108 protein-coding genes, 2 tRNA genes and 4 pseudogenes (2 of these 114 cut by a window edge) are annotated in these 115,343 nt (G+C 57.1%); 37 read left to right on the top strand and 77 right to left on the bottom strand.

The window, feature by feature from the left end; translation table 11 throughout:
- The 9 genes and pseudogenes from phaC to CU102_RS13140 all read left to right on the top strand — a co-directional run.
- Window positions 1–458, top strand: partial view of a class I poly(R)-hydroxyalkanoic acid synthase gene (phaC, locus tag CU102_RS13185; RefSeq protein ID WP_106711547.1) — the 3' portion only. It extends 1,363 nt beyond the left edge of the window; 458 of the gene's 1,821 nt are visible here — the last part of the coding sequence; its start codon lies beyond the left edge, outside the window; the stop codon is at window positions 456–458.
- Between the two features lie 250 nt (window positions 459–708).
- Window positions 709–2,037, top strand: coding sequence for a YcbK family protein (locus CU102_RS13180; RefSeq protein WP_245425323.1), 1,329 nt, complete (start codon window positions 709–711; stop codon window positions 2,035–2,037).
- 145 nt (window positions 2,038–2,182) lie between these two features.
- A tRNA-Glu gene (locus CU102_RS13175) sits at window positions 2,183–2,257 on the top strand.
- A gap of 627 nt (window positions 2,258–2,884) precedes the next feature.
- On the top strand, window positions 2,885–3,586 hold the full coding sequence (gene sfsA, locus CU102_RS13165; protein ID WP_106711545.1) for a DNA/RNA nuclease SfsA: 702 nt from the start codon (window positions 2,885–2,887) through the stop codon (window positions 3,584–3,586).
- A gap of 18 nt (window positions 3,587–3,604) precedes the next feature.
- Window positions 3,605–4,435 carry a type I methionyl aminopeptidase gene (gene map, locus CU102_RS13160; protein WP_106711544.1) on the top strand — a complete coding sequence of 277 codons (831 nt, stop codon included), beginning with the start codon at window positions 3,605–3,607 and terminating at the stop codon, window positions 4,433–4,435.
- 13 nt (window positions 4,436–4,448) lie between these two features.
- Window positions 4,449–5,251 (top strand): annotated as a pseudogene (gene radC, locus CU102_RS13155) (RadC family protein).
- A gap of 74 nt (window positions 5,252–5,325) precedes the next feature.
- Entirely contained in the window at window positions 5,326–6,159 is an 834-nt protein-coding gene (locus CU102_RS13150; protein ID WP_106711543.1) for an AraC family transcriptional regulator, read from the top strand.
- Between the two features lie 121 nt (window positions 6,160–6,280).
- The gene (locus tag CU102_RS13145; protein ID WP_106711542.1) at window positions 6,281–7,000 is read left to right on the top strand and encodes a 3-keto-5-aminohexanoate cleavage protein; all 720 of its coding nucleotides are present in this window, start codon (window positions 6,281–6,283) and stop codon (window positions 6,998–7,000) included.
- A 29-nt stretch (window positions 7,001–7,029) separates the two neighbouring features.
- Window positions 7,030–7,512 carry a GNAT family N-acetyltransferase gene (locus tag CU102_RS13140; protein ID WP_106711541.1) on the top strand — a complete coding sequence of 161 codons (483 nt, stop codon included), beginning with the start codon at window positions 7,030–7,032 and terminating at the stop codon, window positions 7,510–7,512.
- Between the two features lie 91 nt (window positions 7,513–7,603).
- Here the strand turns inward: CU102_RS13140 and tig are convergent, their stop codons facing one another.
- Window positions 7,604–9,025, bottom strand: coding sequence for a trigger factor (gene tig, locus CU102_RS13135; protein WP_106711540.1), 1,422 nt, complete (start codon window positions 9,023–9,025; stop codon window positions 7,604–7,606).
- Window positions 9,026–9,618: 593 nt separating this feature from the next.
- Between tig and CU102_RS13130 the strand changes: the two genes are divergently transcribed.
- Together CU102_RS13130 and CU102_RS13125 are read left to right on the top strand one after the other, a co-directional pair.
- Window positions 9,619–10,788 (top strand): efflux RND transporter periplasmic adaptor subunit, encoded by a 1,170-nt coding sequence (locus CU102_RS13130; protein WP_106711539.1) that lies wholly within the window; start codon window positions 9,619–9,621, stop codon window positions 10,786–10,788.
- Window positions 10,785–13,955 carry an efflux RND transporter permease subunit gene (locus CU102_RS13125; RefSeq protein WP_106711538.1) on the top strand — a complete coding sequence of 1,057 codons (3,171 nt, stop codon included), beginning with the start codon at window positions 10,785–10,787 and terminating at the stop codon, window positions 13,953–13,955. Before CU102_RS13130 ends, CU102_RS13125 begins: the two co-directional genes overlap by 4 nt.
- Window positions 13,956–14,180: 225 nt before the next feature.
- On the opposite strand, the gene CU102_RS13120 is transcribed toward CU102_RS13125, so the two are convergent.
- Window positions 14,181–14,846 carry a TerC family protein gene (locus CU102_RS13120; protein ID WP_106711537.1) on the bottom strand — a complete coding sequence of 222 codons (666 nt, stop codon included), beginning with the start codon at window positions 14,844–14,846 and terminating at the stop codon, window positions 14,181–14,183.
- Window positions 14,847–15,193: 347 nt separating this feature from the next.
- Here CU102_RS13120 and CU102_RS13115 point away from each other — a divergent pair, with 347 nt between their 5' ends.
- Window positions 15,194–16,174 (top strand): NADPH:quinone reductase, encoded by a 981-nt coding sequence (locus CU102_RS13115; RefSeq protein WP_106711536.1) that lies wholly within the window; start codon window positions 15,194–15,196, stop codon window positions 16,172–16,174.
- 15 nt (window positions 16,175–16,189) lie between these two features.
- On the opposite strand, the gene CU102_RS13110 is transcribed toward CU102_RS13115, so the two are convergent.
- Entirely contained in the window at window positions 16,190–17,263 is a 1,074-nt protein-coding gene (locus tag CU102_RS13110) for an adenylate/guanylate cyclase domain-containing protein (protein ID WP_106711535.1), read from the bottom strand.
- Between the two features lie 206 nt (window positions 17,264–17,469).
- Here CU102_RS13110 and CU102_RS13105 point away from each other — a divergent pair, with 206 nt between their 5' ends.
- A complete protein-coding gene (locus CU102_RS13105) occupies window positions 17,470–17,901 on the top strand; it encodes an SRPBCC family protein (RefSeq protein WP_106711534.1) in 432 nt (143 codons plus the stop codon).
- 80 nt (window positions 17,902–17,981) lie between these two features.
- On the top strand, window positions 17,982–18,365 hold the full coding sequence (locus tag CU102_RS13100) for a YciI family protein (protein ID WP_106711533.1): 384 nt from the start codon (window positions 17,982–17,984) through the stop codon (window positions 18,363–18,365).
- Between the two features lie 138 nt (window positions 18,366–18,503).
- On the opposite strand, the gene CU102_RS13095 is transcribed toward CU102_RS13100, so the two are convergent.
- On the bottom strand, window positions 18,504–18,689 hold the full coding sequence (locus CU102_RS13095; RefSeq protein ID WP_106711532.1) for a DUF3606 domain-containing protein: 186 nt from the start codon (window positions 18,687–18,689) through the stop codon (window positions 18,504–18,506).
- Window positions 18,690–18,885: 196 nt separating this feature from the next.
- Between CU102_RS13095 and CU102_RS13090 the strand changes: the two genes are divergently transcribed.
- The 10 genes from CU102_RS13090 to CU102_RS13045 all read left to right on the top strand — a co-directional run bounded on the left by CU102_RS13090 (window position 18,886) and on the right by CU102_RS13045 (window position 32,310).
- Window positions 18,886–19,473, top strand: coding sequence for an ANTAR domain-containing response regulator (locus tag CU102_RS13090; protein ID WP_106711587.1), 588 nt, complete (start codon window positions 18,886–18,888; stop codon window positions 19,471–19,473).
- Window positions 19,474–19,484: 11 nt separating this feature from the next.
- The gene (locus CU102_RS13085; RefSeq protein WP_106711531.1) at window positions 19,485–20,774 is read left to right on the top strand and encodes a CmpA/NrtA family ABC transporter substrate-binding protein; all 1,290 of its coding nucleotides are present in this window, start codon (window positions 19,485–19,487) and stop codon (window positions 20,772–20,774) included.
- A gap of 357 nt (window positions 20,775–21,131) precedes the next feature.
- The gene (locus CU102_RS13080; protein WP_106711530.1) at window positions 21,132–22,430 is read left to right on the top strand and encodes a CmpA/NrtA family ABC transporter substrate-binding protein; all 1,299 of its coding nucleotides are present in this window, start codon (window positions 21,132–21,134) and stop codon (window positions 22,428–22,430) included.
- A gap of 10 nt (window positions 22,431–22,440) precedes the next feature.
- A complete protein-coding gene (ntrB, locus tag CU102_RS13075) occupies window positions 22,441–23,334 on the top strand; it encodes a nitrate ABC transporter permease (RefSeq protein ID WP_106711529.1) in 894 nt (297 codons plus the stop codon).
- A gap of 11 nt (window positions 23,335–23,345) precedes the next feature.
- Window positions 23,346–24,143, top strand: coding sequence for an ABC transporter ATP-binding protein (locus CU102_RS13070; protein WP_106711586.1), 798 nt, complete (start codon window positions 23,346–23,348; stop codon window positions 24,141–24,143).
- 1 nt (window position 24,144) lies between these two features.
- The gene (nirB, locus tag CU102_RS13065; protein ID WP_106711528.1) at window positions 24,145–26,610 is read left to right on the top strand and encodes a nitrite reductase large subunit NirB; all 2,466 of its coding nucleotides are present in this window, start codon (window positions 24,145–24,147) and stop codon (window positions 26,608–26,610) included.
- Window positions 26,611–26,616: 6 nt separating this feature from the next.
- A complete protein-coding gene (nirD, locus tag CU102_RS13060) occupies window positions 26,617–26,949 on the top strand; it encodes a nitrite reductase small subunit NirD (RefSeq protein WP_106711527.1) in 333 nt (110 codons plus the stop codon).
- 1 nt (window position 26,950) lies between these two features.
- Window positions 26,951–29,719 carry a nitrate reductase gene (locus CU102_RS13055; protein WP_106711526.1) on the top strand — a complete coding sequence of 923 codons (2,769 nt, stop codon included), beginning with the start codon at window positions 26,951–26,953 and terminating at the stop codon, window positions 29,717–29,719.
- Window positions 29,691–30,632, top strand: a complete 942-nt coding sequence (locus CU102_RS13050) for a siroheme synthase (protein WP_245425322.1) — start codon at window positions 29,691–29,693, stop codon at window positions 30,630–30,632. Before CU102_RS13055 ends, CU102_RS13050 begins: the two co-directional genes overlap by 29 nt.
- A 433-nt stretch (window positions 30,633–31,065) precedes the next feature.
- Entirely contained in the window at window positions 31,066–32,310 is a 1,245-nt protein-coding gene (locus CU102_RS13045; protein WP_106711525.1) for a calcium-binding protein, read from the top strand.
- Window positions 32,311–32,348: 38 nt separating this feature from the next.
- Here the strand turns inward: CU102_RS13045 and CU102_RS13040 are convergent.
- The 3 genes from CU102_RS13040 to CU102_RS13030 all read right to left on the bottom strand — a co-directional run bounded on the left by CU102_RS13040 (window position 32,349) and on the right by CU102_RS13030 (window position 34,235).
- A tRNA-Leu gene (locus CU102_RS13040) sits at window positions 32,349–32,431 on the bottom strand.
- Between the two features lie 119 nt (window positions 32,432–32,550).
- The gene (locus CU102_RS13035; RefSeq protein ID WP_106711524.1) at window positions 32,551–33,126 is read right to left on the bottom strand and encodes a GDYXXLXY domain-containing protein; all 576 of its coding nucleotides are present in this window, start codon (window positions 33,124–33,126) and stop codon (window positions 32,551–32,553) included.
- Window positions 33,123–34,235: a DUF2157 domain-containing protein gene (locus CU102_RS13030; RefSeq protein ID WP_166648503.1), complete on the bottom strand. Its 1,113-nt coding sequence runs from the start codon at window positions 34,233–34,235 to the stop codon at window positions 33,123–33,125. Before CU102_RS13030 ends, CU102_RS13035 begins: the two co-directional genes overlap by 4 nt.
- Window positions 34,236–34,488: 253 nt before the next feature.
- Between CU102_RS13030 and CU102_RS13025 the strand changes: the two genes are divergently transcribed.
- Entirely contained in the window at window positions 34,489–34,635 is a 147-nt protein-coding gene (locus CU102_RS13025) for a DUF1127 domain-containing protein (protein WP_100001090.1), read from the top strand.
- Between the two features lie 144 nt (window positions 34,636–34,779).
- Here the strand turns inward: CU102_RS13025 and CU102_RS13020 are convergent, their stop codons facing one another.
- Window positions 34,780–35,187, bottom strand: coding sequence for a hypothetical protein (locus tag CU102_RS13020; RefSeq protein WP_245425321.1), 408 nt, complete (start codon window positions 35,185–35,187; stop codon window positions 34,780–34,782).
- Between the two features lie 315 nt (window positions 35,188–35,502).
- Between CU102_RS13020 and CU102_RS13015 the strand changes: the two genes are divergently transcribed.
- The gene (locus CU102_RS13015; RefSeq protein WP_106711522.1) at window positions 35,503–36,450 is read left to right on the top strand and encodes an aldo/keto reductase; all 948 of its coding nucleotides are present in this window, start codon (window positions 35,503–35,505) and stop codon (window positions 36,448–36,450) included.
- 84 nt (window positions 36,451–36,534) lie between these two features.
- A complete protein-coding gene (gene trmFO / locus CU102_RS13010) occupies window positions 36,535–37,944 on the top strand; it encodes a methylenetetrahydrofolate--tRNA-(uracil(54)-C(5))-methyltransferase (FADH(2)-oxidizing) TrmFO (protein ID WP_106711521.1) in 1,410 nt (469 codons plus the stop codon).
- A 4-nt stretch (window positions 37,945–37,948) separates the two neighbouring features.
- Here the strand turns inward: trmFO and CU102_RS13005 are convergent, their stop codons facing one another.
- The 4 genes from CU102_RS13005 to yajC all read right to left on the bottom strand — a co-directional run bounded on the left by CU102_RS13005 (window position 37,949) and on the right by yajC (window position 41,882).
- Complete coding sequence (locus CU102_RS13005; protein WP_106711520.1) at window positions 37,949–38,785, bottom strand: phytoene/squalene synthase family protein; 837 nt, start codon at window positions 38,783–38,785, stop codon at window positions 37,949–37,951.
- A gap of 27 nt (window positions 38,786–38,812) precedes the next feature.
- Complete coding sequence (locus CU102_RS13000) at window positions 38,813–39,202, bottom strand: Mth938-like domain-containing protein (RefSeq protein ID WP_106711519.1); 390 nt, start codon at window positions 39,200–39,202, stop codon at window positions 38,813–38,815.
- Between the two features lie 4 nt (window positions 39,203–39,206).
- Entirely contained in the window at window positions 39,207–41,477 is a 2,271-nt protein-coding gene (gene secD, locus CU102_RS12995) for a protein translocase subunit SecD (RefSeq protein ID WP_106711518.1), read from the bottom strand.
- A gap of 63 nt (window positions 41,478–41,540) precedes the next feature.
- Window positions 41,541–41,882 (bottom strand): preprotein translocase subunit YajC, encoded by a 342-nt coding sequence (yajC, locus tag CU102_RS12990; protein WP_106711517.1) that lies wholly within the window; start codon window positions 41,880–41,882, stop codon window positions 41,541–41,543.
- A gap of 164 nt (window positions 41,883–42,046) precedes the next feature.
- Between yajC and CU102_RS12985 the strand changes: the two genes are divergently transcribed.
- The gene (locus CU102_RS12985) at window positions 42,047–42,910 is read left to right on the top strand and encodes an ATP-binding protein (RefSeq protein WP_106711583.1); all 864 of its coding nucleotides are present in this window, start codon (window positions 42,047–42,049) and stop codon (window positions 42,908–42,910) included.
- A 15-nt stretch (window positions 42,911–42,925) separates the two neighbouring features.
- Here the strand turns inward: CU102_RS12985 and CU102_RS12980 are convergent, their stop codons facing one another.
- The 15 genes and pseudogenes from CU102_RS12980 to CU102_RS12910 all read right to left on the bottom strand — a co-directional run bounded on the left by CU102_RS12980 (window position 42,926) and on the right by CU102_RS12910 (window position 58,324).
- Complete coding sequence (locus CU102_RS12980; RefSeq protein WP_106711516.1) at window positions 42,926–43,255, bottom strand: type II toxin-antitoxin system HicB family antitoxin; 330 nt, start codon at window positions 43,253–43,255, stop codon at window positions 42,926–42,928.
- Complete coding sequence (locus CU102_RS30375; protein ID WP_245425320.1) at window positions 43,252–43,410, bottom strand: type II toxin-antitoxin system HicA family toxin; 159 nt, start codon at window positions 43,408–43,410, stop codon at window positions 43,252–43,254. The genes CU102_RS12980 and CU102_RS30375 overlap by 4 nt, the downstream gene beginning before the upstream one ends.
- A 210-nt stretch (window positions 43,411–43,620) precedes the next feature.
- Window positions 43,621–44,946: a M23 family metallopeptidase gene (locus CU102_RS12970; protein WP_106711515.1), complete on the bottom strand. Its 1,326-nt coding sequence runs from the start codon at window positions 44,944–44,946 to the stop codon at window positions 43,621–43,623.
- Between the two features lie 124 nt (window positions 44,947–45,070).
- The gene (locus CU102_RS12965; RefSeq protein ID WP_106711514.1) at window positions 45,071–45,724 is read right to left on the bottom strand and encodes a protein-L-isoaspartate(D-aspartate) O-methyltransferase; all 654 of its coding nucleotides are present in this window, start codon (window positions 45,722–45,724) and stop codon (window positions 45,071–45,073) included.
- Window positions 45,721–46,479 (bottom strand): 5'/3'-nucleotidase SurE, encoded by a 759-nt coding sequence (gene surE / locus CU102_RS12960; protein ID WP_106711513.1) that lies wholly within the window; start codon window positions 46,477–46,479, stop codon window positions 45,721–45,723. Before surE ends, CU102_RS12965 begins: the two co-directional genes overlap by 4 nt.
- Window positions 46,480–46,496: 17 nt before the next feature.
- Window positions 46,497–47,780, bottom strand: coding sequence for a serine--tRNA ligase (gene serS, locus CU102_RS12955; protein ID WP_106711512.1), 1,284 nt, complete (start codon window positions 47,778–47,780; stop codon window positions 46,497–46,499).
- A gap of 77 nt (window positions 47,781–47,857) precedes the next feature.
- Window positions 47,858–48,685: a twin-arginine translocase subunit TatC gene (tatC, locus tag CU102_RS12950; RefSeq protein WP_106711511.1), complete on the bottom strand. Its 828-nt coding sequence runs from the start codon at window positions 48,683–48,685 to the stop codon at window positions 47,858–47,860.
- Window positions 48,682–49,263 (bottom strand): Sec-independent protein translocase protein TatB, encoded by a 582-nt coding sequence (gene tatB, locus CU102_RS12945; RefSeq protein WP_106711510.1) that lies wholly within the window; start codon window positions 49,261–49,263, stop codon window positions 48,682–48,684. Before tatB ends, tatC begins: the two co-directional genes overlap by 4 nt.
- 64 nt (window positions 49,264–49,327) lie before the next feature.
- A complete protein-coding gene (locus tag CU102_RS12940) occupies window positions 49,328–49,552 on the bottom strand; it encodes a twin-arginine translocase TatA/TatE family subunit (RefSeq protein ID WP_106711509.1) in 225 nt (74 codons plus the stop codon).
- 192 nt (window positions 49,553–49,744) lie between these two features.
- Window positions 49,745–50,476, bottom strand: coding sequence for an SMC-Scp complex subunit ScpB (gene scpB / locus CU102_RS12935; RefSeq protein WP_166648502.1), 732 nt, complete (start codon window positions 50,474–50,476; stop codon window positions 49,745–49,747).
- Window positions 50,469–51,332, bottom strand: a complete 864-nt coding sequence (locus CU102_RS12930; protein ID WP_425351542.1) for a segregation and condensation protein A — start codon at window positions 51,330–51,332, stop codon at window positions 50,469–50,471. Before CU102_RS12930 ends, scpB begins: the two co-directional genes overlap by 8 nt.
- Window positions 51,333–51,345: 13 nt before the next feature.
- Window positions 51,346–52,365 (bottom strand): beta-N-acetylhexosaminidase, encoded by a 1,020-nt coding sequence (gene nagZ, locus CU102_RS12925; RefSeq protein ID WP_106711508.1) that lies wholly within the window; start codon window positions 52,363–52,365, stop codon window positions 51,346–51,348.
- A 75-nt stretch (window positions 52,366–52,440) separates the two neighbouring features.
- A pseudogene (locus tag CU102_RS31140) lies at window positions 52,441–53,169 on the bottom strand (SPOR domain-containing protein); the annotation flags it as partial.
- 1,981 nt (window positions 53,170–55,150) lie between these two features.
- Entirely contained in the window at window positions 55,151–56,908 is a 1,758-nt protein-coding gene (gene argS / locus CU102_RS12915) for an arginine--tRNA ligase (RefSeq protein WP_106711506.1), read from the bottom strand.
- 207 nt (window positions 56,909–57,115) lie between these two features.
- On the bottom strand, window positions 57,116–58,324 hold the full coding sequence (locus CU102_RS12910; RefSeq protein WP_106711505.1) for a deoxyguanosinetriphosphate triphosphohydrolase: 1,209 nt from the start codon (window positions 58,322–58,324) through the stop codon (window positions 57,116–57,118).
- Between the two features lie 158 nt (window positions 58,325–58,482).
- Here CU102_RS12910 and erpA point away from each other — a divergent pair, with 158 nt between their 5' ends.
- Entirely contained in the window at window positions 58,483–58,818 is a 336-nt protein-coding gene (erpA, locus tag CU102_RS12905; protein ID WP_106711504.1) for an iron-sulfur cluster insertion protein ErpA, read from the top strand.
- A gap of 45 nt (window positions 58,819–58,863) precedes the next feature.
- Complete coding sequence (xth, locus tag CU102_RS12900) at window positions 58,864–59,643, top strand: exodeoxyribonuclease III (RefSeq protein WP_106711503.1); 780 nt, start codon at window positions 58,864–58,866, stop codon at window positions 59,641–59,643.
- 317 nt (window positions 59,644–59,960) lie between these two features.
- Here xth and CU102_RS12895 read toward each other — a convergent pair whose 3' ends face one another.
- The 6 genes from CU102_RS12895 to CU102_RS12870 form a co-directional block, all read right to left on the bottom strand.
- Window positions 59,961–60,755 (bottom strand): tetratricopeptide repeat protein, encoded by a 795-nt coding sequence (locus CU102_RS12895; protein WP_106711502.1) that lies wholly within the window; start codon window positions 60,753–60,755, stop codon window positions 59,961–59,963.
- Between the two features lie 582 nt (window positions 60,756–61,337).
- Window positions 61,338–62,633, bottom strand: coding sequence for an OmpP1/FadL family transporter (locus tag CU102_RS12890; protein WP_106711501.1), 1,296 nt, complete (start codon window positions 62,631–62,633; stop codon window positions 61,338–61,340).
- 396 nt (window positions 62,634–63,029) lie between these two features.
- A complete protein-coding gene (locus CU102_RS12885; RefSeq protein ID WP_106711500.1) occupies window positions 63,030–65,816 on the bottom strand; it encodes a valine--tRNA ligase in 2,787 nt (928 codons plus the stop codon).
- Window positions 65,817–66,364: 548 nt separating this feature from the next.
- Complete coding sequence (locus tag CU102_RS12880; RefSeq protein WP_106711499.1) at window positions 66,365–67,180, bottom strand: DUF2497 domain-containing protein; 816 nt, start codon at window positions 67,178–67,180, stop codon at window positions 66,365–66,367.
- A 216-nt stretch (window positions 67,181–67,396) separates the two neighbouring features.
- The gene (locus CU102_RS12875; RefSeq protein ID WP_106711498.1) at window positions 67,397–68,791 is read right to left on the bottom strand and encodes a TolC family outer membrane protein; all 1,395 of its coding nucleotides are present in this window, start codon (window positions 68,789–68,791) and stop codon (window positions 67,397–67,399) included.
- A gap of 142 nt (window positions 68,792–68,933) precedes the next feature.
- The gene (locus CU102_RS12870; RefSeq protein ID WP_106711497.1) at window positions 68,934–69,602 is read right to left on the bottom strand and encodes a protein-L-isoaspartate O-methyltransferase family protein; all 669 of its coding nucleotides are present in this window, start codon (window positions 69,600–69,602) and stop codon (window positions 68,934–68,936) included.
- A gap of 379 nt (window positions 69,603–69,981) precedes the next feature.
- On the opposite strand from CU102_RS12870, the gene CU102_RS12865 reads away from it, so the two are divergent.
- The 3 genes from CU102_RS12865 (at window position 69,982) to CU102_RS12855 (ending at window position 71,528) form a co-directional block, all read left to right on the top strand.
- Complete coding sequence (locus CU102_RS12865; RefSeq protein ID WP_166648501.1) at window positions 69,982–70,557, top strand: GGDEF domain-containing protein; 576 nt, start codon at window positions 69,982–69,984, stop codon at window positions 70,555–70,557.
- 101 nt (window positions 70,558–70,658) lie between these two features.
- Window positions 70,659–71,027: a hypothetical protein gene (locus CU102_RS12860; RefSeq protein WP_106711495.1), complete on the top strand. Its 369-nt coding sequence runs from the start codon at window positions 70,659–70,661 to the stop codon at window positions 71,025–71,027.
- 207 nt (window positions 71,028–71,234) lie between these two features.
- Window positions 71,235–71,528 (top strand): hypothetical protein, encoded by a 294-nt coding sequence (locus tag CU102_RS12855; RefSeq protein ID WP_133624616.1) that lies wholly within the window; start codon window positions 71,235–71,237, stop codon window positions 71,526–71,528.
- A 179-nt stretch (window positions 71,529–71,707) separates the two neighbouring features.
- On the opposite strand, the gene CU102_RS12850 is transcribed toward CU102_RS12855, so the two are convergent.
- Entirely contained in the window at window positions 71,708–72,346 is a 639-nt protein-coding gene (locus CU102_RS12850; RefSeq protein WP_106711493.1) for a hypothetical protein, read from the bottom strand.
- Between the two features lie 619 nt (window positions 72,347–72,965).
- Between CU102_RS12850 and CU102_RS12835 the strand changes: the two genes are divergently transcribed.
- The gene (locus CU102_RS12835; RefSeq protein WP_106711490.1) at window positions 72,966–73,640 is read left to right on the top strand and encodes an SOS response-associated peptidase; all 675 of its coding nucleotides are present in this window, start codon (window positions 72,966–72,968) and stop codon (window positions 73,638–73,640) included.
- Between the two features lie 196 nt (window positions 73,641–73,836).
- On the opposite strand, the gene CU102_RS12830 is transcribed toward CU102_RS12835, so the two are convergent.
- The 14 genes from CU102_RS12830 to CU102_RS12765 form a co-directional block, all read right to left on the bottom strand.
- Window positions 73,837–75,246, bottom strand: coding sequence for a DUF1254 domain-containing protein (locus CU102_RS12830; RefSeq protein ID WP_245425319.1), 1,410 nt, complete (start codon window positions 75,244–75,246; stop codon window positions 73,837–73,839).
- A 659-nt stretch (window positions 75,247–75,905) separates the two neighbouring features.
- Window positions 75,906–76,352, bottom strand: a complete 447-nt coding sequence (locus CU102_RS12825; protein ID WP_106711489.1) for a hypothetical protein — start codon at window positions 76,350–76,352, stop codon at window positions 75,906–75,908.
- Between the two features lie 637 nt (window positions 76,353–76,989).
- A complete protein-coding gene (locus CU102_RS12820; RefSeq protein ID WP_106711488.1) occupies window positions 76,990–77,205 on the bottom strand; it encodes a hypothetical protein in 216 nt (71 codons plus the stop codon).
- 273 nt (window positions 77,206–77,478) lie between these two features.
- The gene (locus tag CU102_RS12815) at window positions 77,479–77,844 is read right to left on the bottom strand and encodes a DUF1515 family protein (protein WP_106711487.1); all 366 of its coding nucleotides are present in this window, start codon (window positions 77,842–77,844) and stop codon (window positions 77,479–77,481) included.
- Between the two features lie 222 nt (window positions 77,845–78,066).
- Window positions 78,067–78,504, bottom strand: coding sequence for a hypothetical protein (locus tag CU102_RS12805; RefSeq protein ID WP_106711485.1), 438 nt, complete (start codon window positions 78,502–78,504; stop codon window positions 78,067–78,069).
- Window positions 78,501–79,010: a lysozyme gene (locus CU102_RS12800; RefSeq protein ID WP_106711484.1), complete on the bottom strand. Its 510-nt coding sequence runs from the start codon at window positions 79,008–79,010 to the stop codon at window positions 78,501–78,503. The genes CU102_RS12805 and CU102_RS12800 overlap by 4 nt, the downstream gene beginning before the upstream one ends.
- Window positions 79,003–79,221 (bottom strand): DUF7940 domain-containing protein, encoded by a 219-nt coding sequence (locus tag CU102_RS12795; RefSeq protein WP_106711483.1) that lies wholly within the window; start codon window positions 79,219–79,221, stop codon window positions 79,003–79,005. Before CU102_RS12795 ends, CU102_RS12800 begins: the two co-directional genes overlap by 8 nt.
- Window positions 79,222–79,922: 701 nt before the next feature.
- Window positions 79,923–80,051: a DUF7940 domain-containing protein gene (locus tag CU102_RS30830; RefSeq protein ID WP_280951897.1), complete on the bottom strand. Its 129-nt coding sequence runs from the start codon at window positions 80,049–80,051 to the stop codon at window positions 79,923–79,925.
- 50 nt (window positions 80,052–80,101) lie between these two features.
- Window positions 80,102–80,596, bottom strand: coding sequence for a thermonuclease family protein (locus tag CU102_RS12790; protein ID WP_425351541.1), 495 nt, complete (start codon window positions 80,594–80,596; stop codon window positions 80,102–80,104).
- 92 nt (window positions 80,597–80,688) lie between these two features.
- Window positions 80,689–81,117 (bottom strand): phage tail fiber protein, encoded by a 429-nt coding sequence (locus tag CU102_RS12785; RefSeq protein ID WP_106711482.1) that lies wholly within the window; start codon window positions 81,115–81,117, stop codon window positions 80,689–80,691.
- Between the two features lie 13 nt (window positions 81,118–81,130).
- The gene (locus CU102_RS12780) at window positions 81,131–85,504 is read right to left on the bottom strand and encodes a LamG-like jellyroll fold domain-containing protein (protein ID WP_106711481.1); all 4,374 of its coding nucleotides are present in this window, start codon (window positions 85,502–85,504) and stop codon (window positions 81,131–81,133) included.
- Window positions 85,504–86,418 (bottom strand): DUF2163 domain-containing protein, encoded by a 915-nt coding sequence (locus tag CU102_RS12775; RefSeq protein ID WP_166648500.1) that lies wholly within the window; start codon window positions 86,416–86,418, stop codon window positions 85,504–85,506. Before CU102_RS12775 ends, CU102_RS12780 begins: the two co-directional genes overlap by 1 nt.
- Window positions 86,415–87,047: a DUF2460 domain-containing protein gene (locus CU102_RS12770; RefSeq protein WP_106711479.1), complete on the bottom strand. Its 633-nt coding sequence runs from the start codon at window positions 87,045–87,047 to the stop codon at window positions 86,415–86,417. The genes CU102_RS12775 and CU102_RS12770 overlap by 4 nt, the downstream gene beginning before the upstream one ends.
- Window positions 87,047–90,064: a phage tail length tape measure family protein gene (locus CU102_RS12765; protein WP_106711478.1), complete on the bottom strand. Its 3,018-nt coding sequence runs from the start codon at window positions 90,062–90,064 to the stop codon at window positions 87,047–87,049. Before CU102_RS12765 ends, CU102_RS12770 begins: the two co-directional genes overlap by 1 nt.
- Window positions 90,065–90,087: 23 nt before the next feature.
- Here CU102_RS12765 and CU102_RS12760 point away from each other — a divergent pair, with 23 nt between their 5' ends.
- Window positions 90,088–90,366, top strand: coding sequence for a hypothetical protein (locus CU102_RS12760; protein WP_106711477.1), 279 nt, complete (start codon window positions 90,088–90,090; stop codon window positions 90,364–90,366).
- Window positions 90,367–90,534: 168 nt separating this feature from the next.
- Here the strand turns inward: CU102_RS12760 and CU102_RS31135 are convergent, their stop codons facing one another.
- From CU102_RS31135 to CU102_RS29410, 22 genes and pseudogenes are all read right to left on the bottom strand, one after another.
- Window positions 90,535–90,729, bottom strand: a complete 195-nt coding sequence (locus tag CU102_RS31135) for a phage tail assembly chaperone (protein WP_425351546.1) — start codon at window positions 90,727–90,729, stop codon at window positions 90,535–90,537.
- A 2-nt stretch (window positions 90,730–90,731) separates the two neighbouring features.
- On the bottom strand, window positions 90,732–91,148 hold the full coding sequence (locus CU102_RS12750; RefSeq protein WP_106711476.1) for a hypothetical protein: 417 nt from the start codon (window positions 91,146–91,148) through the stop codon (window positions 90,732–90,734).
- Window positions 91,149–91,162: 14 nt separating this feature from the next.
- On the bottom strand, window positions 91,163–91,654 hold the full coding sequence (locus CU102_RS12745) for a hypothetical protein (protein WP_106711475.1): 492 nt from the start codon (window positions 91,652–91,654) through the stop codon (window positions 91,163–91,165).
- 54 nt (window positions 91,655–91,708) lie between these two features.
- Window positions 91,709–92,131, bottom strand: coding sequence for a DUF4128 domain-containing protein (locus CU102_RS12740; RefSeq protein WP_166648499.1), 423 nt, complete (start codon window positions 92,129–92,131; stop codon window positions 91,709–91,711).
- Window positions 92,128–92,613, bottom strand: coding sequence for a hypothetical protein (locus tag CU102_RS12735; protein WP_106711473.1), 486 nt, complete (start codon window positions 92,611–92,613; stop codon window positions 92,128–92,130). The genes CU102_RS12740 and CU102_RS12735 overlap by 4 nt, the downstream gene beginning before the upstream one ends.
- The gene (locus tag CU102_RS12730) at window positions 92,613–93,653 is read right to left on the bottom strand and encodes a phage minor head protein (protein ID WP_106711472.1); all 1,041 of its coding nucleotides are present in this window, start codon (window positions 93,651–93,653) and stop codon (window positions 92,613–92,615) included. Before CU102_RS12730 ends, CU102_RS12735 begins: the two co-directional genes overlap by 1 nt.
- A gap of 3 nt (window positions 93,654–93,656) precedes the next feature.
- Window positions 93,657–94,031, bottom strand: coding sequence for a hypothetical protein (locus tag CU102_RS12725; protein ID WP_106711471.1), 375 nt, complete (start codon window positions 94,029–94,031; stop codon window positions 93,657–93,659).
- A gap of 340 nt (window positions 94,032–94,371) precedes the next feature.
- Window positions 94,372–94,866, bottom strand: coding sequence for a DnaT-like ssDNA-binding protein (locus tag CU102_RS12715; RefSeq protein ID WP_106711577.1), 495 nt, complete (start codon window positions 94,864–94,866; stop codon window positions 94,372–94,374).
- Between the two features lie 53 nt (window positions 94,867–94,919).
- Window positions 94,920–95,297, bottom strand: a complete 378-nt coding sequence (locus tag CU102_RS12710; protein ID WP_106711470.1) for a hypothetical protein — start codon at window positions 95,295–95,297, stop codon at window positions 94,920–94,922.
- A gap of 10 nt (window positions 95,298–95,307) precedes the next feature.
- On the bottom strand, window positions 95,308–96,246 hold the full coding sequence (locus CU102_RS12705; protein WP_106711469.1) for a DUF2184 domain-containing protein: 939 nt from the start codon (window positions 96,244–96,246) through the stop codon (window positions 95,308–95,310).
- 11 nt (window positions 96,247–96,257) lie between these two features.
- Complete coding sequence (locus tag CU102_RS12700; RefSeq protein WP_106711468.1) at window positions 96,258–96,722, bottom strand: structural cement protein Gp24; 465 nt, start codon at window positions 96,720–96,722, stop codon at window positions 96,258–96,260.
- A complete protein-coding gene (locus CU102_RS12695; protein ID WP_106711467.1) occupies window positions 96,722–97,861 on the bottom strand; it encodes a DUF2213 domain-containing protein in 1,140 nt (379 codons plus the stop codon). Before CU102_RS12695 ends, CU102_RS12700 begins: the two co-directional genes overlap by 1 nt.
- 412 nt (window positions 97,862–98,273) lie before the next feature.
- On the bottom strand, window positions 98,274–99,638 hold the full coding sequence (locus tag CU102_RS12690) for a DUF1073 domain-containing protein (RefSeq protein WP_106711466.1): 1,365 nt from the start codon (window positions 99,636–99,638) through the stop codon (window positions 98,274–98,276).
- Between the two features lie 7 nt (window positions 99,639–99,645).
- Window positions 99,646–101,028 (bottom strand): PBSX family phage terminase large subunit, encoded by a 1,383-nt coding sequence (locus tag CU102_RS12685; protein WP_245425317.1) that lies wholly within the window; start codon window positions 101,026–101,028, stop codon window positions 99,646–99,648.
- Window positions 100,988–101,449: a DUF2280 domain-containing protein gene (locus tag CU102_RS12680; RefSeq protein WP_106711465.1), complete on the bottom strand. Its 462-nt coding sequence runs from the start codon at window positions 101,447–101,449 to the stop codon at window positions 100,988–100,990. Before CU102_RS12680 ends, CU102_RS12685 begins: the two co-directional genes overlap by 41 nt.
- 398 nt (window positions 101,450–101,847) lie before the next feature.
- A complete protein-coding gene (locus CU102_RS12670; protein ID WP_106711463.1) occupies window positions 101,848–102,132 on the bottom strand; it encodes a hypothetical protein in 285 nt (94 codons plus the stop codon).
- Window positions 102,133–103,968: 1,836 nt separating this feature from the next.
- The gene (locus CU102_RS12665) at window positions 103,969–105,108 is read right to left on the bottom strand and encodes a metallophosphoesterase (RefSeq protein ID WP_106711462.1); all 1,140 of its coding nucleotides are present in this window, start codon (window positions 105,106–105,108) and stop codon (window positions 103,969–103,971) included.
- A 100-nt stretch (window positions 105,109–105,208) separates the two neighbouring features.
- Window positions 105,209–106,078: an SDR family NAD(P)-dependent oxidoreductase gene (locus CU102_RS12660; protein ID WP_106711461.1), complete on the bottom strand. Its 870-nt coding sequence runs from the start codon at window positions 106,076–106,078 to the stop codon at window positions 105,209–105,211.
- Window positions 106,079–106,152: 74 nt separating this feature from the next.
- On the bottom strand, window positions 106,153–106,578 hold the full coding sequence (locus CU102_RS12655; RefSeq protein ID WP_106711460.1) for an Rrf2 family transcriptional regulator: 426 nt from the start codon (window positions 106,576–106,578) through the stop codon (window positions 106,153–106,155).
- A gap of 64 nt (window positions 106,579–106,642) precedes the next feature.
- Window positions 106,643–106,741 (bottom strand): annotated as a pseudogene (locus CU102_RS30990) (transposase); the annotation flags it as partial.
- A gap of 196 nt (window positions 106,742–106,937) precedes the next feature.
- Window positions 106,938–107,069 (bottom strand): annotated as a pseudogene (locus CU102_RS12650) (transposase domain-containing protein); the annotation flags it as partial.
- A gap of 12 nt (window positions 107,070–107,081) precedes the next feature.
- The gene (locus CU102_RS29410; protein WP_133624614.1) at window positions 107,082–107,342 is read right to left on the bottom strand and encodes a hypothetical protein; all 261 of its coding nucleotides are present in this window, start codon (window positions 107,340–107,342) and stop codon (window positions 107,082–107,084) included.
- A gap of 749 nt (window positions 107,343–108,091) precedes the next feature.
- On the opposite strand from CU102_RS29410, the gene CU102_RS12640 reads away from it, so the two are divergent.
- Entirely contained in the window at window positions 108,092–108,625 is a 534-nt protein-coding gene (locus CU102_RS12640) for a hypothetical protein (protein ID WP_133624612.1), read from the top strand.
- A 566-nt stretch (window positions 108,626–109,191) separates the two neighbouring features.
- On the opposite strand, the gene CU102_RS12630 is transcribed toward CU102_RS12640, so the two are convergent.
- The 7 genes from CU102_RS12630 to CU102_RS12595 all read right to left on the bottom strand — a co-directional run bounded on the left by CU102_RS12630 (window position 109,192) and on the right by CU102_RS12595 (window position 114,914).
- On the bottom strand, window positions 109,192–109,608 hold the full coding sequence (locus CU102_RS12630) for a nuclear transport factor 2 family protein (RefSeq protein WP_106711456.1): 417 nt from the start codon (window positions 109,606–109,608) through the stop codon (window positions 109,192–109,194).
- Between the two features lie 429 nt (window positions 109,609–110,037).
- The gene (locus CU102_RS12625; protein WP_166648494.1) at window positions 110,038–110,412 is read right to left on the bottom strand and encodes a hypothetical protein; all 375 of its coding nucleotides are present in this window, start codon (window positions 110,410–110,412) and stop codon (window positions 110,038–110,040) included.
- A complete protein-coding gene (locus CU102_RS31130; protein WP_425351545.1) occupies window positions 110,319–110,612 on the bottom strand; it encodes an FRG domain-containing protein in 294 nt (97 codons plus the stop codon). The genes CU102_RS12625 and CU102_RS31130 overlap by 94 nt, the downstream gene beginning before the upstream one ends.
- Before the next feature lie 563 nt (window positions 110,613–111,175).
- Window positions 111,176–111,931, bottom strand: coding sequence for a DUF6339 family protein (locus CU102_RS12610; protein ID WP_106711452.1), 756 nt, complete (start codon window positions 111,929–111,931; stop codon window positions 111,176–111,178).
- Entirely contained in the window at window positions 111,932–112,768 is an 837-nt protein-coding gene (locus CU102_RS12605; protein ID WP_106711451.1) for a hypothetical protein, read from the bottom strand.
- Window positions 112,765–114,687, bottom strand: coding sequence for a hypothetical protein (locus tag CU102_RS29855; RefSeq protein ID WP_166648497.1), 1,923 nt, complete (start codon window positions 114,685–114,687; stop codon window positions 112,765–112,767). The genes CU102_RS12605 and CU102_RS29855 overlap by 4 nt, the downstream gene beginning before the upstream one ends.
- Window positions 114,687–114,914, bottom strand: a complete 228-nt coding sequence (locus tag CU102_RS12595) for a hypothetical protein (protein WP_106711450.1) — start codon at window positions 114,912–114,914, stop codon at window positions 114,687–114,689. The genes CU102_RS29855 and CU102_RS12595 overlap by 1 nt, the downstream gene beginning before the upstream one ends.
- A 105-nt stretch (window positions 114,915–115,019) precedes the next feature.
- On the opposite strand from CU102_RS12595, the gene CU102_RS12590 reads away from it, so the two are divergent.
- Window positions 115,020–115,343 carry the 5' end (the start) of an HNH endonuclease gene (locus tag CU102_RS12590; protein WP_166648496.1) on the top strand. The gene runs 678 nt beyond the window's last position, so 324 of the gene's 1,002 nt are visible here — the first part of the coding sequence; the start codon lies at window positions 115,020–115,022; its stop codon lies off the right edge, out of view.

Below are 115,343 nucleotides of genomic sequence, written 5' to 3'. Positions count from 1 at the left end.
ATCACTCCTACTACCTTCGCAATTGCTATCTCGACAACAATCTGGTGCGCGGCACGATGAAGCTTGCCGGCGAGAATCTGTCGCTCGCTGACATCAAGATTCCCATCTACAATCTCGCGGCCAAGGAAGACCACATCGCTCCAGCGCTTTCTGTCTTCACAGGCTGTCAGTATTTTGGTGGCGATGTCACCTATGTACTCGCTGGGTCTGGTCATATTGCCGGCGTGGTCAATCCTCCCGCAAAGAACAAGTACCAGTACTGGACCGGCGATGCGCCAGTCGGCGCATTTGACGCCTGGCTGGCCAATACGACCGAGCATCCGGGATCCTGGTGGCATCATTGGCAAAAGTGGATCGAATCGCAGGACAGGACGCGTGTTCCTGCGCGAAAACCTGGCGAAAACAATATCGAGATTCTGGCTGAGGCGCCGGGAACTTACGTGCGAATCCGTGTATGAAAATACCCGTCAAAGGTCACTGAAAGTCATAAAGAAGATTTAATGACAATGGCAAGAAAGTGGCCAATCACGTTTTTGCCTCATTCTAGGTATACCTGACGACTTGTGCAGCCGACAAAAGTTCATTAACTCTGGCGACTCTCTGCCGGTGTTATTTGCACTTCAATAGAACTTCGCGAGCTTTCTGCTCTTACAAAAGCGGACCGGACTGAACATCTTGGGGACCGGGAAAGACGAGACGGGGGAATCGTTGAATATACTGCCAGCGTCAGTTTCGGCCCTTCGGGCGAGCACGGTAGCGTGCGTCATTGCGATGGCGGCAATGGCTGCAACATCCTGCACATCGACCGGATCAAGCCCCAACGCTACTTCCCCCTTGACGGCCGCCACCGAAAATGAGCCAACGGGCGACGCGAAGCATACAGCGGATTCATCCCTGCCATCTGGTGGCAATCAAACGATTTCGACTGAAGCGCTGGCACTGGCCGGCAGCACAGAAACCAATGCTCTCCAGGCAATCAAGGGGGCCGCTGCCAAACCAGCTGACACGAAGGCAGCAACCGCGCCAACGACCGGCGCTGCATCAGGAACCCAGCAGACCGCTGCATCCCCGACTGAAGACAAGCCTCAGGTCAGGACATCGCTGTTCGGCTCAAGCAGCCCGGCCAAGTCAGAAGAACCGCAACAGGTAGCTAGCGCCGCGGCCGCTGCCGCTCCTCCGGCAAAGACATCATTGTTTGGAAGCTCCGCAAAGCCGGAACCAGCCCCGCAACCTGCGCAGGCGCAAGAAACGCAGCAACCTGCCGAAACAGCCAGCAAGGATGCAGCCAAGGCCACAGACGCGAAGGCCGAGGCGGTCGCCGCCACCGAACAGGGTGAAACGGCTGTGAAGAAGCCAGCTGCGCCTGCCGGCAAGAACGGACTGCTTCTGCGGCTCTTCGCCAATAACCAAGGCAAACCGGCGGCCAACCGTCAGGTTGCAGTCATCGAACCGAGATCCCAGCCCAAGCTACGGGCAGCCGAGGCGCCGGTTCAGACTGCATCGGCTCTGCCATCAGCCGAATCGTTTGCCAGCAAGACCGAACACCTATCATCACTGCCCGGCGTTCGGCCCAACGCCGGCATCCAGATCATGCAACGCGACAGCCTTTATGATGATGACGATGTCGAGGCCGCGGCTGCCCCAGTTATTCTTGCCTCTGCAGCTGGCCTCGCCCGCCTGGCGCCAAACGGCCTCAAAGTGCAGCGCGAAAACGTGCAAGTTGCTTGCCTCAAACCGCAGCTCGTTGGCATCCTCAAGGCTCTTGAGCGGCGCTATGGTAAATCGGTGATCGTCACATCAGGCTATCGAAGCCCGCCCTATAACCGCTTGGTCAACGGTGCAAAGGCCTCCTTGCACATGTCCTGTGCCGCCGCAGATATTCAAATTCCTGGTGTTTCCAAGTGGGAATTGGCCAATTTTGCGCGCTCCATGACAGGCCGCGGCGGCGTTGGCACCTATTGCCACACCGAATCAGTGCACGTCGATATCGGTCCTCGTCGCGACTGGAACTGGCGCTGCTCGCGCGGAAGAGCTTGATCCCCTTCAGCGAAATTGCCGGCTCCGGTCAGTTGCGGCCCGATCCATCTGGCTGTGAATCGAACAAATTTCACTTTTTCGAAAAAAGAATGCTTTATGGGCTTGCGGCGCAAAAACTGTTTCACTATAAGCCGCTTACCTGCGGGCGCCCATCGTCTAGCGGTTAGGACGGCGCCCTTTCACGGCGCAAACAGGGGTTCGATTCCCCTTGGGCGTACCAGGCTATCTTCTTGGAAAATCAAAACCTTATAATGCGAAGTTCGTATGTCTTCGCACGCCGCAGTAAAGAAAACGGCCAGCTCTGAACGAGCCGGCCGCATGGATGTCTCGTTGATTTCGACTAGTTAGCTGGTGCCGGTTTTGCCGGATCCGGGGAAGGCGTGGCCGGTGCGGGTGCAGGTGTTGTCGGTTCAGATGTTGTCGCTGGCGGTGTGGCCGTACCTTCTGAAGGCTTGTTGTCACAAGCTGCCAAAGCGAATGCAGCGACTGCAACAAACGGTACGAAAAACTTGAGTTTCATCATGTATCCTCCTGATGAGTTTCGTCCCTGTGCATAGAATGTGACAGACTTCTGGATTAGAACAGTCCAGTTTTTTCAAGCTTTGTCACCGCCTGTTAGACAAAGTTATGAGACCGAAATCCTGAGCTGACCTATCATGAATCACTGCTGCGACTCAGGTCTGCGGTAGCAGGGTTCGGTTCAACCTCCACCCGGGCCCGATTCTCCCACCCCAGAGCAAATTGGCCTGCCTTACTAAAGGCAGGTTCTTTTTATCTGACGATGGTCTGGAGATGACCGAAAGCCCCATCGATTGTTCTGGAGCGCAGCATCCGCTAAAACCGTCCCATGATCTTCGCTGCCCCCCTCGTCACCGGTCAATTGGTCCAGCGCTACAAGCGCTTCCTCGCAGATGTCATCCTCGATGACGGCAGTCCGATCACCAGTTCTGTTCCCAATACGGGTTCAATGCTTGGACTAACCGACCCCGGCATTAGAGTCTGGTTGTCACTTTCCGATGGCGCAAAGCGCAAATATCCTCACACATTGCAGATGGTTGAAGTCCAGGGCACCATGGTTGGTATCAATACCGGCCTGCCTAATCGCATAGCGGAGGAGGCAATTCTTTCGGGCTTGCTCCCCTCGTTGAGCGGCTATGCCGAATTGAGACGTGAGCAGAAGTATGGTCTCAATTCGCGCATCGACATCCTGTTGCGCGACCCGAGTCGTCCCAGCGCCTATGTCGAGGTGAAGAACGTGCATTTTTCGCGCCGCCCGGGTCTTGCCGAATTTCCCGATTCTCCCACGGCGCGCGGTGCAAAACATCTGGACGAGCTTGGCAACATGGTCGAAAGTGGACATCGTGGTGTCATGCTCTACGTCATCCAGCGCGGAGATTGCGACCGTTTGAAAATCTGCGGCGATCTTGATCCGGTTTACGCGGCTGCATTTGAACGGGCCGAAAGACGTGGGGTTGAAGCTTTCGCTGTAAAATGCCACATCACGCCTAATGGCATCGCTGCGATCAGTACGATGCCGATAATTGATTGATGCCGAGCGGACTTCCAAATGGTCTCTTATCTCGACGCGCAAAGCGCGCCACTTAAAAACACTGGCCAGATCAGGCTTCACGGCCCCGAGGGCTTTGCGGCCATGCGCAAGGCATGCCAACTGACCGCTCGCTGCCTGGACGAGCTTGCATCGATCGTCGCTCCGGGCGTCACAACCAACACGATCGACCGCTTTGTCTTTGAGTTCGGTGCCGATCATGGCGCCCTGCCCGCTACCCTGAATTATCGCGGCTACACCAAATCCAGCTGCACCTCGATCAATCACGTGGTTTGTCATGGTATTCCCGATGACAAGCCGCTGCGTGAAGGTGATATCGTCAATGTCGATGTAACCTATATCCTCGATGGCTGGCATGGCGATTCAAGCCGCATGTATCCTGTGGGCGAAATCAAGCGCGCCGCAGAGCGACTGATGGAAGTGACCCATGAAAGCCTGATGCGCGGCATCGCTGCGGTGCGCCCCGGCGCGCGAACGGGCACCATCGGTGCAGCTATCCAGTCCTATGCAGAATCAGAGCGCTGCTCCGTCGTCCGCGATTTCTGCGGCCATGGCGTTGGTCAACTCTTTCACGACGCCCCGAATATCCTGCATTACGGTACGCCCAACGAAGGCGTCGAACTGCGCGAAGGCATGATTTTCACCATCGAGCCGATGATCAATCTCGGCCGTCCGCACGTGAAAGTGCTCGCCGATGGCTGGACTGCCGTTACCCGCGATCGCTCGCTGACGGCACAATACGAGCACACCGTTGGGGTCACCAGTGAAGGTTGTGAAGTCTTCACTCTCTCGCCGGCCGGCCTGTTCGCGCCGGGCTTGAAACTCGAATAGGGAAGCGAGCTCGATGAGCGAAGAAAAGCCAGACAAGACTTTCTTCTTCAACGAGCCTTCCACGAAACTCTCCTCCAAACAACCAGCCCTTGAGCCTGGAGGCGCTCCGCGCAACGCGGAGCAGAAAATCGAATCCGACGACGAGCCACCGCACTACCTTGGCCATCGCGAGCACATGAAGGAGCGTTTCCAAAATGTCGGCCACCAGGGTTTCGCCGACTATGAATGCTGGAGATGCTGCTCTTTCGTTCGATCAGGCAGGGGGACACGAAGCCGCTCGCCAAGGCGCTTCTCGCCCGCTTCGGCTCGATTGCAGAAGTGCTTGGAGCGCCAGAACATCTCTTGATGGAGGTCAAGGGCTGTGGTCCGGTCACCGCATTCGATATCAAGTTCGTCTTTGCACTCACCCAGAGAATGATCCGTAGTGATATTCGTGAGAAAACAGTGCTGAGTTCCTGGAGCAAGGTCATGGACTATTGCGTTGCGGCCATGGCGCATGAACCTCGTGAGCAATTCAGATTCCTGTTTCTCGACAAGAAGAATGCCCTGATTGCCGATGAAGTGCAGCAAGTAGGGACAGTCGATCACACACCAGTCTATCCGCGTGAAGTCATAGCGCGAGCGCTCCAGCTTTCGGCCAGCGCCGTCATCCTCACGCATAACCACCCATCCGGTGATCCTACGCCCTCCAAAGCCGATATCGAAATGACCAAGACCATCGCCAACATCGGCGCACAGATGGGCATTGTCGTGCATGACCACATCATTATCGGGAAGAACGGCCATGCCAGCCTAAAAGGGCTCAAACTTTTTTGAACGAGAGCAATAACGATCAAATGCGCGTGCCCAGATCGATCTATTCCAGTAGCGTGCTTCGAATGGAGGTTTGAATGAATCCAGTTGAGAAGGCGATCTGGTTTATCGAAGGGCATTTTGCCGAGGACATCACGTTGGACGATATCGCGGTTTCAGCGGGGCTGTCGCGCTTTTACATGTCGCGTGCATTCGCCGTGTTCACCGGTTGTCCGGTCAGCGGTTATTTGCGGGGCCGCCGCCTGACAGAAGCGGCGAAGGTCCTGAGCAGTGGCGCTCCCGATATACTCTGCGTTGCCCTAACGGCCGGATACAACTCCCATGAAGCATTCACCCGGGCCTTCCGCGAGCAGTTCGGCCTCACGCCCGAACAAGTCCGCGCACAGGGCCATGTCGAAAACATCTCATTGGTGGAGGCACTCAAAATGGACGAATCATTTGTTGTAGATCTTGAAACACCCCGAACCGTAGACGGCAAGCCGATGCTGATCGCGGGAATCGGTGCACGTTATAATTGCGCGACCAGCAAGGCGATCCCATCGCAATGGCAACGCTTTGGCCCGTACATCGGCAATATCTCCGGTCAAATCGGCGATGTCTGCTATGGTGTGTGCTGCAACAGCGATGATGAAAACAACTTCGACTACATTGCCGGCGTAGAGGTTACCGACTTTTCCGAACTTCCCGAAGAGTTCAGCCGGGTACGCATCCCGGCTCAGAAGTATTTGGTCTTTGCGCATCGGGATCATATCTCGACCATCCGCAGCACAGTGATGACTGTCTGGGGCAAGTACCTGCCGGAATCGGGGCATGAGGTCGCCGATGCGCCGAATTTCGAGCGCTACGGTCCGGAATTCGACCCACGGACCGGGAATGGCGGCCTGGAAGTCTGGATTCCCATCAAGTCTTGATCATCAACAGCAGGAGCGGCCACGCTTTGCCGCTCCGCCAAGTCAATTTCACCATGACATATCGCTGTCAGCGGCAAATCCGCTATGATCCCCTCGTCACAAGTTGATCGGAGTGCGAACCATGCTGCAAGCCTGCTTGAACGGCGGACGGACACGCGATTTCCACCCAATGGTGCCTTATACGGCTGCGGAGCTCGCCAGCGACGCCCGCAAGTCGATAGCAGCGGGCGCCAGCGAGTTGCACATCCACCCGCGCAGTGCCGACGGTTTAGAGAGCCTTGGGCCGGACGATGTTGCCAAGGCACTACTTGCGATCCGCAGCAATGTGCCAGGCACCCCCGTGGGACTTTCGACGCATTGGCGCATTCCACCGGGCGGCAGGGCGCGCCAGAAGCCGATCGAACAGTGGCAGGTGCTTCCCGACTATGTTTCCGTCAATCTGATCGAGGACGATGCTGCCGAAGTTATTTCGCTAGCCCTTGCGAGGGGAATTGGGGTTGAGGCGGGCATATGGTCAATCAGCGATGCAGAGCGTTTAGTGACGCTGCCCGACGCCAAGAAATGCCTTCGCGTCTTGATCGAGATCAACGAACAGGACATCGACGAAGGTTTCGCTGCTGCAATCGGCATCATATCCGTGCTGGAGCGCGGCAAGATCAAACTGCCCATATTGCTGCATGGCGACGAAAAGAGTGTCTGGCCGATGTTCAGGGAGGCCATGGCACGGGGCTATGACAGCCGCATCGGGCTGGAGGACGGCAATCTGCTGCCTTCCGGGAAGAAGGCGGCTGGTAACGCCGATATCGTACGCGCAGCAGTTTTGCTGGCACGAGCATACTAGGTCACAAGCAAACAACGAAGGACGACGAAATGATCTCATCCAGACCGATGCGTGACAGCGAGTATCCGGGCTACCTCGAGTATTTTCTTCCTGACTATGCCGCTGAAATATCGACCAATTATGGTCTTTCAAGCCTCGAAGCCCTGGTGCAGGCCAAGCGTGAAATCGCACATGACCTGCCATACGGTGTTGATACACCCGGCGAGGTCGTGCTCTGCGTTGTAAATCGTACGTCGGACACTGAGAGCGTTGTAGGGTATCTTTGGTACCGCCCGGATCTGGCGGCCCGCTCAGCATTCATCAAGGATTTCCATATCTTTGCCCAACACCAAGGAAAGGGCCTTGGCAAACAGGCACTGAATGCCTTGGAAGCCGAATTGTCACGTGCAGGTTTTGAGCAGATAAAGCTGCGTGTCGCCGAAGACAATAAGCGCGCCAAACATGTCTATGAGACGACTGGCTTTCGCGTCACTGGTGTCAATATGAGCAAGACGATAAAATCAGGATTGTAATCTCGACATTGAATGATCTTGCAGGAGGATCGCCCGATGTCAGAATAAAAAAGGCCGCTCGAAGCGGCCTTTTCCTTGATCAAACTGAAGCTTATGCTTCGTCGTCGGTCTTCTTCTTGGCGGCCTTCTTCGGCGCTGCCTTCTTGGCGGGCTTCTTCGCTTCAGACTTGGCGTCTGCCTCGTCGTCAGCCATCAGCTCTTCCTTGGTTACTTTCTTGTCGGTGACATTGATGTTCGCGAGCAGGTGATCAACAACCTTCTCCTCGAAGATCGGAGCGCGCAGATTGTTGACGGCTTCCGGCGTCTTGCGGAAGAATTCATAGATCTGCTGTTCCTGGCCCGGATAGCGGCGAACCTGATCGTAAACAGCGCGCTGCAGTTCTTCCTCGGTCACTTCGATACCGGCCTTGTTACCGATTTCCGAGAGAACGAGACCAAGGCGAACGCGGCGTTCAGCCAGCTTGCGATATTCCTCGCGGGCCTCTTCTTCCGTCGTATCTTCGTCTTCGAAGGTCTTGCCAGCTTCCTGCAGGTCGTTGCCGATCTGTGCCCAGATATTGTTGAACTCGGCATTGATCAGACGTTCCGGCGACTCGAACTTGTACTCGCCGTCAAGCGCGTCGAGAATCTGACGCTTTACCTTCTGGCGGGTGAATGTACCGTACTGGCTTTCGATTTGCTCGCGGATAACCTGGCGCAAACGGTCGGCGCTTTCGATGCCGAGCTTCTTGGCGGTCTCGTCGTTGATTTCGACTTCGCCGGGCTTGGCAACTTCCTTGACGGTGATGTCGAAGGCTGCGTCCTTGCCTGCAAGGTGAGCCGCGCCGTATTCGGCCGGAAATGTCACATTGATCTGCTTTTCATCACCGGCCTTCACGCCGATCAGCTGGTCTTCGAAGCCTGGAATGAACTGTCCCGAGCCTAGAACGAGTGTTGCGTCGCTATCGGCGCCGCCGTCGAAAGGAACACCGTCGACCTTGCCAAGGTAATCCATGGTAACGCGATCGCCGCTTTCGGCCTTGCCCTTCTTCGCTTCAAAGTTCTGGGCCGAGCTTGCAACGCGCTTGACCTGCTCTTCGACTTCCTCGTCGGTCACGTCGACGACTTCGCGGGTAATGCTGATCTTCAAGGTGTCCTTGATCTCTATGGCCGGCAGAACTTCGTAGTTCAGCGAGAATTCAAAATCGGCCTGACCGCTCAGAACCTTTTCCGCTTCCTTCTCGTCCTCGGTCATGACAACTTCCGGCTGTGTGGCCGACTTTTCGTTGCGATCAGCAAGGATGGAACGCGAAGAATCGCTCAGGATTTCGTTGACGACTTCAGCCATGAATGACTTGCCGTACATCTTGCGCAGGTGGCTCATGGGCACCTTGCCGGGGCGGAAGCCGTTGATGCGCGCCTTGGCGCTTGCGCCCTGGAGGCGTTCGGAAAGCTTTGCTTCCAGATCCTTGGCCGGAACGACGACCTTGATCTCGCGCTTTAGCCCTTCATTGAGCGTTTCAGTAACCTGCATGTCCAAACCTTCACTTTTTTAACATTTATCCCGCCGTTTCCGGCTTGGCTGCCAAATTGCGGGAGAAAAACTTCATGCCATCGTGGCTTCCGGTACGGATGAAGTGAGCATACCCTCTACCATCCATATTGATTTTATTGCTTTATTTCTAACTCAACTCTCAATTTGCGGCACAGATTGTATCACAAAATATGGCATAAAGTTGCGGAAGAAATTGCACCCTTACCGACTGGTCGCTCCCTTTACTTGCCTTGAGCGCAAAAATCAATGGGAGAGCCATCGAGGCCGGTGAAATAGCGATTCCTGGGCCGTTCTGCTCTCGCGATTGCGAGATGACAACGAATTGGAACTGTGCAAGGGTGGATAAGAAGGGTTTTGAGAGACAATATTTTTGACTGCATCTTTGTGTGGATGCGCAATGTGCGGGTCTTGTCAAAGCTCTCCACTGGCAACATATCGAGCTTTAGTTACTGACTGCGTTACCTGACTTGATCGTCCGCGGAATTGGCTCTCCAACTGTTCCAACCAGTTGACCGCCCCGACACTTTTTCTCGCGTGGCATATCAAGCGTCTGACTGTCATGGAGGCCTGCCTTGTCACGAACACTCCTTTCAACCGCTCGGCTCGGCGTGATCGCTGCGCTCCTTTCGGCAACCGCAGCACTGGCACAGGAGGCCGCAGCTCCTCCTCCGCCGCCGCCTGTATCGGTGGCAAAACCGGTCGTGCGCGACGTCGTCGATGCCGATGAGTTCATCGGGCGCTTTGAAGCTGTCAATCAAGTGGCAGTCCGTTCCCGTATCGATGGTTATCTCGATCAGGTGCATTTCAAGGACGGCGCCCTGGTGAAAAAGGGCGACGCGCTGTTCACAATCGACCAGCGGCCCTACGTGACTGCACTTGCGCAGGCAGAATCTGCCTTGGACGTTGCCAAGACGACATTGAATTACGCCGAGGCCCAATTCAAGCGGACGGAATCGCTCACAGGAAGCGGCACATTGTCCGTTTCGACACTCGACGACCAGCGCCGCGCCTTCCTGGCTGGTCAGGCAAATGTCACCGGGGCTCAGGCCTCCGTTGACGGTGCCAAACTCAATCTGATGTACACGCAAATCACCGCCCCGCAGGACGGCCGTATTGACCGTCGGCTCATCTCAGTCGGCAATCTGGTCAATGCAAACGACACGATCCTGACCACCATCGTCCAGCTCGACCCGATCGACTTTTACTTCGATGTGGACGAGCGCAATCTGCTTAACTATGCGCGCACGGCCCGTGAAAACGGCCAAATCCTGCAGGAAGGCGGTGGAGGGCTTGAAGTTACGGTTAAGCTGACCGATTCTAACGAACCACCGGTCAAGGGCAAACTCGACTTCGCGGAGAACCGTCTTGACGCGGCGACCGGCACAATGCGCGTGCGGGCCCGTTTCGACAATCCCAATCTCGTCCTGCAACCGGGTCTATTCGGCCGCGTCGAAGTGGCCGCCTCTAACAAGTACAAGGGCATCCTGATACCTGACGATGCGATCGGCTCTGATCAAAACGAACGGGTCGTGTTTGTCGTCAGCGAGGACGGAACCGTAACGCCGAAGCCGGTGAGACTGGGGCCGACACTCTACGGCTATCGCGTCATCCGCGAGGGCATGACTGGCGATGAAACCATTGTTGTCAACGGACTGATGCGGATTCGTCCCGGTGCGAAGGTCAAGCCGGAACTCGTCGTGCTTCCCCAGGAAGGCCCGTCTGTCGCGGGAGCCAGCCAATGAGGTTCGCGCATTTCTTCGTTGACCGGCCCATCTTCGCATCTGTTCTTTCCATCGTCCTGCTCATTGTGGGCGGCATCGCTTATACGCAGCTTCCGGTTGCTCAATATCCAGAAATCGCTCCACCGACAATTGTGGTGCGCACCTCCTATCCCGGTGCGGACGCCGAAACCATTGCCAATGTGGTGGCAACTCCCATTGAGCAGGAAATCAACGGCGTCGAGGACATGCTGTATATGTCCTCCTATTCGACCGCCGACGGGTCGATGGCGCTCACGATTACATTCAAGCTCGGCACGGACCTCGACAAGGCCCAGGTCCTTGTGCAGAACCGCGTCTCGATCGCCGAGCCTCGCCTGCCCGAAGAGGTGCGCCGGCTCGGTATAACGACGACGAAGAGCTCACCGGACCTGATGATGGTGGTGCACCTCCTGTCGCCGGACAATCGCTACGATCAGCTCTACGTCTCCAACTACGCCCGGTCGCGTATCCGCGACGTCCTGTTGCGGCTCGACGGCGTGGGCGATCTCACTATCTTTGGCGAGCGCGAATTCTCCCTGCGCATCTGGCTGGACCCCCAAAAGCTTGCGGCTTACGGCATGACGGCGAGCGATGTCGTCCAGTCCTTGCAGGAGCAGAACGTGCAGGTTTCCGGCGGTTCGATTGGCGGACCACCCGCCTCTGGAACAAATGCCTTCCAGTACACCGTAACAACTCAGGGCCGCTTCAGCGATGCGAGACAATTCCGCTATGTCATTGTCAAGGCTACGGAAAGCGGACGGCTTGTCCAATTGCAGGATGTCGCGCGTGTCGAACTTGGTGCGAAAGACTACGTAACCAACAGTTATCTCGACGGCAGTCCTGCGGTCGCTCTCGGTATTTTCAACCGTCCGGGCACAAATGCCTTGGCCACCGCCGACGTCATCAAGGCGACGATGGAGGACCTGGCCAAGGATTTCCCGGCCGGACTGACCTACGACATCGTCTACAACCCGACAGAATTCATCTCGGAATCGATCAACGAGGTCTACAAGACCATTTTCGAAGCCGTCATCCTGGTCGCGTTGGTCGTGCTAGTCTTCCTGCAATCGTGGCGGACGGCCATCATCCCGATCGTCGCGATTCCCGTATCTCTCATCGGCACGTTGGCATTCCTGCTGGCTTTCGGGTTCTCGCTGAACATGTTGACGCTGTTCGGTCTGGTGCTCGCCATTGGTATCGTCGTCGACGACGCGATTGTCGTGGTCGAGAATGTCGAGCGAAATCTGGCGCGCGGCATGACGCCCAAGGAAGCGTCGCATGTAACCATGGACGAGGTCGGAACGGCGGTCATCGCCATTTCGCTGGTGCTCATTGCAGTCTTTGTGCCGACAGCATTCATTCCAGGCATTACAGGCCAGTTCTATCTGCAGTTCGCCGTGACAATTGCCGTCGCAACAGCGATCTCCGCGCTCAATTCATTGACGCTTTCACCGGCGCTGGCGGCGATCGTCCTGCGTCCACACGAGGACCATGCGGAACCCCGAAATCCCCTGACCCGTTTTGGACGAACACTTGCAAACGGCTTCAACACCGGATTCGACAAGATGGCTCATGGATATTCCCGGGTTATCCGTGGCCTTGTTGGCTCAACAACCGCCTTGATAGCCAGCCTTCTCGTGTTTGTGGCTCTCCTCGGAGCAACCTGGTATATGGCGACGTCCGTGCCGCGTGGCTTCATCCCCACGATGGACCAAGGCTATGCCATCGTCGTGGTTCAGTTGCCCGACGGTGCATCTCTCGAGCGCACTGACGCCGTGATCAAGCACGCATCCGAAATCGTCAGGAAGGTCCCTGGTGTCAGCAACGCCGTCGCCTTCGCCGGCTTCAGCGGCGCCACCTTCACCAACGCCTCGAATTCCGGTGTTGTCTTTGCGCCGTTTGAACCATTCGAGGAGAGGCTCAAACATGGCCAGAGCGCGGATGCGATCATTGGCCAGCTGTTTGGCAGCCTGCAGAGCATACAGGAAGCCTTCATCATCGCCGTGCCACCGCCTTCCATCCGCGGCGTCGGCAATTCGGGCGGCTTCAAGATGCAGTTGCTTGACCGCGACAGTTCCGACATGCGCCGGGTTCTCGCCCTCGCCTATCAGATGATGGGCGAAGCAAACCAGACACCGGGCCTGACGGGCGTCTTCACGACATTCTCGGCGTCCAGCCCGCAGTACTTCCTTGAAATCGACCGCGACAAGGCGCGGGCGCTGAACGTACCGATACCCAACATTTTTGAGACATTGTCGATCAACCTTGGCACATCTTATGTCAACGATTTCAATGCCTTCGGGCGCGTTTATCAAGTGCGGGCGCAAGCCGATCAGCAATACCGCATGGAACGTGCCGACATTCTCGATCTGAAGGTACGCTCGTCAACGGGCGCACTCGTGCCGCTCGGTACGCTGGTCGATATCAGGGATACGACTGGCCCCTCGCTGGTGCAACGTTACAATATGTACGTTTCGGTACCGCTGCAGGGCAATCCGGCTCCAGGCGTTTCCACGGGCGATGCGCTCGACAAGATGGAAGCATTGGCAGCGAAAACACTGCCGGCTGGTACGACCTTCAACTGGACAGAGCTGGCCTTCCAGGAACGCAGCACTGGCAACACGGCCATCTTCATTTTTGGATTGTCGGTGATCTTCGTCTTCCTTGCCCTGTCGGCGCAGTATGAAAGCTGGATCCTGCCGCTGGCGATCATCCTGATCGTTCCTCTGGCCGTACTGGCGGCACTCATAGGCGTCAGCCTTAGGGGCATGGACAACAATATCCTGACGCAGATCGGACTAGTCGTCCTCATCGGTCTTGCCGCGAAGAACGCGATTCTGATCGTCGAATTCGCGCGCCAGCACGAGGAGGAAGGCGCAACGCCGGTAGAGGCCGCCATCGAAGCCAGCCGCCTGCGCCTGCGTCCGATCCTGATGACGGCCTTTGCCTTCATCTTCGGTGTCGTGCCGCTGATGATCGCCACGGGTCCCGGTGCAGAAATGCGCCAGTCACTCGGCACGGCGGTGTTCTCCGGGATGCTCGGCGTCACCTTCTTCGGCCTGTTCCTGACGCCGGTGTTCTATGTCGCGTTGAGGGCATTTCGCAGGAAGAGGAAACCGGCGGTAGAGGCACCGTCAGCAGCACATTGAAGTTGAGTCGTGATCGCGTTTCGTTTGTTTGTGGCTATGCTGGTGGCTAACAGATGCAGCAGACAACAATCAAACTGGGTGTGCTCGCGCGTATCCTACACTCGCCGCCGTCCGGTGCAGTGGGGTGATGGCCCGCAAGTGGCCATTACCCCGGCATCGCGGATACCGTCGAGACTTCTCTCGGCGGCCCGCGTTGCATCAGGCCAGGTCACACCACCCCGCAGATCATTGAAGGGGATGGGTGCTCGCATACGCAACGAGTTCGGCAGAACCGCGGTAAATCATTTCCAGCGCAACATATAGAATGATCGCAAGGCCAACATAAGCGATCCAGCGGTGGCGCTGGAGCAAGCGGGCGATAAAGCTTGCAGCCAGGCCCATAAGCGCGATCGACAGGACCAGTCCAAACACCAAAACCGCCAGATGATCGCGTGCGGCACCCGCCACTGCCAGAACATTGTCGAGGGACATCGATACATCGGCGACGATGATCTGCCACGTCGCCTGTGCCAGGGTTTTGCGCGGCGCGGCTCCGGCAGTTGTTCCGTCACCATTGGGCACCGCGTCTTCCAGCACCTCGCTGGCCTCCACCTCGTCGGCGTGGCTGGTGCGCAATTCGCGCCACATTTTCCAACAGACCCACAGGAGGAGAATACCGCCGGCAAGCAGGAGGCCGATGATCTGCAGAATGACGCTCGTCGCGGCGGCAAAGATAATGCGAAGCACCGTCGCAGCGATAATGCCTATGAGAATGGCTTTGTTTCGTTGCTCGCGCGGCAGACCGGCAGCCGCCAGACCGATGACGATCGCGTTGTCGCCCGCAAGGACCAGATCCATCATGATGACCTGGAGAAGGGCTGAGAGTGCTTCGGCAGTAAAGAGTTCGCTCATGTCGTACCCGATTTTCCATGGCAGGATGCCAGGGTCCGCGAAACAGCCGAATTCACAAGTGCTTCCGCGATCGGCCCTTTCGAGCCGAAGGCAGATTGGATCGTGAGGAAATTACGGTTGATTGAATTCCACGAGCGCCAGGCCATCCAGTTGAACATTTCAGTCCGACATCACAGCTCACAAGAGCTGCCAGAGGGGCCCGGCCTGATGCGCCATTTGTAAGCGAAAGACGCCCCAAACTCAAGGAACAACTTGACCAGATGGTGCGGTATGGAGAGCATCGAAAGGGTGGTGTACCTGGCATTAATCTGTCAGTTTGTGCCTAAATTCAGGACCAGGGAGGAAAGATGAAAGCCGCTTGGTACGAGAGGAATGGTACTGCACGGGATGTGCTGATCATCGGCGAGTTGCCCAAACCGCGGCCCGGACCCGGTGAAGTGTTGGTGCGGGTACATGTCTCGGGTATCAATCCTTCGGACGTGAAAGGACGGCGCGGGCGGCCGCTGCCCGGCCCAAGGGTGGTGCCACACAGCGACGGCGCCGGCATCGTCGAGGAGGTCGGCCAAGGAGTGCCGGAAAACCGCATCGGCGAGCGCGTCTGGCTCTGGAACGGACAGTGGAAACGCGCCTTCGGCACAGCTGCCGAATATATCGCGTTACCCGCCCAACAGGCTGTCAGGCTTCCAGAATCGGTGGATTTTGCCGTCGGAGCCTGCCTTGGCATTCCCGGCCTGACGGCGATGCACGCGATCGATTTGCTTGATCTCACAAAGGGCAAGACGGTGCTTGTAACCGGCGCCGCCTCCGCTGTCGGCAATTACGCCACGCAAATCGCTACAGCGCGCGGCGCTCGGGTGATCGGTACAGCGTCAGCTGAAAAGGCCGGCCATGCGCGAAGCGCCGGTGCGGCCGAAATCGTCGACTACAAGAACGAAGATTTGGCTGCCCGTGTCCTGGAAATGACCAATGGGAATGGCGCCGACGCCGTGGTCGATATGGATTTTTCGACCACGGCGCGCCTGCTTTCCGCCGGCATCCTGGCTCCACACGGCAAATACGTCTGCTACGGCTCGAACGTGCCCGGTGAGAATGCCGTCCCATTTGGTGATCTGCTGTTCAGAAGCCTCACCTTGCAATTCTTTCTCGTCTACGAATTGCGTGCGGACCAACGCGCGGCAGCACTCGCCGATCTGGCTACGATGCTCGAATCCGGTGGGCTTACCCATTCGATCGGTGCGCGTTTCCCGCTCGGTGAGATCGCTGCAGCCCACGAGACCGTTGAGGCCGGACACCTCGTCGGCAATGTCGTTCTTGACTTGATCGACTGACCGTTAACAGGCGGTTCACGACTGCAGCGCAAACACCTCGCACGGCAAAGCGATGCCGCGCAGCTTGTGCTCGCCGAGCGAGATCAGTGGCTGCGTCGTTTCGGCCGCGAAGGCGCCGGAGAGCAATACGGAGCGGCCAAGCGGCCGGCACAGACCCTCCAACCGGCTCACCAGGTTCACCGCGCGGCCGATAGCAGTAAAATCCAGCCGATCGGCAGTGCCGATGTTGCCCCACAGCATCTCGCCGACATGCAACGCCGTGCCAAACGCCAGAGGCGGCACGCCCTGCGCAGCGCGGGTGTGATGGAGGTGGTCCATCCCGGCGTGTGCGGCAGCGACTGCCCGCAGCGCCGAGTCGCACGCGGCGGCGGCACCACGGTCTCCAATAGGGAAGATCGCCAGCACGCCGTCGCCAATGAATTTTAGTACTTCGCCACCGAAGGCATGAACGGCACCGGCGATGCGGTCGAACCAGGCGTCAAGCGCGACGATTACCTCCTTCGGCGCGGTCGACTCCGACAACTCAGTGAAGCCGCGGAGGTCGGCAAAAAGCAGGGCGGCCCGTATGGTCTCACCGGTTTCGCGCCGCAACCGGCCGGCGAGCACCTGCGCCGCGCTGCGCCGGCCGAGATAGGTCGTCAGCAACGCAGACAGGGTCGAACGCGCGCCCAACAAGGCAAGCGGGGCTGCAGCAAAGCGTGCAACTTCACGCAATAGCTCCAATTCGGACGCGCTGAACGGCCGGCTCGCGGCCCAGCCAAGCACGGCACCATCAGATGCGCGGCCGACAAATTGTTCCTGCACGACACCGGTGCCGAGGCCTGCGAGCCAGTTGAGAGCAACATGGGCTTGCGCGGGATCGGCGGACCCTGCCAAGCCCAGAGCTTCTATCACTCTTCCCGTATCGGCGCGCCATAGCCATGTGCGCCGCTCGATAACGGGGTGCGGCGCCGCTTGGGTAAGCGCGCCGCCGACCAACGGCACGCCATCGGCAACGAGCCCTGCAGCAAGCGCCGTCAGGAAGGCGTCGCCGTCCGCCACGTCGATCGCGTTATCGACCAGGAAAGAAAGAGCGGACGGCAGTCGCATGTCCGCTATTATGCAGCTATGTGATCTATGCGCAAAGTCAAAATGTCCTGTTTCTACGAAGTAGCGTCCGTGTTGATCGGATCGCTTTTTCACGTCCCGCAGCCAAAGCGTTCGCGATAGTCACCAGCTTGCGTGAAATCTCGATTGGCTTACATTGCCTCCATGCTGAAAATGACATTGCGTCCTTAGTTGGGAGGAGATCGCCGATGACCGAGACGCTTCGCAGTGAGATCGAGATCGCAGCCCCGCAGGCAACGGTCTTCGCCTTCCTCACGGATCCTGACAAGATTCTGCGCTGGATGGGTACGAACGCGCAGATTGAACCATATCCTGGCGGTATCTATCTTCTCAGCATGAACGATACGCACACTGCCCGCGGCCAATTCACGGAAGTCATACCGGTGCACCGTCTGGCTTACAGCTTCGGCTGGGAAGGACACGAGAATGTACCCCCAGGGTCGACCTTGATCGAGATCGATCTTATCGAGAAAGATGGGGGCACGCTGGTACGCCTCACCCATGGTGGACTGCCGGACGAAAAGGAACGCGCCAACCACGAAACGGGCTGGAATCACTATTTGCGCAGGCTGGCGGTAGCCGCGGCCGGTGGCGACCCGGGACCTGACAATGGGCCCTGAGACAATCGCGATAGCGTGCATTACGCGGAATATCGCAGGAAGTCCGATTAGCGAACGTCATTGATCCACCAGGAGGACCCATGTTTTACGCCATTTTGGCCTATCACGAGGAGGAAGTGGTCGAATCATGGACCAAAGAAGAAGATTCGGCACTGATGGTCGAACTGCTCCAAGTCAATGATCGCCTCGTCCGGGAAAATTGCTTGGGTCCGGCCGCACGGCTTGGTCCAACGCGTCGCGCCGTGACCCTACGCGGGAAGGATGCGGGCATGGTCATCGACGGCCCCTTTGCCGAGACCAAGGAGCAGCTGCTCGGCTTCTACGTTGTGGATTGCCCAACGCTTGAGGCAGCGGTCGCGACCGCGCGCGACCTGCGTCGCGCCAATCCGACCGCAGTATATGAGATCCGGCCAATTTTGCTCTATCGCCCGGGTGCACCGCTGACAGCCCAAGAGGAGAGCTGAGGCTCCGGCACTTGCGTTTGGGCGTTCTGACTTATCCGAAGATTTCTTGCCGTGCCCGGGCATCCGGCCAGACGACCGCCATGGGATTGGGAGCCGCGTTTCGCGGCTCTCACAATCATCGAATCCTATTGCAGATTTTCAGATATCAACCGCTGCCAACTCGCTTTCGATTTTCTTGCGGTTGCCACCGTGCTTGGCGATGAGATCGAGTGCCTGGTTTCTGCTCAAGTCATATTTGGTCATGAGATAGTTGACCTCATAGTCCTCACCAGCCGAGACTTTCGAGCGATCCCGATTATCCCTTTTCGATTTGTCGTCTGCCATTTTAGCGTACCTCCATTTGCTAGATGATCGCAAACTCTGCAGATTGTTTTTCGTTCCATGCTGGAGTGGAGAACTCGCCACCTCGTTACCGAATCGTCGGTTTGAATCCGACCGGCCGGGCGCGTGACCTCGACAATTGCTTGAGTGTGGCTGAATGTAGCATTGCACAATATTCATGCATGCGCAAAAATCAGGCATGAAGACTGCCCTATCCATCATGATCTTTGACGAAAACCGTATCCGGGCCTCGATTATCGAGGAGGGACTACGGGAAGCCGGGCATGATCGGGTAGTGGTCATCCACGACATTGTCGGGCTCGCACGGCAGATCGAGGTCATCGGCCCGGACGTTATCGTGATCGATATTGAAACGCCCAACCGCGACATGCTGGAGCATCTTTTTCAGCTGACGCGCTCTGTACGCAAACCGATCGCCATGTTTGTCGATCGCTCGGATAGTTCCTCAATCGAAGCTGCTGTGGAAGCAGGCGTTTCGGCCTATGTGGTCGATGGCCTGAAGAAGGAGCGCGTAAAGCCCATTCTTGATATGGCCGTGAGCCGTTTCAAGGCCTTCAGCCGGTTGCAGCAAGAACTGGCCGACGCCAAGAGCGCCCTTGAGGAGCGGAAAATCATTGAACGCGCCAAGGGCATCCTGATGAAATCCCGCAAACTGTCGGAAGATGACGCCTATGCGCTTCTGCGGCAGACGGCGATGAACGAGAAAAAGAAACTTGCCGATATTGCGCAAAGCGTCGTCATGGCTGCGGCAATTTTGGAAGGTTAGAAGGGGCTGCAATGAGTTTTATTCGCACCGGCATTGATAAAAGCCAAGGCAGCGGGGTTGCTGCGCCGGCGACCATTCGGAGCGAAGGCACGCGTCTCGTTCGTGCAGGATTTATTCCGCTGGTCGATGCTTCCGTGCTGATTGCCGCATCGGAATTTGGTTTCGCCGCACGGGAAGGCGTACAGCTTGACCTGGTCAAGGATGTCTCCTGGGCCAATATCCGCGACCGGCTGGCGTTCCGCCAGTTCGACATTGCGCATATGCTTGCGCCCATGCCTGTTGCCTCGGCGCTTGGGCTCGGCTCCAATCCCTCCCCGGTCATCGCGCCGTTCTCGCTTGGCCGCGGCGGCAATGCGATCACGCTTTCGGTGCAGCTTTATCGCCGCTGCCAAGCAAAAGCAGATCTTGGCGGACGGGAAAATGCCTTGACCAATGCCAAGGCGCTCAAGCTGGTAATCGAGGAAATGCGCAGCAATGGCGAGGCGTTGCCGGTGCTGGGCATGACCTACCCATTTTCGTCGCATAATTACGAACTGCGTTATTGGCTCGCGGCCGGAGGTATTCACCCGGACCACGATGTGAAACTCGTCGTTGTGCCGCCGCCGATGACTTCCGATGCGCTGTCTGCAGGAGCGATTGATGGATTTTGCGTCGGTGCACCATGGAATATGGTGGCGGTCGCGCGCGGCGTTGGCCGGATCGTTGCGGTCAAGGAAGATATCTGGCCATCCAGTCCGGAGAAGGTGATCGGCACGAGACCGGAATGGGCGGAACAAAATCCGGAAACCCTTTCACGACTCATCGTTGCGCTTGATCACGCGGCGGCTTGGTGCGATATCCCCGATAACAGGCGTGAACTAGCGCAGGTATTGGCCGAGCAGCGCTATCTCGATGCCTCAGCGGAGATTGTTCATCGGGTTCTGCTCGGTGAATTCACAATCGATCCCGATGGAACAGAGCGCACGGTGCCGGAGTATTTTTCCTTCCATCGTGACGCCGCCAATTTTCCCTGGACCAGTCAGGCACAATGGATATTCAGTCAGATGGTCCGCTGGGGACAAGTGGCATATGCTCCAGAAACGAGCCGCCAAGTCCTTACGGCATTTCGACCGGATCTGTACCGCAACGCCTTGGGATCGCGATCCGATGTCCCCGTTGACGATTTGCGTGTCGAGGGTGGTGCGATGGATGACGGCTTCATCGATGGAGAGGTGTTCAATCCTCAGGACATTCCAGCCTATCTTGCAGGCTTCGATATCCAGACATCGCAGCCGAAATCGCCGGAGCAGACTGAAATATAAAGCAGCCCAAATTTTGTGCCATGCACAATAATTTGGCATGAATTTAGTGCAGTTGCACAAATCCCTCGCTTCGTTGTCCAAGGCAGCCGTCAGTCCAATAGCTGCGATTTATCCAAATAAGAAATATATAACAATGGGTTACAATTTTATCGAAAAACTGGCACGCCGCTTGCATTAATAATTTCGTTCCGTCAATGACGACAGGAACCGCAGGCACCGGCATCGGGTGCTTTCAAAGACACAGACGTCGCTCGGGTGAGTTCATTCTGCAGGTATGGCCTGGGATGCACTCCATCCAGCGGCGTTTTTTTATGGCTCAATCGGCTGGAAAGGCCGACGCGTTTCAGGGGAAATACGATGAAAGACATTCTGTCGACTGGCATGCACAGACGAAAGCTTCTGAAAGCAGGCGGAACGCTGGCATTGCTTGCTGCCGCCAAATCTGCCTTTCCTGGTGGCGCTTTTGCGGCAACTGCCGCTCCCGAGACCACAAAGGCAACCCTCGGCTTTATTGCGCTTACCGATTCCGCACCATTGATCGTCGCCAAGGAAAAAGGTCTGTTTGCAAAATACGGCATGCCGGACGTCGAGGTGGTCAAGCAGGCCTCATGGGGCACCACACGCGACAATCTCGTGTTGGGTTCGGCCGGCAACGGTATCGACGGCGCACATATTCTCACTCCGATGCCGTACCTCATCAGTACCGGCAAGGTGACCCAGAACAATCAGCCTTTGCCGATGGTCATTCTCGCGCGCCTCAATCTCGACGCGCAGGGGATCTCCGTCGGTGCCGCCTATGCGGATCTGAAAGTCGGCGCCAATTCTGGTGTACTGAAAGAGGCTTTTGCCAAGAAGAAGGCCGAGGGCAACGCAGGCAAGGCTGCAATGACATTCCCGGGTGGTACACATGATCTGTGGATTCGTTACTGGCTCGCAGCCGGCGGCATCGACCCCGACAAGGATGTCGAAACCATCGTAGTTCCGCCGCCGCAGATGGTTGCCAATATGAAAGTCGGCACCATGGACTGTTTCTGTGTTGGCGAGCCGTGGAATGCGCAGCTCGTCAACCAAGGCATCGGTTACACAGCAGTCAATACGGCAGAAATCTGGTCCAGGCATCCGGAAAAATCCTTTGCCATGCGCGCCGATTGGGTCGAGAAAAATCCCATTGCGACCAAGGCACTATTGATGGCGGTCCTGGAAGCCCAGCAGTGGGCTGACGACATGGCGAACAAGGACGAACTGGCGGCAATCGTCGGCAAGCGCGCCTGGTTCAATGTTCCCGCCACCGATATCGCTGGACGGTTGAAGGGCGAGTATGACTATGGCTCCGGGCGTGTCGAGCCAGCCAGCCCGCACTTGATGAAATTCTGGCGCGATCACGCTTCCTATCCGTTCCAGAGCCATGAAAAATGGTTCCTGACCGAGAATATCCGCTGGGGCAAATTTGCGCCGGATACGGACGTCAACGCGCTGGTTGCCAAAGTCAACCGGGAGGATCTCTGGCGCGAGGCGGCATCGGCCCTTGGCGTTGCTGCAACGGATATCCCGGCTTCGAAATCGCGAGGTCCTGAAACCTTTTTCGATGGCAAGGTCTTCGATCCGGACGACCCGCAGACCTATCTCGCCAGCCTCGACATCAAACGTTTTGCGTGAAGGAACCGGTATGACCGTCAGCCCCGTTCGGATCAATCGACAAGAACAGCCACACAGCCAAGCAAAGGTCGTCCCTTTGAGCACTCCCAAATCATCTGTTGCTCGGCGGCCCTTTCCGCAGTGGCTCTCTGCCCTTGCAGGACATATGTTGCCGCCCCTGGTCACGCTGGCGTTTCTGCTGGTCCTTTGGGAAGTCATTTGCTCCTCGCCAACGGCGAGTGTTCCACCGCCGTCGCGCGTGGTATCCGAAACCTGGGAATTGATCGTCGATCCATTCTATGTGGGGCAAGGCGTTGACCAGGGTCTGTTCTGGCACATCCTCGCCAGTCTCAGGCGTGTGGCCTTCGGCTATTGCCTTGCGGCAATCGCAGGGATCGCTCTTGGTGCACTGGTCGGTCAGAGCGACTGGGCAATGCGCGGTCTTGATCCGATTTTCCAGGTCTTACGCACCGTTCCACCGCTTGCCTGGCTGCCGCTGTCATTGGCAGCTTTCAAGGACGGCAACCCCTCGGCGATCTTCGTGATTTTCATCACGGCCATCTGGCCGATCATCATCAATACGGCGGTTGGTATCCGCAATATCCCCCAGGATTACCGCAACGTTGCAAAGGTGCTGCGTCTCAATCAGTTCGAGTATTTCACCAAGATCATGATCCCGGCGGCGGCACCTTATATCTTCACGGGGTTGCGTATCGGTATCGGTCTGTCCTGGCTCGCCATCGTTGCCGCTGAAATGCTCATTGGTGGTGTCGGCATCGGTTTCTTCATCTGGGACGCTTGGAACTCCTCACGCATTAGCGACATCATTCTCGCCCTCATCTATGTCGGCATCGTCGGCTATCTGCTCGATCGTGCCATTGCATCCGTTGCCAAAGTCGTCACCCGCAACACGCTCAGTGCTTGAAGGAAACAATCATGTCAAAACCCTATCTCTCGCTCGAACAGATCGACATGGTGTTCAGCCGTGGTGGCGCGAGCACACAAGTGCTGAACCAGGTTTCGCTTAACGTCGACAAAGGTGAGTTCATCTCGATTATCGGCCACTCCGGCTGCGGGAAATCGACGCTTCTGAACATAGTGGCCGGCCTGACAGAGGCAACGCGCGGTGTGGTGTTTCTCGAGGGAGCTGTCGTCGATGCACCGGGACCGGACCGGGCGGTGGTGTTTCAGAACCATTCGCTGCTCCCCTGGCTGACGGTCTATGAAAACGTCAAACTGGCCGTAGACAAGGTTTTCTCAGGCGCGAAGAACCGGGCCGAGCGGCATGAGTGGACCATGCGCAACCTCGAACTGGTTCAGATGGTTCATGCCAAGGACAAGCGCCCGTCGGAAGTATCGGGCGGCATGAAGCAACGTGTTGGCATAGCTCGGGCATTGGCGATGGAGCCAAAAGTCCTGCTGCTCGACGAACCGTTCGGGGCTCTCGACGCCCTGACGCGGGCACATCTGCAGGATCAGGTCATGCAGATTCATGCCGAACTTGCCAATACAGTATTGATGATTACCCACGACGTAGATGAAGCGGTGCTTCTCTCCGACCGTATCGTCATGATGACCAATGGACCATCGGCCAGGATCGGAGAGGTTTTGGACGTACCTCTCATTCGTCCGCGCCGCCGCATCGAACTGGCATCGGATGTCACTTATATTCGCTGCCGCTCGGCTGTGCTGAAGTTCCTCTACGAACGTCATCGGCTCGTGGAGGCCGCGTGAGATGCAAGCACCTGAGAAAAAGCAGAAGCTGGTTGTCATCGGCAATGGCATGGCACCCGGCCGGGCGCTCGAACACCTTTTCGAGCTGGCGCCCGACGCCTATGAAGTGACGATTTTCAATGCCGAACCACGCGTCAATTATGACCGCATCATGCTCTCGCCGGTCCTTTCCGGCGAGAAGGAATTCGAAGAAATCATCATCCATGGCGATGGCTGGTACATCAAGCACGGCATCACGCTCTATAAGGGCCATAAAGTCACCAGAATCGATCGCGACGCGAAGACCGTCACCTCCGAGGCCGGTACAACCGAACCATACGACAAGCTCCTGATCGCCACGGGCTCCGTGCCGTTCATATTGCCCTTGCCCGGCAAGGATCTCCCCGGTGTATTGACCTATCGAGACCTTGACGATGTCAATGCAATGTTGCTTGCCGCGCAATCGCGTGCACGCGCGGTCGTCATCGGTGGTGGCCTGCTCGGGCTGGAAGCGGCGGCGGGTCTGAAATCGCGTGGCATGGACGTCACCGTGTTGCACGTCATGCCGACACTCATGGAACGTCAGCTCGATCCCCCGGCGGGTTATCTACTCGAAAAAGCCGTTGAACAACGCGGCATCCGTGTGATGACCAAGGCCAACACAAAGGAAATCATTGGGACCAACAAGGTCGAAGGCGTCCTGCTTGCCGACGGAACAACCATTCCGTGTGACCTGGTGGTGATGGCAGTCGGAATCCGCCCAAACGCTGCGCTGGCCAAGGAAGCCGGCCTTGATATCAATCGGGGCATTCTCACGGACGCGAGCATGCTCACCTCCGACGGAGACATTTACTCTATTGGCGAATGCGCCGAGGTGGGCGGTCAATGCTACGGCCTGGTTGCGCCGCTCTATGAGATGGCGCGGGTCGTGGCTGCGCAGCTTGCCGGGAACAGTGAGGCGGCCTTTGTCCACAGTGAGACACCAACCAAGCTGAAGGTCACAGGTATCAACCTCTTTTCGGTTGGCGATCTCGGTGAGGGTGATGACCGGCATGAGATCGTGCTGCGCGATGCGGCTGCCGGTGTCTACAAGCGTCTCGTCCTGAAGGATGACCGTATCATCGGTACGGTTCTTTATGGTGAAACCTCCGATGGCGCCTGGTTCCACGACCTTACCAAGAAGCGCACGGATATTTCGGAGATGCGCGACACCCTGATTTTCGGCCAGTCCTATCAGGGAGGGTCCCCGCTGGACCCTATGGCGGCCGTTGCAGCCTTGCCAGATGATGCGGAAATCTGCGGTTGCAACGGCGTTTGTAAGGGGAAGATCACCGGTGCAATTACCGGCAAGGGCCTGACATCGCTGGACGATGTGCGTGCTCATACGAAGGCTTCGGCTTCCTGCGGAAGCTGCACGGGTCTCGTCGAACAGCTGCTGTCGCTGACGTTGGGCGATTCCTATAACCCTTCCGCCGTAACGCCGATGTGCAACTGCACTGATCTTGGTCACGATGATGTGCGCCGTCTGATCGTGGCCAAGAAGCTGAAGTCAATTCCGGAAGTCATGCAGGAACTCGAATGGAAAACCTCCTGCGGCTGCGCCAAATGCAGGCCGGCGCTGAACTACTATCTCGTCGCGGATTGGCCGGACGAGTATGCGGATGATTATCAATCGCGCTTCATCAACGAGCGGGTACACGCGAATATCCAGAAGGACGGCACCTATTCGGTCGTCCCACGCATGTGGGGCGGAGTGACCAATTCGAAGGAATTGCGCGCGATCGCTGATGTGGTCGATAAATTTGATATCCCGGCAGTGAAGGTGACAGGCGGTCAGCGTATCGACATGCTGGGCATCAAGAAGGAGGACTTGCCCGCCGTTTGGGCTGACCTCGGCAAGGCCGGATTCGTGTCAGGTCAAGCCTACGCCAAGGGCCTGCGCACGGTGAAAACCTGCGTCGGGACCGATTGGTGCCGGTTCGGCACGCAAGACTCCACGGGCCTGGGCATCCGGATCGAGAAATTCATGTGGGGTTCGTGGACGCCTGCCAAGGTCAAGATGGCGGTCTCCGGCTGTCCGCGCAATTGCGCCGAAGCCACCTGCAAGGATGTCGGGATCATTTGCGTCGATTCCGGCTACGAGATCCATTTTGCCGGAGCAGCTGGTCTCGACATCAAGGGCACTGAAATTCTTGGGCTGGTCAAGACGGAAGATGAAGCGCTGGAGCATGTCGTGGCACTGACGCAAATGTACCGCGAACAGGGCCGTTATCTCGAACGCATCTACAAATGGGCGAAGCGCGTTGGTCTCGATGAAATTCGCCGCCAGATTATGGGTGATGCGCAAAAGCGCCAAGGATACTTTGACCGGTTTGTTTTCAGCCAGAAGTTTGCCCAGGTCGATCCCTGGTCGGAGCGGGTTTCAGGCGTCGACAAACACGAATTCCAGCCAATGGCGACCATCGGCTATCCACAGGCTGCGGAGTAATTGCTCATGAATGACTGGGTTGAAATTGGATCCATCAACGATATCCCCCGCCGCGGCGCACGCTGTGTGAGAACGCCACAAAGCAAGATTGCGGTCTTTCGAACCATGGAAGATCAGATTTTCGCCATTGACGACCATTGTCCGCACAAAGGCGGGCCATTGAGCCAAGGCATCGTGCACGGAGCGGCAGTGACCTGTCCCTTGCACAATTGGGTGATTTCACTCGAGACGGGCAAGGCGCTTGGAGCCGACGAAGGAAGCGTGAAAACCGTTGCCATCAAGCTTGATGGCGACAGGATATTTGCCTCGCTCGAACGCGTTGCCGTTGCGGCGGAATAGAATGGAAAGCGTGCTCCCCAGAACCGTTCGCACCACCTGCCCCTATTGCGGGGTAGGCTGCGGCGTTCTCGCCACCAGGGAGGAGAGCGGAGCCATTGGCATTGCGGGTGACCCCCATCACCCCGCCAATTTCGGGCGTCTTTGCTCGAAGGGCTCCGCTCTTGGCGAGACCGTCGATCTGGAAGGAAGACTGCTCACGCCGCAGACTGATGGAAAGCCGGCAAACTGGGACGCGGCGCTTGACCTGGTGGCGTCCCGTTTTTCGGAAACAATCAGGGAGCATGGGCCTGACAGCGTGGCTTTCTACGTATCCGGCCAGCTCTTGACTGAAGACTACTACGTCGCCAACAAGCTGATGAAGGGCTTCATCGGTTCGGCCAATATCGATACCAATTCGCGCCTGTGCATGTCGTCTTCGGTGGCCGGGCATCGCCGTGCTTTTGGCTCGGATACGGTTCCAGGAACCTATGAGGATCTGGAACTCGCCGATCTCATCGTATTGACCGGCTCCAATCTCGCCTGGTGTCATCCAGTTCTCTATCAGCGGATTGCTACGGCCAAAGCCAAACGGCCGCAGATGCGCATCGTCCTCATCGACCCGCGCCGCACCATGACTGCGGATATCGCGGACATGCACCTTGCGATCAGGCCGGACGGCGATACCGCACTGTTTGTCGGCCTGCTCGGGTTTCTCGCCGCGCAAGGAGCAGTGGATCGGTCCTATGTCGACCGGTACACCTCCGGTTTCAACGAGGCATTGGCAATAGCCAAGACCCATGATCTGCGCAGCATTTCTGCCCGGACAGGACTTGCCCCTGAGGAGCTGCGTGCCTTCTTCAGCCTGTTCACTCAAACCGAACGGGTCGTGACGGTTTATAGCCAGGGCGTGAACCAATCCGTCAGCGGCACCGATAAGGTCAACGCAATCATCAATTGCCATCTGGCGACGGGCCGCATCGGTCGCGCTGGCATGGGGCCGTTTTCGGTAACCGGCCAGCCCAACGCCATGGGCGGACGGGAGGTCGGCGGACTGGCCAATATGCTGGCAGGCCATATGCACCTCGAAGACGAAGCGCATCGAGAGCTGGTTCAGGACTTCTGGATGTCGCCCACAATCGCCTCCAGACCGGGGCTGAAAGCCGTCGACCTCTTCAAGGCTGTCAGGAACGGAACAGTCAAGGCACTATGGATCATGGCCACGAATCCCGCCGATTCCATGCCGGAGGCGGATGTCGTTGTTCAGGCGTTGAAGGCCTGCCCGTTTGTCGTGATCTCCGACATGAATGCAACAACTGATACGACCCGTTACGCTCATGTGCTGCTTCCCGCCACCGGCTGGGGCGAAAAGGATGGTACGGTGACCAATTCGGAGCGGCGGATCAGCCGGCAGCGGCCTTTCCTGCCATTGCCGGGCAAGGCAAAGCCCGATTGGTGGATTATCACCCAAGTGGCCCGGCGTATGGGATTTGCCGAACACTTCTCCTATGATAACCCGTCGCAGATATTCGCCGAACATGCAGCACTCTCGGGATACGGCAACCATGGCAGCCGCGATTTCGACATCAGCGCCTATGCCGCGATACCCGATGAGGACTATGACGCGCTTCAGCCATTTCAGTGGCCGCAAGGACAAGAGCAATTCCAGGAAAAGTGGAACCCGATTTTCCGTCCGGAATTGCGCCAAAACAAAGAGTTGGAGGATTTCCGTGATTCGAAGAAAAATGGAAATCCTCCAGTAGAAATTGCAGCGGAGAAACGTTTCTTTGCCGAAGGCAATTTCTATACACAGGACCGGCGCGCACGCTTCGTTGCGGTGCGGCCCGCGAACCGTGAAGCAGCCGATCCGCGATTTGGGTTCACGCTGAACACCGGCCGCATACGCGATCATTGGCATACGATGACGCGCACAGGAAAGAGCGCACGCCTGTCCGCACATTTTGCCGAGCCCTTCGTCGAAATTCATCCGCTTGATGCAGCAGAGTTTGGTATCGGAGATGCCGGCCTCGTGCGAATAAACAACGATCACGGCTCGATCATCGTCCGGGCCCTGCTCACAGACCGGCAGGCGCGGGGCAATGTCTTCGTACCCATGCACTGGACGGGACAGTTTGCCGGAATGGCGCGAGTCGATACGCTGGTTACGGCGAATGTTGATCCGGTCTCCGGTCAGCCAGCACTTAAAATGGCACAGGTGGCCATTCGGCCATTTCAGGCTCGCTGGTATGGCTTCGCCATCTTGCGTGAAAAGCCTGTTCTCGACGCCGATTATTGGGCTCTCGCCCGCACAGAGGGCGGGTTCCGGCTCGAGCTTGCCAGTCGCGAGGAACCCGCGGATTGGAGCGCGTTCGCGCGAAAATTGTTCGGGACTGCTCCTGATCTGCCGCTGCTCGCCTATCATGATCATCGCCAGAACCAGCATCGCATGGCAGCGTTCGAAGACGACCTATTGATTGGGGCGCTCTATGTGGCGCGCGAGCCGGTCACAGTATCGCGCAGCTGGGCAGGTGATCAATTGGCAGCGCAATTCACCAATGCGCATAAGCGTTTCCAGCTTCTGGCCGGAAGACCCGGCAAGGACATGCCTGATAAGGGCGCCATCGTCTGTTCGTGCTTCTCCGTCGGGACGAACGAGATTGCGACGGCTGCCCGCGCCGGCTGCCATTCAGTGCAAGCCATCGGACAGGCGTTGAAGGCTGGAACAAATTGCGGCTCCTGCCGCGCCGAAATCAGGGGGATCATCGATGCAAATATTGTCGAAGCAGCAGAGTAGTCCCGCTCAATCAACTATCCGCAGCCTCGCCGTGCTGCCAGTTTTCTTCAATCTCAGGGGTAAGTGTGCGCTCGTCGCTGGCGGCAGCGCAGCAGCGGCATGGAAGGCCGAATTGCTTGCGGCAGCCGGTGCCGAGGTTCACGTTTATGCGCCGGCATTGAGTGAAGAGATGTCGGCGGTGATTGGTAGCATGTTGATGGTCCACCACCCTTATCCCTGGTGCAGTACAAGCTTCGGAGGTGCCGCGATCGCTGTCGCCGACGCGCCAACGGACGAGGAAGCACGCGACTTTCTCGATACCGCCACCAGGGCAGGTGTTCCGTGCAACGTCATCGACCGCCCGGACTTCTGCCAGTTCCAGTTTGGCTCCATCGTCAATCGCTCGCCGGTTGTAATCGGCATCTCGACCGACGGGGCGGCGCCTATTCTCGGCCAAGCTATCCGCCGGCGCCTCGAAGCGCTGCTCCCGGCCTCGCTTGCGGCGTGGGCGCATTTGGCCAAAGCCGTTCGCGGCCGCGTTGGCGAACTCCTGAAACCAGGCCCGCAGCGCCGCCGCTTCTGGGAAGGATTCGTCGATCGCGCCTTTTCATCAGTGGAGGTGCCGAATGAAACTGCCCTCCTCGGCTCGGCGCATGAAATTGCGGCCGCAAGCTCCCCAGTCAGGCCGGTGACACATATTCAGGTTGGATCTGAAGACCCCGAATTGCTGACGTTGAAATCTGTCCGGTTTATGCAAATGGCCGACGTGATCCTGTTCGACCCGTTCATCGCGCCGGCCATCCTGGAACTCGGCCGTCGTGAGGCGAAGAGGATTTGCATGACTGAGGAGGTGTCAGATCGGATCGCCGCAGACGTGTCGTCAGAGGGCAAACATATTGTGGTCCTTGAGGCGTTGCGGCAGCCACACGGTTAGGGCTTGCGAACATTCGGTCCAGGAGATCATTCTGATTTTGTTTGCGCGTAACAACTTGCCCGTCAGTCCATCAAGCCAGCATCACACAGATTGAGGAAGACCCAATCGAGTGCCTCACGTGCTCGCAATGGCCGCATTCTTACATTTAAGTGCCAAGCGAAAAGCTGGTTCGCTCAGGCAGCATGGAAGGCTTGTAGCAACTTTTTACATGCACCCCGATTCTATCCGAAGAAGAAACTTATTCAATTTTTGAAGTACATTGGAATTATATTTACGCAATACTACTTAATTATAATTTCGTTTGGCTTGATGATTATTTTGTAGTTCATTGCCAACTATAGGTAAATAACAGTCTCCAAGTGAATGACGCCTTAGACCACGACTGGACGGCAACGATTTCACGATATGAGGGTAAGCATAGGAGGAGGACGAGATGGCTGATCAGGCCCGGCTAGAGCAGGATGACAGGGATTGGCATTTTGCTATGACCAGTAATGAAACACTGGCTGTTGCAGGAGACCATATCGCTGGCACCTCGGGCGATGACAATCTCCATGGCAGGCCCGGCGATGACTGGATTTCCGGTTATGCTGGCAATGACATACTTGACGGTGCCGGCGGCCAAGACCGCATGAATGGCGGTGAAGGCGATGACCATCTGTATGGCGGCGAAGACGCGGATTATATAATCGGCAGCGCTGGCAGCGACTGGCTGCACGGCGGTCTTGGCGACGACCGTCTCGATGGCGGCAATGGCGCCGAGGTCGGCGACAAGGGGGACTGGATCTATGGCGGCGACGGCAACGATGCAATTGCTGGAGGAGAAGGCGAGAACCGCCTGAGCGGCGGCGAGGGCAACGACACTATCACCGGCGGTTCGGGCGGGCGTCTCACAAACTGGATTGATGCGGGCGCGGGCTCCGATAACGTCTTTACTGGTAACGGCGATGATTGGGTGCATGGCGGCGAAGGCCATGACTTCCTGCGCAGCGGTGATGGCGTCGACCGGATGAGCGGTGGTGCGGGTAACGACAGAGTCAGCGGTGGTGCCGGCAATGACTGGCTAACCGGAGGCGATGGCAATGATTCGATTACCGGCGGCGACGGCCGTGACGTCATGGATGGGGGAAGCGGTATCAATACGCTCGGGTATGCCGATGCCAGAGCCGGCGTGAGCGTCAATCTCGCCACTGGCGAAAATTCAGATGGCGACACCCTGTCCAACTTTCAGAATCTCTCCGGCGGCCTCTACAACGACGTCCTTACCGGTGATGCTGGTAACAATGTCCTCGATGGCCATTTAGGCTATGATATGCTGACGGGTGGAGCCGGGGCCGACACTTTCCGTTTTAGCAATGCCGTGCAAGGCATTCAGGGAGGTCGGGAACCGCCCGCCGACACGATCACTGATTTCCATTTCGCCGAGGGCGACAAGTTCGATCTGAGACCCATCGATGCCGACACATCCGTGGATGGCGATCAGGCTTTCTATTTTATCGGCGGCAGTGATTTCGCCGGTGCTGCCGGCGAATTGCGGGTTGTCGTGCCGGACGATGCAACACCTCAGGACTATGCACAGATCGAGGGCGACATCGATGGCGACGGCACCGCCGACCTGGTCATCCGGGTGCACGGCGATGCTGATCACGTCTGGACAGCGCACGACTTCATGATGTGACGAAGAAATGCCAAAAACAATGGCATGTCGGAACATTATGGTGCGGATGGAGGGACTCGAACCCCCACGGTCTCCCGCCAGAACCTAAATCTGGTGCGTCTACCAATTTCGCCACATCCGCAGATGGAGGCGTGACCGCACCCCAAGCGCCGGTCTCTATATCACCCAATTATGCCGGGTCAAAGGGAAAAGGCAGGCTAATGACAGCAATATTTCTCGCTGTGCAATGCCGGCAATTGGTCAGTAGATCGGCTCTTCATAAAGCACCTTGCCCTCGTCCCTCAACGCGCGGATCTGCGCATCACCATTTGGCGAGACAGCAATCACTGCCTCGATCTTGCGCTCGCGCTGCTGGCTTTCGATTGCCAGCCCCTCGCCTTCCGGTACGTAGTAACGCTCGACGCCATAAGTGACGCGAAGCTGACTATAGGCGGTTGCATTGTTAAAGCTGGTGGTGCGGCCACGAAGCTGGACTTGACCATCCGGCAAGCCCTCGCGCTTCTGCCATGAGGCTTCCGAGAGCATCCAGGCGCCATCGTCGCCCTGCTTCACAGTAACATAAATGTCCACCGGCCCATCTGCGATCGGTGGTGTTCCACTCACCTTGCCTGCCTCGACATTGGAAATGCCGTAGCCGAGCGTGACGTAGTCGCCGCGCAAGAGGTCGTGCGGATCGACTGGTTCGGTAAGCAGCGTGATATTCGTGCCACTGCGCAGGATTGAGGCGCGCTGCGCTACCATGGCGTAAAGTGCGCCAGACTGCAGAATTGCCACCGCCGCGCCAAGCCAGATGTAACGATTGATCTTCAAGGTCATGCCGTTACTCCGTCTTTTGAACTCTTTTTCTGAAGCCGCCGCTCCATCCGGATGACAAATGTCGCCAGCAACAGCACAAGTACGCCGGCGCTGAGGAAGAAGCCTGCCGTACCGATCATCGTGCCAATGGTTTCGAAGGCGAGGTAGAGCACTTCAAGCGAAAACGCCGTGTATGCAATCCAACGCACGGCCAGATTGCGGTGGCCTGACAAAGCCAGCCCCGCGACCGAACAACCCAGAATGGCAAAGCCATAGATTACCTGACCTGTCACGCCATCACTGATCAGTTCGAACTGGAAGAACAGCAGTGTCATAAGCAGAGTTGTGAAACCATAGCCGCCCAGCGCCTCGGACCAGTGGGTTGCTTGCTCCAACCAGCGTGGACGCAAAGCATCAGCAAGAAAGATGGCACCTCCGACTAAAGCCGCCAGCCAAAGAACCCCGACTTGGTCCAGATCAAACCGGACGACAATAACATAGGCGATCAACAGGAGGGCAATTAGATGCCGAGCGGCCTTGCCCTTGGTGTACCAAATCAGCCCTGCACAAATGAAAGCGAGGATCGGCACCAGCCAGAGATAGCTCAGACGACCTGACCCAGCGGGCTCAAGCGAACAGAACAGGTAAAATGCGGTGATGGCGACGCTCGCCGAAACCAGCACGGGCGAGCGCAGGAACAATGCCGCAATCATGGTGCCAGCCACCCACAGCAGGGCTGCATCCGCAGCGTCACCCGAGAGGTGATACATCTGGCCGACCAGAGCAATACCGGCACCGAAAGTCATCGCTGCAGTCAGGTAGAGCGCCTGGCTGAAGATCTTGTCACCACTGCTTTCCCGCCAGGCTCCGCCGACATAGCCAATGAAAAGCACCGCCATAATAAGACCGACGCGAAACAGACGAGGCATTGCCTCCCAGTTGGCAGCAACCAGCGAAACGATCGCCGCGCCGAGAAGAACCGCCCCTAGGAGCGCAAGCACCCCGCCAAGTCCGAAGCCGGAGCTCCTGCTATTGATATCCTTGCGCAGGCTCTCGGCGGTGGCACCATCGATCAGCCCATCCCGCTGCCAGCGCGCAATGTGTTTTCGTACGCCGAAGGAAATCGCCACGGGCTGCTCCTGAATCGCTTGACCGCTTCAACTAACGCCAGAGAGCACAAAAACGCAATGTGACGCGACTCGGGACGATTGTCCCAAAAATGACGCTTGTGCGACGCAACAATTAAAATCGATTAATGTTGCAATGCAACAATTGCATAGCTGATCTGCAAACTTGGCTCTGCAACTATCGCAGGTCATCCACTATCTTCTGGTCAACGATCAAGAGTGATCAACCAAACAACGAACCGAAGTGGTGATTGAAATGAACCTTATCCGCTCTTACAGCAACTGGCGCCGTTATCGTGACACGGTTTCCGAGCTGAACCGTCTGTCGACCCGCGAACTCAGCGATCTGGGCATTGCCCGTTCGGACATCCCGTTCGTCGCTAAGAAGTCTGCAGTACGCTAATCGAATACACGAATATCGCCGGGGCTTATCCTCCTCCCGAAGCCCCCGCGATCAAAGACTGGCACTCCTCCTCCCAGCCGGTCTTTACAAAACGGCACCCACCGCACCTCCTCCCGCGGTGGGTGTTGTTGTTTCTGGGTTTTGCTAGCGCACGCCCCCGTACCCCCGCCCCTTCCATTCTGCCAAACGCATCACATCCGGTAGTCCGCCCCCCGGCTCGTACCAGGAGTCGACAGCCCACAGCGTACCCGAACGGTCGCGCAAGACGGCGGTGAAGTGCGGATAGCGGCCATCGAGGAAACTACCCCGCGCATCGCGGCGGCCAACGCTGTGAAAGCGCAACAGCCCAGCGCTTTGAAGATACCGGAGAAAATGGTCCGTATTGGTCGATTCATCGACACAGTCCATCTGGCCCCTCTGGCGCCCCTTGCCAAAATCCATCTTCGGTCGGTCAGTAACACCAATGACTTGCGTACTGCGGCGTTCGAAAACCTGCACTGCACGGCGGACTGCCGAACGCTCCGCTTCAGCAGACCCACGGCCGCCTGCCATGATCGAGGCAATCCGGGCGCGATCTGCCCCAGTCAGGAACACCTTAGTTTGAAACGTGCAGCTATAACCGTGACAAACGCTAAAGTTTTGCGCTTGGGCAACGGACGCTGTGCTGCACAGAACCGCAAAAACAAGGATTGGCAGAGTGCGGCGTGATCCGGTTATGCGCATGCTGCAATCCTAGCAAGGGCCATTGCCGAAGCCCACCGAATTTACGTCTTATGGTTTCTCGATATTGTAGGATACCGGGGGTAGAAACCTCGCTCGCTCACCCTTACATGCGAATTCCTACCTCACATTCCCAGGAGCAAAATCATGGAAAATCGTCGTCTTGGCCGGACTGGTCTGTCCATTGCGCCACTGGTTTTTGGCGGAAACGTCTTCGGTTGGACAGCCGACCGGAAGACATCGTTCGATCTTCTCGACCGCTTTGTCGATGCGGGCCTGAACGCCATCGATACGGCTGACGTGTATTCGCGCTGGGTCCCGGGACACGCGGGCGGTGAGTCCGAAACGATCATCGGCGAGTGGGTGAGATCACGCAGTGCACGCGACAAGGTGACGATCATCACCAAGGTTGGTGGGGACATGGGTCAGGGCAAAAAAGACCTTTCCGCCGCCTATATCGCCAAGGCCGTTGATGCCTCGCTGAAGCGGCTGCAGATCGAGGCAATCGATCTTTATCTTTCGCATTGGCCCGACCCTGATACGCCCTATGAAGAAACACTCGGCGCCTATGAACATCTATTCAAGGCCGGCAAGATCAAATCCATTGGCGCGTCCAATCTCGACGCGGAGCAATTGCGTGCAGCGCTGGATGTTTCGAAGACCAATGGGCTGCCCCGCTACGACGTGCTCCAGCCTGAATACAACCTTTATGACCGAAAGAGCTACGACGGTCCCCTGCGCGACCTTTGCATGGCGGAAGATATTGGTGTCATCACCTATTTCAGTCTCGCACGCGGCTTCCTGTCCGGCAAATACCGTAGCGAAGCCGATCTCGGCAAAAGCCCGCGCGGCGGCGGGATCAAGGATTATTTGAATCCGCGCGGTTATGGCATTCTGGCGGCGCTCGACGCAGTCGCTGCCAGGCACAATGTGAATCAGGCGGAGGTCGCACTGGCCTGGATCATCCGGCGCCAGGGGGTCACGGCACCAATTGCCAGCGCAACCTCATTGGAGCAACTGGAGAGCCTGATCAAGGCGGCATCCCTTGAGCTCGGCAAGGATGACATCGCCGAACTCGACAAGGCCAGCGCTTAACCGTTTGCAATCAAAACGCCGCTGCAGTTCTCGCAGCGGCTTTTGCACATTGAAGCTGCGCGCCAAAAAGACTATTGGATGCCCATGTCGATCAAACCTGTACATATCATTGGCGGCGGTCTCGCCGGTTCCGAAGCATCCTGGCAGCTTGCAGAGGCCGGAATTCCCGTTGTCCTGCATGAAATGCGCCCCGTTCGCGGTACCGATGCGCATAAGACACACGATCTGGCGGAACTCGTCTGCTCCAACTCCTTTCGCTCGGACGATGCCGAGACCAATGCCGTTGGCGTGTTGCACGCGGAAATGCGCCTCGCAAATTCGCTGATCATGGCATCTGCCGATGCGCATCAGGTTCCGGCAGGCAGTGCGCTAGCAGTCGACCGCGATGGTTTCTCTCAGGCGGTCACCACAAAACTTGAGGCACATCCGCTGATCACCATCGAGCGTGAGGAAATCACCGGGTTGCCACCGGCAGAATGGGACAAGGCCATCATCGCCACGGGCCCGCTCACGGCGCCGTCGCTTGCCGAGGCAATCGGAAAGGAAACGAGCGCGGACGCCCTCGCCTTCTTTGATGCAATTGCACCCATCGTGCATTTCGATTCCATCGACATGAACGTCTGCTGGTTCCAGTCGCGCTACGACAAGGTCGGACCGGGTGGCACCGGCAAGGACTACATCAACTGCCCGATGAACAAGGAGCAGTATGAAGCTTTCGTCCAGGCGCTGGTTACCGGCGACAAGACCGAGTTCAAGGAATGGGAGGGCACGCCCTATTTCGACGGCTGCCTGCCCATCGAGATCATGGCTGAACGAGGGCCTGAAACCCTGCGCCATGGCCCGATGAAGCCGATGGGGCTGACCAACGCCCACAACCCGACAGTCAAGGCCTATGCGGTGGTTCAACTTCGCCAGGACAATGCCCTCGGCACGCTTTACAACATGGTCGGCTTCCAGACGAAGCTGAAATACGGCGCGCAGACCGACATCTTCAGGATGATCCCGGGGCTGGAGAATGCGGAATTCGCGCGTCTCGGCGGGCTGCACCGCAATACTTACCTGAATTCTCCGACCCTGCTTGATCCGACCCTGCAGCTGAAAAGCCGCCCTGGCTTGCGCTTTGCTGGCCAGATCACCGGCTGCGAAGGCTACGTAGAATCTGCAGCCATCGGCCTGCTTGCCGGGCGCTTCGCCGCTGCTGAGCGTCTTGGCCAGACAGTTACGCCGCCGCCTGCAACGACAGCGTTTGGCGCGCTCCTCGGCCACATCACCGGCGGCCATCTCGTCACCGACGAAGAGCCAGGCAAACGTTCGTTCCAGCCGATGAATGTCAATTACGGCCTGTTCCCGCCAATAGAGGCGCCAAAGTCGGAGGGCAAGCGGTTGCGCGGCAAGGAAAAGTCAAACGCCAAGAAACGTGCCATGAGTGCCCGTGCTCTGGCTGATTGCCGTTCCTGGCTGGGTCTTCCTGTTATCGCCGAAGCGGCGGAATAGAACTCTACCGAACCGATGCCCTGAACATCGCCCATTGCCGGCGAATGGGCGATATATTGGCCATTTCGTTGGCTGCATCGGCGCCATCCGCTTTCAGTTTCTCCAGGTAGGTCCGGGTGAGCCGTGCCGGCAGATAGGCCGGCCGCAGTGTAACCGGCAAGGTTTTTGCAGCGGCTTCGAACTTGGCAAAATGGTCTTCGGCAAGGGCAATCATTGCATCGATCGCGCGCTTGGTTGCTGCTGGATCCAAGCCGTTTAGCAGTGTCGGCGCACTCGTCCCGACGGCTGCGAGAATGTCCGCGGGGATATACACCTGGCCGCGCCGCCGATGCAGCGGCAAGAGGCGCAACAATCCTGCTATCGCCTGCGCCACGCCTGCATGTCCGGCCGTGTCCGCGTGTGCCGGGGCGGCATTCCCATCAAGGATCAGCGATGCGAGCTGGATGAGCGCTGATGCCGTCTCGCCGCAATAGCCTTCGAGATCATTACGGCTTGGCATAGGGTCATCATAAAGGTCGAAAATCCGCGCTTCGCAATAATTGTCGAAGGCAGATCGCGGCAGATCGTGAGCCTTGATCGTATGCAGCAGTGCCGCGGCAACTGGATTGCCGGAAGCAGCGCCATGCTCGGTGCCGTGGATGAGATCACGCCACCACTGCAAGCGCACCTCGCCCGGCAGCGGGTCATGGATCATATCGCGAATGCGGGCAATTTCCGCATTGAAGGCATAGAGCGCGGCCAGCGAACCGCGTTTGTCCTCCGGGGCATACAACACGGATAGATAGCGGTCAGGATCCGCATCCCTCAAGAATTGCATACAGTGGGTTTCATTGGCGTTCATGGGGCTGAGATACAGAGATGCGCCTGATTAATCCACCGCAATCAATGCCGCAGCAACGGCACGGTCTTCCGCCAGGAGGACGTTGTAGGTCCGTACAGCAGCTCCCGTGCTCATCGGATCAGCGGAAATGCGTTTGGCTCGCAAGGCATCGCGGACTTCCTGCGGCAGGCGGCGCAACTCTGTCCCGGTTCCGACCAGCAATATCTCGATGTCGTCCGCCTGCTCCAGAACCAGTGAAAGGTCCGCCGTTGTCAGGAGTGGCAGCGTTTTCGGCTCCCAGCCGTGAATACCGGAAGGGAGGCAGAGGATCGAACCGCGATGTGACATATCTGCGAAGCGAAACCCGCCATTGCCGTAGGCATCGATGGGTGCACGCCCCGGAAAGTGCGCATCCCGAATTTCAATCCCTTTGGCCAACTGCCTAAACTCCGTTGTGCTCGGATACTGTCGCCGGCGGTTCGTTGTCGATTACGTCGCGTCCCTTCAATCCGAACAGCATCAGCAGTGGACCAGCCACGAAGATGGATGAATAGGTCGCCACGACGATGCCGACGGCAATGGTGAGCGCGAACGAGCGGACATCATCGCCACCATAGAGGTACAGGACGATCAACGCCAGGAATGTGGCAAGCGATGTCAGGATCGTGCGGGACAATGTCTGGTTGATCGAGGCATCGAGCATGTCCGAAAGGGACATGCTCGTGCCGTACCGTCGCAGGTTCTCACGCACGCGGTCATAGATCACGACCGTATCGTTGAGCGAATAACCGACAATCGCCAGCAAGGCGGCGATGCTCCAGAGATTGAACTCCATCTGGAAGATCACGAACATGCCAAGCAGCAACAGCACGTCGTGAGCTGTCGCAATGATCGCACCGAGCGCAAAGTGCCACTCGAAACGGAACCACACATAGGCAAAGATCGCGAGCAGCGACAGCGCCACGGCAAGCCCGCCCGCTTGTGACAGTTCACTTGATACAGCGGGACCGATCACATCGATTCGTGGGAAATCATAATCGTCCTGAAACTCGCCGCGAATTTTCACACCGACAGTCTGTTCGGCATCCTCGCCCTCGCCCTGGCTGCCGACAGTGATCAGTGCCCGGTCTTCCGATTTGAACGGTTCGATCTTGACGTCACCGATATTCAGTTCGTCGAGCCGGCTATAAACATCATCGAGATCGATCGCTCCTTCGTGCGATTGCACCTCGATCATCGTTCCGCCCTTGAAGTCTATGCCGAAATTCATGCCGACAATCGCAAACAGCGCAATCGCCGCGATGCTCGACAACAATGAAAAGCCGAGCGTCAGGCCGCGCAGTTTCATGAACGGTATCTTGGTGTCGTTCGGAACGAGCCTCAGCGGAGCGCCCGGAACTTCTTTCGGTTTCGAACGCTGGACCCACATCGACACCAGCCAGCGCGTCAAGGTGAATGTTGTGAACAGCGTCGTGACGATACCGATCGTTACAGTCAGCGCAAAGCCATGCACGGGCCCTGTCCCGAGGATGAAGAGGACAAGGGCTGCAATCAGCGTCGTGACATTTGCGTCGACAATGGTCGCGAGTGCCCGGGAAAACCCTGAATCGATGGCCTGGATGACGGAAAAGCCAGCGCGGCGGTCCTCGCGAATGCGCTCGTAGATCAACACGTTCGAATCGACCGCCATGCCAATCGTCAGCACGATACCCGCCACACCTGCCAGTGTCAGCGGCGCGCCGAACAGCGTGAGAACCGCAAGGATGAGCACCACATTGACGATAAGGGCGATGTTGGCGATGACACCAAGCAAACCATAGGTCAGAAGCATGAAAAGAATGACGAGAGCGGCGCCGATGAGCGCCGCGATCTTCCCGGACGAAACGGCGGCCGCACCAAGATCTGTGCCAATTGTCCGCTCTTCGATCACCGTCACGTCGGTTGGCAACGCGCCGGCCCGCATGACGAGCGCCAGATTGCTCGCGCCAGAGAGATCAAAATTGCCGGAAATCTGGCTTGTATTGCCTGGGATGGCTTCACTGATCACTGGTGCCGAAAGCACCTGATTATCGAGAACAATGGCGAAGGACTGTCCGACGCCTGCCTTTGTGGCCTTGGAGAAACGGTCAGCGCCAATACTGTCCAGTCTGAAGGTAATGACCGGTTGTTGCGTGGCGGTGTCGATGCCGGCCTGGGCATCGACAAAGTTCTTGTTGGATACCAGCGGCTCCTTCTTTACCAGATAGGCAACCGGAGGGTCATCAAAGGAGTAAACGACTTCGTCGCCCTCCGGCGGCGTTCCGTCGATGGCCTCTTGAACCGGCATCGACGTATCGACCAACTGGAAGCTAAGCTCTCCGGTCAGACTCAATATGTCCTTGAGCAGCTGTGAATCGTAGAGACCCGGAACCTCGACCAGGATACGTCCGTTTCGCTGGCTTTCGACATTGGGATTGGTGTAGCCGAGTTCGCTGAGACGGCGGCTCAGGATTGCAATCGTTGCGTCGGTATCTGGAAGATGATCCTTATCTACCTGAAGACGCAGCCGCGAACCGCCCTCAAGATCCAGACCAAGCGCGAGCTGCTTTTTTGGCAACCATTCCGGCAAACTCGCCAATTGGCTCGGCGTAAAGATGTTCGGTAGCGCGAGGATCACGCCCGCAAGCACAACGGCCCAGATGAGTACGGTCTTCCAGCGGCTAAAATACAGCATACGGTCGCAACCTTAGAGCCTAGAATCAACAGGGCGGCTCTATGGCCGCCCTGCAACTATGCCTTATTTCTTGTTGTCGGCAACCGGTTCGCCCTTGACGCGCACATCGGCGACCATGCCGCGGACCACCCGTGCCTTGACGCCCTCGCCGATTTCAACGTCGAGTTCGCCCGTATCCTCATAGACCTTGGTCACCTTGGCAATGAAGCCGCCGCCCGTGATGATCGTGTCGCCGCGACGGATATTTTTCAGTTGTTCCTCGCGCTTCTTCGCAGCAGTGCGCTGCGGGCGGATGATGAGGAAATACATGATCACGAAGATCAGGATGAAGGGCAGGATGCTCATGAGCATTTCCGGTGCGCCACCGGCACCCGTTGCCTGTGCATATGCGGGAGTTACGAACATCGAGACAACCTCCAGAGAAAAAACTAAGTTTGAATGCATTGGAGCCTGCGCAATACAATGTTTGCACGATCAAAAGCAACCGTACAAAACTAGGTGCGCTGCTTTTCGATTTACCATCAACATGATAGTTGCATTGGCGAAGACAGAACAAAGGCTTGATGAGCATGTCCGACGAATTGCTGACCGATAAACTCGACCGTCTTATCGCTGTCCTGGAGCGCATGGCGCCGCCAAAGCCGCAGCCTGTCGATTTTGATGCGGCCGATTGTTTCGTCTGGAATCCCGATCACCTCGCCTTCGATCCCGTCAACAAGGTCAATCGCGTCGATATTTCCCTGATCCGCGGCGTCGATACCGTGCGTGACATCCTCTTCGACAATACGAAACGCTTCGCCGACGGGTATCAGGCCAACAATGTCCTGCTGTGGGGCGCGCGCGGCATGGGCAAATCATCGCTGGTCAAGGCAGTTCATGCCTCGGTCAACACGGCAGCTTCCGCCGGCAGTCATCCCCTGAAACTGATCGAGATCCATCGCGAGGATATAGACAGCCTCCCTGCCCTGATGGCTGCGATCAAGGATACGGCCTACCGCTTCATCCTGTTTTGCGACGACCTGTCATTCGATCATGACGACACGTCGTACAAATCTTTGAAAGCGGCGCTGGAAGGTGGCGTCGAGGGCCGGCCCGACAATGTGATCTTCTATGCCACCTCGAACCGCCGTCATCTTCTGCCACGCGACATGATCGAGAACGAACGCTCAACCGCTATCAACCCGTCCGAGGCGGTAGAAGAAAAGGTTTCCCTGTCGGATCGTTTCGGTCTCTGGCTCGGGTTTCACAAATGCAGCCAGGACGATTACCTGTCGATGATTGACGGTTATGCCGCGCATTTCGACTTGGCCGTCAACAAGCAACAGCTCCACGCACAGGCACTGGAGTGGTCGACAACGCGCGGTTCACGTTCGGGACGTGTCGCCTGGCAGTTCACGCAGGACTTGGCCGGTCGTCTCGGCAAGAAGCTCTAAGTCACCCGGCAGGCATCAGCCCGCCGCCTTGTCCAACGCCTCTTCAGCCCATTGGTTGAGGCTCTTGCCAGCACGCTCTGCGGCAAGCGCGGCTCGGCGATGAACGTCAGGTTTTACTCGAAACATCATTTTTCCCGAGTATGGCTTTTGCGGCTGCTTGCCGATTTTGGCGCATGTCTCGATATAGTCATCAACAGCTTCGTGAAATGCCGCTTTCAGGTCAACTACCGTATCGGCGTGAAATCCGACACCGTCGATGATATCGGCAATCTTGCCGAAGAAAATTTCATCTTCATCGTCGTATTCGATGCGCGCGGTGTAGTCTTTGTAGTGCATAACGTTCATGGTTTTATTCCAATTCTCTCCAGAAAGGCTCGAGCCGCACGCACCTGGTAACGCTTTGCTTCCTTGGACGGGTGAGGCCTATGAAAGCTTTCCACCTCTCCGTCTATTTCAAACTTCACTCGCGAGCCATTGCCCTCGATCGTTCGTGCCCCCACGCCGATCAGTAAGCTTTCAATATCTGACCATGCAATGGAGCTGAAACCGGATCAGCGAAAACAGCGACCAAGGTCCGCCTATGCTTGCTATTCATAAAAATAGCCTCTTCAAATATATTACTTGCAAGCACAAAATGCTAGCATAATTGTTAGTTAAAAATGCAAAAACCCGCACCTTGCGGCGCGGGCTATTTCTTCATTACCTGGTGATCAGGATTCCAGGTATTTCGTCGGATCGACAGGCGTTGAGTTCTTGCGGACTTCGAAATGCAGTTTCGGCGACGTGGCATTGCCCGTCATACCGGAACGTCCCAGTTCCTCGCCGCGCTTGACCTTCTGGCCACGCTGAACATTCAGCTTGCTGGCATTGCCGTAGACTGTAACCAGTCCATTGTCATGCCGGACCAAAACAGTATTGCCGAATTCCTTGAGACCGTCGCCCGAGTAAATGACAACGCCGTTTTCAGCGGCCTTGATTGGCGTCCCTTCCGGCACCGAAATATCGATACCGTCGCTGCCCTTGCCGTAATTGGCAACAACGCGGCCGCGTACCGGCCAGCGCATGCCTGAAACGCCCGTAGCGGATGGTGCGGCGGCGACATCCTTTTCGGCATCGTCGATGACCTTTTCGCTCGCCTGTGGCGGCGTATAAGGCTTGGCTTGCGTGTCGGCCTGTGGCGCAGCAGGCGCAGTAGCCGCCTGTGTAGCAGCGCTTGCCACAGCCTTGGGCTGCTCGGTGGGCGGTGTCGACGCGGTCTTGACCTCATCAACGGCGCCCTTCGGCTTCATGTTGTTGGCAACATTCTGCGCCAGCGCTGCGTTGGATGGCGGGATAATCAGCGACTGACCGATACGGACAGTGCCGTCCGTCATGTTGTTCGCCTGCTTGATCGCTTCAACATTGCTGCCTGTTTTGCGCGAAATCGCATGTAGCGTGTCGCCGCTCTGAACAGTGTAGGAGCCGCCATTGCTCGGTGCCGAGTTCTTGGCCGTCGTCGCTAGCGTGGTTGCTGCGGCGACCTGCTTTTCCTTGACCTGCGGTTGGGCCGCGACGCCATTCGATGCAGCCTGGGCAGGCATCTTTGCTTCACGGCCGTCCGGGGTCTTCAACGTGCCGGAACTTGCGCCGAGCGGAGCAGCCTTCGGCGCGTGGATCGGTTCAGCCGATGCTACCTGTTGATTGCGCAGCGGAGCCGCACTTGCGACCGGCGCAAGGGCTGGACGCTGGGGCTGTGACGAAACCGGCGGAAGCGCCGATGCACTTGCAGCACCCACGGGCGGCAGGCTGCTGCGTTGAACACCGCCGCTGTTGACCGAGGCTGTCTGGGTTGAATCGACCGGCGGCGTATAGGGCTGCGGACCCGTGTTCTGGGCCTGCATGATCGAACGCTGGTTGTCGCTGTAGCCGGAGCTGAAATCGGCGCTGGTGAAGCGCTGCACTCCCGAGCTGCAACCCGCAGCCGCACCGGCAATAGTGAGAATAGCGGCATTCAGAGCCAGCCGCCGTGACGCTTTGTTCAGTGTACTCAAACGCATCGCATGTCCCGCCCGTACTCAATACAAGAATATTGGGTGCATTAGATCGCGTTAATGTTACTCGACCGTTAAAAGGCTAATAAAATTTGTAAAAAATTCACCAAACTCCTAAACCCTTGCTCACTCAAAGGGCGGCGGCAACGCCCTCGAGCAATGGCAGGAACCGCACCTGCATCATGTCCTGCCGTTCGAAGCGGCTGCCGATTTTGGAAAGACGCGCGATAATCTGCTTGCCGTCGAGCGGGCCGATCGGCGCCACCATGACACCGTTTGACGACAGCAACTCCACGAACTGGCGCGGCATTGCTTCAAACGCACCCCAGACGATGATGCGGTCAAAAGGACCGTCATGAACCTGCCCGTGCCGGCCATCCGTGTGCTTGATGAACGTGTTTTCGATCTTCAATGCCTGCAGCCGCTGCTGGGCAAGTTCGACCAGCGTCCGGTACCGCTCAAGCGAAAGGACACGTCCCGACAGGCGCGCCATCACCGCAGCCGTGAATCCCGAGCCCGTCCCAATTTCGAGCACCCGGTGTCCGGGTTCGAGATCAAGTGCCTTGATAAGCTGGGCCTGCAGATCGAGCCCCTCGATAAACTCGCCGCACTCGATCGGCAGCGTTCCATCGCCATAGGCAACATTGCCGAGATTGCCGTTGACAAACGCCGTGCGCGGCGTTGCTTCAAAGGCGCTCATCAGCCGCTGGTCTGTGAGGCCGAGTGAGCGCATACGGAGGACAAATGCGGCAAATCCTTCACGGTCCGAAAGCGCAGGCTTCATGCGAATGCATTCTCCAGAGTTGCCCGCATCTCATGGGCGGTAAGATCGAGTTGCAGCGGCGTGATTGAAACATAGTTCTTGCGGATTGCCGCCACGTCACTGTTCTCGGCGGGCACGTCCTTACCGCGGCCATAGCGCAACCAGTAATAAGGCAAGCCGCGGCCGTCATGCCGCTCCTCGATGGCAAGGCCATGCGAGAGCTTCCCTTGAGCCGTTACCCGGATTCCGGCGATCTCCGAGGCGTCGCAGCTTGGGAAATTGATATTGACGAGAACACCTCTTGCCAGCTCAACACTTAACAGTTTCTTCAGAAGCGCTGGTGCCCGCTCTTCGACAACTTCCCACGGCAGAATGCGCGTGCTGCCGTCGAGATTATACTCCTGCGACATCGCGATGGACTTGATGCCGAGCAGCGTGCCTTCGATGGCACCGGCGACAGTGCCGGAATAGGTCACGTCGTCGGCCATGTTCGAACCGGAATTGACACCCGAGATGATCAGGTCCGGCGGCTCGGGCATAAGGTGTTTGACGCCCATGATGACGCAGTCGGTCGGCGTACCGCGCACCGCATAGTGACGCTCATCGATCTTGCGCAGACGCAGAGGCGTGGAAAGGGTCAGCGAATGCGCCAGACCGCTCTGATCGGTTTCAGGGGCAATTACCCAGATATCGTCAGACAGCTGGCGGGCAACGCGTTCCAGCACGCTCAGACCCTCCGCATGAATACCATCATCGTTGGTCAAGAGAATGCGCATTGCCCTACCTTTCAAATTCAAGCTGCTTTTTCGATCCGTTTCAGTCCACCCATATAGGGCACGAGTACGTCGGGAACTGTGACACTGCCGTCTTCATTCTGATAATTTTCGACAACAGCGATCAGCGCGCGCCCGACTGCGACACCCGAACCGTTCAGCGTGTGGACGAAACGTGTCTGCTTCTCGCCTTCCGGCCGGTAGCGCGCATTCATCCGGCGCGCCTGGAAATCGCCGCAGACCGAGCAGCTGGAGATTTCGCGATAGGCCTTCTGGCCGGGGAGCCAAACCTCCAGATCATACGTCTTCTGCGCGCCGAAGCCCATATCGCCGGTGCACAGCGTCATCGTGCGGAACGATAGATCGAGCCGCTTCAGCACTTCTTCCGCGCAGGATGTCATCCGCTCATGTTCTTCGATGGAACGCTCGGCATCGGTGATCGACACGAGCTCGACCTTCATGAACTGGTGCTGACGCAGCATGCCGCGCGTATCGCGTCCGGCCGAACCCGCTTCCGAGCGGAAGCAGGCGGTCAACGCTGTCATGCGGATGGGCAGGTCGCGAATGTCGAGGATCTCCTCGCGCACGAGATTGGTCAGCGGCACCTCGGCAGTCGGGATCAGATACCGCCCATCGGTCGTCTGGAACAGGTCCTCGGCGAACTTCGGCAGCTGGCCAGTGCCGTAAAGCACATCGTCATTCACCAGCAGTGGCGGGCTGACCTCAATATAGCCGTGCACCCTCGTATGGAGATCGAGCATGAACTGACCGAGCGCCCGCTCCAGCCTCGCCAACTGGCTCTTAAGGACCGTAAAGCGGCTACCCGAAAGCTTGGCCGCCCGCTCGAAATCCATGTAACCAAGCTTTTCGCCAATCTCGAAATGCTCTTTCGGCTCAAAGGCAAAGTTCTTCAGCGCGCCGACCCGGCGCGTTTCGACGTTGGCGGCCTCGTCCTTGCCGACAGGCACGCTCTCGAGCGGCAGGTTCGGCAGAACCGACAGGGCATCATTCAACGCACGGTCGAGCTGACGCTCTTCTTCTTCGGCCGCCTGGAGAAACAGCTTGATTTCCGCCACTTCCGCCTTCAGCCGCTCGGCTGTCGCCTGATCCTTGGCGCCCATGGCCTTGCCGATCTCTTTCGACGCGGCGTTGCGGCGCTCCTGCGCTTCCTGCAGCTTGGCGATATGCTGGCGGCGCCTTTCGTCGAGCTCGATCAGCAGAGACGATGCCGGCTCGTTGCCCCGTTTGGCCAGAGCTGCATCAAGCGCTTGCGGATTCTCGCGGATCCATTTGATATCGAGCATGGGATTAAAGCCGTATTGGAGTAAATTGGTACATCAAGGGCGCGAACGCCCGGCGAAATTAAGCAGCTCGATGGCCGTCAGGACGAGGAGGTTTCGCTGGAGCCCGATTGCGCTTGCGTCTCGGCCGCCGCACGCTTCTTCTCGACCAGACGCGCCATCCAGATGGAAATCTCGTAGAGAAGGATCGTCGGGAGTGCAAGACCGATCTGGCTGACCGGGTCTGGCGGCGTGATCACCGCAGCAACAATGAAAGCAATCACGATCGCGTATTTGCGCTTCGTCTTGAGCCCCTCGTAACCGACGAGGCCGACGCGCGCCAGCAGCGTTGTGACAACCGGAAGCTGGAACACCAGGCCAAAGGCGAAAATCAGCGTCATGATCAGGCTGAGATATTCGGAAACCTTCGGCAGCAGCGATATCTGCACTTCACCGGCAACGCCCTGCTGCTGCATGGCGAGGAAAAACCACATGACCATCGGCGTGAAGAAGAAATAGACCAATGCCCCGCCCATCAGGAACAGGATCGGCGATGCAATCAAGAACGGCAGGAACGCCATCCTTTCGTTGCGATAGAGGCCGGGAGCCACAAACTTGTAGATCTGCGACGCGATGACCGGGAATGCGATGACGATGCCACCAAACATGGCGATCTTCACCTGAGTGAAGAAGAATTCCTGCGGTGCAGTGTAGATCAGTTGCGCCTTGGCCGGATCAAATCCTGCCCAGCCCACCGCCCATTGGTACGGGATCACCAGCAGATTAAACAATTCCTTGGCATAGTGAAAACAACCGAGGAACGCGATGAAAAACGCGACCAGGGCCCAGATCAGACGCCGACGCAATTCGATCAAGTGCTCGATCAGTGGCGCCGAGCTCTTGTCAATGTCATCGTCGATCTTGTTCAAGATTCAATCCCCGTATCGCCAGTCTTGGTCCGCGGCTTTGCCGTTCTTGTTGCTGGTGGCTTGGCTGGTTTGGCTTCGGCAACTGCTTCCGCTGTGCCAGCCTTTTTCGGTGCGGCGGGCTTTTTCGAAACCGTGGCCTTCGGTTTCGACGCTCCCGCCTCCGCTGTCGTCACTTTCTCCGGTGCTGCGGCCGAAAGCGGCTCCATCACCTGAGGTTGCAATTGGGTGGCGCCGGGAGCTTCCGGATCCGGAACGGCGACATTTTCCTTGGCGATTGCTGTCGCGTCCTTGAGGCTGGAGCGGATTTCCTCACCAATTGTCCGGACCGGATCGAAAACCTTGCGGATATCATTGCGCGGATCGAGGCTCTTGGCATCATTGATGACGTTTCGCACGTCATCAAGTTCTGCCTCCTTGAGAGCTTCGTCGAACTGCCGCCGGAATTCGCCCGCCGTCGCGCGAAACTTTGTCGTCGCCTTGCCGAATGCTCGCAACATCTTCGGCAAATCCTTCGGACCGACCACCACGATCAAAACGATCACGATAACCAGGATTTCCGACCAACCAACTTCAAACATTCATCATGCTCCAGCCACAACGCGGCAACAAGACCGCGCGCAGGACAAGACTAATCCTTGTCATTCAAGACTTTGTCGTCTTTTCCTTGACTGAATTCACCGGCTGGCTCGTCTGATTGTCGATCGTCTTGGAATTGTCAGCTGCGGCATCGTCATCGCTCATGCCGCTCTTGAAATTCTTGATCCCCTTGGCAACGTCGCCCATGAGTTCCGGAATCTTGCCGCGACCGAAGAGAAGAAGCACGACTGCAAGCACGATAAGCCAGTGCCAGATTGAAAAACTACCCATTTGATCCTCACATTAGCCCAACAGTTTGGGCTCATCTATGCCTTTTCCCCGTGCTTTTCAAACACAAGTGTATTTTGCTGTTTCACATTCATGTAAACGCTGCGCAAGTGCGAAGTGAAATCTCCGGCACAAATTCTTCTGCAACGGGCTCTTTAAGCCACATTGGCGGAGATGTTAGAAGCGAAGCGTGTCTCAATCATGTTCGACGCGGGGCGTCAAAAGACCCAGTTCCTCAAGGTCGATATCGGTCAGAGGATCTTCGTCCTCAGTCAGCTCATCCGGATCGTTGGCCGGGATCGGAATGGAGAAGTTTGACGGCATGCGCGCGGAAAGCAGCCCTGCTCCGCGCAGTTCATCGATGCCAGGCAGATCGCGCACTTCCTGCAGGCCGAAATGATCGAGGAATGATGCCGTCGTGCCATAGGTGATCGGCCGTCCAGGCGTGCGCCTGCGGCCGCGAAACTTGATCCAGCCCGTCTCCATCAGAACGTCGAGCGTGCCCTTGGATGTCTCGACGCCGCGAATGTCCTCGAGTTCGGCGCGTGTAACCGGCTGGTGATAAGCAATGATCGCCAGTACCTCGAGCGCCGCGCGTGAAAGCTTCTTCTGCTGCACCGCTTCGCGGTTCATCAGGAATGCCAAATCGGCAGCAGTCCGGAATGCCCAGGCGCCGCCGACCTGCCGCAAATTGATGCCGCGCTTGGAATAAATCTCCTGCAACTCGCCAAGCAGCGCCGGTACATCGATCCCGGACGGCAGCCGCTCCGTTAGCGCCTTCTCGGTCACCGGTTCAGCCGAAGCGAACAGGATCGCTTCTACCATGCGCAACGCCTCTGATACCGGCAGCGCCGCGTTCCAATGTCCCGCCGCAGGCTGGAATTCTTCATTCTCGGTTTCGAAGGGGCCTTGCACGGACTCAGCCATCGACCATGTCCTCAAATGGTGCGACGCGCTTTTCGACCGTTCTCACTGGCTTGTTGCGCAGATATATCGGGTCGAATGCGCCGGTCTGGCGGATTTCGAGATGACCTTCGCGGACCATTTCAAGGCTGGCGGCAAACGAACTCGCAATTGCTGTGGCCCTATCCGCCGGCGAAACAATGAATTCGAGCAGATATTGATCGAGTGCTGTCCAGTCCTTTGTCTCGCCGACAAGGCGCATGAGGATCACGCGTGCGTCCTTGAGCGACCAGACGGTGCGTCGAGCGATCTGCACCTGTGACACAGCCCGCTTCTGGCGCTGCGAGGCATAGGCCGTCAGCAATTCATAAAGGGTGGCAGCATAGGTGTTGGTTTGATCGACGATGACCGCCTCGGGCATGCCGCGGGCAAATACGTCGCGCCCGAGCCGGTTGCGATTGACCAGCTTGGCCGCAGCGTCGCGCATCGCCTCGAGCCGCTTCAACCTGAATTGCAGCGTTGCGGCCAGCTCCTCGCCGCTTTCCCCATCGTCACCCGGCGCCTTGGGGATCAGAAGTTTGGACTTGAGATAGGCAAGCCAGGCCGCCATGACCAGATAATCGGCCGCAAGCTCGAGCCGCAGCGCCTGTGCCTGGCGGATGAACACCAGATATTGTTCGACCAGAGCCAGCACAGAAATACGCGCGAGATCGACCCGCTGGTTCCGGGCAAGATGCAGCAAAAGATCAAGAGGTCCTTCAAACCCCTTGATATCAATGACAAGAGAGGGCTCGCTGAGGCCGCGATCGGACGGGCTTTCCCACAACACCTCCATGGGCGTCGTGCTCTTGCCGTTCATCTTTTGCTCGCTCGCAGCCAAATCGTTCTCGTTTCTATGCCACCGCCTCGAAAGTACGCTGGAATTCTTCCCGGAGCTCTTCCTCATTCGAGGCGTCCGGCTGTTTTCTGTAGTCGATCGCCCGCACTGCTCGCTCGAATGCCTTGCCCTCGAGCTCAGGCGTGCAGGATGCAACTGCCCGCATCTGCTCCATGATGCCATGGCAATGAAGCACGATATCGAGCCCCGCCGCAAAGATTGCTTTGGTCCGGTCGAAATAATCCCCAGAAAGTGCATTCATGGAGATGTCGTCGCTCATCAGCAACCCGTCAAAACCGATATAGTCGCGGATGATCTCTTCCACGACCTTGCCGGATGTCGTCGCCGGGGCCTTTGGATCGACCGCCGAAAAGATCACATGCGCACTCATGGCCATCGGCAGATCGGCCAATGTCCGAAACGGCGCGAAATCGTGTTCGGCCAGTTCCTCCAGCGGCGTGGAGACAGTCGGCAACTCATGATGGGTGTCGGCGAAAGCGCGCCCATGGCCGGGGATATGCTTCATCACCGGTAGCATTCCGCCCGCAAGCAAGCCATCGGCCGCCGCGCGGCCCATGGCGGCTACGATCTCAGGATGCTTGCCATAGGCCCGCGTACCGATCACGTCGTTCGCCCCTTCGATAGGGACGTCCAGCACCGGGAGACAGTCTACATTGATGCCTAGCTTCAGCAGATCGAAAGCGTGGAGCCGCGACAGCAGCCATGCTGCACGGAGCCCCTTCTCCTCGTCCTCGCGAAAGAGCGCGCCCAGCGCTGAGCCCGCAGGGTAGTTCGGCGCAAGCGGCGGCCGCAACCGTTGCACGCGTCCGCCTTCCTGATCGATCAACACAAGGGCCTCATCGCGACCGACAAGATCACGCAAGTGCGCGCAAAGGTCTTCGATCTGCGCGGGCTCGCTGACATTGCGGGCAAACAGAATAAAACCCCAAGGCCGCTCGTCGCGAAAGAACGCGATCTCGTCCGGGGTCAGTTTCAAACCGGCTGTCCCGGCAATCCATGCTTTTGATTCGCTCATGTGCAAAGTCTACTTCTTCAATGCAGAAAAGGAAAAGGCGGCCGTGGCCGCCTTTTCACACGAGTGCTGGCGATCTTACTGCGTGACGAAGCAGCTGCCACCGGCTGACTTGTACTTGGTGCAGAGCGCGACCGCGTCCGACTTGGAACCCGCAGGGATCCGGACACGGAAGAACGTGCCCTTGCCGGCGATCTCGGCCTGCTTGATATCAACACCGCGCCCGCCGATCACGCTTGCATATTTCTGTGACAGCGATGCGTAGGTTTTCTGTGCGCCTTCGACATTCGGCTGCGAAGCGATCTGGATCATGTAGCTGCCTGCTGCAGGAGCGGTCGAGGCAACCTGCTGGCCTGCAGCGTTCTTTGGCGGAACCCGATCGACAATATCAAGCGGTTGTTCGGAAGGCCGTGACTCAACCACCGGAATATTCTTCGGTGAGGCGCTGGCAACCGTTTCCTGCGTGATCTTTTTCGTCTCGACCGGTTTGGCTGGCAGTTTGCCAGCGGCTGGTGCCGTCGGTGCGGGTTTCGCAGCAACCGGAGCCGGTGCGCCAGCTTGCCCTGGCGCGGGCGGCTCGTTGCCCTGGACGAGCGAGCCAATTGCGTCATCCGCCGACTCGTCCGGCTGTGCAGACATATTCGCATCAGCGGCAGGCGCTGGTGCAGGTGCGTTCGATGCTACCGGAGCGAGTGCCGGCTCGGGACGCTCGGCCGGCGCAGCGGCGGGACCGGCACTCAATGCCTCCCCTTCTTGAGGAATGGCTGCGACCATCGTTCCGTCCGGCTTGACAACCATGGTCTGCACCTTGCGTGGTGCAATCGCACCGTTGCGCTGTGCCGGCGGTTCGCTCGTAGCAACGTCCTCGCTGGCTGGATCAACCCGCTCCTCGACCTTGTCGGTTGCAGGCATATCTTCATCTTCATCGGCAGCGAGATCGACAGGATCTTCGCGCGTCGTCACCAGCTGGTCCTGTTTCGGTGCTTCCGGAGCGATTGTCGCTTCCTTGTCGTAGACGGCCTTATCCTGGTTGGGAACAACCGCAGTACTCGTGGTCTCGGGCTGAACCTTTATCGGCGTCTTGTCGGCCATGATGACCACGGGTTCGCCGCCCGAATTGCCGGTCCATTTGTAAGCTACGGCGCCGGCGACAGCGACAAGCACGACTGCTGCAGCAACGCCGGGCACAAAGTAACTGCTGCGCCGGGCCTTCGTTTCCTGCTGTCCGTAGGGTGTAGCGGCGATTTCGACTTCGTCGCGCTGTGGGTCGTAGCCGAAATCAGCATCCTCCTCAGGGCCATTACGATAAGCCTGAGACCGGCTCTTTTGAGCAGCAGCTCCGGCCATGCCAACGGCCGCTGCCCCGGCAGCGGCGGCATAGCCCGACGGGCTGTAATGCTCCTGCTCAGCCTGATTGCCGAAAACATCGGCAAAAATATCCGCATACTGATCTTGCTCGGTCTCGGACTTCGGCGCTTCCTCGTGAGCCGCATGGGCCGTACGCGGATCTTCCGCCTCTATCGAACCGAACACTTCGGCAAATTCGGTTTCAAGCTCACCGAGGCCGCTGTGAGGCGGCACGTCATCTTCGTAATGCACAGCCGGAAGATTGAGCGCTTCCGTCTGCTCAACGCGGTTCTCCGTCACCGCCACCGTGTCCACGTCAGGAGCATCAAGCGATGAAGCCGCGCGATCAAGCTCGTCCGCATAATCGCTAAGATCATGCACTTCGGGCAATCTTGGGGCGCTTGCAACTGGGCTCGCAACCGGTACCGTGATCGGCTCGCGAGCGTTTACTTCGGACTGCACGACACTATGATAGCGCGGGAACACCGGCTCGTTGTGCTCCACCGGGAGCGCCTGCTCCTCTTCACTGTGTGCAGTTACTTCGTCGCTGTCTGCAGACACTTCGAAATCATCGAATGCTGCCATCAACTCTTCGGTATCGAAATCTTCGTGCTCCGAATCCTGCACCTGATCCTCAGTCGCATCATAGGTGATGGGTTCGTGCACCTCGGCCGCCTGCGGAATTTCAGGTTCCGGTGCCGCGGGTGGCTGATAACTGGTTGTACGGCTGATCAATGGCGCAGGTTCTGTGCGGCCAGCTACCTGTGTCTGCGAGCCATAGCCCCAGGAGGCATTGGCCGACCTCTGCACGACAGGTTGCGCCGATCCGGACAGCAGCGTTTCCAGCTCGTCTTCAAGGCTGAGCGACGGAGCTGCGACACCCGGGCGTTCCTCATATTGGGGGGCAACCGGCTCCGCGTTAGCAACGGGCGCTGTACCCTCGCCGGCTTCGCCATCTGCATAAGATGCGTCGGGTTCGTAATCGGCATAGTCAGGTTCTTCGTAAGCCGCGACAGCTGCAGCGATCGCCTGATGATCGCTCGACGGCTCGCTCAGCGCCATCTCGCGTTCGATGGAGTCCTGAAACTCCTGCACGGCCAGATGATCGTCATCCGCCGCGTGCTGATCATCGGGAATGGCCCCGGCGGACTGAACGGTGACTTGCTCATCGAAGCCTCCCATCAGTTCGCGTTCGAGATCCAGAGCAAGATCGTCGTTCGACCCCGCTGTCGACTCTTCGTCTTCTGGTGCTCCCATGATACGGGAGAGCTCCAACAAAGGGTCGTCATTGCCGAGTCGCGAATCATCCTGCCGGTGAGAACGCTGAATATAATTGTCCGCCATGGCGTTAATCCTGTACTCTCAACTGTGGACGTCAAAAAACGTCACGCATTGGCCATACCAGCGCAATGTGGGCAAAAGTTGACAGGATTTCTACGCCTTAGCGCATTTCAGTCGGGGCGTCCGCACCTATTATTGACAATCCGGACGCCAGGACTTTCGAAACAACCTGAACCAGCCCTAGCCTGGCTTTGGACAAGTTTGGATCGTTAACCTTAATAAAACGTAAGTCCGGATTTTCGGTTCCCTTGTTCCACTGCGTATGCAGCGAACTTGCAAGGTCGTATAGGTAGAATGCAAGCCTGTGCGGCTCCTGGTGCAAGGCGGCTGTTTCAATCAGCCGCGGGTACTCCGCGAGCTTGCGAATAAGCGCAATTTCACTCTCATCTGTCAGCAAACCGAAGTGCTGGGCACTCCCAGCCAATGCTTCCTCGCCAATGCCAAGCTGCTCCATCGCCTGCCTGAAGACCGAATGACAGCGCGCCGAAGCATATTGCACGTAGAAGACTGGATTGTCCTTGGAATGCTCGGTCACCTTGGCGAAATCGAAATCGAGCGGGGCGTCGTTCTTCCGGTACAGCATCATGAACCGCACCGGATCCCGGCCTACTTCTTCCACCACATCGCGCAGGGTGACGAACTCGCCTGACCGTTTCGACATCCGCACGGGTTCGCCGTTGCGATAGAGTTTGACGAGCTGGCAGATCAATACGGTCAGCTTCGCCGTTCCGCCCGAAACAGCCCGCGCCAGGGATTCGAGCCGTTTGATATAACCGCCATGATCGGCACCAAGCACATAGATCATCTCATCGAAGTGCCTGTCATATTTGTCCTTGAAATAGGCAACATCGGCGGCGAAATAGGTGAACTGACCATCGGACTTGACCAGTGGCCGGTCGATATCATCGCCCACATCGGTTGACCGGAACAGGGTTTGCTCGCGATCTTCCCAATCTTCCGGCAATTGCCCCTTGGGCGGCGGCAGCTTGCCCTTGTAGACGTGGCCCTTCAGCGTCAGATCATTGATCGCAGAGCGGATCAGCTTGGCATTGTTCGCGTGCAGCGTGCGCTCGGAGAAGAATACGTCATGATGGACATTGAGCGAGGCGAGATCGTCGCGGATCATCGCCATCATCGCATCGATCGTCCGGTCCTTGACGATGGCAAGAGCTTCATCCTCCGGCATCTCCAGGAGCTTCGTGCCATAATCGGCCGCGAGTGCTTGCCCAACGGGCACGAGGTAATCGCCAGGATAGAGCCCTGCAGGAATATCGCCGATCTGCTCCCCGAGCGCCTCGCGATACCGCAACATCACAGAGCTTGCCAGCACATCGATCTGCGCCCCGGCATCGTTGATGTAGTATTCCTTGGCGACGTCGTAGCCGGCAAATTTGAGTAGATTCGCCAGGGCATCGCCAACAACCGCACCTCGGCAGTGACCGACATGCATCGGGCCAGTGGGATTCGCCGAAACATATTCGACGTTGACGCGGTGACCATAGCCGAGTTTCGACCGGCCATAGTCGAGACCTGCACTCAGCATCCCGGCAAGTTGGCCGTGCCAGTAGGAATCCTTCAGGCGCAGATTGATGAAGCCAGGTCCCGCAACGTCCACGGAACCGACATCGGGGTCATTTTTCAGCGCCTCGCCGATCCTGACCGCAAGTTCGCGCGGATTTTGCCCGACCGCCTTCGAAAGCACCATTGCCGCATTGGTCGCGATGTCGCCATGGCTTGGATCGCGTGGCGGCTCTACACCCACACGTGACAAATCCATCTCTGCGCCATCGGTTGTTTGCAATTCAAGCGCTTGCAGGGCTTTCTTAATCCGCGCGTCGAAATCGGCGAAGATGTTCATGACGTCATACTCATTCGGGGTTTGTATAAAATTACCGGCTATTTGCCGACGTTGCGCTCGCCTTCAGAGACCATTTGAAAATTCAGCCTGATGATGCAGTCTGATGTGGTTTTCGAGAACCGGAGCGCAGCGGACTTGTTGGTCCGTGAGCACCGGAAGCGCAGAAAATCGCATCAGATGGCCATCGGGGTGGATTTGCAGAGGTCTCTAGGCCAAATCGGGCGTGTCGTCAAACAACCTGCGGTGTTCGCGCACAGCATAGGTGTCGGTCATACCCGCCAGGAAATCCGCCACGAGCCTCGCGCGCGCAGCCAGATCGGCCTGTTTCCGCCCGTCGCGCCAACCTTCAGGCATGCATTGCTCATCGGCGAGATAGGCGTCGAACAGCTCCCTCACAATCCTGTCAGCGGATTTGCGCACGCGCACCACACTCGCGTGGAAATAGAGGTTCTTGTACAGAAACGCCTTGAGCATTTTCTCCTCTTCGCGCAGCGGCGCTGAAAATCCGACGATCGTTCGCCCAGCGCCGTGAATATCGCCGACTGTCTGCGGCTTGAGCATTTCGAGATTGGCCTGCGCAGCGCGTATCACGTCTTCAACCATGATCGTGATCTGCCTCCGGACGATCTCATGCGACGTACGCACATCGTCAAGGGCAGGATATTTCTGCCGCACAGCCCGGAGAATATCTCCGGTGATCGCCACATCTTCCAGGGCGTCAAGCGATAACAGGCCCGAACGAAGCCCGTCATCGATATCGTGCGCATTGTAGGCGATGTCGTCGGCAATCGCCGCGCATTGGGCTTCCAATGAGGCAAAACGTGCCAATTCCAGATCGTGATGGGCGTTGTATTCGAGAATTGGTGCGGGCACTGGATGCCCTAACCCCTTGCCCGCGTCGTCCGTCAGCGGCCCGTTGTGTTTGACCAAACCTTCCAATGTTTCCCATGTCAGATTCAACCCGTCGAACTCGGCATAGCGCCTTTCGAGGTTTGTCACGATCCGCAATGACTGCGCGTTGTGATCAAAGCCGCCGAATTCCCGCATCTTTTCGTTCAGCGCATCCTCGCCCGTATGGCCGAAAGGGGTATGGCCGAAATCATGAACGAGAGCGATGGCCTCAGCCAGGTCCTCGTCCAGGCGCATCGAGCGCGCCAGCGCCCGGGCGATCTGCGCTACCTCGATCGTGTGCGTCAGTCTGGTCCGATAATGATCGCCCTCGTGCGCGATAAACACCTGCGTCTTGTGCTTCAGCCGCCGGAATGCCGTCGAATGAATGATGCGATCGCGATCACGCTGGAACACGGTACGCGTAGGGCTCTCGCTCTCGGGCACAAGCCTTCCCCGGCTCGCATTCGGATCGCACGCATAGGGCGCCCTCTCCCTGTAACCGAAACCGATACCCTGCATGGACATGATTGAAATATGTGCCTTCCCATCCTCAGACTGCTGATAACGTTGACTTCGCAGTCGCCAATTCTTAGCTATTGTGTATGATGAACGGCAAGATGTGACAGTGCAATGTCAATCCTTGGCGATGCGAAGCGGAGTAATCCGCAAAGGACCATGAAAGAATGACCGAAGTTGCAAATGTTTCTGTCTCCGACGCCGCTGCAAAGCGCATCTCGGCGATTCTGAAATCCGAACCGGAAAAGACCGCCCTGCGCATTTCTGTTGAAGGCGGCGGCTGCTCGGGCTTCTCCTACAAATACGATCTGGTCGATGTACAGGACGAAGACGATATCGTCATCGAAAAGCTCGGCGCGAAGGTTCTCATCGATTCCATCTCCCTGCCCTATATTGGCGGTTCTGAGATTGACTTCGTCGATGATCTGATGGGTCAGTCCTTCCAGATCCGCAATCCCAACGCAACAGCGTCCTGCGGCTGCGGAACCAGTTTTTCGATCTGACGTTTGTCTGCCAACACCGCTGTTGTAACCAGAACCGGGATCTCCATGAAAATCGTTACCTGGAACATCAATGGCGTCAAAGCGCGCATAGAAGTGCTCACGGCATGGCTCAAGGAATCCGATCCGGACATCGTCTGCTTGCAGGAAATCAAATCTGTTGATGATGGCTTCCCGCGTTTCGAACTGGAAGCCCTCGGCTATCATGTGGAAACCCATGGCCAAAAAGGTTTCAACGGCGTCGCGATATTATCCAAGATATCCCCTGAAGAAGTGACCCGCGGCCTTCCGGGCGAGGAAGCCGACGAGCAAGCCCGATTCATCGAGGCAGTGTTCTCGACGGAGAAAGGCGTCCTTCGCGTCGTGTCACTCTATCTGCCGAACGGCAACCCGATCGACACCGAAAAGTTTCCGTACAAGTTGCGCTGGATGGCGCGGCTGGAGCGCTGGGCCGAGGAGCGGCTTGCATTGGAGGAGCCGCTCATCCTGGCCGGCGACTACAATGTGATCCCCGAACCGATCGACGCAAGGAATCCGGAAGCCTGGGTCAACGACGCTCTGTTTCAGCCAGAGACACGCCAGGCCTTCCGGCGTTTGGAAAATCTCGGCTTTACCGACGCCGTTCGCAGCGTCACCGATGAAGCTGGCACCTATACATTCTGGGATTATCAGGCAGGCGCCTGGCAGAAGAACAACGGCATTCGAATCGACCATTTGATGCTGTCACCGGAAGCGGCGAACCTATTCGAATCCGCTAGCATTGAAAAACATGTCCGTGCCTGGGAAAAGCCTTCGGACCACGTGCCCGTCGCAATTTCGATCGCTTGATCCGCAACAGATTTATGACGTTTTCCCCTAGACCTTCGGCGAATTGACCGGGGATCCTTCCGCATTTCAATTGTGCGCAATACTCAGACAGGGTCTGCCTGTCGTGTTGTTTTTGCAACGCGGTTCTCTACTCGAACATCTCACCATGGTCGAAGGGCGGATGGGTCTGCTCGCAGGTTTTCGACCACACCTCCGTGCGCTGCAATTCCTTGAAGCGCGTTTGGCATCAAGGAACCAATATCAGCGCCTGGCGGCGTGCTGTGTCCGACCCAACCACCGGCAGTCCATGCCCGGCGCATTGCCATATAAGTGATTGCTCAGAAATCGCCGGTCTTGATGATATCCTCGGCCAGCACCATCGCGGTGCGCCGGTCGGCCTCATCCGATATCGAGAATGCCTGTTCCTGCACATCGCGGATCCAGGCCCGGTCCTGCTTGCTGGCGTGCTCGAGCGCCGCCGTCATCATGGCGAGGCCGCGCACGGTCTTACCTGCCTGGAACAAGAGATTGCCGAGCATGGCCTGCGCGCCGGCGTTGCCTTTTTGCGCCGACAGGCGGAACCAGCGGGCGGCCTGATTGGGATTGGGCTGACCGCCCTCGCCCTTCATCAGCATCTTGCCAAGCTCGAACTGTGCATCGGAGTCGCCAAAATTCGATGCGGCCTGCAGGTAAAGGTCCCGCGCCGCGCCGGGATTGGAGCGGATCGGCGAATTGGGGATACCCCGCTTCACATAGCCTGCGAGCGCTACCAGTGCATCGGCGACATAGCTTTCGTTCTCGGTGCCTTGGTCGGCGCCCTCCTGAACGACCTGTTCGAACATTTTGTATGCCTGGTAGTCATCTTCCTTGACCCCATCGCCCTCCGCATACATGCGGGCGAGCTTCCAGTTCGCGCCCTGATGGCCCTTCTCCGCGGCAAAGCGCAGCGCTTTCACCGCCTCATCCTTGTGACCATTCTTGTAGGCAGAGAATCCAAACTTGAAGAGTGCGAAAGGGCTCGAATCCTCCTTCACCTCATTCTGGGTATCGAAAGCAAAGCAAGGGCCCACCATGGCGCTCATCAACAGGCCAATCCCGACAAGCGGAGAGAGAAAACGATCAGCGATGAGCATTGCAGTGTTCTTTCTTCACCCATATCAGCTGTGTCGCGGCAACGCGCGCCATACCAGCGGCCCGGGTGCAACTCCCGCCAGGCTGCATCGACACGGCAGCCAGCGACGGGATGTTCAAATCTTGCACGTCATTCCAGCAATCATTTGACCGATTTCCGGCAATAGTACGGCCAATAGAGGCGCGAAAGCTTCGTTTAGCGGTAACATCGGCGTGAGTTGGGCAGGTCGCGTCAAAAACCCTATGGGAGCCAGGCAAAGCGTGACGGCGTGAAGTGCTTGCCTGTAAGTTAGAAGTCGCGTCCATCATTTCCCCATGCGGAACATCTGCACTATTGCATATGCCTTCCAACCAACCGCGGTTGCCGCCCTTTCGAGGTGCTCCGGGTTTGTGGCGCAAAATGGGCAGATTTGCCCTCCGCGCTCGCGCCACAAATCATCGCCCAGAAGTGTTGCTGAATCGTCACAAAATTTGATGAGCCCGTGAAAATGGTTCTGTGCCCGGCGCAAATCTTCGGATTATCCCGCCTTCGAAACAAAAAAGCCCGGCTGTGCCGGGCTTTTCTTTATTATCAAGGGTTTGGATCAGAACTTGAGCTTACCCGAAAGTGACAGGGCACCGACGAAATCATCGCCAAAGTCATAGGTCACGTCGGTACCGCAGGTCTGAGTGCCCGGGCAAGCCGTGGGGCCATATGAACCTGACGTCAGCACACCCGCCGCGCCACCGGCGCGTATCTCGATATTCTTGTTCGGAGTGTAGGAAACACCACCTGACAGGAGATAAGTATCGGTTTGTGTGGTCAGACCGGTGGACGTACCGCGATCCCAGCTGATCTGAGCCGATCCGCTCCATTGGTCGTTAAACTTGTGGCCAAGACCGGCAGAGATAGTCCAGCCGTCCTGGAACATCAGATCCAGCGATGTCAGCCGGAAGGGCGAGCTCGGTCCGCAGGATCCGAGGGCCTTCGTCGATGTCGGGCAGAAGGCAACAACCTCGAGAACGCTCCAGTCAACCCACTTCACGGTACCGAAGGCCAGCCAATCGGGAGCAATGCCGGTCTGCCACTTGAATTCCAACGACTGCGGCATCGTCGCGGTGCCGTAAACGTCAGTCACGCGCCCCACAAACGGATTGCGCAGGGTCGACGCCAGGGCGCCTGGAATCTCTGTCAGATCGACCGTGCCGTTGATTTGGCCAAGGTCAATTTCAGCATTATAAATAAGGCTGGCGCGTAACGCGTATTCGGGAAGTTCATAAGCAACACCAGCACGCCAGCCCACCCCATCTGCATTCAATGAGAGAAGTCCTTGGCCGTCGTAACCAAGAGCGGCGAAAGGTGTTTGGAAGATATTGCCAAACACGAGCCTGTTCTTGAAACCATCGAGTTCCTGATAGGACACGCCGCCAATGGCACGCAGATATCCCTTGTTCAAGGCAAACTTGTAGGAACAGGTCAGGCCGTAATCGTCGCTGTCGATCTTGGTCTCGATGTTCTGATTTGCGCCGACCCAGTCAGCACCCGGATCTGTATGCACACCCCAAGGTTGGCTGTAGGTGGCAAGGCAGTCGGCTTCGTCAGTGATACCTACCTTCAAGCCGAAACGCGGAACAGAATAGTCCGGCGTTTCATCGACGGAGGTCGCACCGCCCCCAATGCCGTTGGCGCCCCGGCCATCAATGGGCCGCGTGTCCACAGCATTCTTGATCCTGCGATCAGGCATGACATAGATCACGCCGGCTTCCGTTGCAACACGGCCTGGCTCGAACAACAGGTCCCAGTTGTAGCCTCCGCGCTCAAGCCCCCCGGCCTGAGCAGCAGAGGCCACGCCCGTCAAAAGCAACGCCCCGCCCAAAATCGTTGATATAGCTTTTGACATTAGTCCTCCCCGAAAGTCTGAAAAGCTTCCTGAACGCAACAACAGTTCAGCAAAATTGTTACCAATACGTAATAGGTAACAAAGCCCGCCAATCGTGCAACGGATTTGCGACAGGCCGATTATTCGGAAAACAGGTAGAACAACGCAAAATCTCGAAATTTCACGTTTCACTCAACACGTTTCTGCGATTTTCTGCATTAAGTCGAATTAGTTAGAGCCAAAATCGGAGCTTTTTTGTGCCAAAAACGCCATTGTTGCTCAAATGCAACGTCGTTCAAAAATGACGGAATTGGGGCTTTTCATCGTCCTAAATGGGGAGCTTCCCCCTGCGTCACAAGGGGAAGTCCTGATTTAATGCCGTTGGAGAATCGCTCGAACGGGCAGAGGTGCTCGACTTCAGCTCGCCTCGCGGACCCGGCGGATGGCCGTTTCGATCTTTTCAGCCGCGGCGCGAAGTTCGGCGAGCCGCTCACGTTCCGCCTCCACGATTTCCGGCTTCGCATTGGCAACGAATTTCTCGTTAGCAAGTTTCCTGCCGGTCTTGTCGGATTCATCGGCGATCTTGCTTGCTTCCTTGGTAAGCCGGGCGATCTCGGCATTCACGTCGATGAGGCTGCCGAGCGGCAGACAGGCCGTGGCTTCACCGATGACGAACTGTGCCGACCCCTTCGGCGCATCGTCTGCCAGCGCGATCGTTTCAACGCGTGCCCGCCATTTGATCGAAGCGTCATGGCGCTGCAGCCGCTCTTGTGTCACCTCATTGGCGCCGATGACCACTAGCGGCGCCATCGCCGACGCCGGAACATTCATCTCGGCACGTACAGAGCGAATGCCGGTCACCAGGTCGATAAGCCAGTTGATATCGGCAGCGGCTTCCGCATCGAGGAATTCGGGCTCCGGCCAGCCGGCGTGGCATAGCAAGGTCTCGCGCTTCTGCCCCTCGCCTGCCGTATGCGCCCAAAGCTCTTCGGTCATGAACGGCATGAACGGGTGCAGCAATTTGTAGATTTCGTCCAGAACATAGGCGGCGCAGGCTTGCGCTTCCGCCTTTGCCTCGGCGTCCTCGCCGTTGAACACCGGCTTCAAGAGTTCGATGTACCAATCGCAGAACTGGTTCCAGACGAAGCGATAGGCAGCATTGGCAGCTTCGTTGAAACGGTAGCTGGTAATGCCGTCGGTGACGTCGCGGGCCGCATTGGTGAGTTCGGTCAGGATCCAGCGATTGACTGTCAGCTTTGCATTCTCCGGGAGGAACGACGGGTCGCGAGCAACGCCGTTCATTTCAGCAAAGCGCGTCGAATTCCAAAGCTTGGTACCGAAATTGCGGTAACCGGCGATGCGGCTCGGATCGAGCTTCACATCGCGTCCCTGAGCCGCCATGATCGCCAGCGTGAATCGCAGCGCATCTGCGCCGTACTCGTCGATCAACTCCAGCGGGTCAATGACATTGCCCTTGGACTTCGACATCTTGGCGCCGTTCTTGTCACGGACGAGGGCATGCACGTAAACCGTGTGGAACGGTTCTTCATTCATGAAATGCAGACCCATCATCATCATCCGGGCGACCCAGAAGAAGATGATATCGAAGCCGGTGACCAGCACGTCCGTTTGATAATACGTCTTGAGTTCCGGCGTCTTGTCCGGCCATCCCAGCGTCGAGAACGGCCAAAGGGCCGAGGAGAACCACGTATCGAGAACGTCTTCGTCGCGTGTCAGGATTTCGCCCGGCTTGAAGTTTTCGATGAGGTTTTCGACATGGGCCTTCATAGGCCCTTCATGGGCGAGATAATGCTGAATGGCAGCGCTCAGCGCCTCTTCTTCACTACGCTCGACGAAAATCTTTCCATCCGGGCCATACCAGGCCGGGATCTGATGACCCCACCACAGCTGGCGCGAGATCGTCCAGGGCTGAATGTTCTCCATCCATTCGAAATAGGTCTTTTCCCAGTTCTTCGGAACGAAGTTGGTCCGTCCCTCACGCACGCTGGCAATGGCCGGCTTGGCAAGTTCAGCCGCGTTCACATACCACTGATCGGTCAGATAAGGTTCGACCGGAACACCGCCGCGGTCCCCATGCGGAACCATGTGCGTATGGTCCTCGACCTTGTCGAGATAGCCGCCCTCTTCCATCATGCCGACAATCATCTTGCGGGCGGCAAAACGGTCCTGGCCGTCCAGCATATGAATGAGCTGAGTTAGATTTCGCGATGGCTCAAGGCCCTCCAGGAAATCGTCATTGTCCTTCAGGTGTATGGTGGCGTCCGTGTTGAGGATATTGATCTGGCGCAGATCGTTGCGCTTGCCCACTTCGAAATCGTTGAAGTCATGGGCCGGCGTGATCTTGACCGCACCGGAACCCGCTTCGGGATCGGCATAGGCATCAGCGACGATCGGGATATGACGCCCAACCAGCGGCAGGACGACGTTATTATCGACTAGCGCATGATAACGGGAATCGTCCGGATTAACCGCAACGCCGGTATCGCCCAGCATGGTCTCCGGCCGCGTCGTCGCCACCACAATAAAGGTATGCGGATTCTCAGGATCGAATGCGACGTTCTCCAGCGGATAGCGGAAATGCCAGAGATTGCCCTTGATCTCCCGCTGTTCGACCTCAAGGTCGGAAATGGCGGTCAAAAGCTTGGGATCCCAGTTGACGAGTCGCTTGTCCTTATAGATCAGATCTTCCTTGTAAAGCGTTACAAAGACTTCCAGAACCGCCTTGGACAGCCCCTCATCCATCGTGAAGCGTTCACGCGACCAGTCGCAGGAAGCGCCTAGACGCTTCAGCTGGTCGGCGATTATGCCGCCTGACTCGGCCTTCCACTCCCATATCCGTTCGACGAACTTCTCACGGCCCATGTCACGGCGGCCCGGCTGTTGGCGCTCCATCAATTGGCGCTCTACCACCACCTGCGTCGCGATACCCGCATGGTCCATGCCGGGCTGCCACAGCACGTTTTTGCCACGCATGCGCTCGAAACGGACGAGAATATCCTGAATCGTATTGTTGAGCGCATGCCCCATGTGTAGAGAACCCGTCACATTCGGCGGCGGAATGACGACCGCAAAGGGATCGGCGCCTGGCTTCGAACCGGCACCCGCTTTGAAAGCACCGGCTTCATCCCAGCGTTTTGCGATCTCCGGCTCTACAGCCGCTGCGTCATACGTCTTCTCAAGCATCAAAATTGTCCGTCATTTTGCGGAAAGGGAATGGTTACGGTGTAAACCGAATGGCCGCCTATAAGTCAATGCCGACTTATCTGGGGCACGAAACGCGCTGCCTACGACTTTCGTTGAATTGCTTATTACAACCAGCGCGATTATTCAGAAGAAATTCCTTTCAAAGAGATTTTTTATGAATATACAACACTCAATCATACTATATGCATTATCATTGGCTGTGTTATTTGTGTCGTCACTGGCTATCGGCGCTTGGACATCACCAACCATGCTCAGCATGGACCATAGGAAGAACGTGGAAGTCCCGGTCGTCAAGAAGACAGAGCTGGCGTCAGCAGCAACTATCTCACATCGAAAAACAAGCGCAAAAACCTGGTAATCTTATTGGACTTACCGGAAAACGATACCGCATTCGTCTCGCCCATAACGTCCTGTGGATGACGCGGCAAATGGCCGGCTATCAGCTTCCGACCTTGAAGACGGAAAGAGCCAGTATGTTTCGCCAAGGCTACTCAAGGTAATGGTGAGAAACTAACTCTGGCGCCAAATCAGCGCCGGCCGCCTCGTGCCACACGTTCGATCTCTTCACGCACGAGGCGCTCGACCAGTGACGGCAGATTATTGTCCAGCCAGTCCTGCAGCAAGGGGCGCATGATATCCTGGGCGATTTCGTCGAACGAACGGCGCTGCTCGTTGCGCACGGCAAACGACAAATCCTCGAAGGCCGAACTGACCTGACGCTCCGTCGCCTCTGATAGGATTGGCTCCAGCGCCCGCTCGAGATCCAGCGATCCGTCGTCGTCCACGCCCGCTTCCGCCTCACGATCGACCGGCTCCGTTACCACTGGCGGAATCACAGACGTTGCCACGGCTTCGATCTCAATATCGGGCTGAACTGGCTCCGGGATGAATGTCTGGTCCGGCGCTGCCGTCATCGGCTCCAGCTCCGGCGATACTGGCGAAGTGATAAATGCCTCCAGTTCGTCCCCGGCGGGCAGTGGGGCAATTGTCTTGGCTGCAGGCGCAATCAGTGGCTGCTCACTCTCGGCCTTTGAGGACGCTACGGCACCAGCCTCCTCAACCGGCTTCGATTGCGAAGGAGCTGGGCGCGGATGCGCCGTCTCGAAGGATTGTGAATTTGGCTGCGAGACGGCGATGCCTTCGCGTGGCGGCAGTTGTTCCTCGTGATACTGTCCCACCGGCGTGGACTCGAGCACAGCCGTGCGTGCAGGCACGTCGGAATTAACGGGCTGTGGCAGCGTATCATCGGACCGGCCTGTGTCGCTCTCTTCAATAATGCGACGAATCGATGCGAGAATTTCCTCCATGGAGGGTTCACGCGCCACGCTGGATGATTGTGCCATGACAGTCTTGCCTACTACATCTTGTTTCGGTGCGGTGCAACGAATCTGTATCAAGTGTAGAAGCTTGGATTGCGTTTGAGAATCCCCCCAGCGAGGGTTTGCAACTAACCCACAGACTTTTCTGGAATCCGGGCGGGAGCGTCAAAACAGAAAAGCCGCCCGGTCAACGACCGGGCGGCTTTCCTTCAGTCATGAAACCTTGCGTTTCGTCTGGATCTAGCGGCCATCCGGCGTGCGAAGACCAATCCACTTGTCCTTGACAGCTTCGTAATGTTCTTCGGGCCTGTGCTCTGCAACCTGCAGACCGATCTGCGACGCGGTCAATCGGCCGGTCGCCGACAGAACGGCGTAGCTCGTTACAACGCTGTCGCGCTCAGCCTGTGCCAGGTTGATCTGGCCCGTCAAAACGTCGGCCTGCGCATTCAACACGTCGAGCGTGGTGCGCTGACCAACCTTGCGTTCCTCGATAACACCGTTCAGGGCAAGCTGTGCAGCAGCGACCACCGATCTCTGTGCGACGATCGAGGCTCGGGCCGCTTCCATTTCCGAGTAGGCCTGGGCGATCGCCTGGCGTACGCTGTCGCGCGCCACATCGACTTCAATCCGCCGTTGTCCCCAGGTTTCCTTCGACTGGCGAACCAGAGCAGAGGTCCGGCCGCCACTATAGATCGGAATGGTCACCTGAATACCCGCCGAGGCGGTTGTCGAGTCTGTATTTGACGTTGAAAGCTCTGAACCAGAGAAAATCTCGTTGCGGGAAACATCGCCAGTCAGATCGACCTGCGGCAGGAGCGCACCCTCATTTGCCTTCACCGTGTAGCCAGCCGAATCCACCGCATACTGTGTCGACAATATGGCTGGATGATTGGAAGTGGCGATGCTGAATGCCTGATCCATCGATCGCGGCAGATTCTTGGCCATGGCGGCCGGCCTCAGCCGATCCGGCGACGATCCGGTAATTTGAATATATGTTGCGACAGCGGTCTTTTCATCCGACTGGGCCACATTGAGCGTTGCGATCGCGGCAGCCTTTTCGGACTCAGCCTGAGCCACGTCAGTGCGCGTTCCTTCGCCAACGTCAAATCGCGCCTTGGCAGCGCGCAGCTGCTCGTCGAGAAACTCGAGGTTCTTCTGCCGCAGGATAACGATCTGGCGGGCGAGATAGACATCCATAAACGCCTGCGCTGCGCTAAAGAGCAGGTTCATCTCATTGTTGCGCAAGTTTTCCCGCGCGGCGAGCACCTGGGTCTTCGCAGCGGCAACGGTGTTTTTCGTGGTAAAGCCGTCGAACAGCATCTGATTGACCACGACGCCGAATGTACCCGTTTTGCTGGTACCGCTCCGCCCGCCGTCGAAGCGGTCCGATCTCACCGTCAGGTCCGCCGTAGCATTGACCGTTGGGCGATATCCCGACTTTGCAACAGCAACGCCCTCATCGGTGACACGTACGCCTGCGCGGTCTGCATTCAGCGAAGAGTTGCTTTCGTAGGCCTTGGACATCGCGCCAAAGATCGTTTCAGCCATTGAAGGCTCAGAGGTTAGGACCGTTGCTGACATCAGCGCTGCGGTTAGTACTCGCTTGCCCGCTTTGAACACTATAAACCCCTTCATTCTCTCGGTAGCCCCGACCGAACCATTCGGTTCGACAGTGTGTTTTTTATTACCCGTCAATTCACAAGTTGACCACAGACACATTTCTAATCTGCAAACAAACTGGTCAACCGTTGCACTTTTGTCTCATAAGAGACGGGGTTTAGAACTCAAACTCCGCCGCTTTTTTGAAGCCAGGAAGCGGTTTGACGGCTGAATTGAAAGCGCGGCGCCCTGAAACGATTCCATCGCTTTTCAGATAGAGCATTGATTTTCCAGCGTTTCCAGCCCCTTCAACGACGACAAGTCGCCCCCCATCCTTCAACTGCTCAAATAATGTACCAGGAACTTGATCAACGCTACCCTCAATTATGATTACATCAAAGGGCGCCTTTCCCGGGCAGCCGCTCTGCAACGCGCCCTGCACGATCTCGACATTTTCGATCCCCAGCGTGGGCAAAATCGAACGGGCCTGATCGGCTAGATCGGCCTCATTTTCGACAGCAACCACCGATCTGGCGATTCGTGCAAGCACTGCAGCCGAGTATCCGGTCGCGCATCCGATATCGAGAACCGTGTCGTCTGGATGAATGGTCGCAAGCTGGAGCAGCTTGGCAAACGGCGATGGCTGCATCAGATAACGCGCGCCTGCCTCAGTCGTCGCAAGCAGGACATCATCATCGATATAGGCGAGAGGTTCACGGGCACTCGGCACGAATTTCTCGCGCGGCACGTCAAGAAAGGCCTGCAGCAATGGCTTGTCGGTCACATCAGTCGTACGCAACTGATTGTCGACCATCTTGATCCGCAGGTCCTCGAAATTCAGCGTCATGGTCTACAAGCTTTCCTAAAGACACTTGCAACACAAAGCGCTTGCAAGCGCATGGCGTGCTCCTGCCGGATCAGCGTTGAAATCCACCGCCTATATGGCCGCACTTGCGTGACCATTTCCTGACCGAAGCACAAATTTATCCGAGGATGTGGCAAAAATTTCAATCAGCGTCAATGAATGACTAACGTTACCGCGCCATCCGGCTTTCAATAATTTCCGAATGAGGCCTCCCTGCACCACTTTAGGCTGCAATGCGCCTCATGAACCTTGTCGCAGATGCCGCTCTGACGCCGCGCGATCCTTTAACCGTACATCCGATCCGGGATTGAACTAAATGGCCGTACCTGTCATTCTATACTTGAGGAAACGGAGTCGTTCAATGAACGACAGGAATGCGAAGCAAATGATAGAGATCAAGGGATTCAATGATTTCCCTATAAGCCAGGATGAATTGACCGGACTGGCCGATAGGGCCGCGCTTGAGGAACATCTCGACAGTCTTTGCGGATCCTATGCTCAAAGCGACTTCGACGATCGCCTGCAATTTGCAATTCTTTGTATTGATCTTGACGGGTTCAAGAATTTCAACGACCGGTACGGCCGCGCCGAAGGCGATACTTTGCTAAAGCTTGTAGCCGACCGCCTGCAGGCTTGCCTGCGCAAGAATGACGTTGTCTATCGCATGGGCGGCGATGAATTCGCCATCGTGCTTCTGCAGGTGACACCCAATGAAGTCGCAAGCGTTGCCGACCGCATCATCGGCTCGGTTTCGCAGCCCTATGACCTCGGCGGCGCTGAGCCGGTTGCCATTAGCGTCACGATCGGGGCGGCCCTGGCACCGCGTGACGGCGACACGCCAGAAAGCCTGCTCTGGTGTGGCGATGCCGCGCTCTACATCGCCAAGAAGGCCGGCAAAGGCGTCTATCGACGTTATTCCGAGCGGCGCTCCAGCTAGAATCCCGGATCTATCCGTTCTGCATCGGTTGAAAGACCGAGGGGAACCATCGCTCCTGAGATTGGTTTACCAGACACGATAAACCAAGAAGGACGATCGATATGAAGCCGATTGTACCAATGATGGCGGCTGTTGCCGCTATAACACTCATGTCCGGCACTGCCCTGGCTGCATGCCCGGAGATTACCGGATCGGTGAAACCCGACGCGCAGCAGGGCGTGGCAAAGGATGGCACACACGCCCCTTTGGAAAATAGCACGAATGCCGAAGTTCAGACCGGAACCGCAAGCTCTGGCACAACCACGAGCAGCAATCCCAGCCCGACTGTGCAAAAAGACGGTCAAACGATGCCGCTAGCGAGTACCGAAGGTGGCGGCGATAAGAACCTTGCGACCTCGCAGCAGGACGTACAGGCCCAGCAAAAAGGCGATCCGACTGCGATGGCAAAAGCCGAAGAGTGCAAAGACTGAACCGCGGCGTCATTCAACTGCCGCCCTGGAGGTAATTTGAAGCTAATTCCCGATCTGTGATCAAGGAAGGAAGCTTGAGCCCCTCCTACAGATTTTGCGTAGCGTTCGGATTATTTTCCCAAAACGAAAATGTTACCGCTGGGTATTTGGAAATACCCGGCAGCGCGGCCTACAACCATATTCCAGCGTTATGGAAAGGCCATCTCGATGAAACGGACATGGATAACGTTAGCACTTGGCACCTTGGTGGTTATGTCGACACCCGCATCTGCGCAAACTCAGCGTGCCGTGACTGGCAATTCAACGGCGACGCTCAACAGAATCCTGGCTGGCGAAGGCAGACCCGGCGATTCAGCCACCACCGGATCGGGTATCACCTACCGCGTGCTGCCAAACGGAACCGTTGAAATGCGCAATCCCAGATATGGGACGGTCAAGTATTCGAACCCGGAACCAGCCTGGCAGCGCAACCTGAAGAACCAGGGCGTCGGCGGTCACTGACGACGACGCACCGTGGCGCAGCGACTATCGAGATGGTCAAGGAGTGGACTTGGAGTATGGAGGCCTCGCCCGGAACGGTCAAAGCGTTTGAAATCAATCCCTTGCGCTTGGGTGTGGCAAAATAATCTATCACGAAGAATCAAGGGGTTGCAGACAGCGCTGCCACACCCTTGAACCAATCAACGATCCCTCCGCGAAAGTGCTTTCCACCAATTGCGTATCGATGGCCTCGTCGATCGAACTATAGGAACACATATGGCTTCCATGTCCCTGATAGCGCTCCTCATCTGCTCGGCAATCTCGTCGGTCTTTCCGGAGCTTCCCCATATCGTTTTCTCGAAGTTCATCCGACTTTCGCTACCAAGTCCAGCTGGGTTATGAAATAGAGATTGATATCGAACAATTGCCGCAGCTCGAAACGAACGGTGTGCTTCATCAGCTTTGTCGAAGGCTGCCACTGCGTCAGCACCAAACAAAGCTCTCATGCGAAACTTGTATGAGAAGAAATCGGACCAAAATTCCGATTGTTGGTTCAATCGCGCCAAAGGCACAAACAAAGTATCCCGTCTATTTTTTTCTTCTTCCGATTCGTTCTCTGCTTTTGCGCGGCTCTCGCCCTCCTGGGAATACGACATGGGGGAGCGCAGAACGTTCATTTTATGCTCGGCCTCGTAAAAACGTTCAATCACATTTTGACATAACTCTATGTCGCGCTTTCCAGTGGTCTCGCGTCGCCAAGCATTCAAGCCTGCAACGGCTATATAAATACCGCTACCTGTCGCGATCAGAGTAAAAAGGTCTTGGACCGTCTGAAGCATTTATCTCCCCATTTAAACATGGCCAAATCCTTCGGTGCTTTTCGCTGATAGAATCAGGCTGATATTTCTTGACTTACATTTGGAGCATTTAAGTTTGGGAACAAGATCCTTGTGCATACTTCCGTGGTCTCGGCCGAGCTTGCTGGCCAGGTATTCCAGATCGAGCTTTGCATAGTGGCGGCACTTCGGATTATTGCAGCAGGCGCGGAGCATGTGATCAGTGTCGATCAATGCTCCAATGGTATTGAGGGAAATCGACATGGCTACATCTGCACCGGGCGCCAGACCGTTCGCTTTTTGTGAACCCTGTCTCGGTCATCCTCAAAAGGAACGACTTCGCAGTCGACGACATCACATTCCCGGCAGCGGAATTTCAGGCTTTTGAAGGAACGTCCGTGGCCATTGACGTTGGCCAGATCGCTGGCGACGAAGAATCCAACCTTCTCGCACTTCCGGCATGTCACCCGCACCAACATGCAATGGCGTGCCGCCTGGCCCAATGTTTTGATGTTTCTTGTCATGAGAACAAAATGAGAACATATTCCCAAAACGTCAAGGACGAAGTTGCCGCAGACTGCCCTTCTTGCGAAGCGGTGAGGATCAATTATCATCGACATCCATGTGCAATCTTTACAACGCCACCACGACATTTGAAGCGATGCGGCAACTGTTCCTGCCTGTTCACGATCTCACCAATCGTTTTACTCTGCAGATGGATGTCTATCCGGACTACCCTGCCCCAATTGGCCGGAAAGATGCTAATGGCGATCGCGAACTGGCAATTGCCAGATGGGGAATGCCGACACCACCGCAATTCCTGAAGGGTGAGGTCGACTACGGCGTAACCAATATTCGCAATGTGAAGTCCGCGCACTGGCAACCCTGGCTTGGTCCGGCAAATCGCTGCGTTGTCCCGGTGACGAGTTTTGCCGAGTACGGCAAAGTGCCGGATCCAGTGACCAAGAAAAAGCCGCTCTACTGGTTCGCTTTGAGCGAGGACAGGCCACTGTTCTGGTTCGCTGGAATCTGGACGAGCTGGTACAGCACGCGGAAGAAAAAGGAGGGTCCCGTACAGGCCGATATCTTCGCGTTTCTAACCACCTTTCCCAACGCGGTCGTCAAGCCGATACATGAACAGGCTATGCCGGTGATCCTGCGCACCAGCGATGAGATCGACATCTGGATGAACGCTCCGACTGATGAGGCTTTGAAGCTTCAAAGACCCCTGCCCGACAAAGACCTGATAGTTTTGCCACAACCAAAGGCAGAGGAAGAAGAGCCGTTGTTGCTATGAGTGAGACTCCACCCAAACTCACCTACCCGGAGCACATGGAGAAAGCTCCTGCCGGTTTGTTCGAACACTACTGCATGCATCCAGATTGCAAGTCGTGGGGCGCCTTTGGCTTTGAGAAGCGGTACGGTCAGGAATGGTATTGCAGCGAGCATAAGGTTGACGGCGAAAGCTGAGATTTTGCTTGCACTTCGCTCCCTTATGCCGACTGCTTCATCGGCGGCTGCTTCCACTCGCCGTCCAGCGCTGCTTCTTTGGGCCAGTAGAGGCGCATGGCGATGACGAACGGGCCTTTGGGCGCAGGCAGCCAATTCGGCTCCTTGTCTTTGCCTGGTGTCTCGTTCTGAATATAAAATGTCAGGCCGCCATCCGCGTCCTTCACAAACTGCGGAAGCATTGGCAAATTCAGCAGGTAGCGATTGATCGGATTGGCAACAAGCAGGCTCTGCGGCAAGTCATACATGGTCAACGACCAGAAGGCGTTAACCGGCGGCATCTTGTCCGCTTCGAAATGCACGGTGTACTTGTTGGCCCCATCGAGCTTCTTGCCATCGGCATCGATGGCATACACCGGATACATCGCTTCCTGCTTCGAATTGCCGTAGATGCCGAGCACGGCGGCCCCCATGCGGTAGAGGTAATTGTTCTTCAAATATTGCCGCGTGCCGAACAGTTCTCCGAAGGTTATCTTGCCCGCATCAATCTGCTTGCGCAGAGCCCCAAGATCGGCCCAAGCGTCGGCCATGCCCTGTTCAATGGCAGTCTTCATTTCTGGCGAGCTGATGTCGATCGTTTTCCCCGCGCCGACCCCAATCTTGGCGAAACGCGCCATGAGGTCGGTTTCGGACGGATCGGTCGGGCAGTATTGCAGGACGAAGTTCAGGATATTGAAGAACTCGGGCGATGTCCTCTCGTCGTCAGGGGACAACGGTTTGATGAAATCAATGGCTGGCGCAGCCGCAGGTGCTGCCTGATCGAGGAATTTGGATAGCGGTTCGGCTTTGTATTCTGACTGAATTTTCTTGACGTTGTCGAGGTCGTCCGGATTGAAAAGCTGCGTGCGATAGGCCGCGAGCACAAGTTCAGTCTCCGAACGGATGACTTCTTTAACACCCTTCGGTGTCTCGCCCTTCCAGCCGGGCCCGGCGACGAGGAAACTACCGCCATCATTGCCGGTCGCACGGCTACCAATGTAAGCGAAATTGAATGTGTATGCGTCGATGAATTGGATGCTGAAATAACGATCCTTCTCGATGGGCGGCACGGTGAGCACCATCGGTTCGGCACGCAGGTCCAAGCCGACGAAGGAGTAGGGCGTATCGGAGTTGGCTGACTGGATGGCCGTATCGGCTGGCGTGTAAACTCGCGCAATATTGACCAAATGGTTCCAAGGTCCCTTGTATTCCGGATTCTTGGTATCGACGAAATAGGCGTGCTCGATGCGATAGTTGTCCACCATGGGGAAGCCGTAGATGTAGGCCTCTTTGGCGATGGCACGCGCCTCCTCAGGGCTGACGCCGGTTTGGGCTCGCGCCGTCGTAAACTGCAATGCCGGGATCAGAGCGATCCCGCAAAGAAAAGTCCTGCGTGTCACAGCGGTCATATTCATTGCCCCATCCCATTTGGTCGTGATTATTCCTCCAGTGAATTCATGCCATGGGCAATTAACAAGTACGTAACTGTAACTATACGGTGTGCGATGCTGGCGAATGCTCGGCCGCTGTCGCCCGCGTGGCGTTTGTCGAAGCCGCCAAGGAAGCGGGCATCTTCGTGGAGACGACGCCGCGACCGCCGCCTTCCGGGAAGTTGGAGCGCTGGCATAAGAGCAAACAGAGGCGAAGATGAAGGCCGATTTGTCCGCTTTGGACACAGTCGGAACGTTTGTCACATTCGCAAGTTTATAGCGAGTTGGAGCCCGTCCCCAACAGGGGCCTGGCGAGGATCTAACCCACCTACCCCGTCAAATCGTCAGGCCTCACTTTTGGGTGGGCACGATTAGTCCGTGACAAGAGACAAGCGTGAATTGGCACCTTGCAGCGTGACGTTTTTCGCTCCTTATTAATCCGGAATAATCAGGACGGATTTATTGATGTCAATCAGCAATATGTGCAAGCTATCGAAGCTGGTTCACCAAATCCGGCAAGAGGCTCGACGGTGATGCCCACAACACGGCGTCGAGCCTCACACATCCGCCGGCGACCTACGGGGGACGTCGGCCACCTCTGGAAAGCTTCAACACTGGCACAAGAGCAAGCCTAGGCGACGGGTCTAAGAGCTGACGCTACCGCATAGCGCGGGCCGCAACCCTCGGCCCTCAGCAGGGCGTCGAACCAGCTTCTTGCCGGTGAACGTGCCGATCTTCATGCCTTTGACGATGATCCGGACGGCTATTTCCGGCCTCTCGGCCAACTGCGGTTCCTTCAGGAGATCGAGGCCAAGACGCCTGGACCAGTCTGTGTAATTGCGCCGGCCAGTGATCTGGACGAAACCACGGCCCATGAACTTCTTGCCATCGCCCGCCACGGTGTTGCCGAGATCCTTGCGTCCCTCGTAACGCTTCTGCGCAGGCGTCGGTCCCCAGATTTCCCGCATGTATTTGTAGGCGCTGGTTTCATGCCAAGCGGTTGCCAGAACATAGGCACACTGGTTGCGCAGCAGCCCTTCCTGCTCGCATGACTCCGCGAGCAGGCGCGTCGATGGTTGCACCAGATTCATGATTCTAATCCTGATTGTGTGTGGGGTGTGGTATAGTTAGGGAAGCTGACAACCAGGCTATCAGCCGGTCCGGACCCGTCGCTTGTAGTGAGTATCCGGCAAGTTCGGCTTAGGAATTTGTCGTCGGTACCGTCTGGCGGAAAGCTTGGCTAATGGTATGTCCCAGCTAAAGTGAGGCTTGGTCCGTTACTCAATGGCGGGCCAAGTCTCTTTTCAATTCAGATCATCCAAGACGACCTTGCCGGGGGCTCTTTTCAGAGTAAGATGAACCGCTGACTCTGCCGAGCAGTGGAGGCTTGGCCGAACAGTCGCTGGGCAGTGAGTGACGACCAGGCCTCTCTCTGGTTGTCTATCCCCATAACCCGATTTACCGAAGCCACGATTTATTGTTACCTCGTGGAATTCGTTGCATATTTCTCATATGCCGCGCCCTCATTCGGCATAGATTCGGCGTGAGCGCGATGTCCCCAGTCAAACTCACGCCGAGCCTTTTGTGATTTGACTCTAGATTACCCTCAGGAGGACATTACATAGCCGGATCTTGGGTCCGACGCTGAGGCTCGGTGTGTTACACCTTACTTTGCGATCAACTACCGAGCCTCTTCTCGCCGAGTGATTTGTTGGCCGCCACTCCCGGCTAAGAAAAAGCTTCCACAGAAGCAATTTTGTGCAGCATGATGCCGTTAAAGCCGGTCGGGTTGTCGTTCGTGACCTGGTAAAGCGCTTTACCATCGTCGGCGGTAACGCCGATCATATCGCCAATGCGGAACGCAAGCCGGGCTTCAAGCGTGTCAAAATATGTCCAGTACGGGAACATTCCGCCGGCAAGAGCCCTCGATATCCGCCAGATCATCTGTGATTACATGCGTCCAGTCCCGCTTCCCCTCAACGCCGTAGGCGGCGATGCTCGCAAAAGTCAAATTTCCGACATCAAATGCGATTGTGATTTTCTCCTATTACTGATCTGTCTGATAGATGGCTTGGCCGATTAAACGGCTTCCTGCCGTGAAATTGCCCTGTGTCAAAAAGCGCCAACGCTTGCTGGATCAATCTATAGAGACAACCTTTCACTCGGGCATCGATTGAACATGCCCCTTTCCCGCTGCCCTGATCGGCAGGGCGATTGCTATTTGTGGAAGATCCGCGCAACCCATTCAAACGAATTGGCGATGCTGACGCCAAGAGCCGTTCCGCCAATGCCGACGACGGCAAGAGCGCCCATCCCCATCAGTTTCCACTGCTTCACTTGATCGGTGACGGCTTTGCTGTCTTTGACCTGGCCCGTGATCGTGGCGATATCCGTCTTGATGTCGCCAACCTGGCCGGTGATATCATCCATACGCTTGTGAACGATGGCTCGCTTTTCGTCGGCCTCACGGTTCTCGAGCGCAGCCCGGCGCTCTGATGCTTCCATGTCACGGCGAAGGCCCTGCACTTCCGCTGTCAGCGCTCCGATGGATTTGTAAATATCGTTCAAGCTAAGATCCATCATAGCGGCCTTCCTGTCGCAGCGTCATAGAAGCCCGCACAGCGGCCTACCCGTGCATTCGCTCTGTCGAGTGCCCGACGTTCGCGTTTCCACCCTGATAGGGCTTCTGTGCCGATAACAACGGGAGCATGCGGCTCCATCACCCGGCAATCATCCGGCAAGGGCGGCCATTGATGATCGACCTGAGCCTCGCCCCGCGTTCTGGCGGCTTGTTCCAATCGATCGTTAAGGGTTGAGCAGGAAGCGCCGGTCAGCATCATCAACAAGACGGGAACGGCCAGCAGCCTTAAGCTTCGCTTCATAATCAGCAATCTCCTGTTGATGCTGTTCGTTCTTCAGCTCTTCGATTGTCAGAAGGTTCCTGAGTTGGACCTGATAGGCGTCGACCACGATCTGTGCCGCCTTGCGTTCCTGTTCGATCCTTGCCGCCCTCGCCTCGGCCGCGATCTTCTCGGACTCGATCACGTATCCCTTGCGGGCATCATCGGCAGCCTTGGCCCGTTCTGTTGGGACTCGGCCGGCAATCAGTTCACGGATGACAGGGCTACGATCGGCGAAGGGAATGTCGCGCAGCACCGGCACGCCCTCATAGTAGGCCAGCATGCCAAGGAAGATGCACGCCGGCAGACCGAGCGAGCGAAGGATGGCAACGAGAATGGTCATCCCTTGAGCCCTCCAAGGCAAAGTTCGCGCTCACCGATCCGGGTCAAGTCGCCATCCTCCCGCCGGAGCTTCAGGCCACGCACGACCTTCCCTCCCGCGCGATTGAAGCGTGTCATCGCCTCGCAACTGCCACGCCAGTCCTTGGCGCTAGCGAGACGCGCTGCAGTTGAATTGCAGACAGCGGTCACGCCGACGTTGTAGGAGAGATCGAGCATCGATGCCTGCACGCTGAGCGGCATTGCATCGAACCCCTTGACGCATTTCTGCAAAGGTTTGCGATAGTCATTCTCCAGGCGGGTGTAGAGCATCTGTTTGCATTCGGCGTCGGTATAGTAGTCGCCCTGCTTGACGCCTTTGGTTTCCCCCGTGCAGACGGTCCAGACCTTCCCGAGCCGGTCATAATAGGCGAGGTTTTCCGTGTTTTCCCATGGCTCGGTCAGATAGGTCGCCGTAAGCGCGATGAGCCCAAGTCCTGATGCGAGGGCAACCTTTGCACGTTTATTCATCGGAAAGTCCTTTCTGGACGACAAGCCGAGCAACGAAGGCTGCGCCGACCGTGAAGAAGGTAAGTCCGGCGAAGATGCCTGGCGGGATCGGGAGAACACCGTCGAGCAACGGCAACGCGACTTCGGCACCGGACAGAAGACCGGCAAGCAGCATCAAGCGGATGCTCCACGCCTTGCGCAGAACAGCCCGCCAATTGGCGACTGGTTTCATAAGTTTCGCTTTCATATTGCAGGCGTGTCGGGTTGCAGTCGCGGTGCGAGTCCGACTATTTGCTAAGAGGCTTCAGGCGCGGTTTGTGCCACCACCTGGCTGTCATTGGTTGAGATGCCCGATGAAATCGGACGACCTGCAGCTTATTTGCCAAACGCTTCTCTCTCTTCGCGATTCAGCCAAATCGGACGGCCGGTACATGCTGGCGAGCTGAAATGGCCTGGATAGAGGCGATGGAAACTCTGAAGAAAGCCAACGGCGATGGTCGCAGGTAGACGTGCATTCAAAAGAACCGCCCGAGCTTTCTGTGGCCTTTGGGTTACATTGATCGATCACGAGCAAAGGATCGGGAAATTGTATCGTGAAAACGATTGATGGCGTTGCCCACAAGCGATATCCGTCATCAATTGAAGCCTCACCGTGATTACTTAGGCGAGTAGGAACGGCGGGGCTTCATGAGACTTGGTCTGCGGGCCAAGTCTCTTTTACGATCCCTGCCCAACCAACAGCCGAGCGTCATTGTGGCACTTCGAGACCTGTTGTGATTTGACTCGAATTGTCCTTCGAGGAGACAGTGGCATTGTCGGGCTCGCGTCCGACAGGGGCTCGGTGTGTAATAACCTTACTCTGCGGGCAAGCTACCGAGCCTCTACCATCGCCCGCAACCATCCGGGTGAACTGGATCTGGCGGCGGGCAAAAGCTACAACGCTGCGGCAGAGCGGAAGAACTGGTAAGTCTGTTCGGTCGAAAACTTCAGAGCGGCAAGCAGCATCAAGCGGACCGACCACGCATAGCGCAGCACGGCCCGCCAGTTGGGCAGGAGATGCATGGGAATGACCTCAATTATGGATTAGGTGTCTTGAATTGACTCAGGTGGCCCTATGAGCACCACGACTGTTTGGAGCCCAGCCAGCGGTGGGCAAGCCCTTCGTCAACGAGTTGCGAACCGAGCGATCGGCCGCCGCGATACACTTCGCGAAGCTTGCGGCCATACTTGTCGGCGTCCCTGATGCCAGCTTGCAATCCAAATGGACCCTCGTTGAGCAAGGATTGCAGACGGTATTTTGCCTGCTCCCCGAGCTCTCGTTCCCAAGCGCATTTGGGCTCGCTGATTTCCGGAGTGTCAATATCAGAGATCCGGTACTTCACGCCGTCAAGCCAGAAGGTATCGCCATCGACGACGCAGGTGACACGAGCAGTGACACCACATAGCGGGAACGAAGCGGAAATGGTGTCAGTCGGCGGTACTGTTGCCCAACCGTAAACCCCTCCCAGCACGATGCCTGCAACGGGTAAAACAAACACCCAGACATTCAAGGCCCTTCTAGGCTTTGCCTGTCGTTTTGCTGGCTTGAACTTCGTAACTGTCCCCACAGCCCCTCCATGGCGAGAGTAAACCAGAAAAACAACTTTGCGTCGAGATCTCAGGAGCGCGGGAAGGCGATCGCCGAACCGCACGCCTGGCTTCAGTCTTCCGTGATGGTCGAGGCCGTAGTCAGACGCGGCGTCACGCCGTTGGAGACGGCGATGTTCGGCGTCACGGGGCCGGAATAGAGGAGTTTGCCGGCACCGGACGGGGCGCTGCCGACCGCCCAATGGGTGATCGTTTCCGAGCCGCCGGTAGCCGCCGGAAACTCGATGGCGGCGACCGGAGAGACGGAGTTCGCAGTGACTGTCCAGCCGCCTGTCGTGCGCGCCACGGCGACACGGGCATAGGAGGTGTACGTCGCCTCGCTGGTGGTCTGGTCGCCAGCCTCACCGGGGTCCGCTGTGTGCAAAGACACATAGAGATTGGTCAGCGGGGATGTAGCATCATTCTCCGCGATATCGGCGATAGCCGTTCCGTTGAAGATTAGCTTGAGCAAATCATTTTCGAATGCGTTCGATTTTGACATGGGTATCTCCTGGTTATGATCTGGGGAATGCAGCGGTCGGCGGCGTGAAGCCGGAATCGGAAGCGTAACGGGCGACGCCCTTGGTGATGCGGATTTCGTCAAGCCAACCGTTCATATCGACACTGCCGCTTGAATTCTGAGCACCAATCCCCAGTTGATCGGTGATATTCGGGATGGCCGAATTCGCGGGCGTCGCGCTCGCCCGCATCACGCCGTCGATGTAGAGGCGGATTTTGCCGGTGGAGTCATGATCGACGGCGACGTGGTACCAGACGCCGGTCGTCATCGCCGTGCCGGTGGTCGTGAGTGTGCCAGAATTGGCCCCTGCAAAAGCCAATTGGCCGATGGTGCCTGCGCCGGTCAAGATCCACGCCGCCGAACCCTGCCCCATGATGCCGCGGTTGTTGGTGTCGAGGACATTCCATCTGACCCAGCATTCCACGGTCCACGGATCGGAATTCGCCGCGCCGAGCTGCCAATCCAGTGAGTCCGGCGAAGTCATCCGGTCGCCTCCCCCGTCGAGCAGCAACGACGAGGCACCGAACTTGAATTGCGCCGTATCCAGTTGCGCGTTGCCGACGAATGTGAGCGCATGTGCCGCGCTGCTCTCATCCGAAGACGTCGTCGCACCGTCAACGCCGTTGAAGCCGCAGAGCAGTACCACGCTGGAGAAGAATGGATCACTATCAACGACAGCATTGGCCGTAATTGTCCCCGCTGCGGAGCCCGCGGCATCCGCTATGGATGCACCTACACCCGATGCCGCTCCGGTTCCTGTCGCGCTTGCGGCAGACTCTGCTGTGGATGCACCGACTGCGGAAACAGTGCTGCTTCCTGCGGCAGACCCAACCGCCGAGCCCGGAAGTTCGTAAACAGCATCGGCTGTCGACGTACCCGCTGCGGAACCGACAGATTCAGTAACGCTCGCCCCGACAGCAGCAGCGGCCGCAATTCCGGCAGATGCGCCAACGGCGGCAAAGGTGCTCGCGCCTATGGCCGACGCTGTGCCCACGACCGACGCCGACCCGGTGCCCGAAGCCGCCGCGAAACTAACGGTCTGTTCGGCAACATATCCACGCCCGACGAGAGCACTGATCTGGTAGACCCGGAACGTGAGCGTCCCTGGCATCGAGCCGAAGTCAGTTGTAATATCGGCAGCCAGATACGTCTTGCTGTTGGTTGTTGCCGTCAGCGTCCGCTTGACGGTCGCGCCGTCCATGATCTCGATTTCAAAAGCCAGCGTAGCCTCGCCGAGAGCGCTGTTGTCAGATCCGGGCAGGATGGATCCGCCGTACAGGCGCGAACGCCAGTCCCATGCCAGATCGATATCCGAGCCATCAACCACCGCGCTCAAGTGCAGCGGCGGGAATGGCATTTCCGCACGACCGGCCAGGATCTGCGATTCCGTCGGTACCGAGCCGATCGGATAGGCGTCGCTCGCGGCCTTGTAGAAGATATCATCCCCGAGTTTTGTAATCTCGCCGCTAAACCTGACGTGATGGCCGGACTGCAAGAGAACGAAATAGTCACCCGCTGCCAGAGAATCCAGAAACGGCTGGTAGAACGGCGACGACCAGACAATGTCCGATATCGTGGCGATCTTGTCGGTGACGGAGACGGTCTGGAAGTAGATGATAACCCACCGGCCTGCCCTGCCAACAAGCGCCTTGTTGCCGCCAGCCAGCATTGCGGCCTCGGTGATCGTTGCCAGATCGGCCGTATCGCCTGACAAGATAGCCGTCTCGAGCACCGTCGTTGCGTCGATGGCTTCGATGGAGGCGTCAGGTGACCCCGTTACGGACTGCACGACCCCAACCACGGGCGTTACGCCATAGCGGGAGGTCACCACCCCATAGGTGTTGCCATCGTATGAGCGGTACAGCGTGGCGCCCTGAAACGTGCCGTAGCCATAGCCGGACATCATCGCATATTGGCGAACAGCCGAACCGCCCAGATCGTCGCCTAGCGAGAGCAGCGGCGCGTCGAGATAGAGGAAGCGCGTCAGATAGGACAGGTCCGCAAGGTCAGGCAGATTGATGTCGATCCCGGTGAACGTTGCGTCGATCGCCTGCACATATTGCGTGACGGTCATGTCCTGCGAAAACGCCTCGCCGGAGAGGTTGGCCTCGTTGACCTGGCCGACGATGGTGAACCCCTCGAAATCGAACTGCACGATATCGGCGGGCTCGAGATAGAACTTTTCCGGCGCCACGGTGAAGCTGTAGACGTCGAGCCCGAAATTCGAGCGGTAGACTTTGGTGGTGATCGCCTGCATCGCCTGGCCGGCGGACATGACGAAGTTGGTCGAGACGTCCTCGATGCGGTCGGATCGCGTGATCGAATAGATACCGACCGGCCGGCGGTATTCCTGATCGGTGCGCTCGAAGCTGGCATTCTTGTCGATATAGTTGATGCGCGCCCCGACCAGCGACTGCTCGTCCGACTGCATCACCTTCTGGATGTTGAGATCCGACTGCTCGATGATCGCATCGGCGTCGATCGTGTCATCGATCGCAAAGGAACCATCGCGTTTGGCCTTGACATATTTGCGCATGCCGTCGGAGGGGACGATCTTCACATCGAAGATGTTGTTGGCATCTTGCTCGGCATTGTCCAGCGTGGTGTCGGAGGAATAGACGACGCCATAGCACTCGCCGCCGGTAAAGCCGTCGAACTCCAGATCGGCGGCCGAGAACTTGCCGCGGTATTCGGCAAGCTTCGTATAGATGTTCTGCAGATCGGTCACCGGGACCGTGGACATCGGCAGGGTATAGCGCGTGATGCCCGGATCGGTGGACGCTTGCCAGGTGACGAAATAGCCTCGCGTCTGGTCGTAATAGTCGTAACCAGAGGCCGCCCCATAGCTGGCGCCTGTAATGACGGTTGAGATCGATCCGTTCGAGAGGTTGATCAGGTAGACGTTATCGTCACCGTAGTCGCGGGCAGCGGCAAAGCCATGGCGCGTCTTGAACTGAAGCAGTCCGCCCGTCTGATAGATCAGATAGTTGATCCGCAGGTCTGCATAGCCGGTCGCCGCCACCGAATAGACCTGCACCCCGTCCGCGTTGATCTTCTTCAGCGTTCCAGCTGCTTCATAGACGACGATTGCAGCGTCGGAGGTGTCATAGGCGACGCCGCGGGCATTGGTGCCGGAAAACACGGTTGCGGCCGAGACCCGCCCCGCCTCGGACAGCACAGCCTTCCAGATGACATTGTCCTCACCGCCGCCCGTATCGTCGACAGCGAAGAAGATGACGGCCTGTCCGCCGGAGACGGGACCGAGCGCCAGCGACGCCGTTTCGCCGGAACCGGCTGCCGCAACAGGATTGGAAAACTGGTGACAGACATTGGTGAGCGTGCCGGCGGTGATATCGGCAACCGTCACCATCATCCGGGCATTGCCGTTGCTGATGGTCCCGAGCGCATCGGAATAGACGAGGTATTTGGTCGCCACGCCGCTGGCGATCAGTTGCGCCGCCATCGGATAGGGCTCGAAGGTGGAGCCCGACTCTGACAGGTTGGCGAGGATTTCCTCGATAACGCCCGTCACGGTGTTGATCAGCGCCAGCTTGTACAGCCCGAAATGGACTTGTTGCAGCGCTGCGACGATGTAATCCGAGCCGTCCAGTGATACCCAATAACCGGTATTATAGACCGTCGAGCCCGTCAGCTTGGCGCGGCAGACCTCCATATTGGTCAGGATGTCGAAGGTCAGGATATAGGTCTCTTCCGGCGAAATGCGGAAATCGACCTGGTAGTAATGCCCTCTGATCTTGTCGACGGCGTTTTCCTGCCCCCCGCCACCATCGAAGGTTGCCCCGAAGGTGATGGTCGCCTCGGCCGACGACAGTGCGCTTGCGGTTGCCCCGGTCGACAGTTCCGCCTGAAACGATGGAAGCTGATTACCGTAGGGCGCAATATCGAAGCCTTCGAACACCGCATAGGCGAGCTTCGGCCAATAGGTCGGGTTGTCCAGGCTGGTGCTCAGCAGCGGGTCGAGCGCAGCCTGATCCCCGCCATAGAAGCGGAGGGTTCCGGGGAACGCCTGTGCCGGTGTCTCGGTGCGATAGATATACTTGTCGTCGGCCTTGAGGTTGATGAGCTCGACGGGACCGCCCAGCGTCGTTTCCGCGAAGGCAATCACCAGATTGACCCTGACCGCCGTGTCGCTCTGCGCGATGCCGCCGAGGAGATCGGGATGGACGACCAGTTGCCCCTGTGCGGGAAATGTGCCGATGCCCTGCGGGATCCTGTTGCCGAGCGGCGACGGCAGGCCGATTGTGACGGACGAAGTCGCGGTGGTGGTGTTCGTGACAGCCGGTTCAACGGACGTGGCGATGCCATCGAAGGGGCCGTATTGCTGAACGCCGCTCCAACCTCCAGCCATCAAGCCCACCCGCCATTACTATCGTCGTCGCTCGACACACTTGTCTCTTGCGGTACGACGGTTGTCACATTGAACGTCAGATCGCCGGTTGGCAGATCATCGAAGGCAAAGCGCCGTGCGGTGTTGGCGAAGCGGCCGCACCCACCCGCGCCGACCGACTTGTCGCAGCCGGCATGGATCAGAGCGGTATCAGATGCCGCGACAGGGGCCCGTAGCGGCTCCCAGAGGATCACCGTGCCCGATGACTGTATCCAGCGCCGGACGGCATAGGAAAAGCCCTCGTTCTCGCCGAAGGTGAACCTGATCGCCCCGTTGGCAAAGAAGTCATCGACCGCCGCGCCACGCGCCCCGGTGATGGTGAAGGTGAAGGCGTCGGTGTAGCTTGCGACCGAGACACTGTCCTGCCAGGAACCGGCGACATTTACGCCACAGCCGCTATCACCCAGATCCCATTGGCATCCGGGCTTGAAGACCTTGAGCATCAGTTCGCGCTGCGCCCGTTCCGCCGCCCGAACGTCGAGGGTCGCCTTGCGGCTGTCCAGAGCGGTGACCGCGCCGACATACCACTGAAAGCCGATCTCGACATTTTCCAGCGACGAATGGTCGATGACATAAAGCCGGATGCGGGCCTGATCGAGCTTGCGCCTGACTGCGGCATCAAACAGCACCGGGGTTGCGTCATCGATCGGCAGATTGATTTCCACCGAGGGCGGATCGCGGCCGTCCGTCACGCGGATATTGCCGATCTCGAAGCCGGGATTGCCGAGATAGATCTGGCCGTCGACCGTGACGTCCTTGCCGAAATTGTTCAGATAGGTGTTGGCCCCGTCAATGGTGGTGATGCGGCACAGCCAGCCGAGCGTCGTGACAGACGAGGCAGCCGCGTTCTTGAGCGCCGCCGACGCCGTTCTCATTCCAGCACCTCTTGGGCGTCGAAGTTTTGCCATGTGCCGAGATACGGCGATTGCGCAGTCATCTGCAGGCCGGCGAAGTCGTTGCGGAAACGGACGGGAAAGTAATATTCGGTCGGAGCGTCGGGGCTGCCGATCGTCACCACCTGGCCAGCGGTCAGCGGCGCCGACAGCGTCACCAGCCCGTTGACGTGGCTTGCGCCACTGTCGAGCACGCCATTGACAAAGACCCTGAGCGTGCCCGAGGCGATGTACTTGATCGTGCGGATGTAGGGATTGCCGCCGACATCGTAGCGCTTGACGATCTGGGCCGTGGTTTCGCCGCCGGCCGCGACAAGCGCCGTCCCGCCGATCAGGGCCGCTTCATCCATCAACTGGTAATTCCACCAGTCTTTGAGCAGCCATGAATAGAGCGGGCCGAACCGCCCCATGTAGAAATCCAGCAGCTCGCGGATCAGGTCGGCTTTGATCTCGGCACCGGAGAAGTCGAAACGCCAGCGAGGCTTCGCGCGCCTGGCATTGCGTCGTTCATACCCCCCTGAAACCGTCGTGATCGAAGTCAGGAATTCCGGGCCGGAGGTAAAGCCGACCGCGATCTTGTCGGAGAGGATGGCGTTGGGATGATCGACCATTAGTTGCTCCTCACGGCCTGCTGAACGGCACGGCGGAACTGGTCAATCACGGCCTGCTGCGAACGCTTGTCGGTCGTGTCGCCGCCGATGATCTGGACGGTGAGACTGATTGGCCGTTCCGCATTCTGCGACTGCTGACCGCCCCTGCTGTCCGACACCTTCTTGTCGTCGACGATGATCACCCGCTCGCTGTTCTTCTTGAAGAACTCGACGCGCTGGTCCTCGCCTGGCATGATCTGGCCGCCAGTGGCAAAGGCGGGCTTGTGCAGGTCTTTGATGCCGGTGGCGGGGCCATGGACACTGGGGTTGATGCTGTAGGTGTCATAACCGATGGCACCGGTTCCATTGTAACTGCCGTATCCCATGAAGTTGTAGGCCGAGGTATAGTCCACCGCCGAATTGTACGCGCTGCTGTCGGTGTTGCCGCCCCATCCGCCGCCATAGCCTGACGACGAGGAACCGCTGCTGGTGCTGGAGGACACCGAGGATGCCGCGGATGCCGCCGAGGCAGCCACCGACGTCTTGATCGCCTGCAATGCGGCAATCATCGTGTCGAAGTCGCCATCGACCGTCTCGAAGTAATTGGTGTGGATCTTCACCTCGTTGAGGATGTTGTAGAGGTGATCCTCCATCAGCGACAGCGTGTCGCGGCCGCCGGAAAGGATTGACGCGGTGGAATTGGTGTTGGCGACCATGCCGGAGCCGCCCATGGTGACGAGCTCGGGGCCATTCTCGCCGACGAGATAGGTTTCGCCGCCCGTGACTGGTCCGCCCGCCGCACGGGCACCGCCAACCGTGTAGCCCGCAGCCATGATGTCCGATGGCGACCATATGATATTGCCGGTGTTCGAAGGTCTGTAGGAGCCGTTGCCGCCATAGACGTTATGGGTCTTGCCGCCGATCGTGTACTGCTGCACCGTCATATCAGCGGGATTGCCGCCGAGAACATTGACGTTCTTGGTGCCGCCATCCGCAGACGGGACGGTGTACTGCTGAATGCCGATCGAGACGAGCTTGTCCGGGATGTTGAGAATGGAGTTCGACAGCGACTTGACGTTGGATAGCAGATCCAGAACGCGGATGTTACCGTTGATCAGCGCGTTGATGAAGAGGTCGATGGACTTACTATCGCCGCCGATCCGCTTCAGGCTCGCCCGCACCAGTTCCAGGCTTTCATGCGCCGTCTTTGCTGTGATCTGACCGCCCTCGAGGGCTGCAAACACCTTCTGGATGGAAGTGGCCGCGGCATCGATCGCGTCGGCGGCGGACTGGTCGGCAAACCCCAACCCGAAGACGTCCGATACCGGCGTTTTGGCAGCTTCGGCCAACGTTTGTTGGATGCCGCTCAACTCGGTCTTCATCGAGCGTAACTGGTTGGCCTGCTGCTCAAACGCGATCAGGGACCGCGTACGGCTATCCGCCAACTCCTGATTGACGTTGATGATGGAGTTCGTCGCAGTCAGCGCCGACTCAGTGACCGTACCGATAGCCTTTCCGAGCGACGAGGCGCCCTGTATGGACGTCGAGAAGTCCATGTTGGCGAGTTCGGACAGGCTGGCGCGGCTCTGATCGATCGGTTCCCGATTCAGATCAAGCGGGCGCTGCGTCGGCACCGGCGGGTTGATCGGAATCATGTCGTTCACGCTGATCGTCCGGCCGCCATCAGTGAAGGTCGAACCCGCTACAATGTCCTGAACATTCGTGCCCCCGGCTTGAGCAGCAATCCATTCTGAGCGCGCTTTCTGAGCCGCCTCAATGCTCCGGTAGATGGAGTCAGTGATCTCGTCAAAGGCATCCTTGAAACGAAGTACTTCCGGGACGCCATACTGAGAGACGGCGTTGCTCAATTCACCCTGAACGCGGTTCAGGTCCTCCATTGACGCGGTGCCGGCGTCCAGCCGCTCGCGCAGATCGCTCCAAGCGGTACGCAGATCCCGGATCACGACCGCATTGTTCGGGTCGCCGTTCAGAGCACGAAAAGCTTCCGTGGCCTGCCTCTTGAGGCCGCCCAGTTTATCGGACAGTCCATCCAACTCGCGGCCTGCGAGAATTTCGCCTGCTTCCCGGCCTTGCGTGAACTGGTTGGCACGATCGAGCTCATCGACATAGGCTTTCAGTTGCGGAGTCGCATCGCCCCAGAGAGAGGCCGCCTCTCGGATGATGTCGTTCTGCTCTTCGAAGAGCTTGCTGGTCTTTTCAGTCCCGCTCTCTGCCGTCGAGAAATACTGGATGAGGGCGGCGGTCCCGGCGACGAGGCCGATCGTGACCAGTGATATCGGGCTGATGATAGAGGTGAAGGCCCCGAGAAGAGCTGCGCCAGCGCCCCTTCCACTGGCCTTCATCTGCTCGAAGACCGCGGACAACTGCGTACCCTGCTGCAACGCGATCTGCAGCGGCGATGAGCCCATGGCGGACGTAACCGCGATATCCTGAAACTGCGCCGCGATGTTCGCGGTCTCATAGCTGTTGTTGCCAGTGCGACCAATGCCAGCGCGACCAACGCCAGTAACCGAAGGCGTTGCCGCAATCACGGCATTGCGGCTTCTCAGCGCCTGAACGCTGGCAAGCGCTGCCTGCCTCTCGCGCGCCATGGCCGCCGTCATCTCGCTCGAAGAGATTGCCCCGAGCCGGTGCGCATCTCGGATCTCCGCCAGTTGGGACCGGTAGCTGTTCACGGCTGCGTAGAGCGGGTTGAACTTGGCCCTGAGGCCATCCAGCTTCCGGCCGTATTCTTCGATGTCCCGGCCGCGATCGGCGCCGGCAAATGTGTCGCGGACATTCAATGCCCGGTTGATGCGAGCACCCGTGCTTTCCGCCTGCTCCGCCGCCCGTTGGATGCTCTTCGCAAATTCGGTCGCACCAGCACCAACGTCGGAAAGCGCCTTCTTGCCGGACTGCCCCATCTTGACGACAGCGCTTTCCGTTCTGGTCGCGGATACCGCGAGCTGATCGAGATCGACAGCCGCCCGTTGCGCCGGGCCGGAATCGATCTTAAAACCAAGCGTTGCTTCGGACATTGGGGCTTTCCAGAGGAGTGGGTATGGACGGATGGCTGAAAGGGTTGATCGCCGTCGCCTGCGTCGTGGTGATCGCAGGCGGCGGGTACTACACTTGGTCGGAATACTCTGCGAAGAAAGAGCGTACTCTGATCAATGAGCGGCGGGCGGCATCTGCAAGATGCCAATCGCGAATGGAAGCAATTATGGACGGCAATCTAAGTGCCGACGATCAGATCGTTATCAGCAATTGCATCGTTCAAGGGCATATCACCGAGGCTGACCTGAACAGGGTTTCACAAGCGCGCCGTCCGGGCGGATGAGAGATGCGGCACAGCTCGCCTCTAACTCGCCCCGCCGCTAAACAGTGCATCGAACAGAGCCGTTGACATCGGCCGGGACGATACCTGTTCGCCTTCTAACGCCTGCTCGATTCTGGTATGCAGCAGGTTCAACCGGGCGGTGTCCATCGCCGCGATGGCGTCCAATTCTCATTGATCCAGCGTCAACCGGCGCAGGCGTGCCCATGCGTCAATTTCCGAATGCCCGATGGGGTTGGGACCATTGCCGTTGCCGCATCTGGCCCGGTCCAGTTGCCTGAACCAGACCCAGAGGTGACGCGCGGCAATGGGGATCGTGGGTTGACGCCTGGCATGCTGATCCTTGAGAGCCTGACAGAGCTCCAGGATCAGCCTTTGGTAAAAGCCGCACGCTTGCCGGCCTTCCGCTCAACCTGTTCGCGGATGAACCGGAACCGGGAAAAGAGCTTGCGGGCGTTTTCTTCGGTGCAGGTGAGATCGGCGCCGTCGAGCGTGATCGATCCCCACGAAATCACCACCTTGCTGAGGATCAGCAGGCCGCGGCGATCGAGTTCGGCCGCTGTGGTCGGGCCGGCGTCTTCGCGATCAAGGTACTCGTCGGTGATCGCATCGACAGCCTTGCGGTAACGCTCGCTGTCCGGGCCGGCAACGCGGATGGAGAAGCCGAGCGGCGTCTTGCCATCCACGCCCTTGATATCGACCTCGATGCCTTGTTCCTGCGCCTGCACGACGGTATCGAGCGATGCGAGGTCAAACGGGGCAGTGCCCGCTTCATTCTTTGCCATGTTTTGATACTCCCTTACGTTGCCGATGCAGCAACGGGCACGATGTTCGAGTTGATTTCAAAGGTCGAGTTCAGGCTCTGCACCGTATTTGCGGCGCCACCAGCTTCCTGAGCGCTGGTTACGAGAGTCAGGAACAAGCGCTGCGAATTCTTCGGCGCTGCGCCAACGGCGGGCTTGTCGTTGAGCTCAACCTTGATCGGGTAGTTGAGGTTGGTCTTTTCAGCTGCGATCAACGCGATCTGACCGAGGTCGGCGGCGTCGACGGCGAAGACGTTCTGCATCTGGCCAGCATTGCGCGTGCCCTTCTGCTTGATGTCGCGGGCCTCGCTGATGACCTGCGTCGTGATAAGCGCAGCGGCATCGCCGAACGTACCCATCTGGGTCCACTTTCCGATTTCCTGCCACACAACCGAGGTGAAATCGGCGGCATCGACATCGCCGTTAGGAAGGTCCATTGCGGGGCCGATGTAGATTTTGCATCCGGCGACCGGGTATAAAGTGGCCATATCGGCCTCCTATGCTCTGAATGTCCTTGCCGAAGGGACGGGAACGGCACTGCCTCAGATGTAGGCAATCCAGTTGATTGAGACTGGAATCTGAATGCGATCGGTATCCTGCATGGCCGGTGCGATGCTCGGCCGCTTGTCGATCCGGACAAAACCGCCGGTAATGGCCAATTTGGTGCCCTCACCGAAATGGTTGGCGATAGCGCCGGCAACATCATTCGGCTTGACCGCGCCCTTCCCGGCCGGAAAAACGACCGTCACCTGCAGGATGCCTTGATGAAGGTTCGGTTCGCCGTTGCCGATGAACAGGCGTTCCGTGCCGTTCGGGATGAAATAGACCCGAAGATATGGACCTGCCGGCGGCGTGAAAGCGATGTCCGGATAAGCCACCGGCAATGCAGGTGACAGCACCAATGCCGCCATATGCGCCAGCAGGGCCTCAGGGATGCGCCCTTCAATCGTTGTGGCTGCCATCATCCATTCCTTGCTGCTGATCGAGCCTTGGCCATCTCCGTGGCCTTCTCGACAATCTGGGGCCATCGCTGCGCCGCAGTGCGTACGAAAGCATAGGGCGGCTGATGGTACGACCGCCCGAGGCTGTCCGTTCCTTCAAATCCGTATTCGAGGCGGAGCGAATAGGCCATGCCGTAGGACGCCACGATCGTGTCGCCGATTTCAGCCCCGGCAATGATCGCGTCGACCGCACCCATATTGAATGACCTGTCCGTCGTATCCTTGGCCTTCTTGATCGCTTTCTGCGGTGGCGTGTTGATGCCGACCTGCAGCGATGCGAGGTGTGTTCCAAGGTCGATACGGTTCAAGCCGCCCTGCTTGTTGGTCAATTGCATCTCAGCAATGACCATGCTCGCCGAGGTCCGAAACACCGCGATCATGCGCTTTTCGGTGTCTCTCACCCACTCCTCGACCTGAGAGGCGAAAGAGACGTTGGAGACGGCCATCAGTCGATATCCGCGAGAAAGTCGGTCTTGATGCTCATACGGCACCGGCAATTGACGATTTCCGATGCCGGAGCGCTCGGATCGCCTGGATATTGCAGCAACGGGCCGCGAGGAGACTGAAACGGTGTCCTGAAACCAACGGTCTGCCCTTCCATCCCCTGATGACTATCGCGCACCCGGCCATCTCGGGCGGTATGCCAGACCCGCTGCACAACTGTTTCCGATATTGCCCCGCTGTCGATCAGCTGCTGATAGGCTTCCATCTGGCTTGCGTTGAGCGCGCCCATCGTTTCGGTCCGGGCAATGGTTTCGCCGCGAAGGAGTAGCAGCCGGTTCGCATATTGCTGTGTCGTCATCCGGTCGATGGTTGCAACAGGGATGGGCTTGCCAGTCTTGATGGCCTTTCGCACCGTTGCATCGAAGCGCTTGTCCCGCCGGTTTCTGGTCAGGTAGCGCTTCAGCTGCTCCGGATCGTTCGACATAAGCTCGCTACGCGCCGTCGCCACATATCTGGTCTGTGCCGCTGTCAGGCCAACGATTCCGCCCTCGCGGGCTCCTGTGGCGCGGTTGACCCGCCCTGCGATGTCGAGCGCCACGGCGCGCGGACCTCTGCCAGCCTCAAGCCCCTCGGTCAGGAATGTCCGGATACCATTGCGCTGATCGGCGATGATATCATTGACCAGGCCGGCGCTATGCTCTCTCAACCATGCCTCGGCGCGATAGTTCCGCATATCGAAGCGCACAACGAGCTTTGCCCCGCTCGGATCGCGAAGCGTCGGCATGTCTGTGACGGCAGCCACGCCGCCGCCTTCGAATGCCTGGGCAATGGCGCGATCGAGCGGACGGAAAGCTGACTGATCGAGATACAGCGCTTCAATGGCACCGGCGATATCGTTGCGCTCCAGCCGTTCGACAATCCGCTTGATCTGGATGTTCGACTTGATGTCGCGGATACTCTCGAGGAAGGCGTTCCGAAGCAGCGGTTCATAATCAGCAATGAGCTGTTCGAACTTCTCGCGCGCGCTAAGGCGTTTCAGCATGCGTTACGCCCTCGCTTGAACTTCAAAATAGACATTAACCCCGGCCGGATTGAGCGGCATGACACGAATGATGGTGTGCGAGATGTCGCCGATCGTCAGTCGATCAGTGGTTTCGGGAACAATCGTCAGGCCCTTTGAGGCGATGTAGACCTTCTTGTCGCTGGCCTTGATCAGCGTGCCGTCGATGTCCTTGTTGTCGAAGTTGAGGACGGCCAACGTGCATGGATATGCCGTCGGAACTGGCTCACCCGGATCCCATTCAGGACCGGAACCTGGAACGTCGCGAACGATCGAGCCAGCCTGACCAAAATTGTCAATGAGACGCAGCGCACTTGCTTGAGCGCGAGGATAATTGAACGATTGACCCTGCCCACCCATTGAACGATCCTGACTGCAAACGGAGATCCATTATGATCACTAGTTCTCAATGTCGTGCGGCCCGAGCTCTGGTTGAATACAGTATAGCTCGGCTCGCAATTTCTTCCGGCGTAAGCCAAGAAATCATTGAGATGTTCGAGCGTAGGCTCGAGAACGCAGCGCACGAGGACATCGACGCTCTACAGTCTGCCTTGGAAAAGGCCGGAGCCGTTTTCATTCCAGACAGTGACAGCGGCGGGATTGGAGTTCGCTTAAAGTTCAATCGGTCAGATACTAAACGTATCGCAACGCTGGAAAGCGAAGGCGGTATCGTGGCACACGACGACGTTCCTTAAAAGGATCAGACTGCCAATATGCCGGGAATACACATGCGCATGAACTGCCAGAGCAAGCCCTCGATCACCGTCACAACCGGCGTAGCAGCTGCCACAACATCGGCGGAAGAGCTACTGCTCGACACAGCAAATTCCACTTCCAGTTCGCCGACCTTCTCGCGCTTGGCGATGGAGTTTGTGGTCACGACAGGTGAAAGGCTTCCTGGCGTAACAAGCTCGAGGAATGCAGCCTCATAGGAAGCGTTCACAATTGGCGCCGGAATGGCGTCTGATGGGATTTTCTCGCTGTAATAGGTCACAGCGCCAGTGCGCGGCCATGCGCGAGCCTGATCATATCCGCTCGTACGAGCGCCGGAAAACTTTGGTTCATAGCGATCGATGACGAGAGAGCCGCGTAACATGGCGGCTGCGATCTGCGCATCGGCGGCGCCTTCAGGAAAGACATAACCATGATCCGTCGCATACTGAACGAACGCCTCTTTGGTACCGTAAGCGGCCATGGTCTTCTCCGATCGAATGGGGATGCCCGGCAGTTTCCCGCCGGGCCAGTTGGTCAAGGATGAGTTGCGAGCTCTTCAAGGGCAGCAATGATTTCATCCTTCTTGGCGGGCGACTTTTCGCCAAGGAGCTTGGTAGCAGCAGCTTTGAATGACATGAATGGAACGTCAGTCGCGTTTGCCATGGCAAGCACTTCAAGCGCAGTCTTCGCCTCGTCACCGTCGCCAGCGGATGGAGCCTGCTTCTTCTCTGCCCTCGCGCCTGAGACGATCAGATGATCAGCATCGAGCCAAGACTTAACGACGGGATGGTCTTTGACACCATCCCAATCCTTCTGCTCGACTTCGAGCGTGCCGCCGTTGCCAGCGATGACCGGTCCGCCCGGGATGCCGAAGCCTCCAAGACGGTTGTTTGTGATTGTGATCTTGGACATGTCTTTCTCCTCAGATCCCGTCAAGGTACCGAACGGCACCAGGACGGCGGATCTCGACGCTGCCAAGCCGGAAAATGCCCGGCACCTCGAACTTCAGGAGCCGCTGCTCGGCCTGAAGCCAGCGGAGTGGCATAGGAATGTGGATCTTCACGACATCCGGGGAACGACGGTATGCCGCCAATCGATGTGTGCTACCGGCGCCGGCTGTTTCCAGTCCGAAGACAGCGCGGATTGTGAGAGGCAATCCAGTACGTTGCGTGTAGATATTCGCACGTTGAATGTGCTCAAGCACCGTCGTTGTCATGGTCGCATCAAGACGTTTCGTTGCTATGAGAGCATAACGATCCTGATCCAGGAGGACTGTATTCGCCTGCTCAATGCCGTTGGAGGCAGTAAAGATGACACTCAGAACGCTGTTGACGTCGGCGAGGATCTCGTCGGCCGTCTTCGTGGTCCAGGTGGCTGTGCCGGAGGCACCATTTGCGGCAGCCAACGCAGTAACGTTGGTAGCGTTGAGCAACCCGGTCATACCGAGTTTCGGGCGCCCCATGAAAGCAACATTGTCGACAAACAGTTCGTACTTGCGACGGGCCGCGTCAGCTCGATCACTCTCCAGCCGAATGCCATACGCCTGTGCATGCGCAAGCTCCTGGAGGTTGTAGCGATAACCGATACCAGCCATGAATACCCGGCTATTGCCGCTGTCTAGCTTGAAATCTACGAATGGAATGTCATCGCCGTCCGCGGCCACTTCACGGGCCTGGCCAACGTCATCACCCATCGAAAAGAAATCGATAGCGGTAGTCCAATCCGGAGCCGAGTTATCGACCGGCACCAGTTCGCGGTATTGAAAGTCCGGATACTCGCGGGCGTAAATACCAGGCTCGATGTAATTCTGCGCGGTGCGCAGGAAGTTTAGCGCCAGCGCGGGCGCGTCAGTGGTGAACATGCTCGTTCTCCTTACTTGGTGGCGCCAAGGCGGAGACGTGCGAGCTGGTTGGTACCAGCTGTGACGCTTGCCCATTCGGCATTTTCGATGAGTTGGTTGGCGGCAGAGTTTGACACGTTGGTAAACCCGCCCGGCGGGGTCATGTAGACCGGATCGCCCTGGGCAACGGCGACAAGAGCGGTAACCCAGATAGAGCCGTTCTTCATGACGCTGATCTGATCGTAAGGCTTGTAGACCTCGCCATTGGCATAGGGCAGCGTGCGATCGACAACAGCTACGCCGGCAAACTTGCCGATCGCTGTTGGCAGTTTCACCGTGTCTTCGACAGTGTCAAAGAGGACGCCAATGCCAAAGGGGATGTTGCCTGAGGTTCCACTCACGACCATCGAAATGATGTGATGCGGCTCCGTGCTCGCAATCATGCCAGGATAGCCGGCTGGGGTATCACGCGAATAGGATACGGTTGGAAAAGCCATTATGCGGTCTCCTTCTTGCCCTGCCATGCGGCGGCATCGCGAGCGAGCATTGCTGCATAAGCGTCATTGGAATTGGTGACGCCGTCGGAGGTCTGGATGCCGTTCTGCACAACGGTGCGGAATGGATCAGCGACCTTCCTTGCGTCTTCGGCGAGGATGTCGAAGCGAGCGTCGATATAGGCTTCAGCCTTATCCTTCACGGCTTCGTCGCCGAGCTTCGCAACAACGGCAGCCTTGCGGATTGCCGCATCGGTCAGACTCTCCGTCTTCACATCCTTGGCGATTGATTTGGCAACGGTGATGAGATCGGCGCGCGCCTGAACGCGTTTGTCGAGGTCGGCATCGGAAAGCACCTTAGCTTTCGTCGCATCGATCTCTGCGTCCTTCTTGGCAATTTCAGCGTCCTTGGCTGCAAGGGCAACCTGGTGTGCCCTCTCTGCGTCCGCAAGCCTGGTGTTGGCATCAGCAAGCCGCGACTGCAGCGTGCCGATCACCGTGGCACCCTGATCGGTTACTTCAACCGGGATGCCATCGACGGTAACCGTCTTCAGGGTCATGATCTTTTCCTTTTCTGGTCTTTGATCATTGGTGATCGGGGCAACGCCCCATGCGCTCGCATCACCGATGCGAACCTGTTTTCCGGCTCGGCCGTGCTGCACGATGGCAACATGGTTGAGACGGATATTCTTCTGGATGGCGTCGTAGGCCTCGCCGGTCGGCGTAGTGCCGGGGGTGAAATCGAGGTCGCAGGTGTAACCGGCGCTCAATTCCTGCTTTCCGCCTTCAATGGCGAGGATGGTCTTCTCATCGCTGACCATGAGCGGGACGCGGATGAAGATGCCCTCGCCCGTTACCTCATCGCCGGTCTGACCGACCGCATATTCTTTCCAGTTCCTGGACGTGACATGCTCGTCAGGATGGTCGTTCGTGACGGGACGATGTGTAGCGCTCTTGAGAGTATCCTCGCTGAACACTTCAGATCCGGGGCGATAAACCTGCACCTGTGCCATGTCAGGCTTGCCGACTTCCCAGCCCAGATAGGTCTGGATGCCAGTGCGCGCGATCCGGGCGTCAGCGACGAGATAGCCGTCGTCGCGCCGGCGCGTTCCCGCAACCGTGACTGTATCAGTGAATTGCATGGTGTTATCCTCAACTCGCGATGGCGGTTCAGCAATTCGCCGCCAACCAACGGAGAAAGTGATGTCAGCTTTAGTGAATCAGGTCAGGTTGCTGCGAAGTGAGGTATCCTCACGAGGCGGCACTTTGGCTCATCGCAAGCAGGTCAGATATCTCGAGCGGCGATCATTCCAGGGCTCGTTTCGCAATTTCACACTCGTATTTGCGCGCGAGTTGGGCATTCTTGGCCTTATTACCTCGCTTTCGCGACTTCACCCGAAACAAAAGTGACGAACAACTTTCGAGACCGATTTTGGCGTGTTCCCGCAACGGGATTGGCAAAGGTGGCAATGGTCAACTGCGCGCAATTTTGGGAGATCTTGAGGGCGTTTCTCCATTGATTTTTTTCCCTAAACTCAAATCGCCGCGCTGACTCTACATCCCTGGAGTGCGAGACGGTGTCGTCGCAGCGATGAGATCGGCTTCCGTTGGGTCTTGTTCAGAGAGCTTGCCATACTCATCAATGAAGCCATCTAACCCGGGCAGGCTACCGTCTTCGGTGAAGGTGTTCACAAGGGCATCGGACAAGGCCTCGCGGGTAATGATCTCCTGTCCGGAATTGGAACCAACAAGCGCTCGGGCAGCATCTGCCTTGGTTTTGAAGATGTCGGCCTTATCCTTCTCGGACATTTGCTCGAGTGGCGCCCATTCGCAATAGATTGCTTCGTCTCGCGTGCCGGTGGCAGAGCGGATAAGGCACTCATCCAGGCGGCTCATTGCAGGCATCAGTTCAAGCTCCTGAATGGACTGGATGCGATCATGGTAATTCTTCATGTCGCTTGTCCCGGTCGCGTTCATTCCAGCGGGAGATTGTCCCAATAGACGCGTGACGGGAATATCAGCAGCGCCTGATACGATCTGCATGAATGCCATGAGAATGTCAGTCAAACCAGCAAGTTGCGCGCTTTTGCTCTCATATTCCTCTTCGGCATCGAGCAGCAGTGTGCCGTTGATACCCTTGATGGTGTTCGCAAGGGTGTAGCGGCTGAGAATGGCATCCTCGTAAGCCTTGTTGCCGATATTCTCGGTGAACCCAGGTATCTTGATGATGTCGATCTTGGCTTCGAAGATCAGACTGGCGATATTGCCCGCTGTGCTGTCAGCGTTTTTGATAGCGTCCAGTGTGGCAGTCAGGATGCTTTCACCCCAGCCTTGTGTCATGCCGCTGATATCGTCATCGGGTGACATCGCTCCGTTGAAAAGCACCAGGCGCGAGGGATGGATGATGATCTGCTTTCCGTTCAACCCGGTGAGATAATAATTCTCTGGCCGGTTGAACCATTCCGATTCCGGATCACGATCGATGGTGCCGGCCCTCAACTGGCGGCGTGTCAAAACAGTGAGATGCTTGATGCCGGTCTTGCCGATCCGCTCAACATCGAGCGACTGTGAAGGATCGCTGTCGCCCGTACCGATATAAACAGCAGCGCCACCGAACAGCCTGCCCTTCTTCGATGCTTCAAGCACCTTGCCTTTCACATTCAGGCGCTTCTCTTCCTTCTCGATGAGCTCGATGACTTTGTCGTCGGCCTGCCAGCCGCGCCACTTGCGACAGCTATCGAGGGCAGGAATATCGATGATCTTCCGCGGCAGCCACGATCCCCGATAGGCCGCCACGATCTGTTCATCGGTCAGGATGGGCTGCGTATAGAAAACCGTCGCGGCCTTGTCCCGCTCCGTTCCCAGCCGGGAAACAAAGCTCACGAGGCTGTCACGAGCCATTGCGATGACGTTTCCCATGATAGTCCTAACTGATATGCGCGAGCGTGAACGTGTGCGAAGTACGAGGTGCAAAGGCAATTACGAAAGCGTCGGCAAGATTGGGAGACGGGATGTCCCGCTTGTCCAGGTCCTTCTTACTCTCGACCTTTGATTTGCCGCTGTTGTCGTAGTCCTTGCGCGGCGTCGAGAGCTCGTCGATCAGCTGGTCGAGGTGATCGCACTCACTGGAAATGGCGATCAGTTCGTCGGCTTCGAATTGCTCGCCCTTTTCCACCGCGTTGAAGGTGTTCCGAAACCGGCGCGAGACTTCCCACCACGATTGCGCTTTGATGTTGGCGTAGAAATCCTTGTTCAGCGGTGACTTCGGATCCTTTGGGTCGATACGACGATCCGGATTGAGCACTCCGCCCCCGGCATTGAACCGGAAATACGGAATCTTGATCTTGTGTTCGAGATTGAGCGCCTGAAAGTGGGCGCCGGCAAAGGCCCCTACTCCGATACTGTCATAGTCGATTGATGCACCAAGCTGCCGTGCGATGGCATGTACCCTGCCCGCAGATTTCAGCAGCTCATCCTCTCTTGCCTTCCACTCATCAACGTGCGTTGCAAGGAAGCCATGAGAAGCGACAGTGGCGCACTTGTCATTACCGCTATCCGCAACGTCGAACCCGACACGCTTGACGCCTGTGGGCTCGATCTTGAGCTTCTTGTGCGCATCAACTGCTGCAAGGATCCACGACCGCTTGATGATGACCGCTTCATCATCGGTGAGGGGCTCACCCAGGTAGATGTGTCTGAACTCTTCCTCATCCTCCTGCCGCTTCGCCTCGATGACCTTGAGGATAGTGGCAGAGAGAAACGGGTTGTCGACGTAGTTGATCTGTTTCTTGATCGTGTCCGGCGGGGTGTTCGAGATGAACCGGCGATAGACGAAATCCGTGATCAAGCGCGGATTGAAGATGATCCAGAACTGCGAGCCTTCCTTGCGCAGCGTTGGCTCAAGGATGTTCCACTGCTCTTCAGTGAGATTGTGCGCTTCCTCAATCCAGCAAATGTCGATGCCTTCGAGCGACTTGATTTCATCGATATGGCGCCAGAGGCCATAGAACATGAACTCCGAGCCGGTCCGCTTATGCTTGATCGAATTCTCGGTGATGATGAATTCGTTCGTCAGACCGAAGCGTCCGATCTGGATTTTCAGCAGGGTATAAACGGATTCGGCGATCCTGTTCTGAAACTGGCGGGCGCAAAGGACGCGGATCCTGCACTGTGTCGCCAGAAAGATGGCGAACCCGGCTGCATCCCATGACTTCGAACTCGATCGGCCACCGTAGAGAACCCGGTTGCGTGCCGGTGCCAGCCAAAAGTCACGAAGCGCCGGGTTTAATGTTGCCGTAGAAGTCTGCAAGGGTACGCACCTCTACAGGGCCACCGTCAGCGCCAACAAGAGCGCGCCGGTTTGTGAAACTATCCCCGACTTCTTTTGCCGCCTGTTCCATCAGCGATGCTGCCAGAACCATATTGCCCTGTGTTTCTGCCTTCTCCGCCATGCGCTGCAAAGCACGAAGCCGAACAGCGCGATGTGAGATAGCTATCGTCGCGGTATCCTCGAGGAATGCCTTCCGGGTAGCCTCGAACAGTTCGCGGAAGCGTTTGGAAAGCCTTTTGCCCGCTACCTTGTTGGGATCGTAGGTCTCCACCGCCTGGGCGCTGATATCGATACCGAAGTCTGCCTTGATGGATTTAACGACAACTGAAGGTGGATCGAAGCATGCCAGGCACTGAACAACGCGGGTTTTCACATCGTCGGAATACTTTGGATTGGCCATTGATTTCTCAAGGCTCCGTCAAGGCTGATCTTGCCTTTCGCCATGGAAATGCAAGGCTCCGGCCCGAAACAAAAGGATGATTCGAATGGTAGGTTACGTGGTTTGGTTGGCCGCGACATGGTTTTCGATCTTAGCAGCGGCGTTTGCGGCATTCTATTGGGCCAAGTCGTCTGCTGTGAAGACGCCACATCAGAGTGAAGGACCCATAGATATGGGTTCCACCGCTACTGCCCTGCGAACTCAAAGCAAATGGAGCGCACGCGGCGCTGTGGCAGCGGCCATTGCAGCCTTTTTGCAAGGTCTTGCGACGTTCATAGATATCGCAGGTTGGAATGCGCTCTAGGTTGGTACGAGCTGCTTCTCGCAACCGTAGGCGCTTTTGGCGCGCGCTTTGGGTGTTATTGCTTATAGCCCTTTGCCTGCATGCATGCATTAACAAGATTGGCCTCTTCCTTGCTCCTGGCAGAACTGTTAGTGGCTAAGGCGGCGGTTGAACCGGCGGCCTGATACTTGCATTGCACCAAATCCTTGTCCGCAGGTGTGACAGGATCTTCGCTTTGGACCCACTTCTTCTCGGAAGAAGCGCATGCCGCGAGGACCATTATTGGAATGACAAATAGTAAAATCCGGCCCTTGGAGAGATTTTCGGAAGTATCGGATGAATCTTTAACCGCGTTGGACATGGTGAGAATCCCCTATTTAACTACCCTAATGACCAAAGTCAGGCATAAATCTGTTCCGAATGCTCCAATGAAAGCAAGGCTATACCAAGGTGGCAAACTACATTGCTTTTGGGGCCCGGCACAACCCCGATTGTGACATTTAACGGGCGAAGCGCGATAGCATGAAGGGATGGCAGCGGTAGGCTTCGGCTACCTTTCGCTTCCGTCAATGCAGGGTGCCCAGAACGCTTGGCTTGCAAACCTCGTAAACCATTTCAAATGGATGGGTCCGCTGTTGTTGATAATCGCTATTATTCTGGCCATCGCCGCACCGGCTTGATTAGCTAATCTTTGAATTGTCATAGCTGTTGCACCCGCCTGCGGTATGCGGGACAATGGTATGATGGGTTTGTCTCAGCACAACGGAATGCGCGATGAGACAGCGATACGTTATGCTCCCCGGGCTAGTTGCGATGTTCGCACTATTGGCATTACTAGCGCTTTGTTCAAGGGAGGACGCACCACCAGATCAAGTCGCTCCTGATGAAGTAATTCATCTCAAATGAGCGCTGGTTGCGGCAGGGTCGGATTTGAACCGACGACCTTCGTGTCACGTTGACCATTGCTCCATTCCGACAAACTGAATTTGGTGAATAGATTTCCAAGGCGGGAAGCCGTGAAGCTCTTCCCATGCGCCCGGCGAGTGTTCCCTGTCCCTAGGTCCGCCAGTCAGCTGCAAATCACCTTTGGTCCGTATAACTGATTTGCTTCTCTGAACAAAGGATTAATTTCAAGACTTAGGGATAATTGCCTAACTTCGAGGGCACTAAGGTCAGAAGTAATTCAGCAAGAGCCACTAAGATTTTAGTGGTCAAATAAACCTGAGCCTAGATCGCGTTAGCTATCCTCCGGCAATGGACCAAGAAGACTATCAAGCCAACTGGCGAGGTGCGCGTCGATATCAGTTCGACGAAGAAACACGCCTAAAGAAACTGGCTATGCAGTCGCGACCAGGTCGTCAATTTTAGACGCGTGAAATGGGCAGATCCGGAACACAAGCTAAAAGTGCTCGTCGAAGATTTTGACCCGCCGGCTCCACCGCGGAATTGGCTCGATCGCATATCCACAAGGCTATTCTATCTTCTGATTGCCATGGCATGCGTTGTCGTTTTTTGCGGTGTGGCAATACTCGCGTGATAGCGAGGCAGCCTACGCGCACGCGACCTACCCGACTGCTCACTTCGTAAATAGATTCCAATGGCAGGAAACCGTGAAGCTCTTCCCAAGCACTCGGTAGAGCGTAAGCGGCGTGCCACTCACACCTTGACTGAAATTCTATGATCGATTCCCATGATCGCATCCATGACGGACGCGGCAACTATGCGCCAGGAGCGGACGCTAGCCCTGACTTGAAAGAATAACCGATTCGGGGCCGACTACGGACTGTCCGGTTCGGGCCGAGAAGTTGAGAAAGCCGGCGTTCGGCTGACGACCCCATCTTAGTCATTCCCACGGCACGTACAGCTTTCCAAAAACTGCCGTTCGTGGCCATCCAAGTCTGTGTCATTCTCTCGCCAGTTTAAAGACACCGTTGTCAACCAATAAAGCTTCATAGTCTTTACATCTAAAGGAAGAACTGCCGAACCTTCGCGCAGCCTATTGAAATGCTCTACCAGTGGGGCGAGGCGAACCAGCCGGCGCTCGATCAGATGGAACAGTACGCCAACACGGCAGCAGCCGAGACACGAAAACCGAATGATTGACGGGTTGCTGAGGCATCCTTTCCGCCGCTTTCGCAACCTTGGAATCCGGTCAGGCATGCACCTGCGCTTTCCTCGACGACAGGCGCAAAACCCACTAACAGCATGCCTGCCAATCACTTCGTTTCGCGCGGAGGGTGATTCTGGTCAATTCCGATGGCACACCGAGCCTTAACGCAAACCCAGGCCATAGGGCCGTTCCGTTGCTTACATACAAGGTCATTGCTCCGACTTGGTATCGACCCGAAACAAAGCCTCCATTGGCGCGCGCGATCAAGCGGTCGAGGCCAGGAACCATTCCTCCATGTGTATGCCCCGACAGCTGAAGCGCCACACCAGCGGCGGCCGCTTTCTCGGCCATCATCGGCTGGTGATCTAGCAATAAGATTAGAGTGTTCGCAGGAGCTCCGTTGATCGCCCCGGCGAGGTTCGGCGGCGGAGCGCTGTGCCTACGGGAGGACAAGTCGGTCACGCCCGCGAGCACGATCCTGGCATTGCCTTTCTCGAGGATCAGGTGGCTGTTGGACAGCATCCTCATTCCCAGCATTTCAAGGTGGCCCATCCATTCCTGGTAATCGAAGAAATATTCGTGGTTCCCCGGAATTGCGTATACACCGTCACGTGCCCTCAATCCCGAAAGCGGTGCGACATCGTCTTTGCGGTGGGCCACGTCACCGTCGATGAAATCCCCGGTGATGACGATCAGGTCTGCATCGAGCGCATTGGTCCTCAATACGACCTCTTTGGTCCATGCGGCTGGGAACAGACGGCTGATGTGAAGGTCGGTCAGTTGTACCATCCGATAGCCATCAAATTCGGAAGGCAGTCCAGCGACGGGAATTTCTATGTCGTTTAGCGGTGGCACCCTGACTGCTTGGCTAACCCCGTACGCTGACAGGCCAAGGGCCAAAACTCCGGTGGCATATCGTAGCCTCGCCGGGGAAGAAGGGAAGTCTCCCTTGAATGGGATGATCGCGAGTGAGACCACATCCAGCGCAATCTGAAACACTGCAAGCAATACAATCGCGCCGAAGAGGACATTGAAAACAATAATCAACGGGCGTGAAAACTCCGGATCGAAGACCGAGCCGGAAGAAAGGCGACTAACCAGATGATATTGCGAGGCTACCAACAAGAGGATCGCCAGGGTTGCCTTTGCCGACCAAATCCATGGCAGTGGCTGGATGAATCGTACCACGACGACCAGCCAGGGAATTCCGAAAATGAGGTGGAACATCAGATGCTTTCATTTGGGTGTGCTGTTGCCACAGCTTATAAGGTACTGTCAGTCCTATGGGCTGACAGGCCACGCGTTCATCGCAATGCTCACGCCCCGATCAGCGTGGACTATGTTGCTTGATGAGCTTCCCAAATTTCCGCAGACCAATTGCGTCGGCAATGGACGGCGACACGGCGTTCGCGAGCGTGAGCATCTTGAGCAGCCCTCCGCCCATGACGTGGGCCTGACGTCGCTTGCGGATGGTTGCGAGGATTTCGCGCGCGACTACGTTGGGTTCGCAGAGGGCGACGCCCATTTTTCGCCACATGTCGAAATATGGAGACTCCGACTCAGTGTTGGAGGGCACGGGCCCAAAGAACGAAAGTACCACGTTGGTCCCGGCAAGCTCGCGGTTGGCGCCTTGTACATAGCTTGCTAGCGCGCCGCGGGTTGCCGCATAGGCACTCATGAACGGTAGCGCTACCCGGCCGTCCATGGCGCCGCCGAGATGGACGATCACTCCGCCGCCGGCTTGCTTGCGCAACCCCGGCAGGAATGCCTGAGTTACAAAGATGGGTCCCTTCACGTTGACCGCCATGAGCGCGTCTACATCGGCTGTCGGGTAGTCCTCAATGGGCTTGCGCGGAGAGATGCCCGCGAGGTTCACCACCGCATCGATCCGGCCGAGGTGCTCGAAGGCCGCCGACGCCAGCTTCTCTAGGCTCGCCGGATCCGTGACGTCCGCGCTCTGGTAAATCGCCGAACCGTCGTTCCGGCCGGTCAGCGCAGCGGCGTCGTACTCTCGCCGCGCAGCGAGGACCAACCGGAAGCCCTCGGCCGCGAGGAGCCTGGCCAGCGCGTGACCAAGTCCTCCGGTCACCCCGATGAGAACGGCGGTGGGCGCATCCTTGCCCTGCTGTGTAGCGGCTGGCCCGGTTCCGGTAGCGCCACCGGTAATCACAGGGGACTTTTCGTTCAGTTGCGTCATTTCGTGTTCCTTTTGATGGGTATTGGTTACTATTAAAGCATCTATTCAGGGCAAAAAAATCCGGGCGAAAAAAGCTAACCGGACCTGGCTCTGATTATGGACACGACATCCGCCAACGTCGTCTGTCTCAGATGCCCATGGACGGCCTCCTCAGTGCCAACCAGCACGTCGCTCATGACTTCCTTGATGTTAGAGCTCACGATACACTCTTTCCTTTTGGGATAAGTGTGGATGGCAAAAGCATCTGGGGGGTTTACCGCAGAGTAGATGTCTAAAAGCGAAATACTTTTTGGGCTTCGTGCCAGGCCATAACCGCCCGACTTACCAACAGTCGTCTTAGCCAGCTTCGCCTTCGAGAGTTTAACGAGTATTCTTTTAACGAAAACCGGGTTCGCATTCACGCTGCGCGCGAGAACTTCCGACGCGAAAACTCCGTCGTGATGTGCGATTGCCGCCATCACGTGGACGGCAATCGAAAATTGGGTGTTTACTGAAGCCATTTTCAGATACTATATTAGTATCCATATAAATGCAAGAGCCGCGCGACGGCAAGATCCAGATCGCGGCAGCCTGCGCCACTGCAACGCCCCGATCCTTCACCAACCTCACTGCCTCAAGCTTGAACTCGCGGCTGAACTTCCTCTTCGCATTCCCACTCTCCAGTTCCGTCAACCACCTTATCTCGGTGTCCACGAAACCGCCGGCAGCAGGCCAAACGGCAGATTTGAGGAAGACTGCGGCGGCGCGCGAACGTCCGAAAAGGGGGCGCAAAGCAGCCGTTAAATGCATTGATTACGAATATCCGGTTTGGGCCGACTCCGGACGAACATGTCGGCCGACTGTAGTCTTTGGGCACGCGTTATGTCACCGCATAATTCCACGGTAATAGTTCCTCAATCCGGCTCTGCTTGTGACCGCTGACGATGGCGGTGAGCGTAGCGGTCAGGTAGGCAAACGGATCAATTGCGTTGAGCTTGCAGGTCTCGATGAGGTAGAGCAAGAATTAGGGAACCTCTTTGACAATGAAGTTGGCCCAAACAGTGCGGGATATCTCTTCTTGGGTGGGGTTCTCTGTTTCGTAGTCGTATTTGTCCAAGACGGTAAGAAAACCATTCAATGGTGGCACGAGATCATCTGGCGTGATGAAACCCAATTCGCACTCTTCGCAATGAGCGTAAATGTCCTGATTAGAGAGGTTGCGTTGCAGAATCAGCCATCCTTGGCGGCAACTCGGGCATTGTCCGACATGGAAGAGTTCACTCATTAATCAAGCCTGCTGGCGATCACTCAAGCGGGCATTACGCCATAAACCTCCATCTGCCACAAGCTATAAGCTCGGGCTGGGTTTGACCGGCGAGTATTCCCTGTCCCTAGGTCCGCACTGAACATCAAATCATCCATCTGCGCGTGTATACTGATTTGGTTCCTAAACAAAGGATTATTTTCAGGACGAATGGTATTCATGATGGCAATGGCAATACGTCCTTGACGATCGGTTGCACAATTTGAATTTACTTCCGCTTCGGGCGGCATAGCGGACATTGCCCAACTTGCTGCTGGCTCAACCCGGTCGCGAATGACCCCAAGCGGACATCCGATGTAGAAGCGGTTCTCCAAGTTCAATTCACCGGCCCGGGAGGTATTGACTACGTCAACCCGGCTGACGATCCGCGCAAGAAATAGCTGTCGGCGCCCAGCCTAAGCTGGCGGGATTTGTTAACGGAGCCCGACGAGGGGATCGAACAAAGCTACGTGTTGCTGCGGTGCATGAGTCCGTCGCTGGCACATAGCGTTATTTCGGTGCGGTGCGGGAATTGGTCGCTATCGGGGCAAAGCGGACATCGATCAAGCCGCGCCAATCAAGCTCGATTTATGAGTACGCGCCGACCGGTTAAAGTCGAGAAAGTATAACCTCGTGGAGCTCCAGATAAGCCGCCACGTTTATCTAAAGTGACATCTCGCGCGCGAACATAATCGGGAGTAGAATAAAAGGCCGGGGAATTTCTTCAATAAATGAGATTATTTGCGATGCTCGGTTCGCTTTTTGAATCATTGAACGAGAGATCGTTCGTTGTGATCTTTCTTTCCGACTGGGTACCATCGCTTATAACGATAGTAGCCGGTGGGGTATTTGCCTCCATATTGCTTCCGATATGGCAGGACAAATCCGCAAAATCGAAAGCTTTGGCTGGGCGACGCCTCGATATTGCGGAAAGCGTAACAAAATCTTTTCAGAAGTACATCGTTTCATGGCGAAGGCTAATGGATATATCCAAGCTGGAACAGAAGTCAGGATTGAGTGATGAACAAAAGGCCACAAAGGGCGAGCTGGTAGCCTCACGCAATGCCAGTAGGGATGCCTTGCTTGAATCGCTTGCGATGACGAGAATCTATTTTTCAACACCTTGCGTCACAGTAGTCACGAGTTTTGTCGAATGGGATGAGGAGCGAGCGAGCGAACGTCTGGATCAACTTCCGGGCATTTCCGACTGGCGCATATGGGAAGCTGACGTTTTACGCAGTATCCAAAGAGAGGTGGCAAAATGAATTCGAAGCGGCAGCGGTCAAGATGGATCTACGTTGCAGCTGCTCTGTGCCTTGCCTCAGAAGGCCGTGCAGCGGGCTTTGATTGCCCCGGCCCAGGTTGTCCTGCCGTGCTATTCCCCTCCGATATTTACCGTGCGGAGCCAAATTCAAATAATCAAAGATGGAACGCCCCCAAGTCCGGTGCGCCTACATTATCCCGACGACACTCTCCTTCTGAGCAACCCACTCCCCAACTTCAACCGGGATATGGAAACCTTTGCGCTCTCGCAAATGGGGTCATCGTTGGTCCCGGGCCGATAACTCGACTTCGCTCGCTTTGCATTGTTGGAACTAGCATTGGGCCAGTCTTTGGCCTGGTCATCAGATAGGTCACGCCCCGACTTAGGATGTACCGCGAACTTGCGGTGGGCCGCCTTTCTCCTCTGCGTGATCGTTAATACTCGCTCGGTAGCCGCGGCAGCTTCTGGGTGAAGCGCGCTACCAGACTGCTCCAATTTGATGAATAGGTATCCATGGCGGGAAGTCGTGTGGGCCATTTCGCGATCCGAGCGAATATTGCTACGCCGTCAAGATTTGACCAGGCCCATCGTTTCCGCCACTTGCAACGTATCGATGAACTCCGCCAGATCGACCACCAGTCCGTCCTTGAAGGTGAACTTGTCTATGAACTCGGTATTGTTCCACACGTCTGACGGGATAAAACGGACTTGCCCGGAACGATGAGCAAACACAGTGTCGCCGTCAACATGAAGGCTGGTGGTTTTGAGCTTGGAGAAATCCCACTTGTTCATAAAGCTTGTCATAGCGATGCGCAGGGATTCTGAATCATCCACTGTCTGTGTCATTGACCCTAACCGATCGCTCCCGACGATGCGAAAGCTGCAGGCGGGATCAAAAAACGCCATCAAAGCATCAATGTCATTATCCTGGCGAGCCTTATAGATTGTCTGGACGGTGCTTTCGAGTTCGCTTCGATCAGTCATAGTAAGCCTCCCTATTTGCCTGGCCAGTTTGCGCTTAATCGATCCGCGCCGCAATCGACGGCAAGGAGTCAGATGGTTTCAGCGTTCGATCTCGCACGTCCTTAATTGTTGCGAGACCGGGTGTTTGTGGGTGATGGAGTGGGAAACCCTTACGTGTCCTTTAACTCACTCGTATGAACTGATTGGAAATATTTTATAGATATACTCGGGACAGGAGACTGAGTTCGCATTTTGTGAGGACGCGATGGGCCACTGATGGTCATGCGCCGTCATAAACCTCGATCTGCCGCAAGCTGTTGATTGGAGCTCCTTTGACCGGCGAGTATTCCCTGTCCCTAGGTCCGCACTGAACATCAAATTATCCATCTGCGCGTATATACTGATTTTGTTCCTAAACAAAGGATTATTTTCATTCAGGTTGAATTCCTGTCACGGACGAAAGTTCTTCAAACGCATTTCCTCGCATGCACCATCGATACCCGGGAACAATGAGCCAGCAGCAACGCCCATTAGCCTAAGTTCTGCCAAAACCGCGGCGCGATCTGCATACGGCAGCTCAAATGCTGTTAGATAGATCTTGTTCGCGATCTGACCGCAGCGCTCCAAATAGTCTTCAACATCATCAACGGTAGTGATCGAGCATATGGCCTGCTGCGGAAGAGCGCGAGGGTTTTCAACGGCAATTGGATTCAAGATCGAGAAATGCGGCCTTACGTTAACGACAGAATATAGCTGCTGGAAATCTTTAAGCCATTCGGTGCGATCAGGGGCGTTGGATAGCCATGATGCTGCAGCAAGTTCCAAAATGCTGCGTTCTGAATGTTGTCCCTTAAGTCAAAATAGTGATTTGTTTTCGATGTAACTATGGCGTGCAGTTGTGGAATATCGATGCTTAGAAATTGGTTCAAATCTCGACGACTCGTTCTATGAAACGAAGTGCGAAGTCGATTACAAACTGGCTGGCCTCTGAATATATACCTGTCTGGAGGCAGTCTCCCTACCATGAGCTTAAATTTGTCCCATGTCCTTACTTTCTTGTCAGCAGCAATTTTACTCCTCTTGTCTGCTGACCCGCTTCTTAGAAGTGCTCGGATAACCCCGATCTGTTGTGTACCCTGGTAAGTGTTCGCGGTAACGCGAAGCCCTTTGTTGGTGAGCTTGAGTACAATGTTAGCGCGGTCTGGGAAGTTAACGTTGGGAAAGGCCTGGTTGAGTTCGGCCTGGGTGACTTCAGTGGTATCTGAGATACGCTGGAACTGTATCGGCAGCCAAAGCTGTTGGCTCGTTCGTTTATCAGTTGTCCTGAACTGGAGTACGTAAATACAGCGATTGTTGCCATTCTCAAAAACACAGGCCTGCGAACGCATGATCGTATTCGTCGATCTCGATCGTCAATTCACCCGTGGAATAACCCGTGAACGGCCCCTGCCACTGACCTTTCATATTATCCCTCCCAATAGAAAGGTCCTGCATTGCAGAGTCAGCGACCATGTTTTCACTCAGATTAACATTCTCATCGCCTGTCCTGCACTCGGAAAGCCTTAACAGTGCTGAAATTGCGGAAGAGTCATGCGACCGAAGCGGGTCCATTGGTCTCCTCCGGCATTCCCGCTCGAGTGGCGCAGACCGCCATAAAGTCATGAATGTCTTCGGGCGTCATTGCCTCAAAGACCTTACCTCCGCCGAGCAGATTTACGGTTTTCATGAATCTGCGGAAGTTGCCCTGGCTTGCATTGATCCAGGGAAAGTGGTTGGCGGCACGGACAACTCCTGAGGCAAGAGCTGGACGACTGCCGGTAAGGGAGCGTTCGAGCAAGGTCAGACGGCTATCCGCGCGGCGCAGCATCACGTCCAATGCCGGGAGCTGGTCATCAGGAATGGTCTGCTTCGCAATATGGCCGTTGTACCAGAGCCGCGAGATGGCGTTGTCGTCGCGGCGCATGTTAAGGGTGCGGGCAAAGAAGTGGATGCCAATGTTCTGTTCGAGATCGGCGGGATCGGTTATGCCGGCCAGCCACCGCTGACGGGCATATTTGAGGCACTCGACATGCGCCAGTCTCGCCCAGATGCCTTCTTCGTAGGCCAGACTGGGCTTCAGGTTGCCAAGTACACGCCACACTAGTTTCGAGTTTTCGATTTCGGTCCGGGCAGGATCAAGGTCGGCAAGGGGGGCAAGATCGACATCGAGACCAAGCTCGATGGACCATTCGCCCTCGCTCATCAGGTCACTGAAATCAGTGGTTGTGTAGCGGTCAAGATTGCCCACGATGTTGTCGCGCAACGTTTCAATGGTGCGGACGGAAAGGTATGTCAAGCGCGCCATTCATCCCTCGAAAAACATTCGTTCTTTTCTGACGGCGGAGAACGGGTCAAGCAGAAGGCGCTGAGCGTCGGTCCACAGATCAGGGTTGGTGGTATCAATGCCAAGATGGTCACATTTCGCCGTAAATACACGATGCCAGCGACGCCCTTCATACTCGCTGGTCCCCCACCGCAGCGTGTCAAGAACCTGCATGACGGCCGGAAGAAACACACCATTCAGCACAATGGGCGGGCCAAAAGCCTTCTCGCGCAAGACGTTCAGGTCCTGGTGCACATTGGCGGCCACGAGCACTTGGATACGCTCGGCATCAAGATTGACAGACAGCCGATCCGGTGGCAGCCTATCGTCGCGCACGATAGAAAAGATCGTGTCCATCTGGGCAAGCTTTTCGCGGCCGATATTTAGGACCTGCAAGTCTCCGAAAGCCAGAACAGCGCCTGTATCGAGGGAAATCGCGCCTTCGCCAAACTCCGGGTGGCAGTTTTCTATGGTTAAGGCAGGGATCGGTGTTCGCGCCCAGATCAACGGTCGGATTTCGACACGGCCGACAAGGACACCGGGATCAAACGAAAACCTGCCACCGGACAGTCCAAGTGGCACGACACGATTAAAATACGTGTCCAGGCAAGTGACAAATATGCCGACTGCGGCACTGCCGTCAGCGACTCTTCCAAGTAGACCTTCCTCAGTCAGACTGGCGGTATAGTCGAGTATGACCTGGTCACTGACGTTTTCCGTGACATCCGTCACCTCGAGACGGAATTCGCCGGAAAGATAGTCGCCGGTGTCCTCACTGAGAACCGGGTGGGGGAAACGCGTGCGTTCGTCAACCTTCATGCCATTGCCTCCGGGGCCGCAGTCAGTGACGCGCGAATTTCAACCGGACCATCGTATGCTTCCGACAGAGCGACATCGATGCGGCTGCGCCTGCCTGCCTCAACTGAGAATGAGACTTCGCCCCGGGCAACTGTCGCCCCTGGGGCCGAGACAATGGTCAGTGGCTCGTTGTAGCTCACACCTACCGCTTCGAGCCGCAACGTCAGAACACCACCGGCGTCGGGGGTCAAATAGATGCTTCGCATGTTCGGCGCCCCGCCCCGTGGGATGAGATTGCGGACATCCTGAAGGCGCACCGGCCGAACTGGGCATTGCCCACCGGGCCAATTGGGCTCCGGCCCGGGCTGCGGCCCTGGTCCTGGTCCTGGTCCTGGTCCTGGGCCTGGCGTTCGTCCACCACCATTCCCCTGCTCCGCCTCCTGATCAGTGACTGCCTCATCACCATCGATGATGGCGCGCGGGCGCTGTCTTGTTCTGCGAGGTTCAATTTTGTACCGGATGGTTTCCGGATCGTCGTCAGGTGACGTGCGGTTTTCCCGATTGGGCTCTGATTCTGCCGCGAAGTAGTCTCGCATTTCTTCTGCAGCAACCTCTGTGCCATACTGGATGAAACTTTCGGCCTCGATCGCTTTCTTAATTTCGAAGCCGAGCCTTTTGATAATGCGCTTTGCGTTCTCGCGAGATACTTCATCGGGGAGTCCTTCGGGTGAAAGCTCCTCGTGTTTTGGGTCTTCCAGCTTCTTGATGAAAGCGCTTCCCTCCTTGTCAAGGGGCGTGATGACCGCGACGAAATCCTGGTAAAGCGGAAACCGCGCAAACGGCAGACCAAAGTTCTTAAGGCTATCGGTGATCACGAGGCCGTTGCGTGTAATGCAGATTTTCTTTGGCAGGCCCTTCTCAACGAGCACCCTGATGCGTACGCGCCCAAGTGACGGGATGGAGACATCGTGGTTCTTTGCATCAGGAGATATGAGACAGCGGTAATGCTGTTGTGCAATCTCGAATTCCGCCCGATGGCCATTGGCCTCGGCGGCCTGCAGCATCTCTTGGGCTAGGAACAGTGGCGACAGGGTTTCGCGGCCGATGAAGATTTTGCCTTTATCGACGGCGAACTCCATCTGTCCCTCGTGAATGGCCGGAAAAAAGCTTTCAATGAGTGTGCTAGCAATGCGGTGTTGCCAGTCGGGCTCTTCGCGGAATCCTATTACGAAAACACTGGTGCCCCTTTCTTCGCGGCGTAGCCACTGTGGAAGATTGGAAGAGTCCTCCACTGCGCGGAAGTGCGGAAGCGCCCAGTAGCCGATCTGGCGTAGGGGACGCCCGTCTTCATCGTGATGGGAAACCAAGATGGACTTGCCAAGGGCGAGAAACTTCTCCGCACCCTCATCGCCATAGACCGTGGAATAAAATACAGTGCGCAGATCAGAGATAGCGAACGCGGCGTTCTTGCCGATGCCGAATGAGCCGCCTGAATCCTCCCGCTCCTTGGTGCTCACACCATTTGCGCGCGTCAGGGAATAGAAGGGCGTTCCCTTTTGGGCGGCAGGTCCGCGTGCTCCGCTCGTATTGAAATCGGAAATGCGCAGAACCTTTATGGTGCCAGCGGAGAGAAGCGTCCGGGCGTGGTTAAAGAACGCCCTTTCCTTCTCCCGGTTATCCAGGTTCGCCTCGGCGAGGCAGAGGTCCACGGTGCCAGCCAGCCGCTGACCGTCTGGAATCTGCTCGAGGGGGATCTCAAGCAGGTCAAAGGTCAGGCGAACCGGCAGAGAAACCGCAACATCGCGGCTGTTCTGCCCGAGTTCGCGTGCCGCTCCGGCATAGGGCTTGGCACGGTAGTTTTCAATGCCAGCGTGACTAATGCCTTCATCCTCTTCGCTTTCGTTGCTCAGGAACTGGAGCCTGATATCCGAATGTGCCATCAGTCCTCCAGCCTGAAATCGCTGTCCCTGCCGCCTGCATCACCCATGAAGCGTGCCTTTGCAGCTTCTATTTCCTTCTGCAGCGCCCTGAATATTTTCCGCGCATCATCATCGGTGTAATCATAGGAATTCTTGTTCGCTAGATTGCCGATCAGCCTGACGTCTTTGATTGCTCGGTTTACCCGGGCCTCTGCAAGCTCAACGAATTTCTTTCTCTTATCACGCATTCGGTACCTGCAGCATCACATTATGAATTTGTATATGGATTATTTACAGCTTAATGTCAATACATTTCAGAAATGTACGCGATATGTACGAATGTAAGGGGCAGCATGAAAAAGAAAGCATGGACGTTTCTGGCGATTACGGGACGCTGGCAGTACGCAGGAAATGCGGGCTATAACGATCAGCCAGGAAGGATCTACGAATATGACAGCGCTGTCGGGAATAGCCGGCATGTCCACCCAGGCGACATCGCCGTGCTCCGGGACGGACGCGGCATGCTGGGTATCGGCATTGTGGCGGATGTTCGCTCCGGCCCGGGCCATAAGCAGCGGTTTCGCTGTCCCGCGTGCGGCAGCACCGCCATCAAGGATCGCCGCACAATGCTCCCCCGCTATCGCTGCGGAGATGCGCATGTCTTTGACCAGCCCGTC

Origin of the sequence: Phyllobacterium brassicacearum, from assembly GCF_003010955.1 — a bacterium.
GTDB classification, from domain to species: domain Bacteria; phylum Pseudomonadota; class Alphaproteobacteria; order Rhizobiales; family Rhizobiaceae; genus Phyllobacterium; species Phyllobacterium brassicacearum.
The sequence above is the reverse complement of the archived record's forward strand: the minus strand, read 5'-3'. Positions and strand labels throughout refer to the sequence as shown.

Bases quoted from the DNA above. Each gene is read 5' to 3' on its own strand.
- CU102_RS13105 (WP_106711534.1), top strand. From the start codon at position 17,470: ATGACCGAGACGCTTCGCAGTGAGATCGAGATCGCAGCCCCGCAGGCA.
- CU102_RS12760 (WP_106711477.1), top strand. From the start codon at position 90,088: ATGGACGGATGGCTGAAAGGGTTGATCGCCGTCGCCTGCGTCGTGGTG.
- CU102_RS12705 (WP_106711469.1), bottom strand. From the start codon at position 96,246: ATGTTCACCACTGACGCGCCCGCGCTGGCGCTAAACTTCCTGCGCACC.
- CU102_RS12780 (WP_106711481.1), bottom strand. From the start codon at position 85,504: ATGGCTGGAGGTTGGAGCGGCGTTCAGCAATACGGCCCCTTCGATGGC.
- CU102_RS12700 (WP_106711468.1), bottom strand. From the start codon at position 96,722: ATGGCTTTTCCAACCGTATCCTATTCGCGTGATACCCCAGCCGGCTAT.
- CU102_RS12735 (WP_106711473.1), bottom strand. From the start codon at position 92,613: ATGGCCGTCTCCAACGTCTCTTTCGCCTCTCAGGTCGAGGAGTGGGTG.
- CU102_RS12795 (WP_106711483.1), bottom strand. From the start codon at position 79,221: ATGAAACCAGTCGCCAATTGGCGGGCTGTTCTGCGCAAGGCGTGGAGC.
- CU102_RS12980 (WP_106711516.1), bottom strand. From the start codon at position 43,255: ATGAACGTTATGCACTACAAAGACTACACCGCGCGCATCGAATACGAC.
- CU102_RS12665 (WP_106711462.1), bottom strand. From the start codon at position 105,108: ATGTTCCACCTCATTTTCGGAATTCCCTGGCTGGTCGTCGTGGTACGA.
- CU102_RS13015 (WP_106711522.1), top strand. From the start codon at position 35,503: ATGGAAAATCGTCGTCTTGGCCGGACTGGTCTGTCCATTGCGCCACTG.
- CU102_RS12895 (WP_106711502.1), bottom strand. From the start codon at position 60,755: ATGCTCATCGCTGATCGTTTTCTCTCTCCGCTTGTCGGGATTGGCCTG.
- CU102_RS12870 (WP_106711497.1), bottom strand. From the start codon at position 69,602: ATGACGCTGAATTTCGAGGACCTGCGGATCAAGATGGTCGACAATCAG.
- CU102_RS12885 (WP_106711500.1), bottom strand. From the start codon at position 65,816: ATGCTTGAGAAGACGTATGACGCAGCGGCTGTAGAGCCGGAGATCGCA.
- CU102_RS12865 (WP_166648501.1), top strand. From the start codon at position 69,982: ATGAACGACAGGAATGCGAAGCAAATGATAGAGATCAAGGGATTCAAT.
- CU102_RS13050 (WP_245425322.1), top strand. From the start codon at position 29,691: ATGCAAATATTGTCGAAGCAGCAGAGTAGTCCCGCTCAATCAACTATC.
- CU102_RS13080 (WP_106711530.1), top strand. From the start codon at position 21,132: ATGAAAGACATTCTGTCGACTGGCATGCACAGACGAAAGCTTCTGAAA.
- serS (WP_106711512.1), bottom strand. From the start codon at position 47,780: ATGCTCGATATCAAATGGATCCGCGAGAATCCGCAAGCGCTTGATGCA.
- secD (WP_106711518.1), bottom strand. From the start codon at position 41,477: ATGCTGTATTTTAGCCGCTGGAAGACCGTACTCATCTGGGCCGTTGTG.
- CU102_RS12910 (WP_106711505.1), bottom strand. From the start codon at position 58,324: ATGTCCATGCAGGGTATCGGTTTCGGTTACAGGGAGAGGGCGCCCTAT.
- erpA (WP_106711504.1), top strand. From the start codon at position 58,483: ATGACCGAAGTTGCAAATGTTTCTGTCTCCGACGCCGCTGCAAAGCGC.
- CU102_RS13120 (WP_106711537.1), bottom strand. From the start codon at position 14,846: ATGAGCGAACTCTTTACTGCCGAAGCACTCTCAGCCCTTCTCCAGGTC.
- CU102_RS12985 (WP_106711583.1), top strand. From the start codon at position 42,047: ATGTCCGACGAATTGCTGACCGATAAACTCGACCGTCTTATCGCTGTC.
- CU102_RS12890 (WP_106711501.1), bottom strand. From the start codon at position 62,633: ATGTCAAAAGCTATATCAACGATTTTGGGCGGGGCGTTGCTTTTGACG.
- CU102_RS13095 (WP_106711532.1), bottom strand. From the start codon at position 18,689: ATGGCAGACGACAAATCGAAAAGGGATAATCGGGATCGCTCGAAAGTC.
- CU102_RS12730 (WP_106711472.1), bottom strand. From the start codon at position 93,653: ATGCTGAAACGCCTTAGCGCGCGCGAGAAGTTCGAACAGCTCATTGCT.
- CU102_RS12630 (WP_106711456.1), bottom strand. From the start codon at position 109,608: ATGACTGATCGAAGCGAACTCGAAAGCACCGTCCAGACAATCTATAAG.
- CU102_RS13055 (WP_106711526.1), top strand. From the start codon at position 26,951: ATGGAAAGCGTGCTCCCCAGAACCGTTCGCACCACCTGCCCCTATTGC.
- CU102_RS12670 (WP_106711463.1), bottom strand. From the start codon at position 102,132: ATGTCCAACGCGGTTAAAGATTCATCCGATACTTCCGAAAATCTCTCC.
- yajC (WP_106711517.1), bottom strand. From the start codon at position 41,882: ATGTTCGTAACTCCCGCATATGCACAGGCAACGGGTGCCGGTGGCGCA.
- CU102_RS13090 (WP_106711587.1), top strand. From the start codon at position 18,886: ATGAAGACTGCCCTATCCATCATGATCTTTGACGAAAACCGTATCCGG.
- tatB (WP_106711510.1), bottom strand. From the start codon at position 49,263: ATGTTTGAAGTTGGTTGGTCGGAAATCCTGGTTATCGTGATCGTTTTG.
- CU102_RS12820 (WP_106711488.1), bottom strand. From the start codon at position 77,205: ATGATCTGGCGGATATCGAGGGCTCTTGCCGGCGGAATGTTCCCGTAC.
- surE (WP_106711513.1), bottom strand. From the start codon at position 46,479: ATGCGCATTCTCTTGACCAACGATGATGGTATTCATGCGGAGGGTCTG.
- sfsA (WP_106711545.1), top strand. From the start codon at position 2,885: ATGATCTTCGCTGCCCCCCTCGTCACCGGTCAATTGGTCCAGCGCTAC.
- CU102_RS31130 (WP_425351545.1), bottom strand. From the start codon at position 110,612: ATGGTAGGGAGACTGCCTCCAGACAGGTATATATTCAGAGGCCAGCCA.
- CU102_RS12725 (WP_106711471.1), bottom strand. From the start codon at position 94,031: ATGGGTGGGCAGGGTCAATCGTTCAATTATCCTCGCGCTCAAGCAAGT.
- CU102_RS12595 (WP_106711450.1), bottom strand. From the start codon at position 114,914: ATGCGTGATAAGAGAAAGAAATTCGTTGAGCTTGCAGAGGCCCGGGTA.
- CU102_RS13115 (WP_106711536.1), top strand. From the start codon at position 15,194: ATGAAAGCCGCTTGGTACGAGAGGAATGGTACTGCACGGGATGTGCTG.
- CU102_RS12610 (WP_106711452.1), bottom strand. From the start codon at position 111,931: ATGGCGCGCTTGACATACCTTTCCGTCCGCACCATTGAAACGTTGCGC.
- CU102_RS12805 (WP_106711485.1), bottom strand. From the start codon at position 78,504: ATGACCATTCTCGTTGCCATCCTTCGCTCGCTCGGTCTGCCGGCGTGC.
- CU102_RS13045 (WP_106711525.1), top strand. From the start codon at position 31,066: ATGGCTGATCAGGCCCGGCTAGAGCAGGATGACAGGGATTGGCATTTT.
- CU102_RS12860 (WP_106711495.1), top strand. From the start codon at position 70,659: ATGAAGCCGATTGTACCAATGATGGCGGCTGTTGCCGCTATAACACTC.
- CU102_RS12695 (WP_106711467.1), bottom strand. From the start codon at position 97,861: ATGCAATTCACTGATACAGTCACGGTTGCGGGAACGCGCCGGCGCGAC.
- CU102_RS13025 (WP_100001090.1), top strand. From the start codon at position 34,489: ATGAACCTTATCCGCTCTTACAGCAACTGGCGCCGTTATCGTGACACG.
- CU102_RS12750 (WP_106711476.1), bottom strand. From the start codon at position 91,148: ATGGCAAAGAATGAAGCGGGCACTGCCCCGTTTGACCTCGCATCGCTC.
- CU102_RS12815 (WP_106711487.1), bottom strand. From the start codon at position 77,844: ATGATGGATCTTAGCTTGAACGATATTTACAAATCCATCGGAGCGCTG.
- nirB (WP_106711528.1), top strand. From the start codon at position 24,145: ATGCAAGCACCTGAGAAAAAGCAGAAGCTGGTTGTCATCGGCAATGGC.
- CU102_RS13020 (WP_245425321.1), bottom strand. From the start codon at position 35,187: ATGGCAGGCGGCCGTGGGTCTGCTGAAGCGGAGCGTTCGGCAGTCCGC.
- CU102_RS12775 (WP_166648500.1), bottom strand. From the start codon at position 86,418: ATGAGAACGGCGTCGGCGGCGCTCAAGAACGCGGCTGCCTCGTCTGTC.
- CU102_RS30830 (WP_280951897.1), bottom strand. From the start codon at position 80,051: ATGCATCTCCTGCCCAACTGGCGGGCCGTGCTGCGCTATGCGTGGTCG.
- CU102_RS12965 (WP_106711514.1), bottom strand. From the start codon at position 45,724: ATGAAGCCTGCGCTTTCGGACCGTGAAGGATTTGCCGCATTTGTCCTC.
- CU102_RS13125 (WP_106711538.1), top strand. From the start codon at position 10,785: ATGAGGTTCGCGCATTTCTTCGTTGACCGGCCCATCTTCGCATCTGTT.
- CU102_RS12825 (WP_106711489.1), bottom strand. From the start codon at position 76,352: ATGAATCTGGTGCAACCATCGACGCGCCTGCTCGCGGAGTCATGCGAG.
- CU102_RS12765 (WP_106711478.1), bottom strand. From the start codon at position 90,064: ATGTCCGAAGCAACGCTTGGTTTTAAGATCGATTCCGGCCCGGCGCAA.
- CU102_RS13140 (WP_106711541.1), top strand. From the start codon at position 7,030: ATGATCTCATCCAGACCGATGCGTGACAGCGAGTATCCGGGCTACCTC.
- CU102_RS13110 (WP_106711535.1), bottom strand. From the start codon at position 17,263: ATGCGACTGCCGTCCGCTCTTTCTTTCCTGGTCGATAACGCGATCGAC.
- CU102_RS12770 (WP_106711479.1), bottom strand. From the start codon at position 87,047: ATGGTCGATCATCCCAACGCCATCCTCTCCGACAAGATCGCGGTCGGC.
- trmFO (WP_106711521.1), top strand. From the start codon at position 36,535: ATGTCGATCAAACCTGTACATATCATTGGCGGCGGTCTCGCCGGTTCC.
- CU102_RS12655 (WP_106711460.1), bottom strand. From the start codon at position 106,578: ATGGCTTCAGTAAACACCCAATTTTCGATTGCCGTCCACGTGATGGCG.
- CU102_RS13035 (WP_106711524.1), bottom strand. From the start codon at position 33,126: ATGACCTTGAAGATCAATCGTTACATCTGGCTTGGCGCGGCGGTGGCA.
- CU102_RS12970 (WP_106711515.1), bottom strand. From the start codon at position 44,946: ATGCGTTTGAGTACACTGAACAAAGCGTCACGGCGGCTGGCTCTGAAT.
- CU102_RS12850 (WP_106711493.1), bottom strand. From the start codon at position 72,346: ATGCTTCAGACGGTCCAAGACCTTTTTACTCTGATCGCGACAGGTAGC.
- CU102_RS13085 (WP_106711531.1), top strand. From the start codon at position 19,485: ATGAGTTTTATTCGCACCGGCATTGATAAAAGCCAAGGCAGCGGGGTT.
- xth (WP_106711503.1), top strand. From the start codon at position 58,864: ATGAAAATCGTTACCTGGAACATCAATGGCGTCAAAGCGCGCATAGAA.
- CU102_RS29410 (WP_133624614.1), bottom strand. From the start codon at position 107,342: ATGAGTGAACTCTTCCATGTCGGACAATGCCCGAGTTGCCGCCAAGGA.
- CU102_RS12940 (WP_106711509.1), bottom strand. From the start codon at position 49,552: ATGGGTAGTTTTTCAATCTGGCACTGGCTTATCGTGCTTGCAGTCGTG.
- CU102_RS29855 (WP_166648497.1), bottom strand. From the start codon at position 114,687: ATGGCACATTCGGATATCAGGCTCCAGTTCCTGAGCAACGAAAGCGAA.
- CU102_RS13100 (WP_106711533.1), top strand. From the start codon at position 17,982: ATGTTTTACGCCATTTTGGCCTATCACGAGGAGGAAGTGGTCGAATCA.
- CU102_RS12690 (WP_106711466.1), bottom strand. From the start codon at position 99,638: ATGGGAAACGTCATCGCAATGGCTCGTGACAGCCTCGTGAGCTTTGTT.
- CU102_RS12880 (WP_106711499.1), bottom strand. From the start codon at position 67,180: ATGGCACAATCATCCAGCGTGGCGCGTGAACCCTCCATGGAGGAAATT.
- tig (WP_106711540.1), bottom strand. From the start codon at position 9,025: ATGCAGGTTACTGAAACGCTCAATGAAGGGCTAAAGCGCGAGATCAAG.
- CU102_RS12835 (WP_106711490.1), top strand. From the start codon at position 72,966: ATGTGCAATCTTTACAACGCCACCACGACATTTGAAGCGATGCGGCAA.
- CU102_RS13070 (WP_106711586.1), top strand. From the start codon at position 23,346: ATGTCAAAACCCTATCTCTCGCTCGAACAGATCGACATGGTGTTCAGC.
- CU102_RS12605 (WP_106711451.1), bottom strand. From the start codon at position 112,768: ATGAAGGTTGACGAACGCACGCGTTTCCCCCACCCGGTTCTCAGTGAG.
- argS (WP_106711506.1), bottom strand. From the start codon at position 56,908: ATGAACATCTTCGCCGATTTCGACGCGCGGATTAAGAAAGCCCTGCAA.
- CU102_RS12875 (WP_106711498.1), bottom strand. From the start codon at position 68,791: ATGAAGGGGTTTATAGTGTTCAAAGCGGGCAAGCGAGTACTAACCGCA.
- nagZ (WP_106711508.1), bottom strand. From the start codon at position 52,365: ATGAGCGAATCAAAAGCATGGATTGCCGGGACAGCCGGTTTGAAACTG.
- CU102_RS12710 (WP_106711470.1), bottom strand. From the start codon at position 95,297: ATGTCCAAGATCACAATCACAAACAACCGTCTTGGAGGCTTCGGCATC.
- map (WP_106711544.1), top strand. From the start codon at position 3,605: ATGGTCTCTTATCTCGACGCGCAAAGCGCGCCACTTAAAAACACTGGC.
- CU102_RS12830 (WP_245425319.1), bottom strand. From the start codon at position 75,246: ATGAATATGACCGCTGTGACACGCAGGACTTTTCTTTGCGGGATCGCT.
- ntrB (WP_106711529.1), top strand. From the start codon at position 22,441: ATGACCGTCAGCCCCGTTCGGATCAATCGACAAGAACAGCCACACAGC.
- scpB (WP_166648502.1), bottom strand. From the start codon at position 50,476: ATGGCTGAGTCCGTGCAAGGCCCCTTCGAAACCGAGAATGAAGAATTC.
- CU102_RS12660 (WP_106711461.1), bottom strand. From the start codon at position 106,078: ATGACGCAACTGAACGAAAAGTCCCCTGTGATTACCGGTGGCGCTACC.
- CU102_RS12785 (WP_106711482.1), bottom strand. From the start codon at position 81,117: ATGTCAAAATCGAACGCATTCGAAAATGATTTGCTCAAGCTAATCTTC.
- CU102_RS12740 (WP_166648499.1), bottom strand. From the start codon at position 92,131: ATGATGGCAGCCACAACGATTGAAGGGCGCATCCCTGAGGCCCTGCTG.
- CU102_RS13150 (WP_106711543.1), top strand. From the start codon at position 5,326: ATGAATCCAGTTGAGAAGGCGATCTGGTTTATCGAAGGGCATTTTGCC.
- CU102_RS12680 (WP_106711465.1), bottom strand. From the start codon at position 101,449: ATGGCCAATCCAAAGTATTCCGACGATGTGAAAACCCGCGTTGTTCAG.
- CU102_RS12715 (WP_106711577.1), bottom strand. From the start codon at position 94,866: ATGGCCGCTTACGGTACCAAAGAGGCGTTCGTTCAGTATGCGACGGAT.
- CU102_RS13005 (WP_106711520.1), bottom strand. From the start codon at position 38,785: ATGAACGCCAATGAAACCCACTGTATGCAATTCTTGAGGGATGCGGAT.
- CU102_RS13145 (WP_106711542.1), top strand. From the start codon at position 6,281: ATGCTGCAAGCCTGCTTGAACGGCGGACGGACACGCGATTTCCACCCA.
- CU102_RS12800 (WP_106711484.1), bottom strand. From the start codon at position 79,010: ATGAATAAACGTGCAAAGGTTGCCCTCGCATCAGGACTTGGGCTCATC.
- nirD (WP_106711527.1), top strand. From the start codon at position 26,617: ATGAATGACTGGGTTGAAATTGGATCCATCAACGATATCCCCCGCCGC.
- CU102_RS12855 (WP_133624616.1), top strand. From the start codon at position 71,235: ATGAAACGGACATGGATAACGTTAGCACTTGGCACCTTGGTGGTTATG.
- CU102_RS12640 (WP_133624612.1), top strand. From the start codon at position 108,092: ATGAGATTATTTGCGATGCTCGGTTCGCTTTTTGAATCATTGAACGAG.
- CU102_RS12745 (WP_106711475.1), bottom strand. From the start codon at position 91,654: ATGGCCACTTTATACCCGGTCGCCGGATGCAAAATCTACATCGGCCCC.